91 protein-coding genes and 3 pseudogenes (2 of these 94 only partly in view) are annotated in these 115,343 nt (G+C 68.9%); 43 read left to right on the top strand and 51 right to left on the bottom strand.

What is annotated here, in order from left to right:
* The 7 genes from ACIBB8_RS16250 to ACIBB8_RS16220 form a co-directional block, all read right to left on the bottom strand.
* On the bottom strand, positions 1–1,009 hold the 5' portion of the coding sequence (locus tag ACIBB8_RS16250; RefSeq protein WP_398952523.1) for an Ig-like domain repeat protein. The gene continues 977 nt to the left of window position 1, outside the view; the window shows 1,009 of its 1,986 coding nt (coding positions 1–1,009); it begins with the start codon at positions 1,007–1,009; its stop codon lies off the left edge, out of view.
* A gap of 130 nt (positions 1,010–1,139) precedes the next feature.
* A complete protein-coding gene (locus ACIBB8_RS16245; protein ID WP_398952522.1) occupies positions 1,140–3,761 on the bottom strand; it encodes a hypothetical protein in 2,622 nt (873 codons plus the stop codon).
* Complete coding sequence (locus ACIBB8_RS16240) at positions 3,758–5,437, bottom strand: phosphate ABC transporter substrate-binding protein PstS (protein WP_398952520.1); 1,680 nt, start codon at positions 5,435–5,437, stop codon at positions 3,758–3,760. The genes ACIBB8_RS16245 and ACIBB8_RS16240 overlap by 4 nt, the downstream gene beginning before the upstream one ends.
* Complete coding sequence (gene pstA / locus ACIBB8_RS16235; RefSeq protein ID WP_398952518.1) at positions 5,437–6,690, bottom strand: phosphate ABC transporter permease PstA; 1,254 nt, start codon at positions 6,688–6,690, stop codon at positions 5,437–5,439. The genes ACIBB8_RS16240 and pstA overlap by 1 nt, the downstream gene beginning before the upstream one ends.
* Position 6,691: 1 nt before the next feature.
* Positions 6,692–7,702 (bottom strand): phosphate ABC transporter permease subunit PstC, encoded by a 1,011-nt coding sequence (pstC, locus tag ACIBB8_RS16230; RefSeq protein ID WP_398952516.1) that lies wholly within the window; start codon positions 7,700–7,702, stop codon positions 6,692–6,694.
* Positions 7,703–8,016: 314 nt separating this feature from the next.
* Positions 8,017–8,967 (bottom strand): NAD-dependent epimerase/dehydratase family protein, encoded by a 951-nt coding sequence (locus ACIBB8_RS16225; RefSeq protein WP_398952514.1) that lies wholly within the window; start codon positions 8,965–8,967, stop codon positions 8,017–8,019.
* Positions 8,964–9,950 (bottom strand): ScbA/BarX family gamma-butyrolactone biosynthesis protein, encoded by a 987-nt coding sequence (locus tag ACIBB8_RS16220; RefSeq protein WP_398952512.1) that lies wholly within the window; start codon positions 9,948–9,950, stop codon positions 8,964–8,966. Before ACIBB8_RS16220 ends, ACIBB8_RS16225 begins: the two co-directional genes overlap by 4 nt.
* 133 nt (positions 9,951–10,083) lie before the next feature.
* On the opposite strand from ACIBB8_RS16220, the gene ACIBB8_RS16215 reads away from it, so the two are divergent.
* Complete coding sequence (locus tag ACIBB8_RS16215; RefSeq protein ID WP_398952509.1) at positions 10,084–10,752, top strand: ScbR family autoregulator-binding transcription factor; 669 nt, start codon at positions 10,084–10,086, stop codon at positions 10,750–10,752.
* Between the two features lie 258 nt (positions 10,753–11,010).
* Here the strand turns inward: ACIBB8_RS16215 and ACIBB8_RS16210 are convergent, their stop codons facing one another.
* The 8 genes from ACIBB8_RS16210 to ACIBB8_RS16175 form a co-directional block, all read right to left on the bottom strand.
* Positions 11,011–14,043 carry a SpoIIE family protein phosphatase gene (locus tag ACIBB8_RS16210; protein ID WP_398952507.1) on the bottom strand — a complete coding sequence of 1,011 codons (3,033 nt, stop codon included), beginning with the start codon at positions 14,041–14,043 and terminating at the stop codon, positions 11,011–11,013.
* A 121-nt stretch (positions 14,044–14,164) separates the two neighbouring features.
* Positions 14,165–14,641, bottom strand: a complete 477-nt coding sequence (locus tag ACIBB8_RS16205) for a phospholipase (protein ID WP_398952505.1) — start codon at positions 14,639–14,641, stop codon at positions 14,165–14,167.
* Between the two features lie 198 nt (positions 14,642–14,839).
* Complete coding sequence (locus tag ACIBB8_RS16200) at positions 14,840–15,472, bottom strand: response regulator (RefSeq protein WP_398952555.1); 633 nt, start codon at positions 15,470–15,472, stop codon at positions 14,840–14,842.
* Positions 15,472–16,764, bottom strand: coding sequence for a sensor histidine kinase (locus ACIBB8_RS16195; RefSeq protein WP_398952503.1), 1,293 nt, complete (start codon positions 16,762–16,764; stop codon positions 15,472–15,474). Before ACIBB8_RS16195 ends, ACIBB8_RS16200 begins: the two co-directional genes overlap by 1 nt.
* A 197-nt stretch (positions 16,765–16,961) precedes the next feature.
* Positions 16,962–17,420: a DUF1772 domain-containing protein gene (locus ACIBB8_RS16190; RefSeq protein WP_398952501.1), complete on the bottom strand. Its 459-nt coding sequence runs from the start codon at positions 17,418–17,420 to the stop codon at positions 16,962–16,964.
* 85 nt (positions 17,421–17,505) lie between these two features.
* Complete coding sequence (locus ACIBB8_RS16185) at positions 17,506–19,116, bottom strand: von Willebrand factor type A domain-containing protein (protein ID WP_398952499.1); 1,611 nt, start codon at positions 19,114–19,116, stop codon at positions 17,506–17,508.
* 140 nt (positions 19,117–19,256) lie between these two features.
* A complete protein-coding gene (locus ACIBB8_RS16180) occupies positions 19,257–20,132 on the bottom strand; it encodes an ABC transporter permease (RefSeq protein ID WP_398952497.1) in 876 nt (291 codons plus the stop codon).
* Positions 20,129–22,888, bottom strand: a complete 2,760-nt coding sequence (locus ACIBB8_RS16175) for an alpha/beta fold hydrolase (RefSeq protein ID WP_398952495.1) — start codon at positions 22,886–22,888, stop codon at positions 20,129–20,131. Before ACIBB8_RS16175 ends, ACIBB8_RS16180 begins: the two co-directional genes overlap by 4 nt.
* A 151-nt stretch (positions 22,889–23,039) precedes the next feature.
* Between ACIBB8_RS16175 and ACIBB8_RS16170 the strand changes: the two are divergent.
* Positions 23,040–23,192, top strand: a pseudogene (locus tag ACIBB8_RS16170) (GNAT family N-acetyltransferase); the annotation flags it as partial.
* A 262-nt stretch (positions 23,193–23,454) separates the two neighbouring features.
* On the opposite strand, the gene ACIBB8_RS16165 reads toward ACIBB8_RS16170, so the two are convergent.
* Positions 23,455–24,117 carry a DUF4291 domain-containing protein gene (locus ACIBB8_RS16165; protein ID WP_398952553.1) on the bottom strand — a complete coding sequence of 221 codons (663 nt, stop codon included), beginning with the start codon at positions 24,115–24,117 and terminating at the stop codon, positions 23,455–23,457.
* 19 nt (positions 24,118–24,136) lie between these two features.
* Between ACIBB8_RS16165 and ACIBB8_RS16160 the strand changes: the two genes are divergently transcribed.
* Positions 24,137–25,057, top strand: coding sequence for an aminoglycoside phosphotransferase family protein (locus ACIBB8_RS16160; protein WP_398952493.1), 921 nt, complete (start codon positions 24,137–24,139; stop codon positions 25,055–25,057).
* A gap of 6 nt (positions 25,058–25,063) precedes the next feature.
* Here ACIBB8_RS16160 and ACIBB8_RS16155 read toward each other — a convergent pair whose 3' ends face one another.
* Positions 25,064–26,437, bottom strand: a complete 1,374-nt coding sequence (locus tag ACIBB8_RS16155; RefSeq protein ID WP_398952492.1) for a sporulation protein — start codon at positions 26,435–26,437, stop codon at positions 25,064–25,066.
* Positions 26,438–27,020: 583 nt separating this feature from the next.
* Between ACIBB8_RS16155 and ACIBB8_RS16150 the strand changes: the two genes are divergently transcribed.
* The 6 genes from ACIBB8_RS16150 to ACIBB8_RS16125 all read left to right on the top strand — a co-directional run bounded on the left by ACIBB8_RS16150 (position 27,021) and on the right by ACIBB8_RS16125 (position 37,670).
* Positions 27,021–27,311 (top strand): hypothetical protein, encoded by a 291-nt coding sequence (locus ACIBB8_RS16150; protein ID WP_398952490.1) that lies wholly within the window; start codon positions 27,021–27,023, stop codon positions 27,309–27,311.
* Positions 27,308–27,580, top strand: coding sequence for a hypothetical protein (locus ACIBB8_RS16145; RefSeq protein WP_398952488.1), 273 nt, complete (start codon positions 27,308–27,310; stop codon positions 27,578–27,580). Before ACIBB8_RS16150 ends, ACIBB8_RS16145 begins: the two co-directional genes overlap by 4 nt.
* 213 nt (positions 27,581–27,793) lie before the next feature.
* Positions 27,794–28,084, top strand: coding sequence for a hypothetical protein (locus ACIBB8_RS16140; RefSeq protein ID WP_398952486.1), 291 nt, complete (start codon positions 27,794–27,796; stop codon positions 28,082–28,084).
* Positions 28,085–28,678: 594 nt separating this feature from the next.
* Positions 28,679–31,894, top strand: a complete 3,216-nt coding sequence (locus ACIBB8_RS16135) for a helicase-related protein (protein WP_398952484.1) — start codon at positions 28,679–28,681, stop codon at positions 31,892–31,894.
* Positions 31,891–34,686 (top strand): DUF1156 domain-containing protein, encoded by a 2,796-nt coding sequence (locus tag ACIBB8_RS16130; protein WP_398952482.1) that lies wholly within the window; start codon positions 31,891–31,893, stop codon positions 34,684–34,686. Before ACIBB8_RS16135 ends, ACIBB8_RS16130 begins: the two co-directional genes overlap by 4 nt.
* 2 nt (positions 34,687–34,688) lie before the next feature.
* Positions 34,689–37,670: a DUF499 domain-containing protein gene (locus ACIBB8_RS16125; protein ID WP_398952480.1), complete on the top strand. Its 2,982-nt coding sequence runs from the start codon at positions 34,689–34,691 to the stop codon at positions 37,668–37,670.
* A gap of 186 nt (positions 37,671–37,856) precedes the next feature.
* Here the strand turns inward: ACIBB8_RS16125 and ACIBB8_RS16120 are convergent, their stop codons facing one another.
* The 4 genes from ACIBB8_RS16120 to ACIBB8_RS16105 all read right to left on the bottom strand — a co-directional run bounded on the left by ACIBB8_RS16120 (position 37,857) and on the right by ACIBB8_RS16105 (position 40,613).
* Positions 37,857–38,393, bottom strand: coding sequence for a hypothetical protein (locus tag ACIBB8_RS16120; RefSeq protein WP_398952478.1), 537 nt, complete (start codon positions 38,391–38,393; stop codon positions 37,857–37,859).
* 452 nt (positions 38,394–38,845) lie between these two features.
* Entirely contained in the window at positions 38,846–39,094 is a 249-nt protein-coding gene (locus tag ACIBB8_RS16115) for a hypothetical protein (RefSeq protein WP_398952476.1), read from the bottom strand.
* A 259-nt stretch (positions 39,095–39,353) separates the two neighbouring features.
* The gene (locus ACIBB8_RS16110; protein WP_398952474.1) at positions 39,354–39,791 is read right to left on the bottom strand and encodes a hypothetical protein; all 438 of its coding nucleotides are present in this window, start codon (positions 39,789–39,791) and stop codon (positions 39,354–39,356) included.
* Positions 39,792–40,280: 489 nt separating this feature from the next.
* Positions 40,281–40,613 (bottom strand): hypothetical protein, encoded by a 333-nt coding sequence (locus tag ACIBB8_RS16105; protein WP_398952473.1) that lies wholly within the window; start codon positions 40,611–40,613, stop codon positions 40,281–40,283.
* 982 nt (positions 40,614–41,595) lie between these two features.
* Between ACIBB8_RS16105 and ACIBB8_RS16100 the strand changes: the two genes are divergently transcribed.
* Genes ACIBB8_RS16100 through ACIBB8_RS16090 form a run of 3 tightly spaced genes read left to right on the top strand, consistent with a single transcriptional unit; the run spans position 41,596 to position 43,578 of the window.
* Positions 41,596–41,889: a DUF6959 family protein gene (locus ACIBB8_RS16100; RefSeq protein ID WP_398952551.1), complete on the top strand. Its 294-nt coding sequence runs from the start codon at positions 41,596–41,598 to the stop codon at positions 41,887–41,889.
* A gap of 33 nt (positions 41,890–41,922) precedes the next feature.
* On the top strand, positions 41,923–42,972 hold the full coding sequence (locus tag ACIBB8_RS16095) for a ParA family protein (RefSeq protein WP_398952471.1): 1,050 nt from the start codon (positions 41,923–41,925) through the stop codon (positions 42,970–42,972).
* Positions 42,973–42,978: 6 nt separating this feature from the next.
* Positions 42,979–43,578, top strand: a complete 600-nt coding sequence (locus ACIBB8_RS16090) for a hypothetical protein (protein WP_398952469.1) — start codon at positions 42,979–42,981, stop codon at positions 43,576–43,578.
* 216 nt (positions 43,579–43,794) lie between these two features.
* Here ACIBB8_RS16090 and ACIBB8_RS16085 read toward each other — a convergent pair whose 3' ends face one another.
* Positions 43,795–44,052: a hypothetical protein gene (locus ACIBB8_RS16085; RefSeq protein ID WP_398952467.1), complete on the bottom strand. Its 258-nt coding sequence runs from the start codon at positions 44,050–44,052 to the stop codon at positions 43,795–43,797.
* 749 nt (positions 44,053–44,801) lie between these two features.
* Positions 44,802–45,575 (bottom strand): GntR family transcriptional regulator, encoded by a 774-nt coding sequence (locus ACIBB8_RS16080; RefSeq protein WP_398952465.1) that lies wholly within the window; start codon positions 45,573–45,575, stop codon positions 44,802–44,804.
* Positions 45,576–45,741: 166 nt separating this feature from the next.
* Between ACIBB8_RS16080 and ACIBB8_RS16075 the strand changes: the two genes are divergently transcribed.
* The 4 genes from ACIBB8_RS16075 to ACIBB8_RS16060 all read left to right on the top strand — a co-directional run bounded on the left by ACIBB8_RS16075 (position 45,742) and on the right by ACIBB8_RS16060 (position 49,292).
* Positions 45,742–46,104 carry a hypothetical protein gene (locus ACIBB8_RS16075; protein WP_398952463.1) on the top strand — a complete coding sequence of 121 codons (363 nt, stop codon included), beginning with the start codon at positions 45,742–45,744 and terminating at the stop codon, positions 46,102–46,104.
* Positions 46,104–47,408, top strand: a complete 1,305-nt coding sequence (locus ACIBB8_RS16070; RefSeq protein ID WP_398952461.1) for an FtsK/SpoIIIE domain-containing protein — start codon at positions 46,104–46,106, stop codon at positions 47,406–47,408. Before ACIBB8_RS16075 ends, ACIBB8_RS16070 begins: the two co-directional genes overlap by 1 nt.
* On the top strand, positions 47,401–47,595 hold the full coding sequence (locus ACIBB8_RS16065) for a hypothetical protein (RefSeq protein ID WP_398952459.1): 195 nt from the start codon (positions 47,401–47,403) through the stop codon (positions 47,593–47,595). Before ACIBB8_RS16070 ends, ACIBB8_RS16065 begins: the two co-directional genes overlap by 8 nt.
* Before the next feature lie 287 nt (positions 47,596–47,882).
* Positions 47,883–49,292: a replication initiator gene (locus tag ACIBB8_RS16060; RefSeq protein ID WP_398952457.1), complete on the top strand. Its 1,410-nt coding sequence runs from the start codon at positions 47,883–47,885 to the stop codon at positions 49,290–49,292.
* A 183-nt stretch (positions 49,293–49,475) separates the two neighbouring features.
* On the opposite strand, the gene ACIBB8_RS16055 is transcribed toward ACIBB8_RS16060, so the two are convergent.
* The 5 genes and pseudogenes from ACIBB8_RS16055 to ACIBB8_RS16035 form a co-directional block, all read right to left on the bottom strand.
* Positions 49,476–50,984 (bottom strand): recombinase family protein, encoded by a 1,509-nt coding sequence (locus tag ACIBB8_RS16055; protein ID WP_398952455.1) that lies wholly within the window; start codon positions 50,982–50,984, stop codon positions 49,476–49,478.
* 18 nt (positions 50,985–51,002) lie between these two features.
* Positions 51,003–51,164 (bottom strand): annotated as a pseudogene (locus ACIBB8_RS16050) (DUF4291 family protein); the annotation flags it as partial.
* Positions 51,165–51,215: 51 nt separating this feature from the next.
* Positions 51,216–52,034 (bottom strand): maleylpyruvate isomerase family mycothiol-dependent enzyme, encoded by an 819-nt coding sequence (locus ACIBB8_RS16045; protein ID WP_398952453.1) that lies wholly within the window; start codon positions 52,032–52,034, stop codon positions 51,216–51,218.
* Positions 52,035–52,446: 412 nt separating this feature from the next.
* Positions 52,447–52,881 (bottom strand): hypothetical protein, encoded by a 435-nt coding sequence (locus ACIBB8_RS16040; protein ID WP_398952451.1) that lies wholly within the window; start codon positions 52,879–52,881, stop codon positions 52,447–52,449.
* Between the two features lie 336 nt (positions 52,882–53,217).
* Positions 53,218–53,490 (bottom strand): annotated as a pseudogene (locus ACIBB8_RS16035) (DUF4291 family protein); the annotation flags it as partial.
* Positions 53,491–53,962: 472 nt separating this feature from the next.
* Between ACIBB8_RS16035 and ACIBB8_RS16030 the strand changes: the two are divergent.
* Entirely contained in the window at positions 53,963–55,744 is a 1,782-nt protein-coding gene (locus tag ACIBB8_RS16030) for a TerD family protein (RefSeq protein WP_398952550.1), read from the top strand.
* A gap of 251 nt (positions 55,745–55,995) precedes the next feature.
* Here ACIBB8_RS16030 and ACIBB8_RS16025 read toward each other — a convergent pair whose 3' ends face one another.
* Positions 55,996–56,295, bottom strand: coding sequence for a transposase family protein (locus ACIBB8_RS16025; RefSeq protein WP_398952449.1), 300 nt, complete (start codon positions 56,293–56,295; stop codon positions 55,996–55,998).
* Between the two features lie 426 nt (positions 56,296–56,721).
* On the opposite strand from ACIBB8_RS16025, the gene ACIBB8_RS16020 reads away from it, so the two are divergent.
* The gene (locus tag ACIBB8_RS16020; RefSeq protein ID WP_398952447.1) at positions 56,722–57,144 is read left to right on the top strand and encodes a hypothetical protein; all 423 of its coding nucleotides are present in this window, start codon (positions 56,722–56,724) and stop codon (positions 57,142–57,144) included.
* A gap of 120 nt (positions 57,145–57,264) precedes the next feature.
* Here ACIBB8_RS16020 and mmsA read toward each other — a convergent pair whose 3' ends face one another.
* The 5 genes from mmsA to iolC are packed head-to-tail and all read right to left on the bottom strand — an operon-like array spanning position 57,265 to position 63,597.
* The gene (mmsA, locus tag ACIBB8_RS16015; protein ID WP_398952445.1) at positions 57,265–58,764 is read right to left on the bottom strand and encodes a CoA-acylating methylmalonate-semialdehyde dehydrogenase; all 1,500 of its coding nucleotides are present in this window, start codon (positions 58,762–58,764) and stop codon (positions 57,265–57,267) included.
* A 20-nt stretch (positions 58,765–58,784) separates the two neighbouring features.
* Positions 58,785–60,665: a 3D-(3,5/4)-trihydroxycyclohexane-1,2-dione acylhydrolase (decyclizing) gene (gene iolD / locus ACIBB8_RS16010; protein ID WP_398952443.1), complete on the bottom strand. Its 1,881-nt coding sequence runs from the start codon at positions 60,663–60,665 to the stop codon at positions 58,785–58,787.
* Entirely contained in the window at positions 60,662–61,606 is a 945-nt protein-coding gene (iolB, locus tag ACIBB8_RS16005; RefSeq protein WP_398952441.1) for a 5-deoxy-glucuronate isomerase, read from the bottom strand. The genes iolD and iolB overlap by 4 nt, the downstream gene beginning before the upstream one ends.
* Positions 61,607–61,636: 30 nt before the next feature.
* Positions 61,637–62,524, bottom strand: coding sequence for a deoxyribose-phosphate aldolase (locus ACIBB8_RS16000; protein WP_398952439.1), 888 nt, complete (start codon positions 62,522–62,524; stop codon positions 61,637–61,639).
* Positions 62,521–63,597 (bottom strand): 5-dehydro-2-deoxygluconokinase, encoded by a 1,077-nt coding sequence (iolC, locus tag ACIBB8_RS15995; RefSeq protein WP_398952437.1) that lies wholly within the window; start codon positions 63,595–63,597, stop codon positions 62,521–62,523. Before iolC ends, ACIBB8_RS16000 begins: the two co-directional genes overlap by 4 nt.
* 133 nt (positions 63,598–63,730) lie before the next feature.
* Between iolC and ACIBB8_RS15990 the strand changes: the two genes are divergently transcribed.
* From ACIBB8_RS15990 to ACIBB8_RS15980, 3 genes are all read left to right on the top strand, one after another.
* On the top strand, positions 63,731–64,693 hold the full coding sequence (locus ACIBB8_RS15990) for a sugar phosphate isomerase/epimerase family protein (RefSeq protein ID WP_398952435.1): 963 nt from the start codon (positions 63,731–63,733) through the stop codon (positions 64,691–64,693).
* An 86-nt stretch (positions 64,694–64,779) separates the two neighbouring features.
* The gene (locus ACIBB8_RS15985) at positions 64,780–65,157 is read left to right on the top strand and encodes a peptidoglycan-binding protein (protein ID WP_398952433.1); all 378 of its coding nucleotides are present in this window, start codon (positions 64,780–64,782) and stop codon (positions 65,155–65,157) included.
* 292 nt (positions 65,158–65,449) lie between these two features.
* Positions 65,450–65,647, top strand: coding sequence for a helix-turn-helix transcriptional regulator (locus tag ACIBB8_RS15980; protein ID WP_398952431.1), 198 nt, complete (start codon positions 65,450–65,452; stop codon positions 65,645–65,647).
* An 80-nt stretch (positions 65,648–65,727) separates the two neighbouring features.
* Here ACIBB8_RS15980 and ACIBB8_RS15975 read toward each other — a convergent pair whose 3' ends face one another.
* On the bottom strand, positions 65,728–67,956 hold the full coding sequence (locus tag ACIBB8_RS15975) for an MMPL family transporter (protein WP_398952429.1): 2,229 nt from the start codon (positions 67,954–67,956) through the stop codon (positions 65,728–65,730).
* A 157-nt stretch (positions 67,957–68,113) separates the two neighbouring features.
* Here ACIBB8_RS15975 and ACIBB8_RS15970 point away from each other — a divergent pair, with 157 nt between their 5' ends.
* From ACIBB8_RS15970 to ACIBB8_RS15960, 3 genes are all read left to right on the top strand, one after another.
* On the top strand, positions 68,114–68,890 hold the full coding sequence (locus tag ACIBB8_RS15970) for a TetR family transcriptional regulator (protein WP_398952428.1): 777 nt from the start codon (positions 68,114–68,116) through the stop codon (positions 68,888–68,890).
* A 136-nt stretch (positions 68,891–69,026) separates the two neighbouring features.
* Positions 69,027–69,335: a heavy-metal-associated domain-containing protein gene (locus ACIBB8_RS15965; RefSeq protein ID WP_398952426.1), complete on the top strand. Its 309-nt coding sequence runs from the start codon at positions 69,027–69,029 to the stop codon at positions 69,333–69,335.
* Between the two features lie 137 nt (positions 69,336–69,472).
* Positions 69,473–71,899, top strand: coding sequence for a heavy metal translocating P-type ATPase (locus ACIBB8_RS15960; RefSeq protein ID WP_398952424.1), 2,427 nt, complete (start codon positions 69,473–69,475; stop codon positions 71,897–71,899).
* A 489-nt stretch (positions 71,900–72,388) separates the two neighbouring features.
* Here ACIBB8_RS15960 and ACIBB8_RS15955 read toward each other — a convergent pair whose 3' ends face one another.
* From ACIBB8_RS15955 to ACIBB8_RS15940, 4 genes are all read right to left on the bottom strand, one after another.
* Positions 72,389–73,678, bottom strand: a complete 1,290-nt coding sequence (locus ACIBB8_RS15955) for a citrate synthase (protein ID WP_398952422.1) — start codon at positions 73,676–73,678, stop codon at positions 72,389–72,391.
* Between the two features lie 197 nt (positions 73,679–73,875).
* A complete protein-coding gene (locus ACIBB8_RS15950) occupies positions 73,876–76,107 on the bottom strand; it encodes an ATP-dependent RecD-like DNA helicase (protein WP_398952420.1) in 2,232 nt (743 codons plus the stop codon).
* Between the two features lie 42 nt (positions 76,108–76,149).
* The gene (locus ACIBB8_RS15945; RefSeq protein WP_398952418.1) at positions 76,150–76,452 is read right to left on the bottom strand and encodes a hypothetical protein; all 303 of its coding nucleotides are present in this window, start codon (positions 76,450–76,452) and stop codon (positions 76,150–76,152) included.
* A complete protein-coding gene (locus ACIBB8_RS15940) occupies positions 76,449–76,742 on the bottom strand; it encodes a hypothetical protein (RefSeq protein ID WP_398952416.1) in 294 nt (97 codons plus the stop codon). The genes ACIBB8_RS15945 and ACIBB8_RS15940 overlap by 4 nt, the downstream gene beginning before the upstream one ends.
* A 138-nt stretch (positions 76,743–76,880) precedes the next feature.
* On the opposite strand from ACIBB8_RS15940, the gene ACIBB8_RS15935 reads away from it, so the two are divergent.
* The 3 genes from ACIBB8_RS15935 to ACIBB8_RS15925 all read left to right on the top strand — a co-directional run bounded on the left by ACIBB8_RS15935 (position 76,881) and on the right by ACIBB8_RS15925 (position 79,353).
* Positions 76,881–77,705: a Scr1 family TA system antitoxin-like transcriptional regulator gene (locus ACIBB8_RS15935; RefSeq protein WP_398952414.1), complete on the top strand. Its 825-nt coding sequence runs from the start codon at positions 76,881–76,883 to the stop codon at positions 77,703–77,705.
* Positions 77,692–77,916 (top strand): DUF397 domain-containing protein, encoded by a 225-nt coding sequence (locus tag ACIBB8_RS15930; RefSeq protein ID WP_398952412.1) that lies wholly within the window; start codon positions 77,692–77,694, stop codon positions 77,914–77,916. Before ACIBB8_RS15935 ends, ACIBB8_RS15930 begins: the two co-directional genes overlap by 14 nt.
* A 495-nt stretch (positions 77,917–78,411) precedes the next feature.
* Complete coding sequence (locus ACIBB8_RS15925; protein ID WP_398952410.1) at positions 78,412–79,353, top strand: helix-turn-helix domain-containing protein; 942 nt, start codon at positions 78,412–78,414, stop codon at positions 79,351–79,353.
* Positions 79,354–79,551: 198 nt separating this feature from the next.
* Here the strand turns inward: ACIBB8_RS15925 and ACIBB8_RS15920 are convergent, their stop codons facing one another.
* The gene (locus ACIBB8_RS15920) at positions 79,552–80,772 is read right to left on the bottom strand and encodes a hypothetical protein (RefSeq protein ID WP_398952408.1); all 1,221 of its coding nucleotides are present in this window, start codon (positions 80,770–80,772) and stop codon (positions 79,552–79,554) included.
* Between the two features lie 829 nt (positions 80,773–81,601).
* On the opposite strand from ACIBB8_RS15920, the gene ACIBB8_RS15915 reads away from it, so the two are divergent.
* Both ACIBB8_RS15915 and ACIBB8_RS15910 read left to right on the top strand, forming a co-directional pair.
* A complete protein-coding gene (locus ACIBB8_RS15915) occupies positions 81,602–82,069 on the top strand; it encodes a transglycosylase SLT domain-containing protein (protein WP_398952406.1) in 468 nt (155 codons plus the stop codon).
* Positions 82,070–82,416: 347 nt separating this feature from the next.
* A complete protein-coding gene (locus tag ACIBB8_RS15910; protein ID WP_398952404.1) occupies positions 82,417–82,752 on the top strand; it encodes a hypothetical protein in 336 nt (111 codons plus the stop codon).
* Positions 82,753–83,109: 357 nt separating this feature from the next.
* On the opposite strand, the gene ACIBB8_RS15905 is transcribed toward ACIBB8_RS15910, so the two are convergent.
* From ACIBB8_RS15905 to ACIBB8_RS15895, 3 genes are read right to left on the bottom strand one after another with little or no spacing between them, the layout of a single operon-like run.
* Positions 83,110–83,940 carry a sugar phosphate isomerase/epimerase family protein gene (locus tag ACIBB8_RS15905; protein WP_398952403.1) on the bottom strand — a complete coding sequence of 277 codons (831 nt, stop codon included), beginning with the start codon at positions 83,938–83,940 and terminating at the stop codon, positions 83,110–83,112.
* Positions 83,937–85,082 (bottom strand): dihydrodipicolinate synthase family protein, encoded by a 1,146-nt coding sequence (locus ACIBB8_RS15900; RefSeq protein ID WP_398952401.1) that lies wholly within the window; start codon positions 85,080–85,082, stop codon positions 83,937–83,939. Before ACIBB8_RS15900 ends, ACIBB8_RS15905 begins: the two co-directional genes overlap by 4 nt.
* Positions 85,079–86,230 carry a Gfo/Idh/MocA family protein gene (locus ACIBB8_RS15895; RefSeq protein ID WP_398952399.1) on the bottom strand — a complete coding sequence of 384 codons (1,152 nt, stop codon included), beginning with the start codon at positions 86,228–86,230 and terminating at the stop codon, positions 85,079–85,081. The genes ACIBB8_RS15900 and ACIBB8_RS15895 overlap by 4 nt, the downstream gene beginning before the upstream one ends.
* A gap of 108 nt (positions 86,231–86,338) precedes the next feature.
* Here ACIBB8_RS15895 and ACIBB8_RS15890 point away from each other — a divergent pair, with 108 nt between their 5' ends.
* The 3 genes from ACIBB8_RS15890 (at position 86,339) to ACIBB8_RS15880 (ending at position 88,977) form a co-directional block, all read left to right on the top strand.
* Entirely contained in the window at positions 86,339–87,442 is a 1,104-nt protein-coding gene (locus tag ACIBB8_RS15890; RefSeq protein WP_398952397.1) for a LacI family DNA-binding transcriptional regulator, read from the top strand.
* A 42-nt stretch (positions 87,443–87,484) separates the two neighbouring features.
* Positions 87,485–88,057, top strand: a complete 573-nt coding sequence (locus ACIBB8_RS15885) for a Uma2 family endonuclease (protein WP_398952395.1) — start codon at positions 87,485–87,487, stop codon at positions 88,055–88,057.
* Between the two features lie 131 nt (positions 88,058–88,188).
* A complete protein-coding gene (locus tag ACIBB8_RS15880) occupies positions 88,189–88,977 on the top strand; it encodes a sugar phosphate isomerase/epimerase family protein (RefSeq protein WP_398952393.1) in 789 nt (262 codons plus the stop codon).
* Positions 88,978–89,173: 196 nt separating this feature from the next.
* Here ACIBB8_RS15880 and ACIBB8_RS15875 read toward each other — a convergent pair whose 3' ends face one another.
* A complete protein-coding gene (locus ACIBB8_RS15875; protein ID WP_398952391.1) occupies positions 89,174–90,088 on the bottom strand; it encodes an EamA family transporter in 915 nt (304 codons plus the stop codon).
* Between the two features lie 100 nt (positions 90,089–90,188).
* Between ACIBB8_RS15875 and ACIBB8_RS15870 the strand changes: the two genes are divergently transcribed.
* Positions 90,189–91,097: a LysR family transcriptional regulator gene (locus ACIBB8_RS15870; protein ID WP_398952389.1), complete on the top strand. Its 909-nt coding sequence runs from the start codon at positions 90,189–90,191 to the stop codon at positions 91,095–91,097.
* A gap of 189 nt (positions 91,098–91,286) precedes the next feature.
* Positions 91,287–93,116, top strand: a complete 1,830-nt coding sequence (locus ACIBB8_RS15865; protein WP_398952387.1) for a glycoside hydrolase family 3 protein — start codon at positions 91,287–91,289, stop codon at positions 93,114–93,116.
* 284 nt (positions 93,117–93,400) lie between these two features.
* On the opposite strand, the gene ACIBB8_RS15860 is transcribed toward ACIBB8_RS15865, so the two are convergent.
* On the bottom strand, positions 93,401–94,885 hold the full coding sequence (locus ACIBB8_RS15860; protein ID WP_398952385.1) for a S28 family serine protease: 1,485 nt from the start codon (positions 94,883–94,885) through the stop codon (positions 93,401–93,403).
* A 101-nt stretch (positions 94,886–94,986) separates the two neighbouring features.
* Complete coding sequence (locus ACIBB8_RS15855) at positions 94,987–95,421, bottom strand: hypothetical protein (protein WP_398952383.1); 435 nt, start codon at positions 95,419–95,421, stop codon at positions 94,987–94,989.
* Between the two features lie 160 nt (positions 95,422–95,581).
* Between ACIBB8_RS15855 and ACIBB8_RS15850 the strand changes: the two genes are divergently transcribed.
* Complete coding sequence (locus ACIBB8_RS15850; protein ID WP_398952382.1) at positions 95,582–96,076, top strand: hypothetical protein; 495 nt, start codon at positions 95,582–95,584, stop codon at positions 96,074–96,076.
* Between the two features lie 61 nt (positions 96,077–96,137).
* Here the strand turns inward: ACIBB8_RS15850 and ACIBB8_RS15845 are convergent, their stop codons facing one another.
* Positions 96,138–99,878, bottom strand: a complete 3,741-nt coding sequence (locus ACIBB8_RS15845) for an ABC transporter ATP-binding protein (RefSeq protein WP_398952380.1) — start codon at positions 99,876–99,878, stop codon at positions 96,138–96,140.
* Positions 99,879–100,136: 258 nt separating this feature from the next.
* Positions 100,137–101,102, bottom strand: a complete 966-nt coding sequence (locus ACIBB8_RS15840) for a serine hydrolase (RefSeq protein ID WP_398952378.1) — start codon at positions 101,100–101,102, stop codon at positions 100,137–100,139.
* Between the two features lie 160 nt (positions 101,103–101,262).
* Between ACIBB8_RS15840 and ACIBB8_RS15835 the strand changes: the two genes are divergently transcribed.
* A complete protein-coding gene (locus ACIBB8_RS15835; protein ID WP_398952376.1) occupies positions 101,263–101,625 on the top strand; it encodes a hypothetical protein in 363 nt (120 codons plus the stop codon).
* A gap of 55 nt (positions 101,626–101,680) precedes the next feature.
* Here the strand turns inward: ACIBB8_RS15835 and ACIBB8_RS15830 are convergent, their stop codons facing one another.
* From ACIBB8_RS15830 to ACIBB8_RS15820, 3 genes are all read right to left on the bottom strand, one after another.
* Entirely contained in the window at positions 101,681–103,366 is a 1,686-nt protein-coding gene (locus tag ACIBB8_RS15830) for a thiamine pyrophosphate-binding protein (RefSeq protein ID WP_398952374.1), read from the bottom strand.
* A complete protein-coding gene (speB, locus tag ACIBB8_RS15825; RefSeq protein WP_345518034.1) occupies positions 103,363–104,340 on the bottom strand; it encodes an agmatinase in 978 nt (325 codons plus the stop codon). Before speB ends, ACIBB8_RS15830 begins: the two co-directional genes overlap by 4 nt.
* 176 nt (positions 104,341–104,516) lie before the next feature.
* Positions 104,517–105,986, bottom strand: a complete 1,470-nt coding sequence (locus ACIBB8_RS15820) for a sodium:solute symporter (protein ID WP_398952371.1) — start codon at positions 105,984–105,986, stop codon at positions 104,517–104,519.
* A gap of 124 nt (positions 105,987–106,110) precedes the next feature.
* Between ACIBB8_RS15820 and ACIBB8_RS15815 the strand changes: the two genes are divergently transcribed.
* From ACIBB8_RS15815 to ACIBB8_RS15785, 7 genes are all read left to right on the top strand, one after another.
* Positions 106,111–107,595 carry a PucR family transcriptional regulator ligand-binding domain-containing protein gene (locus ACIBB8_RS15815; RefSeq protein ID WP_398952369.1) on the top strand — a complete coding sequence of 495 codons (1,485 nt, stop codon included), beginning with the start codon at positions 106,111–106,113 and terminating at the stop codon, positions 107,593–107,595.
* Between the two features lie 447 nt (positions 107,596–108,042).
* The gene (locus ACIBB8_RS15810) at positions 108,043–109,281 is read left to right on the top strand and encodes an MFS transporter (RefSeq protein ID WP_398952367.1); all 1,239 of its coding nucleotides are present in this window, start codon (positions 108,043–108,045) and stop codon (positions 109,279–109,281) included.
* A gap of 276 nt (positions 109,282–109,557) precedes the next feature.
* The gene (locus ACIBB8_RS15805) at positions 109,558–110,715 is read left to right on the top strand and encodes an acyl-CoA dehydrogenase family protein (protein WP_398952365.1); all 1,158 of its coding nucleotides are present in this window, start codon (positions 109,558–109,560) and stop codon (positions 110,713–110,715) included.
* A gap of 19 nt (positions 110,716–110,734) precedes the next feature.
* Complete coding sequence (locus ACIBB8_RS15800) at positions 110,735–111,649, top strand: acyl-CoA thioesterase (RefSeq protein ID WP_398952363.1); 915 nt, start codon at positions 110,735–110,737, stop codon at positions 111,647–111,649.
* Between the two features lie 196 nt (positions 111,650–111,845).
* The gene (locus ACIBB8_RS15795) at positions 111,846–112,844 is read left to right on the top strand and encodes a cation diffusion facilitator family transporter (RefSeq protein ID WP_398952361.1); all 999 of its coding nucleotides are present in this window, start codon (positions 111,846–111,848) and stop codon (positions 112,842–112,844) included.
* Positions 112,845–113,222: 378 nt separating this feature from the next.
* Positions 113,223–113,798: a hypothetical protein gene (locus ACIBB8_RS15790; protein WP_398952360.1), complete on the top strand. Its 576-nt coding sequence runs from the start codon at positions 113,223–113,225 to the stop codon at positions 113,796–113,798.
* Between the two features lie 184 nt (positions 113,799–113,982).
* Positions 113,983–115,343, top strand: the 5' portion of a protein-coding gene (locus ACIBB8_RS15785) for a SpoIIE family protein phosphatase (protein WP_398952358.1). 1,315 nt of this gene lie beyond the right edge of the window; only the first 1,361 of its 2,676 coding nucleotides appear in the window; it begins with the start codon at positions 113,983–113,985; its stop codon lies beyond the right edge, outside the window.

Genomic DNA, 115,343 nt, shown 5'->3' with positions numbered 1-115,343 from the left:
CGTTGGTGACGAAGATGTCGTACAGCGCCTTGTCGAAGAAGGCGCTGCTCGGGTCGATCGCCCGGGACGGCACGACGTTGTAGACGTCGCGACCGAAGGTCGCATTGTCGTAGTAGTCGCCGACCGGGGCGAGTTTGCCGTCGACCTTCGTCACCGGGGAGGTGGTGCTGGCGTCCCCGGTGAACTGGATGTTGGCCAGGAATGCGCCCGCGGCGACCGCGGTGGAGCTGTGGTCCGGGGCGACGCCGTTGTTCTGGGCGATCCAGCTCGCGACGGAGAAGGGCACCAGGGCGCCCTCGGCCGTGAGGGCGTCGTCGGCCTGGTTCTCCTGGACGGTGGGGACCCAGGCGACGTCGTTGTCGTTCAGCCCGATGGAGGCCAGGAAGAACTTCCGGGTGCCGGATCCGTTCTGCGGGATGTACGGCTTGACGGTCAGGCCGTTCAGCGTCTTCAGCCTGCCGTTGTAGATGTCGTGCAGCTGGTCGACCGTCAGGTTCTGCAGCGCGGAGCCCCGGGCGGCAACGCCGACCGCGTCGCGGGCCATCGGGATGTAGGTGAGGGCGTTGCCGCTCGCGCTCGGGCCGCCCGACGAGCGGGCGAAGTCCACCTGGCCGAAGATGCCGACGCCGTCGCTGTTCGGGAACTTGCTGCCGGTCAGTGACATGCTCAGCGCGATGCGGCCGTTGCCGGAGCCGTTGGGGCGCAGGAAGGACGGCCCGCCGGAACGGGTGGTGATCTTGGAGGTGGTTGAGCCGGTGCCGGGCTCGACCGCGTCGTACGAGGCGAGGCCGGCCCCGCCGGCGGTCACGGCCGTGGCGGCGTAGCTCTTGGCGTTGACGGTGTCGCCCGCCAGCGCGTTGAGCACGTCCTGGGTGGTGTCGGAGCCGACGCCGACGAGCTTGCGGAAGGCTCGGGCATCGGGATCGGCCTGGGCCGGGCTCGCGAGAGCCAGACCGCCGGCCACGACGGCGGACACGAGGGCCACGGCCGTAAGGCGCGTAGAGCGCATGAAAGGTCTCCTGCTCATGAACGTGAAACCGGTGATTGGAAGGGATCTGGCAAGGTGGTACCAACCGTCCGCCCCGACTGCCTTTCGGGGCGGACGGCCGTCTGTGGGGGCGGCTGAGCCGCCGGGCGGGTCACAGTCCGACGCGGCGTCGCAGTCGGTCGAACCGGTCCCGCAGGACCGCCGGCTCCGGTAGCACCGTCAGCGCGCGGCCGCCGGGCAGCGGTACGCGCAGCGGCAGCCGCGGCCTCGCGCCGCCCGCGAAGGGCGCGCCCAGACCGGCGGCGGCGCCGAGCGCCGCGCCGATCGGGACGGCGTAACGCAGCGCGTTGGACGGGTCGGCGGGGGTGGTTCCGTTCGCCGTGACCTGGACGGCGTCGCCGCCGTCGTAGGAGGGGGAACCGCTGGGCACCGGACTCGCCCCGGTGGGCGTCGCGTCGGGGCCGGCGCCGCCGGTCGGCCCGGCGTCCGTGCCGTCGCTGCCGCCCGAAGTGCCGGAGCCGCCGCTGTCGCCGGACCCCTTGTCGTGGCCGGCGGAAGCGCTGGGCTTCCAGGAGGCCAGCTTGGCCGCGGCCTTGGTGGCCTCGGCGCGCAGAGCGGACGGCAGCGGGGCGTAGCCGGGCGGCAGTTCACCAGGGCCGGTGCCGCTGGTCTGGCCGGAGCCGGCGGCGAATGTCAGGAGCGTCGCGTAGTCCTTGCGGGCGTCGGCCTTGAGCGCGGCAGGGCGTACGGCGGCGTGGACCAGTTGGGCGAGCGGGTAGGCGTTCTTGGCCTTGGCCGTGGCCGGGTCGATCTCCCGGACGGAATCGCCGGACGCGCTCGCGGCGGCCGCGACGAGGGTCCTGTCGGTCGGCGCGGTGAACTTGCCCGCGGCGTTGAGCAGCCGCGCGGTCTGCAGTCCGTACCGGGCCGCGGAGGCGGCGTCGGTGATGGTCAGCACGAAGCGGGACCCGACGGTCTGCGGGCCGGGGCTCTTGAAGGCCGGCGGGCTCGCGAGCGCGTCCCAGGAGGACTTCCACAGCGTGTCCGCGCGGCGGGTGTGCAGGGCTCCGGCGTGCATGTCCTGCACGTACGGGTGGAAGTCGGTCATGCACTGCTGCTGCGTGGCGTCCGTCCCCGGCGGGATCGTGCACCAGCGGTCGCTCTTGGGGAAGTCGTCGCGTGCCGGGTCGAAGGCGCCGTCGGTGTTCAGGTCGGCGTTCGTGCTGTAGTACGGGTTGACCGTCATGCCCCAGTCGTCGGGGATGCCGGCCAGGAAGCGCCGGGCGTCCTTGTCGGCGGTGACCCACTTCCACACCGCGCGCGCGGAGTCGGAGTGACCGAGCGCGGTGATCAGGTCGGTATCGGTGGCCGGGGTCTCGGAGACCGACAGCTCGGCGAACTCCGGGTTGTACGCGAGGAACTCGGGGTCGGTGACCAGACCCGCCGGGTTCTTCTTCGCCCACTCGTAGTGCTTGGCGGCGGTGAGGCCGGACGTACCGTCGGAGAACGTGGTGACCACCGCCGCCCACGGGGAGTTGCGGTAGGACTCGGTGAGCAGTTTGGCGACCAGCCGCGGGGTGAGGTCGATGGACTCCACCTTGGTGCCGGAGAGTTTGCGCACCGAGTCCGGGGCATCTGCCCTGGCGCGGCGTTCGATCGTGAAGCCGATGACCACGCCGGACAGCGCGACGGGCGCGTACGTCACGTCGTTGGCGGTGTCCAGGGCGCGGGTGGTGAAGGCGAGACCGCTCTTGCCCTCGCGGGCGAGGCGGGCGCGGGCTTCGGGCTCGCCGAGCTCGGTGTAGCCGTAGACGGTTCCGCTGGGGCAGAGCGCGGCCTGCCAGCTGGTCATGGCGTCGGCGGCCAGTTCGCTGCCGCTGGTGGCTCGCTCGTCGGAGCCGAGCGGGCAGCTGGCGCCGACCTTGTTGAAGCCGAGCTTGATGGCGACGCGGTTCTTCCAGTTGGTGGAGGAGACCGGCGAGCCCGCGTTGACCTGGGTGCGGTCGGCGTACGGCTTGCCGTCGAGGTCGAGGTGGCCCTGGGGCACGATGACCAGCCAGCAGGAGCGCGGGGCGGTGCGGCCGTTCTTCGTGACGGGGGTGCCGCAGCCCAGGTGGGGGGCCTCGAAGGCGGTCTGGACCTCGAAGAACTCCTTGCCGGTGCCGTCGGCACTGGTGCGGGCGAAGTCGACTTCGTTGGTGGTGTTGCGGTTGTACAGGGTGTTGTTCTGCAGGCCGCTGGTGATCAGCGTGCCGTCGACCGACTTGAAGGGCACCTCGCCCTGGCCGAAGACGCCGCCGGCGCCGTAACGGTCGTCCTGACCGTAGTTGGACGGATCGGCGCTGTAGATGACGTTCCGGGTGTCGTCGTTGTTGTTCCCTGGCCAGCTGCTGCGGTCGGTGGTCGGCGAGGCGCCGTACTGGCACTGGGTACGCGGTGGGCCGGGGTTGCCGGGGACGGTGCCGTCGTCGTCGCCCCAGCACTGCATGATCTGGACGAAGTCGGTGTTGAACTGGGTGCCGGCAAAGGTGGTCGGGCTGCCGCCGCGCCAGGACACGGTGACGGCCTGACTGGTGAGGTGCTCGGTCTGACTGACCGTGAACTTCATGTCCTGGAACTCGCCGCGCCCGGCGACGGTGACGGCCGAGCTCTTCGGATCCGCCGCGGCCGCGGGCTGCGCGGCCTGGGTGACGGCGGCGCCGAGGAGCGCGCCGATCGCCGATCCGGCGGCAACGCGCAGAAGGAGGCGCTTGATACGGCTCCGCGTGCTCATCGGGATCTCCTTCGCAGCGCCTGCGAGACGGCGGCGGGCAGCAGCACGAGCCCGAGCAGGGTCATCACGGCCAGCAGCATCAGCGTCTGGGCACCGCCCCAGCCGCTCCCGGCAGCCACGGTGACCGGCTGGGCGAGGGCGACAGTGCCGGTGCCGGTGGCACCGGCGGAGGCACCGGTGCCGGCCGAGGTCCCGCCTTGCGGGGCGACGGTCTGCCCGGTGTCGGGGTCCACGGAGGGACTGCCGGACGTACCGCCGGACGCGGTCGTGCCGCCGGAGTTCGTACCGCCCGTGGCGGCGCTGCCGCCGGCGCTGCCGCCGGACGTACCGCCGGACGAGCCGCCGTTGCCCTTCGCACCGCCGCTGCCGGTGGTGCAGGGTGGGGCGCCCTTCTTGTCACAGGCCTTGGGGTACGGGGCGGTCTCGGCGAGGCGGTTGCGGCCGTCCTGACTGAAGGTGGGGTTGTTGCAGCCCTTGATGTTGATGGTCTGCGTCTTCACGCCCGGGATGCGGCGGATCTGGTCGAAGCCCGCCTGCACGAGGTTGATCGGCAGCGGCGAGTAGCCCAGGTCGGGTGCCTGCCGCTGGCCCTGGCACATGAAGTAGTACGAGAAGGCGCCCAGGGTCTTGCCCTTGGCCTCGGTGAAGGTGCCCTGCTCCTTGAGCGGCAGGATCATGTACGAGTAGCTGGACAGCGGGTAGTTGCGCCGGTCGGTGTCGTTGTAGACGCCGTCGAGCTGCTGGGTGAGGTAGTCGGTGGACTGCTTGTTGGTGTTGATCCTCGCCTTGAGCAGCGACACGGCGACGTTCTGCGCGGTCGGCTCGGTGTAGTAACCGGCGTGGTTGAGGACCTTGGCCACCGGGAAGCCGGCGTTGAGGGCGTACGAGTAGTTGACGTACCCGATCGCGCCCTCGCCGTAGTTCTGCGCGACGTAGCCCGCCACGCCCAGGTCGCCGGACTGAGCGATCATGCCGGAGACGCTCGGGAAGTACGAGGTCTGGCCGCACGCCCCGGAGCGGCCGACCCGCCCGCAGTAGGCCTGCCACAGCGACTTGTGCTGGTTGGCCATCCACAACGTGAACTGGGCGGTGGAGCCGGAGCCGTCGGAGCGCACGACGGGGATGACTTTGCGGTGCGGCAGCCGGATCCCGGGGTTGTCGGCGGCGATCGCCTTGTCGTCCCAGTAGCTGATGGCACGAGTAAAGATCTTGGTGACCACGTCACCGGAGAGCCGCAGGTTGTTGACCCGCTTGCCGTTGATCGTGAGGTGGTACATGAAGACCGTACCGCCCGCGACGATCGGCATGTACGCGTACGTGCCGGCGCCCGGTTGCTCGGCGGCGGAGCCGTCGGTGGGGTGGGTCTGGAACGGGATGTCGGAGACGGCGAAGTCGACCTGGCCGTTGAGGAACTGCCGGCGCCCGTCGGAGCTTCCGGTGCCGGAGTAGCTGATCCGCATGCCGTACTGGGTCACGCCGCGGCGCCACTCGTCCACGGCGTTCTCGGCCCATGTGGAGCCGGCGCCGGCGATCGGGGTGTAACCGGAGTCGGCGGTGGCGGGCTGCGAGGCGGGCAGGACCACGCCGGTCAGCACGCCCAACAGCGCGGCCAGCGCGCTCAGGACACGCCATCGGGCCCGGACGGCCGCATACCGTCGAGAGAAGGGGGTGCGCATCAGTCGTTGTCTCCAGGGGCGGCGGCGGGGGCACCGCCGAGCACGGACAGGGCGGGGGCGTGCAGTTCGGCAAAGCGCTCCACGTCGCGGCGGGAGGACCGGTCGGCGCGGCGCGCCTGGCGCTTGGTGTGGTGACCCGGGCCGCGGCCGCCGAGCAGCCGGGCGATCGTGAAGAGCACCAGGACCAGGGCCATCAGCACGGCGGCGGCGCCGAAACCGCGGGCGATCATGGTGGGTTCCGGGGACTTGACGAAGTTGAAGACGGCCAGCGGCAGGGAGACCATCGGGCCCTGCAGCGGGTCGGCGTTGAGGGCCGCGGTGAAGCCGGCCGTGAGCAGCACGGGCGAGGTCTCGCCGACGCCGCGGGCAGTGCCGAGGATGACGGCGGTGGCCAGGCCCGAGCGGGCGGTGGGCAGGATGACGTGCCACACGGTGCGCCAGCGCGGCGCGCCGAGCGCCTCCGAGGCCTCGGTCAGCGTGCCGGGGACCAGCCGCAGGACGACGTCGGACGCGCGGATCACGATCGGCAGCATCATCACGCTGATCGCGAAGCCCGCCGCGAGGCCCGACTTCTCCATGCCGAGGCCGAGGATCCAGGTCGCGTACACCATCAGGCCGGCCACGATCGACGGGAGCGCCGTCATGGCCTCGACGATGGTACGGACGAACCGGGAGAAGCGCCCCGGGATCTGGTTGAGGTAGACCGCGCAGGCCAGGCCGAGGGGGACGGTGATGGCCAGCGCGATGCTGATCATGATCAGGGTGCCGAGCATGGCGTGCGCGATGCCGCCCGCGGTCAGCGGGTCCAGGGGACCCGCCGCCTGCATGTCGTGGGTGAAGAAGTTGCCGTGTGGCAGCGCCTGCCGGCCGCGCCACAGGGTGAAGCCCACGACGAGGGCGAGCGCGGAGAACAGGACCGTGGCCGCCGACCACAGCACGACCGTCATCACCCGGTCGCGGACGGCGGGTCCGTCGTCCTCCAGGCCGGTCAGCATCGCGTAGGAGGCCAGGAAGGACAGGTACGCGGTCACGGTGAAGCCCAGCGTGCCCGAGAGCGGGGCCAGTTCACCGAACAGCAGGATCGCGACACAGAGCCCGGAGGCGGCGGCGCCGGTGACGGCGAGAACGCCGCCCCGGGTGACACCGCCGATCCGGCGCGGCCGGTCGGGCGGTTCGGGCACTTCGGCGGTGCCCGGGGGGTTGGGGACGGCGTCCTCGACGACGTGCGCGGGGGTCTCTTCGACGACGGTCATGTCATGCCTCGCTCTGCGAGCCGGAACGGGAGCGGGCCACGATGGATGAGGCGGTGAAGTTGACCACCAGCGTGAGCAGGAACAGCGCCAGGCCCGCCGCCATCAGCGCCGACATGCCGAACTCGGAGGCGTCGCCGTAGTGCAGGGCGATCAGCGAGGAGACCGAGTTGGCGCCGGTCTGCAGGATGTGTGGCTGAATCGTGAAGACCGGCGAGATGATCAGGTAGACCGCGATGGTCTCGCCCAGCGCCCGGCCGAGCCCCAGCATCGTGCCGCCGATCACGCCGCCGCGCCCGTACGGCAGGACGACGGTCCGGATCACGCCCCACCGGGTCGCCCCGAGCGCGTACGCGCCCTCCCGCTCGCCCACGGGGGCCTGGGAGAAAACCTCGCGCATCACGGAGCACTGGATCGGTGCCACCATCAACGCGACCACGAGACCGGCGATGAAGGAGGAGGCGGTGTAGACGCTGCTGGAGGCAAGCGGATCGCCCGGCTGCGCGCCGTCCACGTGCAGGAACGGAATCCAGCCGAGCCAGTCGGACAGCCAGCGCGACACTCCGACGACGTGTCCCTGCAGGAAGAACAGGCCCCACAGGCCGTAGACCACGGACGGGACGGCGGCCATCAGGTCGACCATCGCGACCAGGGTGCGACGCAGCCTGCGCGGCGCGATGTCGGAGATGAACAGCGCGGTGCCGAGCGCGAGCGGCAGTGAGAAGGTGACGGCGACGGCGGCGATGAGCAGGTTGCCGATGAGGACCGCGGCGATGCCGAAGTTGTGGACGTCGGGCTGCCATTGGGCGGTGGTGAGGAAGGACAGGCCCCTCACCTTGAGCGCCGATCCGGCTCTCAGCAGCAGGAAGATCCCGACTGCGGCCATGATGGCGAGCACGATCGTGCCGGCGCCCGTGAGCTGGAGCCGGAAGATCCGGTCACCGATGCCGCGGGCCGCGTTATTCGGGCGCGGCGGGGCGCTCTCCGGTTCCAATCCCGCCTCTGCGGTCGACATGCGGCCCTCCCTCGATCACGCCCGTGGCAGGCGTGAGTTCGGGGAGATTCAATGGCTGGATCATGTCAACGCCGACGTTCACACATGATGAGGGCGTGAACAGTGCGTGTCCTTATGGTGGTTGACCTGTGTAGGTTACAAGGAGCCGGAACGCGATAAGGGTTGACCGTAGCCGACCGCCAAAAGGGATCTTCTGCCTCTGGTCTCGCCCAGTGCCCCTTTGGATGATCACTGCACTCAGGACGGTGGCTTCCTCAAGGCGCCCGGGGACGACGTCGTCAACGGGCCGCACACCATCGACGGGTCCGGCCCGGTCATCCCTGCCCGTCGGGCATCAGAACGCTTCTGTACCAGTCGGCGTGGAGCGGGAAGTCCGCCTTGAAGCCGTCACCGGGATCGCAGTCGAGGAGCTCCCAGACCCGGTCACCGGTGAACCAGTGGTCCACGGTGAGCAAGTGGAAGGCATGCAGCAGACGCGGTGACGCGGCGAGCCGTGCCCGGGCCTCGTCCAGCGAGATGTCCGCGGCGGCCCACTCCAGTCCGAGCGCGGCGGAGACCGTCGCGACAAGATCGGAACAGGCCACCGGGTCAGGGTGGTTGACGTGGTGGACACCGGCGGTCTCCCGGGGCGAGAGCGCCGCGGCCAGCAGAGCCCGGCCCAGCACCCGCACATCGATCATGGAGTGCCGGGCGGCGCACCCGGCCAGACCGGACGACAGTTCCCGGACCAGCGCGACCAGACCGGGGATCACCCAGCGGTCCCCCTCGCCGTGGACGAGGTGGGGGCGCAGCACGGTCCCGCCCGCAGCCAGCACATGGCTCTCCGCGGCGGCACGCGTCACGCTGGTGAGCGAGACCGGGGCGAGCGGTGCCCGCCCGGGGGCCAGGTCCGTGAACGGCCCGCGCCCGTATACGGCCGCCGTGCTCAGATAGACGATGCGGGCGACGCCTGCGCGTTCCGCCTCCTCCACCAGTGCCCGGGTCCCGAGGTCGTTCACGGACCGGATCGTTCGTTCGTCCCCGTTGATCTGCGAGGCGCAGTGAATCACCGCGTCGATCCCGTCGCAGACGCCGCGCAACGACGCGATGGCGGCAAGGTCCCCGGGCACGGTTTCGATGCCGGAGCCTGCGACGGACGCAGGGACGTCCACGGGCGCCCGGTGCTCCATCAGACGCAGCCGGACGCCGGGGACGGCATCCGCAGCCGCCACCACGTGCCTGCCGACGAAGCCGCTCGCCCCCGTGATGAGGATGTGCGTGGTCACAACCGGTCGTCCCCATGTGTGTGAGTGAGTGTGCTGGTGAATACCGGCTCGCCGTCCTGTTGTCCGCGTACCCGCACCACGGTGCGGGAACTGTCGCCGGAGGGCATCAACTCGGCCTCCACCCAGCACGCGCTGTCGAGTTCGGCGTATTTGTGGAAGGCGATCTCCACCGAAGTCGGGAGAAACGCGTGCCCCGGAGCGACGGCTACGGCTGCCTGGCGGGCCGCCTCCAGCAGCACGATGCCCGGAACATGGTCGTTCGGGCGCCTGAACAGGGTCGGGTGGGTGGTGTCCAGCCGCAACCGCCAGCGGTTCGGCTGAGGTGTCGGCGTCAGTACGACGTCCGACTCCGCCGTCCGGCCCACCTCGTACGGATCCGCACCGGGCGACAGCGGTACGGGACGGCCCATCATGTCCAGACTGTCCTGGCGGAGGCGGCGGTAGGCCCGCGCCGATGTGCAGCTGATCCGTCCCGAACTGGTCGCCAGTACGGTGCCGCCGCGGCAAAAACGCAGGTCGACCCGCATACCGGCGACGCTCTTGCCCCGCTTCCGCACATCCGAGCAGGTCAGATCGATCAGAATCTTTCCGGACGCGATCTCCAGGGCAAAACCCGGAACGACGGTGTCGTACGCCAGGTCCCACATCACGAACTGGTCGTCGACCGGAACTCCCATCTCCGCGTGGGCCAGCATCATCGTCGCCTGCCGCATGGTCTCGGCTATCAGCAGGGGATCCTGGTGGTGACCCGATGCGGCGGCGAAGAAGTGGTGCGGGCGCGGCCATTGGGCCGATACGGAGAACTCCGTATCGCTCAGCCTGCGCCAGCCGGTGGGAAAGATGTCCCTGGGGTCGGACCGGTGAACGAGTTCATACGAGACATCAGTTCTCCAGCCTCTCTGCGGCGGGATCGCCGGCCCGTGGAGACCGGACGGTTCGGTCTCGGTGAGGGTGACAGTGTCGGGCACATCGATGTGAACCATGGAAATACCCCCAACTCATCCGTGGGGGAGTGCCTCGCTCCCCCACGGTAAGATACCGACGGCCCTGGTTCTTCCACAGTCCGGCTGGCGTATGCGGGATCGCATCGCCACGAGAGGCAGGAACGCACAGCTGATGGCCCAACAAGCGCGCGCGATCCAGACCCGGCAATCGATCCTGCTGGCCGCCGCCACCGTCTTCGACGAGCGCGGCTACGGAAGCGCCACCATCAGCGAGATTCTCACACGGGCCGGCGTGACCAAAGGGGCCCTCTACTTCCACTTCGCCTCGAAGGAGGAGCTGGCCCTCGGAGTGATGGAGGCGCAGCTGGACGTCGGTTCGCTGCCGACGCAGTTGACGAAGCTCCAGGAGCTGGTCGACCAGGGTCTGGTGCTGGCCCATCGGCTCCGCCACGAGCCGCTGGTGCGCGCGAGCGTCGGGCTGGCGATGGAGCAGGGCGGCGGCGAACTGGACCGCGGCCTGCCGTTCCACTCCTGGATTGCCCGGCTCGAAACCCTGCTGATCGAGGCGAAACAGCAGGGTGAGGTCCTGCCCCACGTCAACCCCGCGGAAGCCGCCCAGCTCCTGGCCGGCGCCTTCTCCGGCATCCAGGAGATGTCCCACGTCCTCTGTGAACGAAAGGACTTGGAGCACCGGATCTCGATGCTGCTGCGCTTCGTACTGCCGAGCATCGCACTGCCGGCCGTGCTCGCCGTGCTGGAGATCACCGAGACCCGAGCCGAACAGCTGCTGGCCACGGTCACGGACCTGGGCGTCCCCGAGGGCGGGCGCGAAGAGAAGTAGGTCCCCGTCCCTGGACTCCGGCGGGGCGAACTTCCCTACCCCACGCCCGGAAACAGCGACAGAACCTGCGCAACGGGAGTGGTACGCGCTCGGCTCGCCGCCCCTTCACCCAGGCGTACTCCCACGCCCAGGACCCTGACGGTCCAGGCGCCGACGCGGAAGCGGGAGAGGAATCGGCCGTCCCGGACGACTTCGTCGACCGGCGCCGTTGATCCGGCCGCGCCGTCCGTCCTTGCGTGCGGACCCGCGGCACGGCGGTCAGGTCACCGGCTGTTCGGTCCAGATGCACTTGCCGGTGGCGGTGTAGCGAGCGCCCCAGCGGTGGGCGAGGGCGGCGACCAGTTGCAGACCGCGGCCGCCCTCGTCGGTCTCCGCCGCATTGCGGATGCGGGGTGTGGACAGGCTGCCGTCGGAGACCTCGCAGATCAGCCCCTCGGTGCGGAGCAGGCGGAGGGCGATGGGGCTTTTGCCGTACCGGACGGCGTTCCCGACCAGCTCGCTGACCAGGAGCTCGGCGGTCATGGCGAGGTCGTCGAGCTCCCAGCCCTCCAACTGGTCCCGGACATGGTGACGTGCCTCGCTCGCGGCGATCGGACCGTCGGGAAGTGTCCAGCTGGCAATGGAGTCGGCCGGTATCGCAGAGGTGCGGGCGACGAGCAGTGCGGCGTCGTCCATGAGCTGGGTGCCCGGCAGCAGCTCGGCCAGGACGTCGTCGCACAGCCGCTCCAGCCCGAGCGCGCTGCCCGCGGCGTCGTCCTCCCGTGCGGCGGCCGCCGCAATCGAGAGCGCCTTCGTCAGGTGGAGCATGCCCCGGTCGATGTCGCGGGTGACGGACTCGATCAGTCCGTCCGTGTAGAGCACCAGGAGACTGCCCTGGGGAAGAACGACCTCAGTGGTCTCGAACGGCGGGCGTGCGGTGCCCAGCGGCGGATCCGGCCGGTGGGCGATGAACTCGGTGTTGCCGTCCGGGTACACGACGGCCGGCGGCGGGTGCCCGGCGGAGCCGAACCTGCACGTGCAGGTGACGGGGTCGTACACCGCATAAAGGCAGGTGGCGTAGAAGTCGTCGCCGAGGTCGTTCACCACCTGGTTGAGGCGGGTGAGGAGTTCGGAGGGCGGGAACTCCAGATCGGCGAGCGTGTGCACGGCCGTCCGCAGCCGCCCCATGGTGGCCGCCTCGGCCAGGCCGTGCCCCATCACATCGCCGATGACCAGCGCCACCCGGGCGCCGGACAGCGGAATCACGTCGTACCAGTCGCCACCGACCTCGATGCCCTTGTTGGCAGGCACATAGCGGGCGGCGGTACTGACCGCGCACAGCGTCGGAAGCTTGCTCGGCAGCAGTCCCCGCTGGAGCTCCTGGGCCCTCATGTGCTCGGCGTCGAACAGCCGGGCGCGCGCGATGGCCTGCGCCATCAGCCCGCTGAGTGTGATGAGCAGAGCCTTTTCCTCTCCGCCGAGATGCCGCGGCTCGGTGAAGGAGACGACGCAGCAGCCGACGGGGCGGCCGGAGGCGATCAGCGGCAGAAACGCCCAGGATGCCTTCCGGGACTTGGCCGGGCGGTCGGCCATCCGGGGGTAGCGTTCGACGTACTCCTCCACCGAGTCGATGAAAATGGCCGTTCTCGTGCGGTACACCTCGCCGAGCGGGGACATGTCGCCGACCTGCATTCCGTCGATGTCGCGGAAGAACGTCTCCGGGTACCCGACCTGCCCGGCGATGGGCAGCGTCCCTCCTTCGAGAAGATGGACGACGAGACCGGAGGCGCCGAACGGCGCCATGATCCGCTCGGCGGCGGCGTTCACGACATCCTGCACCGTGAGGGCCTCGGCGAGGGCGCCGGCCAGTGCGGTGATGCGGGCGTTGCGATCGGCCGTGACGCGTTCCGCGGCGGCGGACTGGGCCTCACGCGACCGCGTCTCAGTGACGTCGGTGGCGTACACCGTCAGGCCGTCCGGTACCGGGACCAGCCGCATCTGGTACTGACGCCGGTTGGTGGGCCACCGCACCGTGAAGCCGACCGGGGTGCTGCGGTCGACGGCCCGCCGGTACGACGCATGCAGGCCGAGTCCCACGGCGTCGATGCCGGTTTCGGCGAAGACGTCCCACAGGTTCTGGCCGAGCAGTTCCTGCGAGGCGCCGAGGAGCCGCTCCGCCTCCATGTTGAGGAAGGTGATCCGCCACTCGCTGTCGACCGCGAAGAACGCGTCGCTCATGAGCCGCAGCGCGCGGCTGACCGAGTCGCGGGCGACCCGGCCCTCGGTGGTGTCCCACAGGGTGCCGACCATGCGGCCGGGCCGGCCGTCCTCCCCCGGCAGGACCCTGCCCCGCGAGCTGACCCAGCGCGTGGTCCCGTCCGGGCGGCGGATCCGGTACTCCACAGCGGACACCCCGTGGTTACGGATCGCCTGCTCGGTCTCGACCAGGAGCCACGGCAGGTCATCGGGGTGGACCAGCCCGCTCCAGGTATCGAAGCGCTGGTTCGGGGACTGCCCGGCCATACCGAGGATGGCGAGCGTCGACTCGTCCCACAGCTGCTCCCCGGTGGCCAGGTCCCATTCCCAGGAACCGACCTTGATCGCTTCCAGCGCCTGTCGGAGCCTGGTACCGGGTGGCTCCTTCCCCGGCCGCCCGGGGTCGGTCCTGGCCCAGCCCGTCGAGGGCTCCCGCAGCCGCAGGGCGGCCCAGGCGGCGAGCGTCTCGACGGCGGACCGCTGCTGCGGCGTGGGCCGCCCCTCGCCGACGGTGAGCACGGACAGCGCGCCGACGACCCCGTCCGACGTGAGCAGCGGAACGGCCAGCAGCCCGCTGCCTGCGGGCAGCACGGAGGGCGGCGACCCGGGGGCGGCGTGCGGGTGGTGGCCGAGGGGGCGGCTGGGGCCCCGGCCGCCGTGCCGTGCGCCGGTGTCCGTACCACCCTCTCCGGTGCGTTCAGTGCCGCCCCCTGGGCTGCGCTCGGCCGCGGAGACACGGGGGAGGCTCTGCCCGCCCGGAGCGGACATCCATACCGAGGCGCCACCGGCCACGGCGCGCGCCGGCGCGGTGTCGCCGTCCACCGCGATCTCTTCCCAGTCCTGGGCCACCGTGCGGACCATCCCGCTGGCCGCCATCAGCAACAGCCGGCCCCCGGGGCCCCTCACATGGACCATTCCGCCCAGTCCGTCGGCCTCCGTCACCGCATGGTCCAGGGTGAAACCGAGCAGATCGACTCCTCCCAGCCCAACCCCCGCTTCGATGATCATCCGAAGCCGTGCCGCACCGGCCTTGTCCGTCAGGAGCCGCTCAGCCATCGCTCGCTCCCTTCCGCAAACCCGCGTAGGACAGAGGGCACCCGGAATGAGTTACTTTGCCCCCTTAAGTGTACGTACGGGTGCGGACCAGCGAATGTGCAGGCGACGGCCGCGGGACTCGCTATGCGGCGTCCACCACCGCCGTGTAGCCGAGCTTGTCGACCGCCTGGTAGTAGGTCCAGGCCGTCGCGTCGCAGGAGGCCTTCTTGACGCCCGAATACGCCGCGCAGACCCGCTTCAGGTCGGCGTAAAAAGCGCTGTCGATACGGGCCTTGTTGGCGCTGAACGTGCCGGCCGCCTTGTAGTTCCGGTAGCCGAAGTCATGGCGGACACAGGAGTTGGCGAAGGGGAAGCCGAAGGGGTTGTCCGGCGAGGTGGTGCAGTAGTCGGTCGACCAGTCGAACCCGTACGCACTCCATGCGCCCTGGTTGCCTCTGGCTGCGAAGAACGCGTTGTAGCTGCTTGCGCTCGTCTGCGTCCAGCTGCTGAGGACCTGGGGCTTGTCGGCGGGCGCGGCGGCGGCGTCGGCGGCGGGGAGAAGTGCGGCGGACAGGGCGAGGGCCGCAGTGGCCAGTGGGACGGTGATGCGTCGACGCATGGGGGGAACTCCTCCGTGAGGGAACGCGACTGTCCCGGCGGTCTTCGCTCGGGACGGGCACAGCATCCGGCAGTGGACTGTCACGGATGTATACAGGATCTGTACGCCCTGCCCCATGGAGGCAAATCAACTGCCTCACAACCTAGTTGACGCCCCAACACGCACATCGGTGACGCATCGGCGGCCACGGGCGGGGAGTTACGCACGGAGGAACGCCAGCACTGCCAGCACCCTGCGGTGTGTCTCGTCGGCCGGCGGCAGGTCCAGCTTGGCGAGGATGTTGCCGATGTGCTTGCCGACCGCGGCTTCGGAGACCACCAGGTCGCGGGCGATCGCGCCGTTCGACCTGCCCTGGGCGACCAGGGCGAGCACTTCCCGTTCGCGGGCGGTGAGCCGCTCCAGCGGATCGCGGCGGCGGCGCAGGAGTTGGCGTACGACCTCCGGGTCGACGACGGTGCCGCCGTCGGCGACTTCCCGCAGGGCGTCGATGAACTCCTCGATCTGGCCGACCCGGTCCTTGAGCAGGTAGCCGACACCGGATCCGTCGCCGGAGTCGAGGAGTTCGGCGGCGTACGTCCGCTGCACGTACTGGCTGAGCACCAGCACCGGCAGAGCGGGCTGCCTCTCGCGGAGTTCCACCGCCGCGCGCAGTCCTTCGTCCTGGAGACCGGGCGGCATCCGGACGTCGGTCACGACGATGTCCGGGGAGTGCACGGCGACGGCCGCGAGGAGCGCTTCCGCGTCGCCGACGGCGGCGACGACCTCGTGGCCGCAGCGGGTGAGCAGTCCGATGAGACCTTCCCGGAGCAGCACGCTGTCCTCGGCCAGCACTACACGGAGCGATCGGTCCACTCGCAAGGAATCTCCACACGCAACAGGGTCGGGCCGCCGGGCGGGCTGGACAGCGCAAGTCTGCCATCCAGTACGGAGACCCGGTCGGCAAGACCGGTCAGCCCGGTCCCTTCGCCACCGGTGCGCGCGCCGCCCCGCCCGTCGTCGCGAATCTCCAGGAAGAGCCGGCCCGCGCTGTGGCCGCCGGTCACCTCGGCGCGGCTCGCACCGCTGTGCTTGCCGACGTTGGCCAACGCCTCGCAGACCACGAAGTACGCGGCAGCCTCGACGGCCTCGGGGAACCGGCCGGGGAGCGCCAGTTCCAGGTCGACGGGGGTCGCGGAACGGTCGGCCGCGTCGGAGACGGCGGCTTCCAGACCGTAGTCGGCAAGGACCTTGGGATGAATGCCGTGGATCAGTTCGCGCAGTTCGGCCAGTGCCTGACCGGCCTCCTGGTGGGCCTTGGCCAACTGGTCGGCGAGGGGGCCGGGCGGCGCGTCGAGGCGGGCGAGTCCGAGGGTCATGGTGAGCGCGACGATGCGTTGCTGGGCACCGTCGTGGAGATCGCGTTCGATGCGGCGCCGTTCCGCCTCGAAGGCGTCGACCAGCCGGACCCGGGAGCGGGTGAGTTCGGTGACCTTCTCCCCCATGTCGTCGCCCCTGTCGGCGATCAGGAGGCGGGCCAGTCCGGCTCTCGCTCCGGCCAGCAGGCCCAGCGCGTAGCAGCCGAGCGCGAGGAGTACGAGGCCGAGCGCAGCGGTGGCGAAGGCTTCGGGCCAGGTGGTGACCGTCCACTGCTTCACCACGCGGGCCTCTTCGCCGTTCCCGTGCACCTGCATCACCGCGGGCGTGGACATCAGCGCCAGCGGGACGACCACGCACGCAACCAGCGCGAGGGCGTCGAGCGGCCACAGGACCACGGCCCAGAGCAGCGCGTACCCGAGTTCCCGCCAGGTCGCCGGCTCCCGGTAACGGAACGCGAGCCAGCTCCACAGCCCGGGGTCGGCCGGGCGGCGGTGCGGGCCGGGCGCCGGAACCCGGTCCATCAGGCGGAGCCGTGCCCGCTCCAGGGCCCCCACCGGGATCCCCGCGAGGGTCATCAGGGCGAGCAGCGGAAGCCCGATCACCACGAGGGTGAGCGCACCGCCGAGCAGCACGCCGAGCGTGATCACGAACAGCACCACGGCGCCTGCCACGGCTCCGCTCAGCAGGTATCCGGCCGACCGCCAGGGCCAGGACGACAGCAGATAGCGGGCTCCCGGCAGGGCCTGCCACACGTTCCGAGGACGCATGGCCCCACCGTAGAAGACGCTGCCGCGCCGGAACCATCGGTGCTGCCGGAGTCCCGGGGGTAGGGCTGGACCTACCCCCGGGACTCTTCACGACCGTGCCCAGCGGGCCGTGGCCGAAGGTGAACGATCCCGTGGACGTCGGACCGGAGGTGCGGGCCGGGAAGACCCGGAGCGCAGACTCAGACCGTCCACGCGGGCTATACGGCGGCAGCGACCAGCAGCGCGAACGCCGCGGCCGAGAGCACGGTGCGGATCCGGTGGAGGGCGGTCCAGCGGGACTCGAATGCCTGGCGGGCCGCGCTGTCGTCGCCGCCCTCGGCCGCCGCGAGCGCCGAGTTGAGCGGGATGTTGCCGCTCACGGTGACGAGGTGGCTGAGCGCCGCGCAGACCAGCCCACCTGCGACGAGTCCCCGCTCGACGGAGGTCCGGCCGTCGACGGGGACGACGAGCGCGGCGATCGGGAAGGCGATCACCGCGAGGAAGAGGACGAGGAACAGCGGCCCCGGCACCTTCTCGTTGAACCGGCGCATCGCGGCGGTGAACTGGTCGTCCGGCAACAGCTTCAGGCCGGGCATGATCCCGGTCGTGAAGGACATCAGGAAGCCGGCGTAGAGACCGGTGGTGATGGCGGCGAGCGCGAGCAGCAGAGAGGCCATGGCGCACATCATGACGCGACGGGGCGGGCCGCGCGGCACCATTTCACCAAAGCGCCGCGCCCGGCCCGCCCCGCCCCCGGCCGGGTCAGCCCATCTCGCCCTCCTGCTCGCCCCCGCCGCCGGTTCCCCTGTCGTCGCCCCGGAGCCGGTCGGCCTGCGCGATCGCCGTCGCCAGCTTCCGTACCGAGCTGTCCTCCGTGCCGACCGCCAACGCCGCCGCCCGGGTGGAGAGTTCGCCGATCCCCGGCTGATCCGGCAGTGCGCTGCCGCGCAGGCCCTCCGCGAAGTACGCGGCCACCGCGGCCACCTGGAGCCTCTTGTTGCCGTCGTCGACCCACAGACTGCCGTCGATCGCGCCGGTCTCGACCGTGCCCGACCGCTCGTGCGGCGTCCGTGTCTTCGGGTCCAGCCAGCGCACCGTCGCGGTCGCCACATGTCCGGCGGCGCCGTCCCGGAGCCGTACGGCATAGAGCGCGGTCACCGTGTGCCCGGGGCCGACCTCGCCCCCGTCCACGCTGTCGTCGCGGAAGTCGTCGTCGGCCACCTTGCGGTTCTCGTACCCGATGAGCTTGAACTGCTTGACGTTCTTCGGGTCGAAGGCGACCTGCGCCTTGGCGTCGCGGGCCCGCAGTTCGATGTGGGCGGGAAGCTGGTCGACGAAGACCTTGCGGGCCTGGGTCTCGTCGCCGATGTAGGTGGTGTGGCCGTCGCCCCTGTCGGTGAGGCGTTCCATCAGCGCGTCCCCGTAGTCGCTCCCGACGCCGACGCCGAAGAGGGTGATGCCGTACTCGCGGCGGGCGTCGTCGATCCGTTCGAGGATGGCGTCGGCATCGGTCTCGCCGGTGTTGGCGAGGGCGTCGGAGAGCAGGACGACCCGGTTGTTCGCGCCCGCGCAGTGACCGGCGACCGCCTCTTCGTAACCGCGCCGGACACCCGCTTCCACATTGGTGGAGTCGGTGGGTTCCATGGAGTCGACGGCATCGCGGATCTTTCCGCGGTGGTCCCGCAGCCGGGTCATCGGCACCAGGGTCTTCGCCTGGTCGCTGAAGGTGACCAGGGAGACGGAGTCGTCGTCGCGGAGTTCGTCGGTGAGGATCGAGAGGGACTTCTTCACCAGGTCGAGGCGGCCGGTCCCGGCCATCGAGCCGGAGATGTCGACGACGAAGGTCAGGGCGGCGGGCGGGCGTTTGCCGCCTTCGTCCGCGACGCGGGTGGCCAGACCGACCCGTACGAGCGACCAGCCACCGGCCCCGGAGCCTTCGCTCGTACGTGCCCCGTCGACCGTCACCGAGAATCCGTTGCCGGCCGGCCGCCGGTAGCCCTGGCGGAAGCTGTTGACGAACTCCTCGGGCCGTACGGTCTCCGCCCCCGGCAGCTCGCCGTCGCCGAGCTTGCGGCGCGCGTACCCGTAACTGGCGGTGTCCACGTCCAGCGCGAACGTGGAGAGATAGTCCGGCGCCACGGGCTTCTCCGGCCTGTCCTCCGCCTTCTGCGAGGCGTCGTCCTCAACGCCGGGCGCGGGGACGACCTGGCCGCCCCCGCTCGTCCCCTGCGGACCGTCGGCGCGCTTTTCGGACGAGTTGTACCCGCTTTCCCCCGCCCCGCAGCCGGTGAGCAGCGCCGCGCCCAGCATCCCGCCCGCCAGCGCCAGTCCGAGCGTCCTTCGATACGTCCGGCCATGCGTCCGGTTTTCCATCCCGTACCCCCAACCATCGCGTCAGCACTTGTGAATGTGACGTTCGGGGCGGCGCAGGGGAGCAGACGAAGACGTTGCGGAACAGTCTCGATGCGGCAACGGCGGGCGGAATCGGCGCGAGACGCCGCGGAACATCAACGTCAGGACACGATGTCCTTACGACTGAACCCGCGGAACGCACAAGCGAAAAGGATCAGGGCGTACGTCACCGAGATCGCCGCCCCCTTCGCCATGCCGCCCCACTCCAGGTCCGGCTGGAGCGCGTCCGCCCAGGCGAACTGCCAGTGCGCGGGCAGGAAGTCGCGCCAGGAGCCGAGCGCGGTGACGGCGTCCAGCACATTGCCGACGATGGTCAGCCCGACCGCGCCGCCGACCGCGCCCAGCGGGGCGTCGGTCTTCGTCGACAGCCAGAACGCCAGCCCGGCGGTGACCAGTTGGGAGACGAAGATGAAGGCGACGACGAGGGCGAGCCGTGGCACGGTGTCGCCGGTCGCGAGCGCACCACCGGTGGGGAGTTCGAGCGGCCCCCAGCCGTATGCCGCCGCTCCCGCGGCCAGTGCGACGAGCGGCAGCAGCACCATCGCGGCCAGGCTGAAGCCGAGTGCCACGACGAGTTTGCTCCACAGCAGCCTGGCCCGGGGCACGGGCGCGGCAAGCAGGTAGCGCAGCGAGGACCAGCCGGCCTCCGAGGCGACGGTGTCGCCGCAGAACAGTGCCACCGGCACCACGAGCAGGAACCCGGCCGAGACGAACAGGCAGGTCGCGGCGAAGTTCGCGGCGGACGCGGTCGCGGTGTCCATCAGGGTGATCCGGTCGCCGCCGCCCCGGGAGTCCGGGGTGCCGCCGATCGCGAAGGCGGTGATCAGGATGAACGGCAGCGCCGCCAGTACCCCGCCCATCAGCAGAGTGCGCCGCCTGCGCAACTGCCGAACCGCCTCGACACGCAGCGGCAGAGTGCGCCGGGCCAGGTAGCCGGGCGCCTCGGCGGCGTGGGTGACATCGGCTGCGGCACTCATGCGGAGCCTCCGGAGATCAGAGTGAGGAACGCGTCCTCCAGGCGACGGTGCGGCCCGACCCCCGTCAACGGCACGTCCAGCCGGACCAGTTCGGCGATCAGCCGGGAGGAGTTCGCGCCGTCGAGCCGGACGAGCAGGCCCAGCCCGTCGCCCGTACGGACGGCCGAGCCGATCCCGGGGAGTGCGGCGATCTTCTCCACCAGCGGTTCGGCGATCTCCTCGGCGGTGGCGACGAGCAGCATGTCGCCCGAGCCGGTGATCTCGGCGACCGGTCCGGCCTGGACGAGCCGGCCCCGGTCCATGACCACGAGGTGGGTACAGGACTGCTCGACCTCGGAGAGGAGATGGCTGGAGACGATCACGGTCCGGCCCCCGGCCGCGTATCGGATCATCACGTCCCGCATCTCGCGGATCTGGGGCGGGTCGAGCCCGTTGGTCGGCTCGTCGAGGATGAGGAGGTCCGGCATGCCGAGCATGGCCTGGGCGATCGCGAGCCGCTGTCGCATGCCCTGGGAGTACGTACGCACGGCGCGGGCCAGGGCGTCACCGAGCCCGGCGATCTCCAGGGCCTCCTCGATGTGCGAGTCCCCGGCGGGGCGTCCGGTGGCCTGCCAGTACAGCTCCAGGTTGGCGCGCCCGGACAGGTGCGGCAGGAATCCGGCGCCCTCGACGAACGAGCCGACCCGGGACAGTACGGGCGCGCCCGGCCGGATGGCATTCCCGAAGACGCGGATCTCGCCGTCGTCGGGCGTGATGAGCCCCATCAGCATGCGGAGCGTGGTGGTCTTGCCCGCGCCGTTGGGCCCGAGGAGTCCGAGGACCTGCCCCTTCTCCACGCGGAAGGAGAGGTCCTGCACGGCGTACCTGTCGGCGGACTTGGCGTACTTCTTCGACAGTCCGGTGATCTGGAGGGGGACCTCGGCGAGCGCCGGGTCGGGGGCGGGGGGCGCGGTACGCCGCCGTGCGGTGAGCAGCAGTGCGAGAGCGATGACGGCGGCCGCCGCCGGGAGCCCCCACGTCCACCACGGCAGAGCGGCCGATGCCGTCTTCACCGCGGGGGCGGTGGGGACGGTCAGCGGGCCGTCGAGGGAGACGCTGTACGCGGTCGGCTCGGCCGGTGAGGCGTAGCCGAGGTCCGTGGCGGAGAGGACGAGCCGGAGCCGGTGTCCGGCGTCGACTGCGTGGTCGACGGCGGGCAGGGTCAGCTGGACCGTCTTGTTCTGCCGATCCGGTGTGATCCGGTAGGGGGCGACGAGCTGGGCGGGCAGCACCTGCTGCTTCCCGTCCGGCGAGACGTCGTACACCTTGCCGAACAGGACCGCGTCGCCCTGCCCGGCCGTCACCTTCACGTGGACGGTGGGCGATCCGGTGATGCGCATCGACGTATCCAGCGGTGCGGAGTCGAAGCGGGCGTACTGGCCAGGGAAGTCGATCGACAGACCGACGCCCAGGGACGAGAGCTGGGCGATGCCGCCGCCGACACCAGGGACGGCGGAGATGGCGGGCGGGTTGGCACCGGCGGGGTTGCGGAAGGTCTGCGTCCGACGGTCCGCGGATCCGCCGCTCCGCCCGCCACTCGCCGGCGTACCTGCGCCTGCGCCTGCGCCTGCGCCTGCGCCTGCGCCTGCGCCCACGATGCCCGGCCCGTCGCTCTTCGCGGTCAGCGCGATCTCCCGGTCGCCACTGGACAGCCCGGGATACGTGTCGCTGCTCGCCCCGCGCTGGAGCGCCGCCCCGTCCGTGGAGTCGATGCCTCCGGTACGGGTGACGCGGAAGGCGGGTCCGGTGTCGGCACCCTTGTCCTCCTTCAGATAGCGGTCGAACCAGGCCCCGATCCGGTTCTCGACCCGCCCGCTCTCCATGTCCCCGCCGTCGTGACCGCCCGCGATCCAGTCGACGGCGACGGGTGCGCCGTTCCCGCTGATGGTCCGCGCCATGGCATCGGCCTGGCCGAGCGGGAAGAGGGAGTCGGTCTGCCCCTGCACGATGAGCGCGGGCACCTTGATGCGGTCGCCGACGGCGCTCGGCGACCGCTCGCTGAGCAGCGCACGCGCGGCGGCGTCCGGCTTCCCGGAGACGGCGACCCGTTCGTACATGGCACAGAGCTGCTTCTCGAACTTCTCGCAACCGCCGCCCGAGGTGACGAAGATCCCGGCCCAGAGCTTCTTGAAGACCCCTCCGGGGAAGAGTGCGTCGGCGAGGTTCCAGTACGTGATCACCGGCGCGATGGCGTCGACGCGCCGGTCGTATCCGGCTGCGAGAAGCGAGACCGCGCCACCGTACGAGGCGCCCGTGACGCCGACCCGCGGGTCACCCTTCGCGTCCAGCTGTACCTCGGGCCGCCGGGCCAGCCAGTCGATCAGCCCGGACACGTCCTTGACCTCGCGGTCGGGCGCGTTGAGCGAGATCTCCCCGCCGGACTTCCCGAATCCGCGGGCCGACCAGGTCATGACGGCGTACCCGGCACCGGCCAGCTCCGCCGCCTGCGCCCGCACATCGTCCTTGGAACCGCCGAAGCCGTGCCCGATCAGCACGGCGGGCCGTCGCCCCGAACCGCCGGACGTGAAGTACGAGGTGTCCAGGGACACCCCGTCGATCCGCATCGTCCGGTCCTCGCGGTGCACGGCGGGCGCACCGTCGTCGGCCACCGCGGTCCAGGTACCGGCGCCCGCGAGCACGGCGAGCGCGGCCAGGGCCGCCGCCCACCGGCCGCGCTCACGGGTCCACCGGCGCCATCGGGAGTCAGGGGTCTGCATGTGTCGACCCTAAGCGCACGGCCCCCGCGCCCGGGCTGCCGCGCGGGGGAAGTGTCCGGCATCCTTCCGGCGTACGGCGCTCCCCCGCCGTACTCCGTACGCGGTATGCCCGCGCGACTCGCCCCCGTCCGGCCCCTTCCCCATTCCCTTCTTGGTTGGCCCCGCAACAGGGGCTCCCGAACCCGCGACCGCGGTCGACGCCCCCTACCGCCGCACCGGCATCGGCCGTGCCCCGACCGAGGCGCTGGCCGCCGTCGCCCGAGAGCAGGGCTGCTACGACATGTGGGTCAGCGTGGACCACGACAACGAGACGGCGGGGCGACCTAACGGTCGGCGGCGGTGCGGACGACGGCGACTTCGCCATGCTGATGTGGAAGTTCGACGCCACCGCACAGCGGCGGCCGTGAATCCCTCTCCCTGTTCACCCGGCTGGGCAGCGTCCGCGGCATGGAGTACCTGCAGGTCTACAGCCGCTCCCTGGCCCCCTGGCGCAGGGACCCGCAGGTGGTGGACTTCATGGCGGAGATCCGCAGATCGACCCGTTCACTGACGGTGGCCTGAGCACGTCACGGTCGGCCCTCCGGCCCGACCCGCATCGGCACGGGCACAGTGCCCGTCGGATACAGCGACTCGCACGGCAGAAGCGCCGTTGCCGCGTCGGTCCTCCCGGCGCGGAGCAGTTCGTGGACCTGCCGGGCGAGCGGTGTGACGTCACGGATCGAAACCGTCCACTCATCGGCGTACCGCCGCGCCGCCTCGCCCGTGAGACCGAGTTGCAGGGAGCGGTGCGGGAGCGGATTGAGGTGGAGGTCGCGTTCGGGGTCCCACTGGACGCGGGCCGGGGACCGGCGCAGACTGCGCTGCCAGCTCGCACGGTCCGGGTGGACTCCCCTGACGTAGTGGGAGAGTTCGGCGTTGTCCAGCGCCCAGTCGAAGCCTTCGCGGCTGATCTCGACGGCCAGGACGGTCTCCTGGCCCTCCTTCGTGGCCCAGCCGCAGCGGTACATCATCCACAGGAAGCTCGGCTTGATCCATGTCAAGCATCGTTCGTAGTCCTTTTCTGCTCTGCCACATACCCGCAGGTCAGAGGCGTCGGCTGACGGCAGAGTGAGCGACGTCTTCGTAGATGGCCGATCATCCTGCCCCGGTCCCGTCTGTCTTCCCTGCCCGTGGGTACCGTCGCCTTGATGTCTGTTGCCGGCCGTCGTGTACCTCGCGGTCGGCAGTATTTAAGGGAGTGAGTACGGCATGCCGTCTGGTGCTGCACGTCGCACGGGAAAGGTATTCACTTCGGCCGGCGCTACGAAGGTCTTGCGTGCGGCGTGCCGAGAAGCAGGACTCGACAGCGACGGGGCGTCTCTGATCCGACTCGGAGAGAACGCGTTGTTCCGGCTGGTGGCCCACCCGGTGGTGGTGCGGATCGCACGCTCGACTGAGTATCTGGAGTCGGCACGAGGTGAGGTTGAGGTATCACGGTGGCTGTCGCGTGAGCACTTCCCCGTGACGCGTGTGGTCGAGGACCTTGAACAACCCATGGTCATCAACGGCCATCCGGTGACGTTCTGGCATCTGATCCAGGAGAGCGATCGGAAGGCGACGTATAGAGAACTGGGCGCTGTCCTCCGCGACCTGCATTCGCTCAGCTTGCCGGACACGCTGTCCCTGCCTCCGTATCCGGTCCTCGATCGGACGGAACGACGGATCAAGGCGGCGGTCGACATACCGCAGGATGACCGCACGTTCCTGCAGAAGCGGGCACACGAACTTCGGGACAGGATCAGAGACCTTCGGTTCGAGTCCGAGAAAGGGCCCGTGCACGGGGACGCACACGTGCAGAACCTCATGGTGGACCGGAACGGTCAGGTGATCCTGATCGACCTGGAGCGGTTCAGCTTCGACTATCCCGAGTGGGATCTGATGGTCACAGCCACGGAGTATCACAGCCTGAGGTGGCAGACCAAGGAGGAGTACGACGCCTTCGTCAGTGCCTATGGCAAGGACCTCTGCGCCTGGTCCGGTTTCCCCACACTGCGCGCTGTGCAGGAGTTCAACATGACGACCTGGCTGATGCAGAACGTGTCGGAGAGCGCCGATACGGCAGCGGAGTACGCCCGTCGAATCTCCTCGCTCCGGAACGACGCCGCGCCCCGTGACTGGAATCCGGGCTGATCTCGGCTACTCGTCGTCCAGCCTGTTCATCGCGTCCCGTACCTGCCCGTTGAACTGCTGAACGATGGGGTTCGTGGCATGGGTGGAAACTTCGCGCTGAAAGTCGCCCACGTACCGCTGGAACCGCGCGGACTGGAGAGCGTCTCCCCCTTCGACGGCGAGTCCCGCGGTCGTCACGGCTTCTTCGACGTCTCCATTGAGTAGCTGGCTCTGGGCGAGGACCATGCGGCAGAACCCAAGCGTGCGAACGTACTTCGGGTCGGTGAGCGCGACGGCGCGTTCAGCGAAGCGGACGGCTTCGGGACCCTGCCCAAGATCTCGGAAGCAGTGGCAGAACTCTCCGATCAGCTCGGCTTCATCCATGTAGGAGAGCCATTCGGGATCGTCGGCGCTGTCGGCCCGCTCAAAGAACCGCTCTGCCTCGTTCATCGCGCGGGCGGCGCCCTTGTGGTCCCGAGCGGAGGATAGAGCACGCGCTTCGTGCGCGGAGAACAGCGCCATGGCGCGGGGTGTGGAGTGGGCCTTGCCACCCTCGACCGACGCGCGGGCCAGCGTCATAGCCCTGGGCACCTGACCAAGGTAGTTCGCTTGATGGCTCATGTTGGTCAGAATGCGCGCGCCCATCATGCGGTCGCCGACCACCTGAGTCAGGCGCAGTGTAGACATCAGATAGCGGTCGGCCAGAGCATGATTGCCACTGTCGTAGGCGCTCCAGGCAAGAAGCTGAGCCATCTCCGATGCCGCCGCGAAGAGAGCTTCCCCCACCTTGGCGGTGTAACTGGCTCCGAGCAGAGGCAGCACATCTTCGCGGAAATAGTGCCGGAAGGCCTTGTGTGCGTGTCCTCCACCGAATTGGAAGTCGAGTTGCATGAAGAATCCGGCGGCGGTTCGGATCGCGGCCACGTCACGCATGCTGACTCGCCGGGTGAAGGCGGCCTCGGTCGGAATACCGTCCGGGCGGGAGACGAGCCAGGCCAGCGCGGCGGCATGGACATCGGCGTCGGGTAACGGGGGTTCAGTCGTCGGACCGTCTTCCGGACGCTGATGCGTCAGGCTGTCGAGGGTGCCCAGCGTCTCGGCCAAAGATCCGGCGTACGACATACCAGTCATGAGAGCAGGGGCCAGCGCCGAACCGGGGAAGCCGAGATCCTTCGGCGTGACCCTCCGCCGTAACTTGTCGCTCAGCGCCTCCGCGACGAAAGCGGCAGTCTGCCGCTGGATTCCGCCGCCGTTCAGCCACCGCTGAACCGCGACGTGCGTCGTCCCCAGGGGCTCGCCGTGCCGCTCGGCAACCTCGCGAACCCGCTTGGCCAGTCCTTTGTTGGAGGCTCCGGCTTCCGCCATGACGGCGGCCAACTGGTGGTTTGGTTCCTTGTTCACGTTCTGCTGGCACCCCCGGCGTCACGTCAAGTGCTCATCCTGTCACAGCAGTTTCACCCCCCAGGGGGTTCACCGTGAACCCCTTCCCACCGGACGCGTGAACCCTCGTGTGTACGTGGACCCCTGGATGAACACTGCCGCGCCGCCGAAGACGGCCGTTGACTGTCGAGACAAGACACCCCGGCGGTGCGTGACGGCACCCCGGGGCATGGCCCACCTGGTGAAAGCAGGTAGACATGCGGAACCATATCGGCAGGATTTTCGGGCTCCTGCTGAACTTCTTACTGCCCGCCCCCGGCCACCGCCGCGCGGCCGAAAAGCGGTCGGTACCTGGCTGTGTGGACACAGTAACGATGACCCTGCCGCGCGTACCTGATCCGTACGTCTGGAGCCCGATTCGCGGTGAGGACGTTCGCCTCGTCCGTCCGTACATCGTCGAGCACGAGCGGCGCATGCGGCCCGGCCCAGACTGTGGCTGCCACACGGATGTTGGCTGCACCATTCCGTCGTCGGCGGTGACGCCGTGACAAGGAACCCTCGTCTTCTACCGTGGCTCGGCCCTGCTGGCCAGCGCTCGTTCCTGGTGACCGACGACGGCGGCCAAAGCCATCTGTCACGTCTCGCGGATCAGATGGAAGAGGTCCAGCTCCGGGCCGGTGACATCCTTCTCGGCCACGCCGCCGACATGCTCAAGGACGACAACGTCAAGCCCTGGGAACTCCGCTACTTGAGCGCCCGGCTGTACGAAGCGCTGGGCGACGCGCTGCGTGTCGCCGAGAGCAGGGGGGACCGACTGAGCAGTTCAACGGTCGATGACGACACCTCTGCCGCGCCAGACGATGGCCCGGCGCCAGCCGAGGGGGCATCCGCATGAGCGGGACGACACGCGACGGATGGGAATGGGAGATCGGACCGGCGACGCGCAAGACCGTAGGCCGGGAGCAGGACGGCCGACTCACAGTGCCGCTCCAGATCACCCACCACGGCGCCCTGGTCGCCACCGCTCCGCTACGACTGACCGTCGCTGATGCGGAACACCTCCACGCCTCGCTCTGCCGCGCATTGGACAAAGAGCCCGCGCCCGCCGACGCACCCGACTGCCGCAAACCGATCCAGTACCCCGGCGGCCGACAGCGCTTCTGACCGCCGCCCGGCCTGCGAGGTCACACACAACCGCTGAATGACACCGGACCACCCCTCAAACCCTGGCAGGCGCGGGGTGGTCCGGCTGGGGACCGATCACAAACGATCACGAACCCCGGTACCGGTGGTACCGGGGCCGTCGTCGTGTCCTCCAACGGCGTGGCCCGGCAAGGTCAGTGTTCAGCCGACTTGCGGGGAAAGGGACTTGAGAGAATGGATGGCACAGGAGACGGTGAATTCGACGCCCGCGACCTGGACCCTGACACGACGCTCTGGGTACGCAGCGTCGACTACTTGGCTGGCTGGCGCGACGCGATCCAGGCAGTAGAGGACCTTGGCGATGCGCTGACTGCCGTAGGCATAGACCCGACCGAGATCAAGCTTCGTGCTGCGGTGGCTGCGGACGGCTCCGGACTGGTCCGACTGGAGCTATCAGCCGCCGTCGCTCACGAGGTAGCGATGCTGGCTCGTGTGACAGCGGCACGGCGACATGACGCCAGTTGAGCGGCGTCCATCCACACCGTGGCCCCGCCTGATCTGATGCACATCTGGTCCGGCTACGACACCGTACGGACTCCCTGACCTCCTGCCACCGATGTCACACACGGCTCCGGGGGCCTCTTGATCTTGCGGGCGACATGCTCTTCAGAAGCGTGAGTTAGCGAAGTGGCCAGGGCCCCGTCCGCGGGAAGTGCACGTTCTGGCGTCTCGCATAGCAGTGCCCACCCAACCTTGTAGTGACGCCCAAGGTGGCGGCCGAGTCGAATGGGCGCTGGTGCGACCTTGATTGGCACCACGGGCTTGCGCCGGTAGCTCCTACTGCGCACCCTTGTATCGGACATGATGTTAAGTCAGCCTCAGAGCCTGGCAGTTGCCTCTGGCATGGTCAAACAGTTTCTTCGGTGAGTTGGCCGCCGGGCTCCGTGGCCTACCTCGCTGGCGGCATGTTCACAGGATGCGCACGAAATATCGCGCGGATCTTCACTGCTAGCATGCACGCAGGGTGCCCGACGTCGGCCTGAAAGAGACACAGCACGGCAGTGCTCGTTTCTTCTGGACTGTTCTGACGCTGGGGCAGGGGAGAGGCGAGTTGTGAGCATGACCGAGCCGGACAGTTTGCCGGCCCGTGGCACTCAGATACGTATCGACGGCGAAATGGTCACAGTCGTCGCCGCTGCATCCACCAATGACGGCGCTGACCTTGTTGTCCGGCGGCGTGACGGCACGCTCGCCGACGTTGCGCTGAGCTTTGTCGAACTGCGTGCGGCTGCCGTTCCCGTCAACGACGCCGGGGGCGAACCCGGTCGGGCGCTCGCCGCGCTGTGGGGCCGGTGGATGCAGTACGCCGTCCCCCGCATCCGGTCCGCTGTGCTGGCTACGCGCCCGTTGCGGCCGTACGCGCATCAGGACGAGGCCGTCTTCAGCCACATGTTGGCGCAGCCGCGGCTGCGGTTCCTGCTCGCCGATGAGCCGGGCACCGGCAAGACGATCATGACGGGTATGTACATCGCCGAGGGCACACGGCGTGGTCTGTTACCCGGCAAGACCGTGATTATCGTGCCCGCACATCTTGTGCAGAAGTGGAAACGGGACCTGCGCCGCTACTTCGCGATTGAGGCCGCCACAGTCACCCCTGAGGTCGCCAGAGACCCTCGTGACCTCGATCCGCGCGTGAGCGTGTGGGTGGCGAGCGTCGATCTGTACACCTACAACCCAGACGTCCGGCGCAAGATCTCCGGAGCCCGAGCGTCGTGGTCGCTCACCGTCTTCGATGAGGCGCACCGACTGACACCAACGTCCCAATACCTCGGCGCCGCACGGGAAGTAGCAAACCGCACCCACCACCTCCTGCTGCTCACCGCCACGCCACACCGGGGCAAGGAACACTACTTCCGTGGCCTGCTCAGCCTCCTCGACCCCACGCTGTACCCCTGGGACCCACGGCAGACCGAATACGACACTGCGCTGAGGCCGTCGACCCTCTCCTTCCTGCGAAGAATGAAGGAGGAGCTGAAGGACTTCGACGGCGAGCGTCTCTTCCCGCCCCGGTATGCCGAGACCGTGTCCATCGACCTCAGCGGACCCGAATTCACGGCCTACACCGCGGTCATGGACTACGTCGACACCTACTACGGCGCGAATGCGACCCTGGCCCGCTCCATCTACGGCAAGCGGGCCGCGTCCTCACTGGTGGCCGCCGCCGCCACGATCAAGCGACGGCACGAGGCGCTCAAGGGGCCGGCGTCCAACCGGGTCGACGGCCCCCTACCTGAGGAGTTCTCCCAGGGCGACGGGTCGGTCAACCTTGCCGTCGAGGACGACGAGGCGTGGGAGCGCGCCGAGGGCGTCGTCGTCAACGCGCGCAGCAGCAACAAGACCGAAGAGCTCACGGCGATCGACGGGGTCATCGCGACCATCCAATCGGCCACGACCGCCACCCCGTCCACAAAGTGGGTACGCACGGAGCAGCTCCTCATCAAGCACGCCATCGCGCCTGGGCAGGGCCAGCTGCTTGTCTTCACCGAATTCGCCGACACCGCCCGCTGGCTCGCCAGCCGGTTCACCGACGCCGGGTACAGCGTCGAGACGCTCGAGGGTGCAGTCAGGCACCACGAGCGCGACCAGCTCCAGCAGCGGTTCCTCGCAGACGAGTTCCAAGTCCTCGTCTCGACCGACGCCGGCGGCGAGGGCATCGACTTGCAGTCCGCACACGTCATGATCAACTGGGATATCCCGTGGTCTCTGGTCCGCCTCGAACAGCGCATGGGCCGACTCCACCGCATCGGCCAGACCGAGCCGGTGCACATCTACCACCTCGTCGCACCCGATACCCGCGAAGGCCGGGTCCAGGAGGTCATGCTCGGCAACCTCCAGGCTGCCGGAGAGGCGCTCAAAGGGCGGATCTTCGACCTGCTCGATGCGACCGCCGCCCGCGCCGGCTTCGACTACACCCGCGCGCTCGTCGACGCGCAAGCCGGACAGGCCGTCACCGTTCCCGACACCGCCGAGTTGCTGTCCAGGGCCCGAGAGTTGGTCCAGGACGAGGACCGGCTCCATACGCCCGCCAACACCGAGGCGGCACTGGACCGGTTCCGCAGCGACCGCCTCGAAGCGATCAACCCTGTCATCGTCGACGGCTTCGTTGACCAACTCGCCCGTGCCGAGCAGTGGCGCCTCGGCCCGGGTCCGGCCAAGGGCATCCGCCGCCTTACCTCGACCCGGCTGTTGCCGCCGCCACTCGGCGGTGAGCACGATGCGTTGGTCGCTGCTGACGGTGCTGCCGTTCGCCAGGCGATCAACGACGGCTCTCAAGGACTCGACGACGTCATCGTGCTCGGACCTACCGAAGAGCCGTTCGCCGAACTCACCGACCTCGCGCTGCGCACCGGCGAGAGCGAGCTCATCCGCGGCACGGTCCTCACCGACCCCGCGTCGCTGACGAACTACACCCTCCTGGTCTACGACGCCGAGGTCGAGATACACGACGGCATCCGGCGGCAGCGGCGCAAGTCCCCAGTCCTGATCCGGTACTCCGGCGCTGGAGCGTTCGAGAGTGCCTGGGAATCCGTCATGCTGCTCAGGCCATCCGACGCCGGCCACGCCGCACCGCCCCTTTCCCCGGCACTGAGGCACGACAGCGAGCTGGAAGCCCGCGCGGCACTCGCACGGGAGGTCGCACGCGCCCGCACGGAGCGGGAGGCGTGGGTAGACAAAGCACGCCAGCAGCTTGACCAGGTCGAGTACCGCTACATGGACGAGCTCGAGGAGCTGCCCGTCATCGAGCGGCGTGAGCGGATGTCCCGCTTCGAAGAGCTCAAGCGCCACCGTCTCAACCAGCTCGACGACATCAGCAAGGTCGGACAGAGCGCTCCCCGCCTGGTCGGTTGGGCACACATCGTCGGCGAGGCCCGCACCGAACAGCTCGGCTACGACCCCGACAGCGAGGCGATGGCCGTGGCCTCCGTGCTGGCCGAGCTGAACCGCCTCGGTTTCGACGTGGACGACCGCCAGACCGCTGGCGTCGGCTACGACCTGCTCGCCCGACACCGCACAACCCGCGAACAACGCCTCGTCGAGGTCAAGGGCTTCCAGCGGGGCTTGAAGCCGGTGTGGCTGGAGCAGCACGAGTGGGCCCAGGCGCAGCAGCGCGGCCAGGACTACTGGCTCTACGTCGTCGCCGACTGCGCCACATCCCCGACAGTCCTCGTGCGCGCTCAGGACCCGGCCAGGCTCCTAGCCACCGGGCCACGGCGCATCGAGCGGTTCCAGATCAAGGTTGCCGACCTTCGTCGGCTGATGGGAGACCAGCGGTGACCACTACCACCGACACCACCGACCAGGTGCCGTCGACTAACGTGACGGCCTCTGCGGACACCGTCAGCGACGTGCGCAGCCGGCTGATCGACCAGTGGTTCCCGTGCTCCTCGGTCGACACCGCCGTCGGCACCCCGGCCGGATCCGGCCGCAGCGAAAAGGCGCTCTTCACCTGGTTCGCGTCTCGCCCCATCGCGCAAGCCCGTGCCGCGGTTCTGGCCACCCTGCTGCCTGACCGCGACGACCTTCACGCAGATGTCCGATCGGCCATCGAGGCGGGCAGCACCACTGCGCTGGGCCGTCTGCGTCAAGTCATAGCGGACGAGTACCCCACCGGTCGCCCCGTCGTACTCGACATCTTCAGTGGCCGAGGCATCATCCCCCTTGAAGCAGCGCGCCTGGGGGTGACCGCTGTCGGGACAGACCTCAGCCCCGTCGCAACACTGGGTGGGCGCCTCCTGGCCGACTACCCGTTGCGCGACTGGTCGGCTGAGGCTGCCATCCCCTTCGCCAGTGGAGCGGAGTCGGAAGGCAGACTCTTCAGTGAGGATGAGCCGCGGCTGCTGCGCGACGTCCGTGCCGTACTCGCTGAAGTGAACAGGCGTGTGGCCGATGCTGTCGCGCCCTACTACCCGGCCAATAGTGGCGGAAAGGTGCCCTGGGCTTACCTGTGGGCCGTCAGCATCCCTTGTGACCAGTGCCGTCGACGTTTCCCGCTCATAGGCAGCATGCGACTACAGTTCCCCTCGGGACGTGAAGGGGACTATGGGCAGTCGCTCGAGCTCGTCATCGACGGGGATCGGTGGAGTCCACTGGTCGTGGACGGAGACCCCGCTCAGCAGCCGACGTTCTCGGCTGCAGCCGGCCGCAAGGGCAAGAGCGCCCGCTGCCCGTTTCCGTCCTGCGGACACGTTCACACGCTCGATACCGTCAAGGCGATGGGGTTCGCCGGCCAGTACGAGGACGAACTTCTCGCTGTCGGGGAGGAGAACGAGGGGGTCGGCAAGACCTTCCGCGCCCCGACGGCTGACGAGGTGCGTGGTGCGAAGTCCGTCGACCTCGCCCAGCTTGACAGCTTCGGCCCCTTCTCTGCTGTTCCCGACGAGGCAATCCCGCCAGGAAACCAGGACACGATCCGAGCCAGTGGCTACGGCTATCGCACCTACGGCGCCCTCATGAACGACCGGCAGGCTCTGCTCTTCGCGGAGACCGTCCGCGCTATACGCGGCGTGCGCACCGACCTGTTGGGGGCGGGACTCACGAAGGACTACGCAGACGCGCTCACCGCCTACGCCGCAGCGAACATGCAGCGGCGACTCCGACGATCTACCCGGGGCGCAAAGCTCGCCGCCTTCGGCGGCAACGCCTCGCGGAAGGGGACATGGGTCCAGGTCCACGACATCTTCGCGGACGAGAGCAAGGTGTCCTTTCAGTTCGACCACCTCGAGGCCGGGCCGGGCACCGGTCCGGGCACGTGGGAGAGCGTCACTGACAGCGGGTTGCAGGCGCTCAAGAAGGTCATCCAGGGAAGCGCTGCAGGACGTCCGGGCCGATTCCGCCGTGCCTCGGCGATAGCCCTCCCCTTCCGGGACGGGTCGGTGGATGCGGTCGTGACCGACCCGCCGTACTACAACATGATCGACTACGCTGACGCGTCGGACCTCTTTCACGTCTGGCTGAAGCGTTGCCTCTTCGACGTGTTCCCCGACCTCTTCGACGTTCCGGGGCTGCAGGACAAGACCGAAGAGATCATCGTCAAGCGCGGCAACGCCCCGGGCGAGCATCGAACGCGTGACTTCTACGAGCACATGCTCAGCCGGGCGTTCGGCGAGGCGCGTCGTGTTCTGCGTGCGGACGGTCACCTCGTCGTCGTATTCGGGCACTCCGATCCTGACGCGTGGCGGCGGCTGCTCGGCGCCCTGCGCGATGCTGGCTTCGTCGTCACCAGTTCCTGGCCTTCGAGGACCGAGACTGCTTCTACCGGTGTGGCGAGCATCAAGGTCACCGTCACGATCGGCTGCCGCGTCGCCGCCGCGAACCGCCCGCTCGCCACCGCCGCTCAGGTCGACCGCGAGGTCGCCGAGCGGGTCAAGGCCGCCGCGCGAGAGTGGGACCGCGAAGGCCTCGCACTCACTGACCAGCTCATGGCTGCCTACGGGCCGGCGATGGAGGTCTACGGCCGCTACGCCAAGATCCTCAAGCCCGATGGCGGCCAGGCCGAGCTCGACCGCTACCTCACACTGGCGCGCACCGCGGTCCGTGACGCCACGGCACTCAAGCTGGACGAGCTGCCGCTTGAGACGTTCGACGCACCCACCCGTTTCGCCGTCTTCTGGCAGCGGCTCTACGCCCGCTCGGACGTCCCGAAGGGCGAGGCCCGCTTCCTGGCACAAGCAGACAACCTGCGTCTGGAGGATCTGCGCGGCGCGCTGCTCACCGAGAGCAAGAGCGGCTACAAACTGCGTGTCGACGCCCCGAGCACTGTCAGCGACAAATCCTCGACGTTCGAAGTGGTCCGGGCCATGGCCGCCGCTTGGGACCAAGGCGCCACCGAGAGCGTCGCCGCTGTCATCGGCCAGTCCGACCGGCAGCCCACTGACGCCCACTTGTGGGCCGTCGTCGGGGAGATCCTCTCGCAGTTGCCGCCCAGCGACGCAGTGGCCAAGGCCCTTACTGCCATTCAGCGCAACGCGGGCACCATCGCCAACCTGGCACAGCGCGTCGCAACCGAGCTCGCCGCCGGAGAGCGCGACGACCAGCTCGCCCTGTCGTTCACCACCGAGGAGAGCTGAGCATGCCGACCAGCACCGCTGCACACTGGGCTGACGTCCTGACTCTGCGGCCCGAGGTCACCGCATCCGACGGCTCGGTCGGCGAACTGCAGATGAGCCTGCACAAGGCGGTCTACCGGACCGTTGACGTGCCCTACCGCAAGGTCGACTACTACGGCGACATCACCCAGCCCACCCCGAACCTCGTGGGCTTCTTCAGCCGCATCGCTCGCCGGCTGGGCACCGATGCCGGTACCGGAACTACGGCGCTGTTCCACCTGGACCAAGGCATGGGCGGAGGCAAGAGCCACGCCCTCGTCGGGCTGTACCACATGGCCAACTCCCCTCAGGAGTTCTTCGCCACAGAACTGGGCCGGAAGGTCCGCGGCGAGGCCGAGCAGGGCGGCCGCACCGTTAACCTCACCGGTGCCCAAGCCGTCGTACTCACCGCCGACTACTTCAGTCCGGGCAAGACCAGTGAGACATTCGGCCCGGCCACCAACCTGTTCGAGCGGTTCCTGTGGTCGCTGACCGCCGGCGACATGGACCGTTACCAGCGCTACGTCGCCAGCGGCCCGCACAAGGGGACACTGCAGCAGGCGCTGAGTGACGCGGGACGACCCGTGCTCATCCTGCTCGACGAGCTCATGGACTACGTACTGCAGCTCGCCGACGCGACCAACATCGACCGCATGCCCAACGAGAAGGCGTTCCTCAACGCTCTCATGGACGCCTGCGACGACGTTCCCCGCGTCGCCTGTGTCGTGGTCATGGTGCGCAGCGAACTCGACGAGCGCGGTTACCCGCCACTCGCTGACGACTTCCGCAGCTACGTCTCCGAACGGCTCGTGCGGAACGGCCCGGGCGGCAGAGTCGCGGTGACCGACTCCCACGACTTCGCCTCGATCATTCAGCGCCGCCTGTTCGAACCTGCCAAGGTGGGCGCTGCAGCGTCACACGTAGCCGAGCAGTACAGCACAGCAGGCGAGGCCGGCTGGCGAGACAAGGTATTCGACAAGCTGGGCCCAACCCGCGGACTGAGCGGCTTCGCCGAGCGAGTCGAGGCGAATTACCCGTTCCACCCCGAACTCATGCGACTGGTGCGCGAGGAATGGTCACAAGTCCAGAACTTCCAGCGCGTCCGTTCCACAGTCGCGATCTTCGCCCGGACCGCGCTGCACTGGGTCACCGAACACCAGGCCGGGAACTGGGCGCCGGCTCTCATCGGCGTCGGCGACATCCCCCTCACCACCGCCCTCGAACAGCTGCTCTCGTCCGGCCTGTTCATGGGCAACGACCGGGCCATCCAGGGCTATCGCTCCGTCGCCACCACCGATGTCACCAGCAGCGACGGATCGGCAGGGCGCGCCGTCGCCATTGACCAGCGGCTGCGCACTGCCGGTGTCACTGCCCGCCAGGACCACGCGGGCGTGCGCATGGCCACCGCCCTGTTCTGCTACTCCATGGTCGGCCGCCCGCGTGGCGGCCGGGGAGCGACCAAGGCCGAGATGCTCGCCGCCATCCTCGAGCCCATCCCGGCTCCCGGCACCCCCTACACGGACGCTGAGGAGGTCTTCAACGCCCTTATCGGTGAGGACGGCCTCGGCGCACTTGAGATCACCCAGCCGGCAAACGCGCCCGGGCGCTACTACCTGTCGATCAAGCAGACGCTCCGGATGTATTTCACTGCCTCCCTTGCGCTCGTGGACCCGCACTCGTGCGAGAAGCTGGTGTGGGAGCAGACGCAAAGGCTCGCACGTCCCGGAACCTTCGATGAGATCCGCTTCATCGACGCGCCGACCGCCACCGGGGCCATCGACCTCGCACGCACCTTCGATGGACTGGACTCGGCCGTCACCCGCCTCGTGGTACTCGACCCGCGCCGCTGGACCCTGCTCAACGGCAAGGACACCCTCAGCCGTGCCGAGATTACCGCTCTCCTCGGGCTCGGTCCCGACGCGCTGCGCGTGGACAACGCCGCCAGCTGCGTCGTGGCCTGCGTGAACACACAGCGGCGGGACGTGGCACGCAAACGCGCGAGGGAAGTCCTCGCCTGGCGCAGTGTCCTCAAGCAGATCAACCCGGAGGACGTTGACGAGTTTCGCGAAGCCACTACCAAGGCCACCGAGGCTGAGGACAAGCTCAAGAAGGACATCCAAAAGGCCTTCCAGCACTACGCCTACCTCGTCCGCGCCTCAGACGGACTGCATGTGGAGTTCAAGCGGTTCGATGACGACAGCAAGTCATCCCTGCGCGGAGACCAGGTATGGGCGGCGCTCGTCGCGGCCAGCCGCGCCACGATCACGGGAGGACTCTCGGCAGACTACCTCGCCGCCCTGCTGGACACCTTCGAGCGCACCTTGACCCCCCGCGAAGTCGTCCAGTCCTTCTACAAGAACCCCTTGTTCCCGCTGGTCACCGCAACCGACGATATACGCCGGGCAATCTTCGCTCTGCTCCACAGCGGCTGGGAACTGGCCGACTCCGACGGTGACAAGCTCGCCATCGCATCTCCGGAACACATCTCGATCGCCTCCATCAGCCAGAACCTCCGCCGCGAGATCAAAGCGGCCGAGACCGTGCCCGCCGCCGATGGCGCCTTCAGGGGCACCACCACGGTCTCGATTCCCAAGCAACCAGGCGGGCCAGTCAGCAACGGAGAGCCCGGTGGTCTGTTCGGCGCTGACGATCAGGAGTACCGCGCTACGACGGGAGGGGCTGGCGAAACCAGCAATACCGTAGGCGCCGGGAATGGCTCGGAGCCTGCCTCCTTCAAGCGCTACATCATCGAGCTGACCAACCGCAGCATCACCGCTCCGGAGGCCCGGGACCAGGTCTGGCAACTCCTCAGGGAGCTGAGCAAAGTCCTCGATGCGCCCAATGCTAACCACCAGCTCATCAGTCTGAGCGTCACGCTCACCACCACGGAGGGAGCCCAGGGGGCTGTCGAACACAAGGCGCAGCAGGCAGGTGCACGCGTCAGAGCCGAGGACGAAGACTTCTAGCCCGGACAGGGTGGCAGCCGGCCCCGGAAAGGACACCCGCCTCCAGGGCCGTTCGCTGTCTTGGCGCCGTTCCACCATCGGTGCGCAGCGCCTGGCAATCGGCGCGACAAAGGTGGCTGGCCGGGGACCTGTTGCAGCCCATCTGTAGCCGGACAGCTGGGACGCTCGTGCACTGCCTAGTGCCACTCATGCCTCCGTGAACCAGTCCGTTCCGCCTCGAAACGTGGGCCACCTGTCTATGATTTCCTGCACGGGGGAGGGCCTGTCAGGCAGCGGCTCCTCGCGTAGATATGCGCCAAGACACCCAATCGAATCCCCACACACCTGCATCCCGTCCAGTCGGCGCTCGTCGGGTGTGCGGGTGTCCTCAGGTGGGGAGAGAAGCACGAACGATGCGTTCTCCCTCACCCGGTCTCGCACCCGAGGATCAGGTATTCGTTGAGCCTCCAAGAGGATGGAAGCCACGTGGTCGTGCAGACGGAGACGTCGCTCCTCCCCCTCTTCAGCGGTCAGGTCCCGGGTTGACCGCCTGACGATTCGTTGGATAGCCGACAGCTCGCCGAGGACTCGCTCAACAGCTCCGGTAGCCAGCGCCTGGCGCTGCGCCTCGCGAGCAATCCGTTCCTGGTGTCGCTGCTGGTACACGATCCCAGCGAACGCCACACCCGCGCCCATGAGGGCACTTGCCAGACCGATGACTCCGACGACAACCGACGATTCCATGCACAGAGTCTTGCTGGAGTCGCCGGGTCAGGTTGGCGAAATGCCATGTCGGTTTCAGGTTCCCTTCCCGATGCCACGTTGCCATGGCGCGCGGTTCGCCTCTGCCTGACCGGACTGCGGGATCTATGGCGCTTCTTTCGTGACCCGCAGGTTTGTGGCTGGTCATGATGAGCAACGGCTCCGGAGGGCATACGCCTATGTGCCCCGACTAACCGTCTGAGCTGGGAGAACGTTCGTCCGAGATCAGACCGGATGTGAACTCACTCGCCACTCACTCGGGGGCGCAGGAAATGACGTCGATGCCGCGATCGGTGAGCGCCTGATCGATGTACTGGCAGAGCGCTTAGAAGGCGCTAGGACGGATCGCTGGGGGAGTGCCTCTGACCTGGTGCTTGCCGAACGCCACGTTCGGGCTGCTGCCGACTTCGACACGCATTCGACAAGGCCCCGGATTACTCGTAGACGGTCGCTGCTTGCAGGGCCCGTGCGAAGAACGTCCAGTCACCGCTGCCGGGCAACTCGCGGCCAGCGTTGCTGTACCAGCCGTCCGCGTCGTCGATCCATGCTGCCAAGGCCTCCAGGAAGCTCGAAAGATCCGCGTTCTCCCATGAGCTGCCGTCCTCGGCGTGGCTGCGGTACAGGTAACGAACGAAGGCGGCCAGGTCCTCTCTGCTGTCCACATGATCTGGAGAAGTGGTCATGCTCGACACCCTAGTTGGCACGGTTGACTGCTGCGGCACGGCAAGAAACACCCCATCTCGCCTGACGGCTAACCCTCGAAGGAAACGCGTATGGTCAGACCACTCTGACCTGCGCCTCCCCTGATCACCCCTGTAGCTCGTCTGTCACTGTCGGTCGTCTTCGATCGGCCTTGGGCGGCCTCGCACGGCCCAGGGACGGCCTGGAGTCAGGCGACCCGGCTTCGACGCGGGGCAGGCCAGGAAGTCATAGCCACCCCAGTCACTCAAGCGGCTGGGGAGCCACCGGGAGCTGTTCACTGTGGGGCCAGCTGAAGGTGCGGTCGGGTTCAAGGTGAGCCTCCCCCCAATGGATGACATGGATGCCGCTCTTCACGTCGGCCGTGAAGAAGACGCAGACGAGCTTCGTGGCCGCCCCCAGCTCCTCGAACACTTCGTGCAGCTTCAGGTACTCCTCGGTTGTGAGGTCGTCGCCGAGGTCGAACAGCGGCTCCGGAGGCTGTGGCCCATGTGCCTGGAGCAACCGACGGCGCGTAGGTGAAGCGTCGGAGGGCAACCGAGCGCAATCAAGGGGCTTCGGCCTGTCTGCGTACCTGAAGGGGAAGAGTGCCTGATCGTTAATCACCGCGTACTCGTACCCGCGCACGTCTCGCACGGACTCCCGCAGCTCCCGCGCCGTATCGGCCAGGTTCTCGCGCACGGCCTCCGCGAGAGTGGAACCGTAAGGGCTTCGCTTCTTCAACCCCGCCGTGAGGTGAGTAGCGTGAGCCTGCGCGTGAGCCCGGGCCAGCTGCACCGGAACCGCTGCAGCAAGCTTGCCGGCCTGCCGCCCAAACCGCTCCGCCGCCCAATCCGATGGCACAACCCGATCGTCACCCAACGCAGACATACAGCGCCCCCTCCTTCGATCACCCGCCTCCCAATTGTTTGACACGTACACGAAGTACCCACAAGGGAGCGATCCGGCCACACAGGGCGAATGGCTCTCTCCCTGGGTACGGCGAGACCAAGCCAGTTACCTCCGCCGCGGGAGACCGCCGTCTGACAGGCAGACCCGGATGCCCGGCGGCCCTCCGCGGCCACCGGGCACCCAGCCTTGCCCACACCCACCCTGACCAGGCTCTATTTACGCGTCAGAGGGCCACCCACAGACGCGGACGCATCTCCCGGCCGCGCATAGTCCGTACCTCTATTCCTCGATCCAGTCCTCCGACACAGCCCGGATGAAGGCTGCTAGGTCGTCTTCTTGGGGCGGGATGCGTGTTGGATGTCGTGCAGCGAAGACGGTGTAGTAGCGGTCCACGAGCCCACGCAATCTGTCTTCCTGCGGTTCTGTGGTGACCAGAGTCAGGTACACCTCCCCGGGCTCTCCGCATGCCCTAACCGGACACCCTCGGCCGTCGTAGCCCTCGTAAAACTCGTCCTCGGATTCGATCAGATCGTTGGCGAGGGCTGGCTCATGGAGGATGAACATGCGCCCGTCCTCATTGAAGAGCAGAACGGGGTTTGCCGGATACACCATCGCTGTTTCTCCAGGCCGGCGGCATGCTCTGTGTCTGGTTGCGCTGCCGGATATGGGCGCCGGATCCGGCTCTGCTTGGAATGTCGGTGACTTGATGACGTCCGAACCACGCTAGGCGCGGATCACCCATGCCCGAGAGCATCACGTATGTCGCCTCTGTGGCGGGCCCTCTTCTGGAGGTAACCGCCCGCGGTCAGAGCCGCCACTAGTGACAGTGCGTCAGTTAGCGCACCGACCGCTCTACTGAGAGCTGGCCACGTCAAGATCACGATGACGATCACTATGGCTGTCCAGATCTGCGCGGTCGGAGTGGATGTGTTGGGATGAACCTGCGACGCACTCATGTCGATGCCTCCGCGGCGTCTTGTGTTCGCCTGCGTCACCTGTGGCTTGCCGGCTCGGTGGCGTGGGCGAACGCTGAGAACTAGGTGCCGCCATCATGGCTTCGCTCTGGAGTCCTGGCTACCGAGCAGCACGTAAGGTGCATACCGAACAAAGCGGAATGCACCTCAATGAAGCGATCCTCGCCGCATGACTCTGACCTGCATCTATTTGAGTACCCCAGAAGACAAAAGGGGGCATAACCGGGACACGGGTTTTCGGTCCCCGGTGAAGCGGGAACAAATCGTCACAAGCTTCACATTTCGGGCCGACAGGTGTGCGGCAACTCACATTTGTGAGTGCTGGCATTGAACCGCCCCTCCGGCGGGGTGCGGCACTGCTCCGCAACATGTAGGAGAGCTGCGCAGTTGTGGGCGTCATTGGTCGGTGGTGGTCGTCGTCGGCCTGACGACCCAGGGGCGGCCCGGTAGGGATGCGACAAAGCGGCCCACCGCGACAGGATTGAGCACCGCTTTAGGAGTTCGATTGAGAGGCTTCCGGGAAGCCTTGGCGCTCTTGTTGGTCCAGTCTTCGCGGTCGCTCAAGGGTACCTGCGTGCGCCGCCGTTGATGTCAGCTGGTGATGTCAGTTGGCTGGCGTGATGGAGTGCGTTGAGGTAAAGCTGTTCACTGACGGCAGCAACGACGTGGTTCGCCGTCCCGCGCGAAGGTTCCCTGGCGTGCTCATCCAGGGCGTCTCCCTTCACACCGTCCGCAGCGATCTGGCCGAGGTGATTGAGGCGTGCGAGCGCGGCTACCTGGCCGATGCCCTAGTCTCCGCCGGCCGTCTCCTGGAGGGCCTCGACGCCCTGCTGACGTGCCACGCGGATGTGCTGCATGAGCACGAGATTCCGCGCCGTACTGAACAGCCAAACCGAGATGGGACGTTGAGGTAGGATCTTCGCACTCTGAGGCGAAGGACGCTCTTCATGCAGAAAATTGCCCTGTTCAACCACAAAGGCGGAGTCAGTAAGACCACGACCGTCTTCAATTTGGGGTGGATGCTGGCAGAACAGGGCAAAAAAGTCCTGATGGTCGACTCGGATCCGCAGTGCAATCTCACCGGAATGGTTCTGGGATTCCAAGGTGCGGATGAGCTAGAGAACTTTTACGAGACGCAGGGAAGAAATACTCTTCGTTCGGGTTTGCTCCCGGCCTTCGAGGCGCAGCCGCGATCGATTGAGCCAGTTGAAACAGTCACGGTTACTGCACGACCTGGACTCCATTTGCTAGCTGGCGATCTACGCTTGGCTGAGCTAGAAGTTACTCTAGGGATTGCACAGGAGTTGTCTGCGGCTATCCAAGCATTGCAGAATCTTCCCGGAAGCATGAACTTCCTGATCAACGCTACGGCTGAATCCATCGACGCCGACTACGTGTTGATAGATATGAGTCCAGGTCTTGGTGCAATCAACCAGAACCTCGTCTCCATCAGTGATTACATGATTCTGCCGACCTCGCCTGATATTTTTTCCGTGATGGCGATTGACTCGCTCGCAAGAATACTTCCCCGATGGAAGATGTGGGCTGCTCAAGCCAGCAGGATGCCCGTTCTGAGGGACGCGGCATACCCATTCCCTGAGCCGCGCTTGAAGGTATTGGGGACTGTCATCCAAAAGTATCGACCCCGCAAGGGGAAGGCGGCCTCAGCGTTCCAGCGCTGGATTGATCAGATCGATTCTGCCGTGGAAACTAGACTGCGTCCGGCTCTTGAATCAGAAGATCTACTCCTGCCTCCGGAGATCTATGCAGACAATGGGTTGGGTCCAGGATTGAATCTGTCCCTGATTGCTGATTTCAATAGTTTGATCTCCCGCTCTCAAGAGCACGCAACGCCAGTGTTTTCCCTGACTGAAAGTCAACTTGCTGCTGCGGGGGACGTCCTGGAAAATTTCATTTCATCTCGCGATTCCTTTCATGCCGACTTTAGTGAGTTGGCCCAGCGTGTTGATTCCCTGATTGAAGACTCGAAGGCGTGAGTTGCTGTGCCAGCTCCCGAGGTCTCTCTTTTTAAGCAGAACATCACGTATGCGAGAGATTTGATCGCGACTGCTTCTGCGCTTAGGGCACAGGTGACTGCGGCCATCAACACTGACGATCTGTTGCGCTCTTCGCTCGTGCAGGGTGTAAGTGCGTTCGATCATTTCGTCCATGAAGAAGTTCGTGCCAAGATGATTGCCACGCAATTGGGTCAACATCGGCGCGCAAAAGGATACGATAAGTTTCGCGTCAGCCTCGCGGCTGTGAATTCGGCTATTGCTGTGGGCGGTGCTGCTTGGCTCGAACAGGAGATACGTGAACAGCACGGCTATCTCAGCTTCCAGAATCCGGATAAGGTAGCTGACGCCTTCCGGCTGGTAAGTGATGTTTCTCTCTGGGGGGAAGTGGCAAAGCAACTTAGCGCCAAGCCGGAGGACGTTAAACGTCAGCTGAAGTTGATCGTTGATCGCCGCAACAAGATCGCTCACGAAGCTGATACTGACCCTACTCCACCGCGATCGAGATACCCGATCAGTGAAGTTATGGTGCGAGACAGTCTTGACTTCCTGGAATCGATTGTCGATGCCGTTGTAATCGTGCTCTGACTACTCAGCCAAGCGCCGCATCGTGCGTTCTGGAGCCCAGTTTGGAAAACGCCGTATGCGGATGCCTGCTGAGCTGCAAGGATGCTGACCTGCGCGGGACCGGCTGCTTTGCCGCAGTTCCCCGTGGTTCCCCGCTCGTTCCTCCCTCATCGGCACGTAGGGGGCACGCGGCTGAGATCTTCGTCTCGGGCATCCGGTCGTATTCAGCTCAGCTGATCATGTGGTGCCTTCGTAGCTATTGAGTTCCTTTTGGGCTTTGCTGACGAAGTGGCCCGTTGAGGCGCTGGCGACCCCAGCTGCCGTGGCTGCTTCACCCCAGCGCGTGTTCCCTCTTACGACGTTGCGCACTTGGTTCACCATCTCGGCATGGCTACCTACAAGGGCCGCCAACGTCTCGTCGAGAGTCGGGGATTCCAAATCGGCCACAATGCGCGCACTCAGCAGGACGGCCCAGCGTTGTTCGACAGCTGCCATGTGCTGGGCCACTGCTTCATCGTCTCGCGGGGATTCCAGGGTGGCAGCAACGGTCTCCTTGCAAATGTGCTGCAAGTCCCCACACGCGCGTATGACGTCAGCGAACGCAGTGCGTCGTGACTCTCTTCGCCATTGCAGGTGATGGCCTCGCATTTGAGTCCTGGTCTGCCACTTAGACTGGCGGCCCGCCCAGACGGCGGCAAAGGTGGCCCCGATGGAGCCCACGCCTGCTCCGACTATGGCCGCGAGTGCTTGATCCATACCAGCATTGTGAGGGGGCGTGCGGTCGTTCGTAGTGCGCTTCGGCCACTTCACCACCCCAACCCACGATTCACTCCAGCTCCCATCCCGTCCGCCTTCGACCCACACACCGTGGAGCGGGCGTGGTTCAGGGCGTCAAGGTGGAGCGCGCCACTGTACGAACGACCTTGACGCCCTGGGCCGCGACTGCTCGGCTCTGCCTGGGTCGAAGGCGGTCGGGATGGGAGCCCACAACGCTCGCCACGCTCCGGCCGGCACCCGCGAACGGCGTCCCTCCCATCCCGGAGTCTGAGCGCCCCCGCCGGAGGCGTGTTCTTGACCTGCGGATGGCTTTCTCGCTTCCGCCCGCAGCACGTAGCGCGCCGCCTGGCGCGGCCAGCCGGGGCGAAGACAGAGGCAGGCCGCGCCGCTGAGGCGGCGCGCACCCGCGCCGTGCGCAGGTCTTGAGTAAGTGAAGACAGGTTTCGACAGTTGCCTGGGTCGCGGACTCAGAGGGCGTGTAGTGCTCGGGGGCTGTCGGCGGTGATTCGGTAGGCGAGTTGGGTGCGGTCGGCGCCGGCGCGCAGTTCTTCGAGGATCAGCGGGCGTTGGTCTGTGCCGAGGGTGACGCGGGTGGCATGGACGATGGGAGTCGCGTCGGGGATCCGGAGCGTGACGCGTTCGTCGGGCAAGGGCATGCGGGCGCTGACGGTCTCGTCCCAGGTGAGTGTGTGACCAACTGCCGCGAGGATGGCGTAGATCTGTTCCGGCTCTGTGTCCGGGGCTTCGCCGAGCTGTTCGGCTTCGTTGGCCGCGGTGGCGAACGGGATGAGCACGCGGTGCAGCGCGCGGGTGTCGGTGTGCGGGTCGGACAGTAGGCGGTCAACCGCGAACAGGGCTTCGCCTTCTGCCAGTCCGAGAAGCGGGCCGGTGGTTGCCGTGGTTGTGGTGCGGTAGACCGACGGGGCCTCGACTTCCTGCCACGCTTGGTGGCCAGTACGGAACGTCCTCCCGCTGCGGGTGATAGTCCGCCTGATGGTGACCGCCGGGGCGGGCATGGCTCGTACGTAGCTGCCCTTGCCATGAATGACCTCGATCAGCCCCTCCGCACGGAGGGCGGCGATGGCCTTGCGTACGGTCGGGCGGCTGACCTGGTAGCGATTGATGAGTTGGGCTTCCGAGGGGAGCGGGGCTCCGGGCTTGTACTCGCCCGTCGTGATGCCACTGCGGATTTCGGCGGCGACCTGCTGGTACAGCGCGCCGGGACGCTGGATCTCTCCCATGCCGGGCCTCCTCATCACCTGTGGTGTTCAGTCCTGACGTGAGCTGACGTCACTCGTAAGCATAAGTGGTTGCCTTCTTCGGTCAAGACATGCAGACTCTTAACTCGTAAGTACGAGTGACGTCACATGACGTCCTAGCGTTTCAGTGGCCAAGGAGGCCCCATCCATGCAGTCCATCCCTGTGGACACCTCCCGACTGGGCGTGCTGCGGTGCGCCGTCGGACCTGAACCGAAGATCAGCGACTTCGAAACCAAGGAGGTCAAGAAGGACCGGGACGGCAACACCATCTACTCCGTAGCCGTGACGGTCCGCCAGGAAGGTCGTCGGGTCTCGGTGATCGAGATCGCCGTCACCGGAGAGCCCAAGGGAGTGGTCGAGGGCGCGGAAGTGCGCGTGACCGGTCTCGACGCCTTCGCCTGGGCGATGGGCGACCGACACGGAATCAGCTTCCGCGCGGCAGCCATCACCCCCGTACCGACCGCCAACACAACCGCCACCGCGCCCGCCGGCAAGACGGGGGGTGCCTGATGAATTCGATCCTGCTCGCGTTCGCCCTCGCCTTACTGGCGTGGCTGCTACTTGTCGGCAAGGAACTGCAACAGCGGCGACCGGACTGGCACTGGTACCTCACCGGCTACCCCCGTACTGCTCTGCGCGTGGTGTTCACCTGGTCCAAGGTGGCCTACGTCAACGGCCTCACGGTCTCTCCCAAGCCCACCCGCCGTGTCTTGGGGGACCTGGCGGTCAAGGGCGAGCCACTGCGGCCCCGGGCCCCGCGCTGCGCGTTCCCCCGGCTCACCCCGAACGGTCTGGAACTCCTGGTGCGGTTACGCGCCGGGCAGACACTCACCCCGTTTCTAGCTGCGGCAGACGCATTCGCGCACGCCTGGCGCATGCACGCCGTACGGGTCGTTTCGCCGGAACGTGGTGTCGTACTGATCACGGCCACGGCCACCGATCCACTGGAACATCCCGGCCACCCTGCTGTGCCGGAGTCCACCGTGCTGCTATCGGTGGTCGTGGGTGCGCTGGAGACAGGTCGTGCGTGGGTGATGGACTTCCGGCGCGTGCCGCACTGGCTGATCGTCGGTGCGACGCAGTCCGGTAAGTCCACGCTGATCGCACGGCTGGTCACCCAGCTCGCCCCGCAACCCGTCGCTCTGGTTGGCGTCGACTGCAAAGGCGGCATGGAGCTCGGCCTAGCCGAACAACGGCTCTCCGCCCTGGCCACCTCCCGCAGTGAGGCGGTCGTCGTCCTCGGTGCGCTGGTCACCAACATGCAGGAGCGCATGAGGCTCTGTCGCGCTGCCGGTGCCCGGTCGATTTGGGACCTGAACGAGAAAGTACGGCCGGTGCCGGTGGTCGTGATCGTTGATGAACTGGCAGAGCTGTACCTGACCAACGGCAGCAAGGAACAGCGGGCAGAGGCAGAGCAGTGCTCGACCTACCTCCTGCGGCTAGCACAGCTCGGCGCGGCCCTCGGCGTCCACCTAGTGGTGGCCGGCCAGCGGGTCGGCTCCGATCTCGGACCCGGAGTCACCGCGCTCCGTGCCCAGTTGAGCGGCCGGATCTGCCACCGCGTCAACGATCCCGGGACGGCGGAAATGGCGCTCGGCGATCTCAACAAGGATGCCGTGACGGTTGCTCAGTCGATCAGTGAGGCAGAACAAGGCATCGCGGTGACCGTCGGCGACATGGGCAACTGGGTCCGTGCCCGGTCGCGGCTCACCACGTCCGACGAAGTGCAGGAAACAGCGACGGAGTGCGCGGAGCTGACTCCGTGCCTGCCGTACCTGGCGAACGCGGTGGAAAACGGTGCGGCGCATGAGTGAGTCCGCAGCTCTTCCGCTGGCCCTAGTCTTCGGGCTCGCCACCGTGCTCCTCGTCCACTCCCGTGAGGTGCGGTGGTGGCAAGCGGTACTGATCGCCCTGTTCGGCATGTACCTGGGACAAACACCGGTCATCTTCACCGCGGACGGCCTCGTGAACTGGTTCCTGGCCGGCTTCAGCCACACCTGAGAGAAGCAGGGAGCGACCGAACCATGCCCATGCGCCAAGTCCGCTGCCCCATCTGCAAGGGCGAGCGCTACCGCAAGACCCGCACCGGCCACCGGCGACGCTGCCGCTGCTGCCGGGGCACCGGCACCATCCGCTGACCCATCCCGCACAGCCCTGTCAGCAACAACCCCGGGAGCGATCTCCATGGACGAATCCCACCCATCCGAACCCATCCGTGCCGCTTCGGCGGCCCATCCCGGGAGGTCCCCACCATCCCCACCGAGAACCCCTCGGCTGACAGACGCGCCGTGCTCAACCGTACGGCGCGTCTGTGTCAGCTCTCCGAAGTCGACCAAGACCTGATCCGCCTCGTCCAGAGCCCTCGCTTCGCCCGATGGCTGGAGCAAGTGAACGCCACCGGCGGCTGCGCGCACCCGATCCATCTCGCCGGCTCCACCACCACGCGCGACGCCACTAGCGGACAAGTCCTGCACCAGTACGACACCAACAACGAACCCGGCGAACGCCTGCTCATCCGCTGCCGCAATCGCCGAGCCACTGTCTGCGCACCCTGCTCCCGCCTTCACGCGGGCGACACTTTCCACCTCGTCCGCGCCGGACTCGTCGGCGGGAAGGCCGTACCGACCGACGTACGGGATCGGCCCCGGCTGTTCGTCACCCTCACAGCGCCCTCATTCGGCCCCGTCCACCGCGCTACCGCCGACCGCGAACTATGCCGGCCGCGACGCAACGCCGACCGGTGCGAACACGGCCGAACCTCCCGCTGTCCGGTCACCCACGATGCAACCGACCCCGCTGTCGGACAGCCGTTCTGCCCCGACTGCTACGACTACCCGACCCACATCCTCTGGCACGCGCACGCCGGACGGCTGTGGAAGGCGTTCACCGACAACCTCTACAACCACCTCGCCACCCGCACCGGGCACGCCCGCAGCGAACTGCGCCAGGCGGTGCGCATCTCGTATGCCAAGGTCGCCGAGTACCAACGCCGTGCGGCCGTCCACGTGCACGCGGTCGTCCGCCTAGACGGCGCGGGTGGCCCGGACGATCCGCCTCCGCCCTGGGCAACAGCCGACGTCCTAGCGGCTGTCGTCCCTACCGCCGCAGCAGCCGTGCACCTGCGCACCCCGTACAGCAGAGCACTGGGGGAACGAGAACTGCGCTGGGGTGCCCAACTCGACGCCCGGCCGCTCCACGCCTTCGGAAGTGGTCACTACGGCCTGACCGACGACGCAGTTGCCGCGTACGTCGCCAAATACGTCACCAAAGGCGCGGCCGACACCTCCGCCGGCCTCGACTACCGCGTCACGCACCCGGATGACATCACCGCGGCCCGGCTCTCGCCTCACGTACGCGCTCTCATGCGCACTTGCTGGCAACTCGGCGGCGTCCCGGAACTCGAACCCCTCCGGCTGCGCGCCTGGGCCCACACCCTCGGGTACCGGGGCCACATCCTCACCAAATCACGCGTCTACTCGACCACGTACACAGCCCTACGCGCCGACCGAGCCGAACACGAACGAACCGCATCCGAGGCCACCGACGAACCCGACACAGTCACGGATGCCCGCTGGCGGTACGTCGGCTCCGGCCACTCCCCCGGCGCCACCCTCATCGCAGCAGGCATCGCCGAGGATCAAGCCCAGAACCGCGAGATCGCCCGCGCGGAGATCGGTCGGTCAAGGGCGATCCGATGAACCAACGACAACGAGATACAGACATGGCCCGGCACTTGGACCGTGTGTGCCGGAAGTTCTCCACCAAGATCAGTCCGGAAGCTGCTCGTCGCCTGGCCCGGCTCCTGGAGCGCCAACCGGGCGGGAAGGTCGAGTGAAAGACGAGAGGGGCCCCAGCTGCGGGCCCCTCTTCGCTCGATGTGGTCAGAGCCAGATCGGGTTCTGCTCTATGTCGATCCTGCCGTAGTCGAACTGGCGGCCCTTCTTCGTGGCTTCTTTGATCTTGACGGCGGCGAACAGGAACCGCATCACGGCGTTCATGCGCTGGTAGCTCTCCGCCTTCTCAAGCGCCTTCCAACTCTCCCGAGCGCCAGGACCGACCAGGCCTTCCAGGACTTCCGCGGTCGGCCGGACAATCATCTTTCGTTCCACTTCCGCGATGCGGGCCTCGACCGTTTTCCGCATCTCGCGGTACTCCCGCGTCCTCAGTTCCTGGCTCTCCCACATGTCCTTCAGATCATCGAGTTCCCGCCGGTCCGCATTGATCGCCGCTTGGTCTTCTTCGGAGAGAGTTGAAGGCGCCGGGGCATCAGTGAGGTCAAGGCGCTCCAGCAGGTAGAGCGCGGCCTCGGTGACGAACTCCTCGACATTGGCGGCCTTGATCGCACGGTGACAGCGGGGCATGTCGAGTCGTTGGGTGTGGTTGCAGATGTATTTCGTCGCCGCACCGCCCATCGGCTTGCCACATCCGGTGCAGACCACGATGCCGCGCAGGAGGTGAAACCTGCCGGGCGTGCCCCTGGCTGCCCACACCGCCGCCCGGTAGCTGCGCCGCTCCTTGACCTCCAGCCACATGCCACGATCGATGATCGCCGGCCATTCGCCGTCGCCGATCTCTTCACCTCGGAACACGCGAATACCCGTGACATGGCGATTGTCGAGGAGATCGCGTACCCGGGGCGCGTTCCAATTGCGTCCTTCGGCGGTCTTCTCTCCGCGCTCGTACAGCTCCTTCGCCAGCTGCATCGGGCCGTCCCCGTCCAAGTAGCGAGTGAAGATCTCCCGCACTATGGCAGCCTCTTCGGGGATAATCTCGGTGCCGGTCTTGTCGTATCCGTAGCGGCGTCGGCCTGTGTGGGGCCTTCCGTCCTTGGCCCGGTCCACCATGGAATCGATGAGCCGACGCGAGGTGCCGTCGCTGGAGCGGCAGGAGTGGGCCACCTCGATCCGCAAGAAGAACCGGTCATCAGGGTCCGCCAGATCGCGCCGGTTCGCCTGGCCGTGAAGCGTGATGTCGTGATCGTCCGCGATCTGCAACAGCTCTTCGAGATCGCGCGGTTGACGCATGAGGCGGTCGGGGTGGTACGTGAGGACGTGACGAACGCGTCCCTGCCTGGCCTCTTCGAGCAGCGCATCCCATCCGGGGCGCTTCCGCTTGCGCTGCCATGCCGACCGGTTGTTGTCCACGAAGACCTGGTGCTCGGCGACTGTGAGACCGAGCCGCTCGGCCACCTCGCGGCAGATGCCTTCTTGCCGGTCCACTCCGGTCTGGTCGTCGTCGCTGGCGTGGGAGATCCGGCAATAGATCGCCGCGGACTCTCCTGACCAGTCGGCGCGACTGCTCCTGACCCGTTGGCTGCCGGCTGCCTGACTCGCACGAATCGCTCGCCGTAAGCGAGCCTCGTCCTGTTGATCGGTGTCGTCTGTCGTCATGGAAAGAGACTACGAACGAGGCTTGATCCATGTCATGCGGTCGCGCTTCCAGGCGGTGGGGAAGCGTCCGTCACGGGCGGCGGGGAGGCCGATGAAGCGTGAGTAGGCCTGGTAGACGGTGATGGTGGTGTCCGTGTGCTGGGCACGGATCTGGTGCTGCGGGGCGGCCGGTGCTGTCATGGCTTCATCACAGCACCGGCCGGTCCGGTTCGGCGAGCGGGTTTCCGTGGCTCAGGGCGCCGTGAACAGGGCCGGGAAGCGGGGTGCGAGCCAGGGCTTGCGGCCCCATGTCAGCACCCGGCCGCGGGCCATCGCCCCCCATGGATCGCACCGGCCGAGGGCAATCAGCAGGAAGGTGACCGGCTCGATGGAAATGGTGCAGTCGGGGCGGCGGAGCGGCTCGCGGCTGACGGCAACCGCACCGTCGGTGACGGCCACCCCGAAGCTGGAGCCGCCACGCAGCCGGATCGTGTAGCGGGCGGTCAGCCCGGCGGATGCGGCGGAGACGACCCGAGGCATGACCGTGAGCATGAAAGGCATCGACAGCTCGACCCGGGTGCGGTCGAGCATGTGCGGACGGCCGAGCGCGCGGGCGAGGTCGTAGCCGTGGCCGAGCATGTGGGTGAGCAGGTACGAGCCGAGCTCGGCGAGGTCCATCGAGCCCAGCGGCGTCTCCACCGGCTCGTCCGGTGCTCGACGTTCCGCGGCCCGGAGAAATGCGGCCGCCTGCGCCACGATCATGGCCGCCAGCGGATCCGCCCCACGTTCCTCGAACCCGGCGAGGGCGCGCTCGTTGGCCGCCGCCAGGCTCTGCGGCGTGCCGTCCCCGTAGCTGCGCTCGTGGCCCGCGGCAACCTCCGCCATCAGCTTGTTGGCCTGCGCCAGATGGGCTGCCGCCTCACCGAGCGTCCACTCGGATCCGGGGACGGGCACGCTCGTGTCCGTGCGGCCGCGCAGCAGCGCCGCTATCTCCTCGGCGGTGTCGCGTACCGCCTCGGCGAGCCCTTCGGGAAGCGTGTCGTGCCGCTCCCGGGCAGGCGTGGGTTCCACGGCTGTCTCCCCTCGTCCCTCTGCCCTGACCGGTCTCCGCGTTCGGGGCCCGGTGGACACGTGCAGAATGCCAGGTCGCGGTGGTCGGGTCAGCCCCTGGGCGGCATCGCGTCCATCCCGTACGGCAACTCGGCCGGCAGCAGTGCCCTCGCGTCGTCGAGCCGACCCGCCCGCACATGGCCGTGGATCTCCCGGGGCAGCCCGGAATGACATCGGCGCGCCTCGATCTGCGTGGGGACTCAGCCTTGGCGTCGCTTCACCGCCCTGGACACGGCGGACGGACGTGTGTGGCTCACTTCTGCTCGGCGTCGGGAGCCTGAGTGAGCCTCGTGCGGCACGACGCCCTGGCCAGGTCGACGAGCTGGCCGGCCAAACGTCCGGCCCGCCGAGGCTCCTGCCCGGTCCGAGGCAGTCAGTCGGCCAGAGGCAAGGCGGCCGATATCTCGTGCCGCTCCTTGCGGCTGATCAGCGGGAAGATGATCTTCAGGCCTTGCTCGCTGTCCATCGAGGAGATGACGAAGGATGAGTTGAGCACCCGCTCCTTGATCTTCGAGCGGACGAGACCGGCGCGCGGGATCGTCATCAGGTGTTCTTCCGGCCGGGCGAACGTCGGGTTCGCGCGGAAGATGAAGATGCGGCGGTCGGTCATCGCCAAGTACATGGGGGTCGGCGTCGGGATCACGGCCATTGCGCCGCCGCTCAGGATCGCGGAGGCTGCCGCGAATGCCGCCGTCCGCCGCACGGTGACGGAACTCAGACCCACGATGGTCGTCACCTCAACCTGCTCCCCGGGCTCGAGCATGGGGTCGACGGCGGCCAAGAGGAGCCGACGGCGCTTTCTGTTCACGGGAGTACTCCTGAAAAGTCGGGCGTGAGCCGTACGGGACTGTCCCGTGTGGCTTGCGGCTGTCCGGCTCCTCCGGCACCGCAGGGGTCCCCGTGCCCGGAAAACGGCCGGGCCTCGGTCCCGCACGGTGCCCGGCCGGCGTGAGTCGTCGGCATACCTTGCCATACATGGTCAGGGATCCATGGATATGCCCCGAACACATGCCTGAGAGGGGGTGGTGAACGTGGTGGTCGAGTGCGGCACGTCGCCCGGCAGCACCTCGCGCCGCCGCCGACCGAGGTGTTCCCCTTCCTGCCTCCGAGGGGGAGTGGCACGAGTGAGAACACTCGGGTGAACGTACGAGCGTTCCCGTGGCAGCAATCGGGCGGCGAAGCCCATGTCGCCACCGCTGACGAGGGCATGGATCTCGCGGGCGAGCGGGGTCACGACGCGGATGGCGGCCGTCCACTCGTCCGCGTAGCGTCGTACGGCCTCGCCAGAGAGGCCGAGTTGCAGGGAGCGGTACGGCAGGAGCTGCAGGCGCGGGTCTCGCTCGGGGTCCCACTGCACACGAGCGGGCGCCCGCTTCAACTGACGCTGCAAGGCGGCTCGGTCGGGGTGTACGCTGCGCGCCACGGCCAGCGCGGACGGCTCGGCGCTGGTTAAACCCGAACTCTCAGCAGCCATCGTGCGGGAGATCGCTACGATCACTCGGAGAGCTGGTGTCCAGAAGCGCAGGACCGGCTTAGCGTGAGCAAAGGCGAGCCACGTGCTCTGGACGGGTGCTTAGAAAGCGCTGGGTTGCTGGGGGCAAGGTGGTCTCTGACCTGCGCATCTCGGCGTTGACGATCTCTGCTCTCGCGAGCTTCGACATGTATTCGACAGGCCAAGTGATGACCACGTGCACCATCTGTACGTGAGCTGGCCCCGCACAAGACTGCTCGCCGGCGGGCGAGTTCTGTTTTCGTAAGACGAATATCGCAACCCGGGAACTAAGGTTCACTTCGCACAGCGGGATGTGCTGTAAAGATTTCATGACGCGCCGGGCTGCCCTGGGGAGGGCTCAGCACCGGCCGGTGCGCTGGGGGGCGACATGCTGGAAATGGTCAAGGGAGCCAACGTCGGGCTTGCTTCTCTGAGCGAGGACGTCAGCTCCGTCGTCCTGAGCCTCGCCTGGTGTAGTGCGACGGGGGACGGGGACGCAGATGTTTCCGTGCTGCTGTTGGACTCCGACGGGAAGGTGCGCAGCGACGCGGACTTCTTCTCCTACAACAACCCGGCCGCGGCTGATGGCAGTGTGCAGCTCCTGGGCAAGACACCGACCGCCGATGGCAGCGAGGATCGAATCAGCCTCGACCTGACTGCAATGCCGTCGGGCGTGGATCGCGTTGTTGTGGCAGCGAGCCGTTACGACGATGCACGGTTCGGTGATCTGGACGATCTACGGATAGCGATCGCCGACCGTACGGGTGAGGCTCTCCTCGGGTTCTCCATCACCGGTGCCGGGGTGGAGAGTGCGTTCATCTTCGGGGAGCTGTACCGACGGGGCAAGGAATGGAAATTCCGCGCTGTCGGTCAGGGGTACGAAACCGGGCTGGCAGGTCTGGCTACGGACTTCGGTATCGATGTGGACAACGCCTCCGAGGAAGAGCCGGAGGAGCCCGTGGGGGGCACGGAGCCGTCCGCGGTGGTTGTCGAGGCTCCGGCCGAAAGTCCGGTGACCGTACCAGCACAGCCGACGGCGACTGAGGCGGCTGCCGCGAGGACCGAAGCTCCGATTGACGCTGTCGACGCCGGCGGCGACGACGGTGCCGACCGGGAGGTTGTCGAGCATGAGCGGGCCGAGCTACGGGAGTTCATCAAGGGGCTGAGCCTGGACGATATCAAGTCGGGCGGCTGGTTCACCAAGCTCAGCGCTCAGGCCCTGAGCTCCTACACCGAGAAGGTCGACTGGCAGTACTTCCAGGAGCGGTACGAGGGCGTACCCGCGGATGCCATCGTCGATCAGCGGATCAAGATGGCGGCTCGGTACGCCGCGCTCGAAGGCGGACTCTCCGCCGGGGCCTATACGGCGACCGTCGTCGCCACCCTCGGGAGCGCTGGTGGTGCCTCGCCGGCGACCGTCCCGGCCGCCGTCACGACCATGATGGTCGACGTCGCGTTCATCACCCGGCTCCAGCTCCGCCTGGCGTACGACGTCGCAGTCCTCTATCGGGTCCCGCTCGACCTGTCCGCCCCCGAGGACATGTGGAAGCTCATCCGAGTGGCCTTCACGATCAAGAGTGGGGAAGCGGCCCGGGAAGGTGTGGCCAAGGCGGTCCCGGCCATCGTGCGGCCGCTGATCAAGCGCTTCTACTCCGGAGATGTACTCACCGCCGCGAGGGCGCTCCCGGTCGTCGGGAAGCACCTCCTGCAGAAGAACGTCATCAAGATCGGTATCCCTCTGGTCGGCGTTCCCCTTGCGGTGGTGTTGAACCGCTATACGACGCTGCTCGCGGGGCGGCACGCGCAAGCCGTCTTCCGGAACGAGGCGCGGGTGATCGAAATCGCCGAGGATATGAGCAAGCGGAGTCGGCACCCTCAGTTGATGCTGTGGGTCGCGTGGCTCGTCATCGGGGCGAACCGCAAGATGGCCGACGACGAGGCGCTGTTGATGCGGCACCTGGTACGGCTGGTCCGGGAGCAGCATGGGGTGGTCGACACACAGCTCGCTCACCTCGTCGACATCGATCCCGCCGAGGTATGGGAGCGCATAGACGCCGCGCCGGGGGATCTGAGCGACATCCTCGACGTGGCCGACCGGGTGGCCGCTGTGGACGGTGCCGTCAACGCGCTCGAGAGAGCCGTCATCTCCGAGCTTCGAGATCGCTGCCGCCGAGGCTGACGCCGTCATGCGCTACCTCCCACAATGGCGAAGATCTGACGCGTGAGTCGTGGCCTGCTGGCAGTCTCGCGGCTTGATTCGGAGGTTCGCGCATGTTGCAACGAACCGAGCAGATAGGCCGTCAGGCGGTCGTCTACGGCTACCTAGAACCTTCGCAATCTTCAAACGTGCTGGTCGGAGGGGCTGGCGTGACACTCGATCGGGTGTGCTTGTGCTGGTCGCGGGCGGGAGTCCCTGGTCTTGATCGTCCGTCACCGGTTGACTTCGAAGTTGGTCAGGATGAGGAGGGCGCGCAGGAGCGCGGTGGCGCGGCCGGGGTCGGTGCGGAGCTTGGTGAGGACGCGCCACGCATTCAGGTTCGCGAAGCCGTGTTCGACGGGGGCTCGTCCGGCGGCCAGGACGCGGTTGGCCTGCTTCTGACCCGGGGTGAGCTTGCGGGCGCGGGTGGCCTTGAAGCCGGTGACGTTCTTGGTCTCGGGCCGGGTGGGCGCCGTTCCGATGGAGCGGATGATCGCCGAGGCGGTCGGTTCCGGGAGAACCGGAGCCGGCACGCGATGACGGGGTGAGGCCGAAGAGGGAGCCGCTGGTGCGGATCCCTCTTTCGGCGGGGCGGGCCGGACCCGGCCCGCCCCATGAACGCGCGCACCGGCAACTACCGGTCCCTGAACCGGCCGGCAGCCCCGAATTCTGCCGGGCGGCCATTACCTGCGAGGTAATTGAGGCGGCCGTGCGCCGGTCATTACCGTCCCCGTATGGGCCTTCGCGCCGCGGACGCGCGGGTGAATGCCCCGCCCTCTTCTCCGATCTCCCCTCCGGTCCGCCGAGCGGCATCGCGCTCGAATCGTTCCTGCCGGTGAACACCGGGACCCGGGTCCTGCCCGGGTCGTCCACCCCGGTGTTCCCCGATGCCGGGGCACCTCCGGCCCCACCCGGCGCACACGTGCGGATCAGCAACACGTCAAGGAAAGGAAGACCTCATGATGTCGTCCCAGAACGCGGGTACGGTCCCGGCGGCAGGCGCCACCCGCTCCGACAGCCTGCTCCGGTTCGCCCTCTCGGCGGACGTCGTCCTCACCGGTGCGAACGGCATCGGATACCTCGTACTCGCCACGGTCCTGGACTCGTTCCTCGGCGTACGTCTCTCGGTGCAGTACCCCGTGGGCGTGTTCCTCACCGGGTACGCCCTGTGGGTGCTGGTCGTCTCCCGCCAGCAGAACATCAGCCGCGGCTCGGTCGCCGTCATCATCACCCTGAACGTGGCCTGGGCCGTGGCGAGCATCGCGACGGTCGCCGTGGACGCGCTGAGCGCGACGGGGATCGGCAACGGGTGGATCGTGTTCCAGGGCCTGGTGGTGGCGGCCATGGGTGCGCTCCAGTACGTGGGCCTGCGGCGCATGTGAGAGCACACCGGACGGTCGTGGCGGCAGGACACGGCCGTCCGTGCATGCATGCCGACGGCCCGTACGGATACAGCTTCCGTACGGGCCGTCGGCGGGGAAGAGCAGCGGAACCAGTGGCGATCAGTGGTTACGCGGGAAGCCCAGGTCCACGCCCGCCGGGGCGTCCGCCGGGTCCGGCCAGCGGGTGGTGACGACCTTGCCACGGGTGTAGAAGTGCACGCCGTCGTTGCCGTAGATGTGGTGGTCGCCGAAGAGGGAGTCCTTCCAGCCACCGAAGGAGTGGTAGCCCACCGGCACCGGGATCGGCACGTTGACGCCGACCATGCCGGCCTCGATCTCCAGCTGGAAGCGGCGGGCGGCGCCGCCGTCGCGGGTGAAGATCGCGGTGCCGTTACCGAACGGCGAGGCGTTCATGAGGGCGACGCCCTCCTCGTACGTCTCGGTGCGCAGGACGCAGAGCACCGGGCCGAAGATCTCGTCCTTGTACGCGTCCGAGTCGGTGGACACGTGGTCGAGGAGGGAGAGGCCGATCCAGTGGCCGCCCTCGAAGCCGTCGACGGTGTGGCCGGTGCCGTCGAGGACGACCTCGGCGCCCTGGGCCGCCGCACCGGTGACGTAGGAGGCGACCTTGTCGCGGTGGGCCGCGGTGATCAGCGGACCCATCTCGGACGTCGGGTCGTTGCCGGGGCCGATCTTGATCTTCTCGGCCCGCTCCTTGATCTTGGCGACGAGCTCGTCACCGATGGCACCCACCGCGACGACCGCGGAGATCGCCATGCAGCGCTCACCGGCGGAGCCGTACGCGGCGGAGACCGCGGCGTCGGCGGCGGCGTCGAGGTCAGCGTCCGGCAGGACCAGCATGTGGTTCTTCGCACCGCCGAGCGCCTGGACGCGCTTACCGTTGGCGGAGGCGGTGGTGTGGATGTAGCGGGCGATCGGGGTCGAGCCGACGAAGGAGACCGCGGCGACGTCCGGGTGGTTCAGCAGCCCGTCGACCGCGACCTTGTCGCCGTGCAGGACGTTCAGCACGCCGTCCGGCAGACCGGCCTCGGCGGCCAGCTCGGCCAGCAGGATGGCGGCCGACGGGTCCTTCTCGCTGGGCTTGAGGACGAACGTGTTGCCGCACGCGATGGCCAGCGGGAACATCCACATCGGCACCATGGCCGGGAAGTTGAACGGCGTGATGCCCGCGACGACACCGAGCGACTGACGGATCGACGAGACGTCGACCCGGCTGGAGACCTGGGTGGACAGCTCGCCCTTGAGCTGGGTCGTGATGCCGCAGGCCAGCTCGACGATCTCCAGACCGCGGGCGACCTCGCCGAGCGCGTCGGAGTGCACCTTGCCGTGCTCGGCGGTGATCAGCTTGGCGATGTCGTCGCGGTGGGCGTCGAGCAGCGCGCGGTAGCGGAAGAGGACGGCGGTGCGGGCGGCCAGCGAGGACGTGCCCCACGTGGCGTACGCGTCCTTCGCTGCGGCGACCGCGGCGTCGACCTCTTCGAGGGAGGCGAGCGCGACCTGGGTGGTGACGGCGCCGGTGGCCGGGTCGGTGACCGGGCCGTAGTTGCCCGACGTGCCCTCGACGGTCTTGCCACCGATCCAGTGGTTGACGGTCTTCATTACGAAACTCCTTCAGGCCTTCAGAGGTGGCGGCGTCGGGCTGCGACTTGCCGGTCGTAGTCTTCCCGGGCTTTTACCGCCGACGGGCGGGTGGCCGTTTCGGCTACAGGAACATCCCACCACGCCTGCGCCGGAGGGGGGCCCGACACTGTGTCTGCCGTTTCGGTCTCGACGTAGACACAAGTGGGGCGGTCCGCACTCCGCGCCTCGGTGAGGGCTTCGCGCAGGTCATGGACGGTCTTCGCGCGGAATACCCGCATTCCGAGGGAGGCCGCGTTGGCGGCGAGATCGACGGGCAGCGGGGGGCCGGTGAAACTCCCGTCGGCGCTCCGGTGCCGGTAGGCCGTGCCCAGGCGTTCGCCGCCGACCGTCTCGGAGAGCCCGCCGATGGAGGCGTAGCCGTGGTTCTGCAGGACGACGACCTTGATCGGGAGGTTCTCCTGCACGGCGGTGACGATCTCGGTGGGGTTCATCAGGTAGGTGCCGTCGCCGACGAGCGCCCAGACGGGACGGCCGGGGGCGGCCAGCTGTACGCCGATCGCGGCCGGGATCTCGTATCCCATGCAGGAGTAGCCGTACTCCACGTGGTACTGGCGTCGGGAGCGGGTCCGCCACAGCTTGTGCAGATCGCCGGGGAGCGAACCCGCGGCGTTGATCAGGATGTCGTCGTCGGTGACCAGGGTGTCGAGGAGACCGAGGACCTGGGCCTGGGTGGGCCGGGCGTGGGGGTCGTCGGCGGCGAACGCGGCGTCGACGCGCTGCTCCCAGCGCTCCTTCGCCTCGGTGTACTCGGTCTCGTACACCGGGTCGACGCGGTAGTTGCGCCCGTTCAGTGCCCCGGTCAGTGCTTCGAGGGCGGTGCGGGCGTCGGCGACGAGCGGGAGCGCAGCGAGCTTGTGGGCGTCGAAGCCGGTGATGTTGAGGTTGAGGAAGTGGACCGCCGGGTTGGAGAAGAGCGTGGCGGAGGCGGTGGTGAAGTCGGAGTAGCGGGTGCCGATGCCGATGACCAGGTCGGCGGTGCGGGCCAGCTCGTCGGCGGCCGCGGTGCCGGTCGGGCCGATGCCGCCGACATCGGCGGGGTGGTCGTGGCGCAGCGAGCCCTTGCCCGCCTGGGTGGAGGCGACCGGGATCCGGGTGGCGGCGGCGAACGCGGCGAGGGTCTCCTCGGCAACGCTGTGGTGGACGCCGCCGCCTGCGACGATCAGCGGCCGGCGGGCGGTGCGCACGGCCCGTACCGCCTGCTCCAGCTCATGGGTGTCGGGCGCGGGCCGGCGTACGTACCAGATGCGCTCGGCGAAGAACTCCTCCGGCCAGTCGTACGCCTCCGCCTGTACGTCCTGCGGCAGCGCGAGCGTGACCGCGCCGGTTTCCGCCGGGTCGGCGAGGATCCGCATCGCCTGGAGGGCGGCCGGGACGAGCGCCTCGGGGCGGGTGATCCGGTCGAAGTAGCGGGAGACGGGGCGCAGACAGTCGTTGACGGAGACATCGCCCGCGGACGGGACTTCGAGCTGTTGCAGGACGGGGTCGGCGGGGCGGGTCGCGAAGGTGTCGCCGGGCAGGAGCAGGACGGGGAGGTGATTGATCGTGGCGAGGGCGGCACCGGTGACGAGGTTGGTGGCGCCGGGGCCGATGGACGTGGTGACGGCGTGCGCGGAGAGCCGGCCGGACTGGCGGGCATACCCGACGGCGGCGTGCACCATGGACTGCTCGTTGCGGCCCTGGAGGTAGGGCATGGAGGGCCCGGTCTCCAGCAGTGCCTGGCCGATTCCGGCGACATTGCCGTGGCCGAAGATGCCCCACGTGGCGCTGATCAGACGCTGCCGTCGGCTGTCGCGCTCGGTGTACTGGCGGGCGAGGAAGGAGACCAGGGCCTGGGCGGTGGTGAGCCTGCGGGTGCTCATCGGGATGCCTCCTGACCGGAGATTCCGGAGGGATCGGGGAGTCCGTGGAGCGGGAGCCGGGGGTCGACCGGCTGTGCCGGCCAGGTGTCGCGGATCCAGCCGTGATCGGGGTGGTCGCTGATCAGCCACTCCCGCTGCTCCCCCGGGCCGGCCATCACATTGAGGTAGTACATGGTGTGGCCGGGGGCGGCGATGGACGGGCCGTGCCAGCCGTCGGGGATCAGGACCGCGTCGCCGCTGCGGACCTCGGCGAGGACATCCGTGCCGCCGGGCCGGGACGGGGAGACGCGGTGATAGCCGAACCCGGCCGTGCCGCCCCGCTCCTCGATCTCGAAGTAGTAGATCTCTTCGAGGACCGACTCGGCTCCGGGGCGGTGCTCGTCGTGTTTGTGCGGCGGGTAGGAGGACCAGTTGCCGCCCGGGGTGAGGACCTCGACGGCGATCAGCCGGTCGCACTCGAACGTGTCGGCGGCGGCGAAGTTGTTGACCTGGCGCGAGCAGGTCCCGGAGCCGCGCAGCTCCACGGGTACCTCCGGCGCGGGGCCGTAGCGAGCGGGGAGTCGTCGCTCGCACTTCGCTCCTGCCAGGGCGAAGCGGCCTCCTGCGCCGGAGGCGATCTGCGCATGGGCGTCACGGGGTACGTAGGCGAAGTCGGATACCCCGCTGAACACGCTTTCCCGGCCCAGCAGTTCAAAGATCTCACCTGAGGTGTGCACCGTACAGCCACCGGTCAACGGAAGGACGATCCACTCACTCTCCCCAGTGACAAGTGTGTGAACGCCGCCGGGCCGCAGCTCCACCACACGCAGGCTCGACCGGTCCCAGCCGGCCCGCTTCGGATCGATGTCCAGAGCGTACGGTCCCTCCGCCGCGCTGCCCGCGGGCAGATGCCACCGGTGCCCCGGCCGTTCTCGTACACGTTCCTCATGGTCCGTCGTCATGCCTTCTCCCTACCCGTCCCTGTCCACTCGCTACAGCAGTGCCACGGCCGTGTCGACGGCACCGGCCACATCCCCGTCGACCGGATAGAGCAGTGACCTCCCCACCACCAGCCCCTGAACGGTGGGAAGTCGCAGCGCGAAACGCCATTTCTCGTACGCGCCCTCCTGGTCGCCGCCCACCTCGCCGCCCAGCAGCACGGCAGGCAGCGTCGACGTCTCCATCACGCGCGCCATGTGATCGGGGTTCTCGGTGACGGGGACCTTGAGCCAGGTGTACGCGGAGGTGCCCGCGAGCCCCGAGGCGATGGCGATCGACGTGGTCACCGCGGCCGCGCCGAGGTCGTTGCGGACCTTGCCGTCGACCCGGCGGCAGAGGAACGGCTCGACGAAGACCGGCAGCCGGTGCGCGGCCATAGCATCGATGGCGCGGGCGGTGGCGTGCATGGTGTCGAGGGAGCCGGGGTCGTCGTAGTCGATGCGGAGCAGCAGCTTGCCCGCGTCGAAGCCGAGCCGGGCGAGGTCGTCGGGGCGGTGGCCGGTGAAGCGGTCGTCGAGTTCGAAGGAGGCGCCCGCGAGTCCGCCGCGGTTCATCGAACCGATGACGACCTTGTCCTCCAACGCGCCGAGGAGCAGCAGGTCGTCGAGGATGTCGGCGGTACCGAGGACACCGTCGACGCCGGGGCGGGAGAGGGCGAGGCAGAGCCGCTCCAGGAGCTCGAACCGGTTGGCCATGGCCAGTTCGTTCCCGCCGACGGCGAAGGAGCCACGGGCCGGATGGTCAGCCGCGATGATCATCAGACGCCCGCTGTCACCGACGAGGGGCCTTCTGCGGCGGCGGGCGGCGGCCTCGGCGACGGCTTCGGGGTGGCGCACGCGCAGCCGTACGAGGTCGGCCACGGAGGAGGCCGCGGGTGTCATGAGACCGCCCCGGGCCCGGTTCCGGGTTCGGGTTCGGGTTCGCCGGTGGTGACGGCACCGCGGACGAGTGCCTCTTCCACCTCGTGGGGGAACGGCATGGCGGGCGAACAGGCGAGCCGGGAGGCGACGATGGCGCCGGCCGCATTGGCGTACCGCATGATGCGCTCGGTCTCCCAGCCGGCGAGCAGCCCGTGGCAGAGCGCGCCGCCGAAGGCATCTCCGGCGCCGAGACCGTTGACGACGTCCACGGGCAGGGGCGGGACGTCGACGACGGTGCCGTCCCGGTGGACGGCGAGGACACCCTTGGGGCCCTGCTTGACGACAGCGAGCTCGACCCCGGCGGCAAGCAGGGCGCGGGCGGCGGCATACGGCTCGCGTTCCCCGGTGGCGATCCGGCACTCGTCGAGATTGCCGACGGCGACGGTGGCGTGGGCGAGGGCCTCGCGGTAGCGCGCGGTGGCCGTGGGGTCGACGAGGTGGTCCGCGCCGGAGTGATCGGGCTCGTCGGTCCAGAACATCGGGCGCCAGTCCAGGTCGAAGACCGTGCAGCAACCTGGCGCAAGGCCTTGCTCGCTGCCGGACTCCGCCCGCACCTCGCTCCTTGCGCGCAACGCCGCCAGCGTCGCCGTGCGGCTGGGTTCCGCGCACAGTCCGGTGCCGGTCATCCAGAAGACCCGGGCCGCCCGGATCGCGTCCAGGTCGAGTTCCGCTTCGTGGATCTCCAGGTCGGGCGCCTTGGGCAGGCGGTAGAAGTAGAGCGGGAAGTCGTCCGGCGGAAAGATCTCGCAGAAGGTCACTGGCGTCGGATACGCGTCAACAGACGTCACCCATCGGTCGTCCACCCCGAACTCCCGCAACTGCTGGTGGAGATAGTCCCCGAACGCGTCCCGGCCGGTGCGTGTCACCACCGCCGTCCGCCGGCCGAGCCGGGCGGCCGCAACAGCCACATTGGCCGGTGAGCCGCCGAGGAACTTCCCGAACGTGTCGACCTGAGCCAGCGGCCGTCCGGTCTGCAGGGGGTAGAGGTCCACCCCGATCCGCCCCATGGTGATCACGTCGTACATCTCGGGCATACGCATCCCTTCGACCGGCGACCGGAGCGGCTGCCCCCAGGTCTAGCCCTCGCTCCGGAACCCTGTCAACATTTTGTCCGGACATAAGGACGTTCTCTTGACACTCGTCTTCCGGCGCCGAATTCTTGGCCGCATGACCTCCTCCGCTTCCGCTCCGGCCCGCATCCGTATCGGCTCGGCACCCGACTCCTGGGGGGTCTGGTTCCCCGACGATCCCCGCCAAGTGCCGTGGCAGCGCTTCCTCGACGAGGTGTCCGAGGCGGGTTACGAGTGGATCGAGCTGGGTCCGTACGGCTATCTCCCGACCGACCCGGCCCGCCTCGCCGAGGAGACCGGCCGCCGCGGACTCACCGTCTCCGCGGGCACCGTTTTCACCGGATTGCACCACGGCCCGGACATCTGGGAGCGGACCTGGGCGCATGTCGCCGACATCGCGGCACTCACCCGGGCGATGGGCGCCGGGCATCTGGTGGTCATCCCGTCGTTCTGGCGGGACGACAAGACCGGCGAGATCCTTGAGGACCGCACCCTCACCGCGCAGCAGTGGCGCCACCTCACCACGCAGACGGAGCGGCTGGGCCGCGAGGTACGGGACCGTTTCGGACTGCGGATCGTCGTCCATCCGCATGCCGACACCCATATCGACAGCGAGGAGAACGTCAACCGGTTCCTCGACGCCACCGACCCCGACCTGGTCTCGCTCTGTCTCGACACCGGCCACTATGCCTACTGCGGCGGGGACAGCGTCAAGCTGATCGAGACCTATGGCGAGCGGATCGGCTATCTGCACCTCAAGCAGGTCGACCCGGACGTCCTGGCCGAAGTCGTGGCGGACGAGGTGCCGTTCGGGCCGGCCGTGGCACGGGGCGTCATGTGCGAACCGCCGAACGGCGTACCTGCCCTGGGTCCCGTGCTGGACGCGGCCCGACGGCTGGACGTCGATCTGTTCGCGATCGTCGAGCAGGACATGTATCCGTGCCCGCCCGACATGCCCCTGCCGATCGCCCGGCGCACCCGCGCCTTCCTCCGCTCCTGCGGCACACCGGCGCAGACACCCGCGCCCGAGCAGGACACACCGAACCGGGCGCGAATGTGACGCCTTGGCGGCGTGCGGTGTTGTGCTCGCAAAGAAGCGGGTGCGGTCCCTTCCGCACCCCGTGACCGCACGAGGAGCAACTCGCCGTGATCCGAAAGACGCCTCTCTCCGCGAGGACGGCGGGGGCCTCGGCCCTGGTCGCATTCGCCCTGGCCGCCGCCCTCACCACCGCCCCCGGCGCCTGGGCCGCCGGGCGCGCCCCGGAGCAGCCGCTCCCCTCGCCCAGCGCGGCCTGCGTGTTCTACGACGGTCATCAGCTGACCTTCTTCGGCGAGCAAGGCGAACGGGTCTCCGAGGTGCAGTGCCTTCTGGCCAACCGCCGCTATCTGCCGTGGAGTGCCGTCGACGGCACCTTCGGGACGACGACCCTCGCCGCTGTTCAGCGCTTCCAAGCGGACCACCCGCCACTCGTCCCGGACGGTCTGGTCGGTCCGCAGACCTGGTTCGCGCTCTGGCACGCCTAGGGCGTGTTTCGAAAGTCCCGCCTGCCTGGCGACGCCAGGCCCGCCCTACGGGCGGACGACGCTCCTTTCGAAACCCGCCCTAGGGCCGAATGCACGCCTTCTGTCACAGATATCACCCCCTCGTCATACATGTCCGCGTTACGCGGGTCTTCCGTCACAGGCGCTCGACAGCCCCTCCCCGCTCGTCACTCCGTGTCGTTCACCGGACACAGGCTGAGTGATCGTCAGCGTCCGTGCCGCGGCTCTCCCGACAGCCCCCCAGCTGCCGCTGCGGCGCAGAGAGGTGTCACTTATGACGGACAGAAGGCTCTGGTCCTACAAGGACATTGCCGCGCACATCCGGGTGCAGCCGGAGACCGTTCGCTCGTACCGCAAGCACGGCCTCCTTCCCGCACCCGACCATGTGGAGAACGGTAAGCCCTACTGGTACGCGGACACCGTCCGCGCCTGGGTCGCTGCCCGCCCGAGCAACCGGGGCCGCAAGGGCTGACGCCCTCTCCCCCTCCCTCCGTCCGTTCCAGGCCCCGTACGGCGACCGCGACCCGGCGCCGCACGGGGCCTACGTCTGTTCTACGCCCCGGCGCTGATCCTGTCCCGATCGGGAGCGGCTGCGGACATGTCCTCGGCGGGGGCAGGTGCGGACCCTCCTTCGCTCAGCCCGAACCGCCGGTGGAAGGCCCGCAGCGGTGCGGGTGCCCACCAGGTCACCCGGCCCATCAGCTTCATCACCGACGGCACCAGCAGGCTCCGCACCACCATGGCGTCCATCAGCACGGCCAGCGCGATGCCAAGGCCGAGCATCTTCGTGTTGGTCACCCGCGACGTACCGATGGCGACCATCACCACCGCGAGGATCACGGCAGCTGCAGTGATCAGTCCGCCGGTGTGCCTCAGCCCAAAGGTCACCGAATGCTCGTGGTCACCGGTGCGGTCGTACTCCTCCTTGATCCGGGAGAGCAGGAACACCCCGTAGTCCATGGAGAGTCCGAAGGCGACGCAGAACATCAGTACGGGCAAGGTCGTCTCTATGTCGCCAGTGCTGGTGAAGGAGAGCAGTCCGGACAGATGCCCTTCCTGGAAGACCCAGACGACCGCTCCGAACATCGCTGTCAGGCTCAGAGCGTTGAGCACCACTGCCTGGAGCGGGATGAGCACGCTGCCGGTGAGCAGGAAGACCAGCAGCAGCGTCACAAGGATGATGATGCCCACCGCCCACGGCAGCCGGTCCGCGATGGCGCCCTTGGAGTCGACGAGGACCGCCGCCGCGCCCGTCACCGAGGTGTCGAACGGGGCGGGCTGGGCCCGGAGCTCGCGTACGAGCTGCTGGGACTCCTCCCCCACGGCCTCCCCCTTGGGCAGCACGCCGAAGTATGCGGACCGCCCCTCCGTCACCGGCCCGTCGACTCGGAGCACGCCGGGCAGTGCAGCGATCCTGTTCCGGTAGTCGGCGTACTGGGCGGGCGTCGCGCTGCCCTCCGCGAGGACTTCGAGGCCGCCGCCGGGGCTGCCGGGGAAGCCGTCCCGTATGTGCTGCTGGACGACATGCGACTCGGCACCTGCGGGCAGCTGGCGGTCGTCCGCCGTACCGAACTTCACCCCGAGGAACGGCAGTCCGAGCAGGACCAGGCCCACGGTGGTGAGGACGGCGAAGACCGGCGCCCGGCGCATCACCAGGGTCGCGAACCTCCCCCATCCCTCGCCCGCCGCATCCGGCTCGCGGTGCGCCTCGCTCCGCCGGCGGCGCAGCAGTCGGCGCAGGTCCAGGGAGTCGACCCGAGGGCCGAGAAGCATCAGCGCGGCCGGCAGCAGGATCAGCGCGGCAGCGGCGGCCAGCAGAACCACGGCGATCCCCGCATAGGCGAACGAGCGCAGGAAGTACTGCGGGAAGACCAGCATCGCGGCCAGCGAGACCGCCACGGTCAGCGCGGAGAACAGCACCGTGCGCCCCGCGGTGCGCAGCGTCGCGCCCACCGCCGCCCGGGTGTCCGCTCCTGCCGCGAGCTCCTCGCGGAACCGGCGCACGATGAACAGGGCGTAGTCGATGGCAAGCCCGAGACCGAGGGCCGTGGTGAGGTTCTGGGCGAAGACCGAGACGTCGGTGAATTCGGTGATACCCCGCAGCACGGCGTTGGTCCCCAGGATCGCGACGATGCCGACGCCGAGCGGCAGCAGGGCCGCGATCGCGCTGCCGAAGACCATGACCAGCAGCACCAGAGTGACCGGAAGGGCGATCATCTCGGCCCGCAGCAGGTCCTCCTGAATGATCGTCTGCATCTCGTGCCGCACGGCGACGGGGCCGCCGACCGAGACCTTCACCGGGCCGTGCGCCCCTCGGTAGGTGGGTGCTATCCGGTCCAGGACTTCGCCCACCGCCTTGTCGTGGCCCTCGATCCTGGCCGCGATCAGCGCCTCCCGCCCGTCCTTGGCGCGGAGCGCGGGCGACTTGCTCTGCCAGTACGAACCGACGCCCGTGATGTCCTTCTCCGCAGCCAGCTTCTCGGTGAGCCGTGCAGCTTCGGCGGCCACCGCGGGGTCGTCCACGGAAGTGCTGCCGCTGTCGATCAGCAGCAGAAGGTTGGGCTGGGACGCGGGAAACTCGCGCTCCAGCGCCTTGGTCGTATAGGTGGACTCGGCGTCGGGGGCCTCCCAGCCACCGCTGCCCATCCGGTCGGCGACGCCGCTGCCCGCGAACACCGCGAGCGCCGTGATCACCAGGGCGGCCAGCAGCGCGAGCCGCGGTCGCGCGGTGACGAACCGGGTCCAGCCCCCCAGGCGCTCCGGGCGGTTGACTTGAGGCATGGTGCGGTGTCCCCTTCCCCCAGACCCGGGCAGCACAGGGCAGCATGGGTCACTCGTTGCCACATACACTGGCAAACACGAGTCATCGCTCGCGTTCCACAAGAATGCGAGCGCCCGCTCGCGTTTGTCAAACGCGTGAGGAAAGCTGGGGATTACCGTGTCGGAGGCCAGATCCGGAGCCACCGAAAGAAAGAGCGCCACGAGGGACGCAGGCGCCACCGAGAGGAAGAGCGCCACCGGGGACGCGCGCGCCGACGGGCGCGCGGGCACCACCGCCGGCCGGCCGCGCCGCCGTCAGGCCCGCGGCGAAGCCCGCATCGCCCAGCTCCTCAAGGCGGCCGCCAGCGTCTTCTGCACGACCGGCTACACCGCAGCGAGCACCAATGCCATCGCCCGCGAGGCCGGCGTCTCGCCCGGCACGCTCTACCAGTTCTTCCCGAACAAGGAGGCCATCGCCGTCGAGCTGGGCGACCAACTCCTCACACGCTGGCGCGAGACATACGGAGCGGCCTTCCTGCCGGACAATCTGACACTCCCCCTCGACCGGATGCTGGACGCCACCCTCGACCCGCTGATCACGTTCAACTGCGAGAATCCGGCCTTCACCGTCCTGATGCACGGCTCCGAGATCCCCGGCGTGATCACCCACGAGCACGACACCCTGCACGCGGCGATGCTCTCCCGGGTCGAGGCCATCCTCGGCGGCTACCTCCCGGACACGCCGCCCGCCGAGATCACCCGCATCGCCACCATGATCTTCATCCTCTTCAAGGCGGGACTCGACGTGATCATGGCTCACGAAGGCGAGGAGCGGGAGGCATACATCAGGGAGTTGAAGACCGTACTCCTGCGCTACCTGGAGCCACTGGTCGGCGACCGGACCCTCCGGCCCCCCTCGCCCGCCCCGGCAGCTGCCCCACCGAACGGCCGATAGCGCGCGAAGCGACATCACCCCCCCCCTCGCATTCATACCCCCTAGGGGTATAGAGTTCTGCGTGTTGGGGCGCACCGGTCTTCCCGGGGCTCCCTGGCGCCACGTTGAAGCTGTACGCGTCGAACAGGAGAACACCATGACCACCGAGACCCAGCTCCCCCAGGCCACCGGCTCCTGCTGCTCGCCCAGCGGCTCCTGCCACGACGGTGCGGACACCGAAGCAACGCCGGGTGCAGTCACCACCGTCTACCGGGTGACGGGCATGACCTGCGGGCACTGCGAAGGCGCCGTCTCCGAGGAGATCTCCGGCATCGAGGGCGTCACCTCGGTGAAGGCCGTGGCCTCCACCGGAGAGGTGACCGTCGTCTCCGAGGCGCCGCTGTCCGAGGACGCCGTCCGCGCCGCGGTCGACGAGGCGGGTTACGAGCTCGCCGGCCAGGCCTGAACGCCGTCCGGGCTCACCCGGACACCCCACGGACCCACACCACCCGCACCACCCGCATCACCCCTCGCGCCACCGGGCCGGACCGACCAGCAGATACTGGTGAGGCACGGCCCGGTCGGCATTTCAGGAGTTCGGACATGCACAGCGCAACAGAGGCCGAAGCCCCGGCAGTCGCGAGTTCGGAAGCGGAACTCACGATCGGCGGGATGACCTGCGCCTCGTGCGCGGCCCGCATCGAGAAGAAACTCAACCGGATGGACGGCGTCACCGCGTCCGTGAACTACGCGACAGAGAAGGCGCGCGTCGCGTTCGGTGCCGGGACCCGGCTGGCCGACCTGATCGCCACGGTCGAGAAGACCGGATACACCGCACAGCCCGTACAACGGCCCGCGCCGACGCCGCCCCCGCTGCCCGCTGAAATGCCCTCGCCGCCCGCGGCCACCGGCCCCGCCGAGGTCGAGCGGACCGAAGAGACCCGACAGATCCGGGACACCGAAGAGGCGGCGGACGCCGACACCGCGCCGGAGGAAACCGAAGCCGAGCGAAGCGCGGCCGACACCCTCGCCGCCCTGCGGCAGCGACTGGTCGTCTCGGCCGTCCTCGCCGCCCCCGTCGTGCTCCTGGCCATGGTCCCGTCCCTCCAGTTCGACAACTGGCAGTGGCTCTCCCTCACGCTCGCCGCCCCCGTGGCCGTCTGGGGCGGACTGCCCTTCCACCGCGCCACCTGGACCAACCTCCGGCACGGCGCGGCCACCATGGACACCCTCGTCTCCGTCGGCACGCTCGCCGCGTTCGGCTGGTCGCTCTGGGCGCTGTTCTTCGGGGACGCGGGCATGACCGGGATGCGGCACGGCTTCGACTTCTCGGTCTCACGCGCAGTGGGGTCTCCCCTGCTCGAGCGGAGCCGAGAGCTCGGGGAAAGCTCCTCCACCATCTATCTGGAAGTGGCCGCCGGGGTCATCACCTTCATCCTGCTGGGCCGCTATCTGGAGGCGAAGTCCAAGCGCAAGGCCGGTTCCGCGCTGCGTGCGCTGATGCACCTGGGCGCGAAGGACGTCTTCGTCCTCAGGGGCGGCACCGAAGTGCGCGTCCCCGTCGCCCGGCTCACCGTCGGCGACCACTTCGTGGTCCGTCCCGGCGAGAAGATCGCCACCGACGGCACCGTCACCGAGGGCACCTCCGCCGTGGACGCGTCGATGCTCACCGGCGAGTCCGTTCCGGTCGATGTGAACGTCGGGGACTCCGTCACCGGCGCCACCGTCAATGTCTCGGGCCGCCTCGTCGTGCGCGCCACCCGGGTCGGCGCCGGCACCCAGCTGTCCCGGATGGCCAGGCTCGTCGAGGACGCCCAGAACGGAAAGGCCGAGGTGCAGCGTCTCGCCGACCGGATCTCCGCGGTGTTCGTCCCGGTCGTCCTGCTGCTCGCGCTGGTCACCCTGGTCGTCTGGCTGCTCTTCACGGACGACGTGACCGCCTCGTTCACGGCCGCCGTCGCCGTACTGATCATCGCCTGCCCCTGCGCGCTCGGCCTCGCCACTCCCACCGCGCTCATGGTGGGGACCGGGCGCGGCGCGCAGCTCGGCATCCTGATCAAGGGCCCGGAGGTCCTGGAGACCACCCGGCGTATCGACACGATCGTCCTGGACAAGACCGGCACGGTCACCACCGGCCGGATGACTCTCCAGGACGTCCACGTGACGCCCGGCACCGACGCGACGCAGCTGCTGCGGCTGGCCGGCGCCCTGGAGCACGCCTCCGAGCACCCGATCGCCCGGGCCGTCGCCACCGGCGCCGCCGAACGCACCGGGGGCGCGCTCCCCGCCGTCCAGTCCTTCGCCAACGTCCCGGGGCTCGGGGTACGCGGCACCGTCGACGGGCACCAGGTGCTCATCGGACGCCCCCAGCTGCTCACCGACGCCGGGATCGCCGTCCCCGAGGCGCTGTCCGGCTCCCTCGCGGACGCGGCGGCCCAGGGGCGTACGTCCATCGCGGTCGCCTGGGACGGCGAGGCGCGTGGCGTTCTCGGGGTCGCCGACACGATCAAGGACTCCAGTGCGGCAGCCGTCGCCGAACTGCGCGCCCTCGGCCTCAGGCCGGTGCTGCTGACCGGCGACAACCGGGCCGTGGCGGACGCCGTCGCCCGTGCCGTCGGCATCGACGAGGTCTACGCCGAGGTGCTCCCCGAGGAGAAGGTGCACGTCATCGAGCGGCTCCGGGCGGAGGGCCGTTCGGTCGCGATGGTCGGGGACGGTGTCAACGACGCGGCGGCCCTCGCCACCGCCGACCTCGGGCTGGCCATGGGCACCGGCACGGACGCCGCGATCGAGGCGAGCGATCTCACCCTCGTTCGTGGAGATCTCGAGGTGGCCGCCGATGCCATCCGGCTCTCACGACGCACCCTGACCACGATCAAGGGCAACCTTTTCTGGGCATTTGGCTACAACGTTGCCGCCCTACCCCTTGCGGCGTTTGGCCTGCTCAACCCTATGATTGCCGGAGCGGCGATGGCCTTCTCATCGGTCTTCGTCGTGACGAACAGCCTGCGGTTGCGCGCCTTCACGTGATTTCCACAAAGAGATCTAGATCACATCGGTTTGAGGGTAACCATCCGGTGGGTTCGCGAGTCTAAGAGTGCGATGCCAAGGATGTCTTGGGGGACGTCCGACGAAGCGTCTTGGGGGATGCTTCAGGCAAGCGTTGGCCGGGGCACGTGCACCGGGGAGCTTTGAGCGGCCCTCCCGAAGGTACGTACCCCGGCAGACCGCGAGACGTGCAACCGCAGTGACGTGGTGCAGCAGTACCGAGGAGTACCCAGGAGCTTCGGCTCCCGCAGACGCCCGGCCGGATCCCGTGGGGGGAATCCGCTCCGGGATATGGGATGCGCCTCGCTGTCGGCCCGTGGGGGGATCGATGGCGGGGCGCTTCTCGCTCCATGCGGGGGCGGGCCGGATACGCGAATCGCCCCGGACACCGCGCTCTGTGCGAAAGCGCGGTACGCGGGGCGAAGGCAGCCCGGCCGCAGCGGCCGGGGTGGTGCAGGGGTGCTGCGGGATTCAGCGGCTCTCGACCGGGACGAAGTCGCGCAGGACCTCGCCGGTGTAGATCTGGCGCGGGCGGCCGATGCGGGATCCCGGCTCCTTGATCATCTCGTGCCACTGGGCGATCCAGCCGGGGAGCCGGCCGAGCGCGAAGAGCACGGTGAACATCTCGGTCGGGAAGCCCATGGCCCGGTAGATCAGACCCGTGTAGAAGTCCACGTTGGGGTAGAGGTTGCGCGCGACGAAGTACTCGTCGGAGAGCGCGTGCTCCTCCAGCTTCAGCGCGATGTCGAGCAGCTCGTCGGACTTGCCGAGCGCCGACAGCACGTCGTGGGCCGCAGCCTTGATGATCTTGGCGCGCGGGTCGAAGGACTTGTAGACGCGGTGGCCGAAGCCCATCAGCCGGACGCCGTCCTCCTTGTTCTTCACCTTGCGGATGAAGGAGTCGACGTCGCCGCCATTGGCCTGGATGCCCTCGAGCATCTCCAGCACCGACTGGTTGGCGCCACCGTGCAGCGGGCCCCACAGCGCCGAGATACCGGCGGAGATCGAGGCGAACATGTTCGCCTGCGAGGAGCCGACCAGACGCACGGTGGAGGTCGAACAGTTCTGCTCGTGGTCCGCGTGCAGGATGAGCAGCTTGTCGAGCGCGGAGACGACGACCGGGTCCAGCTCGTACTCCTGGGCGGGGACCGAGAAGGTCATCCGCAGGAAGTTCTCGACGTACCCGAGGTCGTTGCGCGGGTAGACGAAGGGGTGACCGATCGACTTCTTGTACGCGTACGCGGCGATCGTCGGCAGCTTGGCCAGCAGGCGGATCGTCGAGAGGTGGCGCTGCTCCTCGTCGAACGGGTTGTGGCTGTCCTGGTAGAACGTGGACAGCGCGCTGACGACCGAGGACAGCATGGCCATCGGGTGGGCGTCGCGCGGGAAGCCGTCGAAGAACCGCTTGACGTCCTCGTGCAGCAGCGTGTGCTGGGTGATCTCGTTCTTGAAGGTCGACAGCTGGTCGACCTTGGGAAGCTCACCGTTGATGAGCGTGTACGCGACTTCCAGGAACGTCGAGCGCTCGGCGAGCTGCTCGATGGGATAGCCGCGGTACCGCAGGATGCCCTGCTCGCCGTCAAGGTAGGTGATGGCGGATTTATATGCGGCGGTGTTGCCGTATCCGCTGTCCAGCGTCACCAGGCCGGTATTGGCCCGGAGCTTCCCGATGTCGAAGCCCTTGTCGCCGACGGTGCTGTCGATCACCGGGTAGGTGTACTCGCCATCGCCGTACCGCAGTACTACAGAGTTGTCGCTCACGTCATCCCTCACCGACGTAGTGGCTCTACTTCGAGATTCCCTGACTGTCTCCACCCTCCTCCATTTGGCTCAGGAGAGTGCACTCGGGGTCGTCCATTGGACCTACTGACGGCACTGAGTGCCGCCAGATTACTCATCCTGCCCCCTTGACTCCGGTTCCGGAAGGGCTCCGTGATGTTTGCCACCGATTTGATCGATCATTTTTCCGCTGATCCTCCGCTCGCCCCTCCACGCAGCCGGTAATCCAGCGCCGTACAGCGTCTGCCGGCGGAAACCGTGCGGACCGCCTGGCCGATCGCCTGCCGGGAGCCGACCAGAACGACGAGCTTCTTGGCCCTCGTCACGGCCGTGTACAGCAGGTTCCGCTGGAGCATCATCCAGGCGCTCTTGGTGACGGGGATGACGACGGCCGGGTACTCGCTGCCCTGGGAGCGGTGGATCGTCATGGCGTACGCGTGGGCCAGCTCGTCCAGCTCGTCGAAGTCGTACGGGATCTCCTCGTCCTCGTCGGTGAGGACCGTCAGCCGCTGTTCATCGAGGTCGAGCGAGGTGACGACGCCGACCGTGCCGTTGAAGACGCCGTTCTCCCCCTTGTCGTAGTTGTTTCGGATCTGGGTGACCTTGTCGCCGACCCGGAAGACCCGGCCCCCCATCCGTTTCTCGGGCAGGTCGGGGCGGGCCGGGGTGATGGCCTGCTGCAGGAGTCCGTTGAGCGTGCCCGCGCCGGCCGGACCGCGGTGCATGGGGGCGAGGACCTGGACGTCACGCCTCGGGTCGAGGCCGAATTTGGCCGGAATGCGACGGGCGGCGACGTCCACCGCGAGGACGCCCGCCTCCTCCGTCTCGTCCTCGACGAAGAGGAAGAAGTCACTCAGGCCCTGGGTGAGCGGCGGCGTCCCGGAGTTGATCCGGTGGGCGTTGGTGACGACACCGGACTGCTGGGCCTGCCGGAAGATCGTCGTCAGCCGGACCGCGGGAACGGGTCCGCCCTCGGCGAGCAGATCGCGCAGCACCTCCCCCGCGCCGACCGACGGCAGCTGGTCGACATCCCCGACAAGCAGCAGATGGGCACCGGGTGCCACGGCTTTGAACAGCTTGTTGGCGAGCAGCAGATCGAGCATCGACGCCTCGTCGACGACGACGAGATCGGCGTCCAGCGGACGGTCCCGGTCGTAGGCCGCGTCCCCGCCCGGCTTCAGCTCCAGCAGCCGGTGCACGGTGGACGCCTCGGCGCCGGTCAGCTCGGACAGCCGTTTGGCGGCCCGCCCGGTGGGTGCGGCCAGAACGACCTTTGCGCGCTTGGCGCGGGCCAGCTCGACGATGGAGCGGACCGTGAACGACTTGCCGCAGCCGGGTCCGCCGGTCAGCACGGCGACCTTCCGGCTGAGCGCGAGCCGTACAGCCGCCTCCTGCTCGGGGGCGAGCGTCGCCCCGGTACGACCGGCGAGCCACGTCAACGCCTTGTCCCAGTCCACGTCCTGGAAGGCCGGCAGCCGGTCCTCGGGGGTCCGCAGCAGCCTCTGCACCTGCGCGGCGAGAGCGACCTCGGCGCGGTGGAACGGTACGAGATAAATGGCGGTGATCGGCTCGCCGCCCTCGGGCGACGGCACCTTCTCCCGTACGACGCCCTCCGGATCCTCGGCAAGTTCGGCGAGGCACTCGATGACCAGCCCCGTATCGACCTGGAGCAGCTTGACCGCGTCGGCGATCAGCCGCTCCTCCGGGAGGAAGCAGTGCCCCTGGTCGGTGGATTGCGACAGCGCGTACTGCAGCCCCGCCTTGACCCGCTCCGGACTGTCGTGCGGGATACCGACCGCCTGCGCGATCTTGTCGGCGGTCAGAAATCCGATGCCCCAGACGTCTGCGGCCAGCCGGTAGGGCTGGTTCTTGACGACGGAGATCGACGCGTCCTCGTACTTCTTGTAGATACGGACGGCGATGGAGGTGGAGACGCCCACACCCTGGAGGAAGACCATCACCTCCTTGATCGCCTTCTGCTCCTCCCAGGCGGCGGCGATCATCTTCGTCCGCTTCGGCCCGAGCCCCGGAACCTCGACCAGCCGCTTCGGCTGCTGCTCGATGATGTCGAGCGTGTCGACGCCGAAATGCGTCGTGATCCGGTCGGCCATCACCGGGCCGATGCCCTTGATCAGCCCGGAGCCGAGATAGCGGCGGATGCCCTGGATGGTGGCGGGCAGCACGGTCGTGTAGTTCTCCACCGTGAACTGCTTGCCGTACTGGGAGTGCGAGCTCCAGCGCCCCTCCATCCGCAGCGACTCGCCGACCTGCGCACCCAGCAGCGAACCGACGACGGTCAGCAGATCACCCGCGCCCCGACCCGTGTCGACGCGGGCGACCGTGTACCCGTTCTCCTCGTTCGCGTACGTGATGCGCTCAAGCACACCTTCAAGGACGGCCATGTTGGACATGGTTCGACGGTATCGGGCGCCACCGACACCCCACACACGCAGTCACGGCCCCAGCTCCTCCAGCCGCGCGCCCCGGCTCTCCGCGATCCGCATGACATCCCGCAACGACTCGCTCAGCCGCCCGGAGAGGAAGCGGAGCTCGACGGCACCGGCGCGGTTGTCCGCCAGCAGTTCGGCGGCATGCCCGAGCAGATCGCCCGCCATGCCGAGCTGAATGCTCTCGACGGTGTCCGCGACCCGGGACACGCGCCCGGTCGCGTCGCTCAGTACGTAACAGGGCTTGCCCTGCTCACCCGCCCACGGCAGAAGCCGGAAGTATCCCGGCTCGCTCTCCCCCGCGCTCATGCCGCCGCCCCCGTCCCGCGCATGAGCCGGGGATCGACGTTCACCCCGTACACGGCGATCCGCACCCCACTCCGCCGCACACGCCGCCGCCGCTCCTCGGCCACCCGGCGCTCGTGTGCTTCGACGTACGGACGGACCAGCGGGCTGTCCTCCCCGCGCGGCGGACGCTCTCCGGTACGGCGGGCGGTGGGACCCGCCACGTATACGCAGGAGTACGGATGGACGTGTACGGAAACCGGGCGTACCAGCCGCACCAGCGACTCGGTGAACCGGCGGACGAGATCCTTCATGTCGGCGTGCTCTCCCTCTGAATTACCCACGAACGAATGCGTTCTGTAGCGAACTCATCACAGACTGGGGTCGCACCTGGTTACGCTGCCAGGGGTTCGGGCTTGACAGCACGCCGGTCAGGTAAGGGAGTTGGTCGCATGGCGATGAACCGCAAGCCGCGCACGCCTAGGGAGAAGTACGGGGATGAGTTGCGGCTACGGAGAGCGGCGGCCGGTCTGACCCAGGAGGCACTGGGCGATCAGGTCGTCTGCTCGCCGACACTCATCAGCCACTTCGAGGCGGGGAGACGGCTGCCCAACCCGGATGACGCGCAGCGCATCGACCGCGCGCTGGAGACGGACGGGTTCTTTGCCCGCTGGCTGGAGGACCTGGAGACGAAGTACGCCGATCACTTCGCGGTGATGGCGGAGTTGGAGCGGCAGGCAACCCTGATCCAGCAGTTCGCGCTCTCCCTGGTCCCCGGCCTGCTCCAGACGGAGGGCTACGCGCGTGCGCTCTTTCGCGCGTACCGGCCGAACCATCGGCAGGAGGACCTTGACAGAGATGTCGTCATCCGGACCGAGCGTGCCCACATCCTCGACGGCCCGTTGAACCCTGTTCTGTGGACCATGCTGGACGAGGCCGTGCTCAGGCGTCAGGTCGGCGGACCGCAGGTCATGGCGGAGCAGCTGCGCAAGATCGCGGACATGGCCGACGCGGGACGGCTGCGGCTCCATGTACTGCCGTTCGGAGTGGGCGCCCACGCACTCCTGGAGAGCCTGGTATCACTTCTGGGCTTTGAGGACTCGGCGCCGGTCTCATACGTCGAGGGCTTGCTGACAGGGCACTTGATGGATGATCCAGCTCTGGTGAGAGCCAGTCAGACGGCCTACGATCTCGCCTTGAGCGATGCGATGTCGCACCAGGAATCAGTGGCCCTTGTGCGGGCGGCAGCGGAGGAGCACGAACATGGCCAGCAGTGAGCACATCGTCTCCGACTCGACCACGCTCACCGGGTGGTTCAAGTCCAGCTACAGCGGCGGCGGTCAGGGCGAATGCCTTGAGGTCGCGCGCGGCTACACCCACGTGCCCGTTCGCGACAGCAAGGCCGTCAACGGCCCCGCGCTCGTCTTCTCCACGGGTGATTGGTCGGCTTTCGTCGCCGCGGTCAAGCAAGGCGAGCTCTCCGCCTGAGGCGTTCACGGCAGCACAGCGGCCCCGTTACGGTCACGGACCTGACGGGGTTGCCGTCAGGTCCTCCAAGTAAGGACCCCTGGCCGGAGAGCTGGATTCCCTAATTTCGACGCTACCAGCGCTCGGACGCGGCACTGTTCAACGAGGTGTTGGTCGGCGCCCTCACGGCGCACTCGGTACTGGACCGGAGGCGAGGCGCGCTCCTCAGCGGCATCGGTCTGGTCGCCGTCGCCTGCCGCCGACAAAGCAGCCCATGTCGGCGGCACCGCAGGCGACAACGTCATCCGCATCGGCGACAGCTTCGGCCACAGCCGCGGCCGTTTTCGCGTTCCGGCTTCCAGCTCGGCCGCCACATGATCATGTGATGTTAGGGTGACGGCCATCCGGCAGATGGACAGTCCCCCGTGGGAATGGGGCAGTGACGGGCGCCGTGCGGCGCCGCTGGTTGGGAGTGACATACCCAAAATGCGCCCACTGCAGGATCTCGGCCTCTCCATGACAGCTGAGGCTGCCTACCTCGCGCTCGTGGAGCACGGTCCGCTGACCCCGGTGAGGCTCGCCGGTCGGCTGGCGCGGGCCGGATCGCCTGACGAAGGGTTGCACCACGCGGTCGACGAGCTCGCCGCTATCGGCTTGGTGTCCCGCACGAATGACAGGCTGACCGCCCAGCCCCCTCGCGCAGTGCTGGAGGCCATAGCCGAGCGGCGCGCACGAGAGGCCCGGATCGCCCACGAGAGTGCGACGCTCCTATCTCGTTTCTGGCTCGATCACACCTCGGGATCGAGCTACATCGAGGTCGTCGACACCTCCCACAGCCCTGACGTGATCCAGCAACGGGTCCACAACGAGGCAGTGGCAGAGGTGCGCGCGCTGTCGATCGGGCCGGTGGGCGGGGGTGAGCGTGTGCCGGAGGTCGACACCGGAGCCTTGGATGCCCTGGCCCGCGGGGTCGCCTACCGAGTGGTGTACAGCGTCGACATCCTGCAGGAGCCCAAGGCCTTGGAGGCGGCGCACGCGTGCGTCGACCGCGGGGAGCAGGCGCGGGTCTTTCCTGACCTCGCGATGAATCTGCTGCTCTGTGACGATCGTCTGGCCGTGTTGTCCGTCGTCGCGCCGGACCGCGCGGGACACCACAGCGTCATCGTCCAGCCATCAGGCCTGCTGGATGGGCTGATCGGAGTCTTCAAGTCGTACTGGCGGATAGCCGTCCCGCTTCCTCGGGCCGGCGAGCCCACCGAGGGCTGGGCCCGTCCGACGAACGAGACGCGACAGCTCCTGGGCTACCTCAGCGCCGGGCTCACCGATGAGTCGATCGCCCGTGAGCTTGGGGTGAGCGAACGGACCGTCACCCGACGCGTTGCCCGCCTGCAGGAGGCACTCGGTAGCCAGACCCGGTTCCAGCTCGGTGTCCAGGCCAGCCGCCAGGGCTGGCTTTGAACCGTCCTTTGAACCTTCGTCCAGGCCGAAGACCGCGGTATCGCCCGCATACCCGGTCGTCTGCTCCTTCCTGTGCCCTTGTGTCGGCGACATCGCCCACACGTGACGGGCACGTGGGGCGGGCCGGTGGGGATCCGGCCCGCCCCATGCAGATCTTCGGCCGCTCGAGGGAGCGCGTGCTGCGGTCGAACTGCAGCGTCAGCCGGCGTCCGGCTTGACCAGGTCGGAAAGCTTGGCCTCGAACTGCCCGGCGAACTTGAGCGACGGCAGGATGTGGCCCTGGTTCGACGCGTCGTTGGCCACGCTCGCCGCCCAACTGGACGCGGCGAGCCGCTGGTTCGGCGTGCCGTGATGGCCCGGGTTGTCGAAGCCGCAGTCGCCCACCTCGTAGAACGACTGCTCAGAGCCCAGAAGACGCTTGGTGTTCAGCGCCTCGCCGCGGGCGTGGGTCAGGTAGTACGTCCCGAACGCGTCGGCCATGAGCTCGGTACGGCGGGTGGCCTCAGGAGCGGGCAGGTCGCTCACGAACAGGTCGTTCGCGTACTGCACGTGGTGGCCGAACTCGTGGGCCTCGATCGCCCGCGGAGCGACATCGCCCAGACCCACGGCTGACATGCCCTGCAGGATGCCGTCACCCATGATGATCCTGTCGGAGACGCCTGTCGGTTCCGGGTCACGCTTCTCGCTGTAGGCGAAGGCGTTGAAGGAGAAGATCGGGTTGGCACCGCCCTTCAGGATGGGTTCCATGTTGACGAGCTCGATGAACATCTCGGCCAGGTCGAGCTGGGACTCCGGCGTCCCGCCGTACAGCACGGAAAGCGTGCGAGCAACCCGCTGGGGGCTGGAGAAGACATCGGCCCCGTGCAGGGGTATCAGCTGGATGTCCGCCGAGTTGATGTCCCAGAACCGCTTGAGGTTCTTCATCTCTGAGGTGAGCTTCTGGGTGTACTCACCGTTGGCACCGAACTTGTTGGACTCCGACTCCGTGCCGAAGATCAGCGCGTCGTAGGTGGGGAGGTTGAAACCATCGAAGATCGAGAGCATGAAGATGGCGAAGGGATCCTCGGCGCCCATGAGGAGGGAGCGGGCCCAGGTCTTGAGCCCGGTCGACGGGCACTGGTGGTCGTCGGGATTGATCACGCTGTCGCGCATCTCGCTCCACTGCGAATCGTCAATGCCGTACTTCGCGGCAGCAGCCTCGGCGCGGGACTGCCAGTCGGCGGGCAGCTTCGCCAGGATCTCGTCGGCAAGGGCTTTGAGTCGCGGAGGCAACGTGGAGGTGTCGATGGCCGACTGGAGCGACTGGCTGCCGGCGGTCGCGGTCCCAGTCGCGTCAGCGGCGTGCGCGGGGAGCGCCACACCGAGGGCACAGGTCGCGGCGATCGCCAGGCTGACTGCCATGGAGGCGGTCTTCTTCACAGGGACTCCTTTTCGAAGGTGCCTGCAAGGGCAAGCAGGCGGGCCCAGTGTGTAAGCCCAGTGACGCTGTGGTGAATGCCTTGTGACTGTCCGAAACTGGCATTGTCTGGAACTAGACAACCCGCGCTCGGCGATGCGCGCCGGACGGAGTGAGGCCGCGTCATCTTGATTTCTGGAGGTTGCGGGCCCCAGTGTGAGCGGTGGGTGAGATCCTCGGGCCTGTCGACGCAGTACGCTCCACCGCGCTGTTACATGAGGAGTTCGTGGATCTCAGCGGCGCGGTTCTCACCACCCCCCGCCCGTACGCCTGCCTCAGCAAGGCTCGATGCCCCGGACGCCGAGGACGAGATCGTGTACTACACGAAGATCAGCGACGGCCGCCCCTGCCCGCGAGGGTCCGCGAGGCATCGTCCGGCGCCGGGTCGACGATGACCGGACTCATGACGAGGCCTTCACTCGCCATCTCCGTTGAGGCCGCCTCCGCGGGCACCCCCAGGCCGCTTTTCGAATGGGCCGACCACACTCTCATTACTCCGCGCTTTTTATTCATCACACGGCTCGAATAGAGGGCTTTTCGGTTGGCGTGGGCAATATACCCATGTCCATTTTGAGGCGATTTGATGCTTCTGTCGTGTGACGTGGGCGATATGGTGCGCGTCACCATGATACGACTTAGTAGGGCAAAGAGGCCGCCTTGTCGCCCGTTTGCGGCCATTTCGGACACTGTTGCTCGTTCCTTGTACGTATCTCGATAGTAATGAGGCTCATTGACCGGAACTTAAGCCCCGTTTAAGAATTCTTGGCATCCCGACGGAAGAGGTAATTTCCGATGCAGATCTCCGCGATGTCCAAGAAGTTCGCTCACATGACCCAGACCAAGAAGGTTTCGCTGGGCATGGTCGCCGCCGGCGCCGCAGTCGTCGCCGGTTCTCTCGTCAGCGCACCGGTCGCCTCGGCCGCCGCCCCTGCCCAGTCCGGCGGCAGTGTCAGCACCTGGATCAACACGTCACTGGAGATCATGCGGGCGCAGGGCATCCCGGGCTCCTACGAGGGGATCCACCGCAACCTGATGCGCGAGTCGAGCGGCAACCCGAACGCCATCAACAACTGGGACTCGAATGCCGCCAAGGGCATCCCGTCCAAGGGTCTGCTCCAGGTCATAGACCCGACCTTCAAGGCGTACCACGTCCCCGGCACCTCGTGGAACATCTACGACCCGGTCGCCAACATCACCGCCGCCTGCAACTACGCGGCCCACCGCTACGGCTCGATCGACAACGTCAACTCGGCCTACTGATCAGCCGGCGACAACGCCGATCTCGACGGCCACCGGCCTCGAACCCCCCTTCCGCACAGTGAACCGCACGCCGTTCCCCCGGCACCACAGATCTCGGGCGTCAACACGTCAAGCATCTGCACGGGGGAACGGCGTGTACTGCGTCAGGCGCTCCGTACCGCCCCACGGATGGCCCGGAAGTGTCGCATGCGGCCGCCGTGCGGAGTCGTCGATGACGAGGCCGCGAAAGGCTCGGCGATCAGTGGCGGAGTGCAGGCGGCCGTCCCTATGATTCTGCGCTGACCAGCGCCGTCGCCACCTTCCCGACCCGGCCCGGCATCGCCCCCTTTGTTGCAGAGGACCTGCCCATGCCTTTCCGCCGGATCGCCGCCCTGGCCGCGGTGCCCGTGGCCGTACTGCTGCTGACCTCCTGCGGCAGCAGCGAGGTGCACGGCACGATAACCGAGAAGGAATACAAGGCGGCCCGCACCACGTGGAAGACCGAGCCGGTCACGAAGAGGGAGTGCACCACATCCCGGAGCAACGGCACGACCAAGAAGTCGTGCCGCACGGTGCGGACCGGTACCCACCGTGTCTCGCACCGGCGTCCGGCGTGCTGGCAGATCGAGCTGGACGACGACGCGCACGAGCTGTGCATATCCAAGAAACGGTGGGACAAGGTGCGCGTCGGCGACCGGTGGTGACCCACTGAGACCGGTGCAGGGGGCCGGTTGCCCCGCCCAGGGTCCCTGGTGAACCGGGCGCGGATGGCGGCGATGCTGAGGGGCACCCTCGCGCCGTCGCCCACGCGGGCGGAAGGATCAAGGTCCCGGAGGCGAAGGCCGGGCCGGTCCGTGGGGCCCGCGGCCCCGGAGCTGTGTCCCGGGAGACGAAACGGGGTCCGGTCAGAAGACCGGACCCCCCTCGCTTTCCCCCCATCAGGGCTTCCCGATCCCCCCGGATCCCTCCCCGGAAGCTCCCGACGCAAGATACGACCCGGCAGGGCGCAGAAGGGTTGCATCCCTTTGCGATGTCTTTGCCTGGTCGATTCGAACCCGCTGTCAGCAGGCGTGCTCGACGTACCGCGCCGCGACCTCCGCGAGGACTTCGGCGCCGTCGCGCGCCCACAGGTCCTCGTTGAAGATCTCCACTTCGATCGGTCCGTCGAAGCCGGTGGCCTCGACCGTCTCGCGGAATGCGCGGAAGTCGATGCTCCCGTCGCCGAGTTGGCCCCGTCCGACGAGTACGCCCGCCGGGAGCGGGGTGATCCAGTCCGCCAGCTGGAACGAGTGGATACGGCCGCCCTCCCCCGCCCTCGCGATCTGTGCGGCCGCCTGGTCGTCCCACCAGATGTGGTAGGTGTCGACGACCACGCCGACCTGCTCCGCCGGGAAGCGCTCCGCGATGTCCAGGGCCTGCGACAGGGTGGAGACGACACAGCGGTCCGAGGCGAACATCGGGTGCAGCGGTTCGATCGCCAGGCGTACGCCGCGTTCCCCCGCGTACGGGCCCAGCTCGGCAAGCGCTTCCGCGACGCGTTCGCGGGCGCCGTGGAGATCGCGGCTGCCGGGCGGGAGGCCGCCGGAGACGAGGACCAGGGTGTCGGTGGACAGGGCTGCCGCCTCGTCGATCGCGGCGCGGTTGTCGTCCAGGGCGCGGGCCCGTTCGGCCGGGTCGAGCGCGGTGAAGAAGCCGCCCCGGCAGAGGCTGGTGACGGTCAGGTCCGCGTCCTTCAGGAGCTGAGCGGTGCGCTCGACTCCGTACTCCTGGACAGGTGCCCGCCACAGGCCGACCTTGTCGATGCCCGCCTTGACGCAGCCCTCGGTGAGCTCGGGCAGCGACCACTGCTTGATGGTCTCCTGGTTGATGCTCAGGCGCGACAGGTCCGTCACCGGACACCTCCACCCACCGTGAGCAGGGCGCGCATCCGGGATTCGGCCAGCTCCGGGTCGGGGAACAGGCCCAGCCGGTCGGCGAGTTCGTACGCCTTCGCCAGGTGGGGCATTGAGCGGGCGGACTGGAGGCCGCCGACCATCGTGAAGTGGTCCTGGTGGCCGGCCAGCCAGGCGAGGAAGACCACGCCCGTCTTGTAGAAGCGGGTGGGAGCCTGGAAGAGGTGCCGGGACAGCGCGACCGTGGGGTCGAGGAGTTCGCGGAAGCCCTTCACGTCCCCGGTGTCCAGGACGCGTACCGCGTGGGCGGCCAACGGGCCGAGCGGGTCGAAGATGCCGAGCAGGGCGTGGCTGAAGCCCTGGTCGTCGCCCGCGATCAGCTCCGGGTAGTTGAAGTCGTCGCCGGTGTAGCAGCGGACCCCGCCGGGAAGGCGGCGGCGTACGTCGATCTCACGCTCGGCGTCGAGGAGCGAGATCTTGATGCCGTCGACCTTGTCGGGGTGTTCGGCGATGACCTTCAGGAAGGTGTCGGTGGCGGCGTCGAGGTCCGACGAACCCCAGTAGCCCTCCAGCGCGGGGTCGAACATCGGGCCGAGCCAGTGCAGGACGACCGGCTCCGAGGCCTGGCGGAGCAGGTGTGCGTACGTCTCCAGGTAGTCCTCGGGGCCGTTCGCCGCGGCGGCGAGGGCGCGGGACGCCATCAGGACGGCCTGGGCACCGCTCTCCTCGACGAGGGTGAGCTGCTCCTCGTACGCGGCCTTCACCTCGGCGAGCGTGGCGGGCCCTGCGGGAAGCTGGTCGGTGCCGACCCCGCATGCGATCCGGCCGCCGACCGCCTTCGCCTCGGCGGCGGAGCGGCGGATGAGCTCGGCGGCGCCGCCCCAGTCCAGGCCCATGCCGCGCTGGGCGGTGTCCATGGCTTCGGCGACGCCGAGGCCGTGCGACCACAGGTGGCGGCGGAAGGCGAGGGTGGCGTCCCAGTCGACGGCCGCGGGGTCGTCGGGGCTGATGTCGGCGTGCGGGTCGGCGACGACATGGGCGGCGGAGAAGACCGTGCGGGAGGCGAGCGGAGCCCGGGCCGGTGCGAGGTCGAGCGGGGTGGTGCGGGGTTCGTACGCGCCCTGCGGGAGATGGATCGTCACAGCGTCAGCTCCGGTACGTCCAGGCGTCGGCCCTCGGCGGAGGACTTGAGCCCGAGCTCGGCGAGCTGGACACCGCGGGCGCCGGCCATCAGGTCCCAGGTGTAGGGCTCGTCGAGCACGATGTGGCGGAGGAAGAGCTCCCACTGGGCTTTGAAGCCGTTGTCGAAGACGGCGTTGTCGGGGACTTCCTGCCACTGGTCGCGGAACGACTCGGTGACCGGGAGGTCGGGGTTCCAGACCGGCTTGGGGGTGGCCGAGCGGTGCTGGACGCGGCAGTTGCGCAGCCCGGCGACGGCGGAGCCGTGCGTTCCGTCGACCTGGAACTCGACGAGTTCGTCGCGGTTGACGCGGACGGCCCAGGAGGAGTTGATCTGGGCGACGGCACCACCGGCCAGCTCGAAGATGCCGTAGGCGGCGTCGTCGGCGGTGGCGGCGTACGGCTTGCCCTGCTCGTCCCAGCGCTGCGGGATGTGCGTCCGGACGTGCGCCTGAACGGTCTTGACCTGGCCGAACAGCTCGTGGAGCACGTACTCCCAGTGCGGGAACATGTCGACGACGATGCCGCCGCCGTCCTCGGCACGGTAGTTCCAGGAGGGGCGCTGGGCCTCCTGCCAGTCGCCCTCGAAGACCCAGTAGCCGAACTCGCCGCGCACGGAGAGGATCTCGCCGAAGAAGCCGCCGTCGATGAGGCGCTTCAGCTTCAGCAGGCCCGGCAGGAAGATCTTGTCCTGGACGACGCCGTGCTTGATCCCGGCGTCCTTGGCGAGGCGGGCCAGCTCCAGGGCTCCCTCGACGTCCGTGGCGGAGGGCTTCTCGGTGTAGATGTGCTTGCCCGCGGCGATCGCCTTCTTGATCGCTTCGACGCGGGCCGACGTGACCTGGGCGTCGAAGTAGATGTCGATGCGCTCGTCCGCGAGGACCGCGTCGAGGTCGGTCGACCACTCGGTCAGACCGTGCCGGTCGGCGAGTTCCTCCAGCGCGTGGGCGCGGCGGCCGACGAGGACGGGTTCGGGCCACAGCACCTCGCCGCCGCCGAGGTCGAGGCCGCCCTGCTCGCGGATCGCGAGGATCGAGCGCACCAGGTGCTGCCGGTACCCCATGCGACCCGTGACGCCGTTCATGGCGATGCGCACTGTCCTGCGTGTCACGAAGTTTCCTCCATACAGCCGTAGCAAGCGCTTTCTATGCGGTAAAACGCTAGCCTGCCGACAGCGGCCCGGACAAGAGGGCTCCGTCCAAAACCCTCGGAGGAAGCGATGACAGTCACCCTCGCGGACGTGGCGGCTCGCGCCCGGGTGTCGCCCGCCACCGTGTCCCGTGTGCTCAACGGCAACTACCCGGTGGCGGCGTCCACCCGGGAGCGGGTGCTGCGCGCGGTGGATGACCTGGACTACGTGCTCAACGGACCCGCCAGCTCGCTCGCCGCCGCCACGTCCGACCTGGTCGGCATTCTGGTCAACGACATCGCCGACCCGTTCTTCGGAATCATGGCCGGGGCGGCGCAGACCGAGATCGGCGGGACGGGCGACGGTTCCGGGCGGGCCGGGGGCGAGAAGCTCGCCGTCGTCTGCAACACCGGCGGCTCCCCCGCACGCGAACTCACCTACCTCACCCTGCTCCAGCGTCAGCGCGCCGCGGCCGTCATTCTCACCGGCGGCGCGGTGGAGGACCCGGCGCACCAGGCGGCGATGGCGGCGAAGCTGGCGAAACTCGCGGACGCCGGGACCAGGGTGGTGCTGTGCGGGCGGCCGCCGCTGCCCGAGGGCGAAGCGGTCGTGGCGGCGCTCGCCTTCGACAACCGGGGCGGCGGCCGGCGCCTCACCGAGCATCTGCTGACGCTCGGCCACCGGCGGATCGGCTATGTCGCGGGCCCGGTGGAGCGGACGACGACACGCCACCGGCTGGAAGGGCACCGCGACGCGATGGCGGCGGCGGGCCTGTACCGGGACGACACGACCACACAAGGGCGCCTCGCAGATGCCCGGGACGAGGATCGTCTCACCGTGCACGGACCGTACGACCGCCGGTCAGGTTACGACGCGACGCTCGAACTCCTGCGCCGCGAACCGGAGGTGACGGCGATCGTCGCTGCCAACGACACCGTGGCCCTGGGCGCGAGCGCGGCGATCCGGGACCGCGGTCTGCGTATCCCCGAGGACATCTCCGTGGCCGGTTTCGACGACCTGCCGTTCTCGGTGGACGCGGTCCCGGCCCTGACGACCGTACGGCTGCCGCTGTTCGAGGCGGGGGCGCGGGCCGGCCGGCTGGCGATGGGCCGGGAGACGCCGCCGCCCGGAGGCATCGCGACGATCGCGGCGGAGCTGATGGTGCGGGGGTCGACGGCGCCGCCGCGGAAGTGACCTCCGCGATATCGTGAAGTAACCGGCATTCGGGAGGCCCGCATGACGTCCCCGCCCATGGACACCGCCAGCGCCTGGGACGCGCTGGACGGCGTCGACCTGCCCCGCGGCTACCGCGTCGAGATCACGGACGGGAAGATCACCATGACGCCGCAGGGCGAGAGCCAGTGGAAGGTCATTCTCAAGGCGGCGCCGCAGATCGAGCGGCAGCTCGCCGGTCATGGCGACATCCTCTCGGACGTGATGATCGACTTCCCGTCCAGTCTGTACGGCTACGCACCCGACCTCGCGATCATCGCCCCGGGCTCCGAGCGCAACAGTCGCGGCCGGTACGAATGGCACAGTCTGGAAGCGGTGCTGGAGGTCGTGTCCAAGAGCAACCAGGACAACGACTTCAGCAAGAAGTTCCGGATGTATGCCGAGTGCAGCATCCCTGTCTACGTGATCATCGACCCCTCGGCGGGTTCCTGCACCGTCTACCAGCACCCGACGCGCACCGGCACGTACCGCGACGACGATGTGGTGCCCTTCGGCCAAGATCTCGTCCTGCCGCTCGAAGGCCGGGAGATCGTGGTCAGGACCGACGGCTTCCCCGTCGACGACGGGGACCGCTGATTCCGCCACCCGGTCGGGGATACACGTACCGCGTGCCGTGGGCCGATGATGTGCGGGCCGCTGTCCGGTCCGGCAGGAACATCCGGTCCGTCAGACGCAGGGGCACGTACCGACGGAAGGAATTCGCAATCGTGAAGCTCGCTTTCTCGACCCTCGGAGTACCGGGGATGCCGATCGCCGACGTCATCCGGCTCGCCGTCGACCACGGCTACCAGGGGGTGGAGCTGCGCGCCCACCCCGAGGAGCCGGTGCACCCGGGGCTCTCCTCGGCCGAACGTGCCGACGTGGCCGAGGAGTTCAAGAGGGGCGACGTCGAGATCCTGACCGTCGCCGGGTACGTCCGGGTCGCCGCCGAGGGAGACGACCGGCCGGTGCTGGACGAGCTCGCCGGGCTGGTGGAGCTGGCGCGGGATCTGGGCGCCTCCCACGTCCGGGTCTTCCCCGGTGGCGGCGGGCTGGACCCGGAGGTGGCCGATGCGAACGCCGCCCGCCGGCTGGGCGCCGCCGCCCCCTACGCCGCCGACCTGGGCGTACGGATCCTGCTGGAGACCCATGACTCGCACCGGGCCGGTGCCGATGTGGCCCGGATCGCGGGGACGGTCGGGCACCGGCAGGTCGGTGCACTGTGGGACATCATGCACACCTGGCTGGCGGGCGAGGAGCCGGCCGCGAGCCATGCGGTGCTCGCCCCGCACCTGGGATACGTACAGGTCAAGGACATCGCATCTGCGGAGGACACCGAACCGTTGGCGCTCGGGGCCGGGGTGCTGCCGCTGGGTGCCTGCCTGGACACGCTGGACGCGGACAGCTGGGTCTGCTGGGAGTACGAGAAGCGCTGGCACCCGGACGCGGCCGAGCTGCCGGGACTGCTGAGCGCGGGGCGCGAGCACCTGCTCCGCCTGGGCGCGCCCAGGCAGTAACGGCCTCCCCCGCGGTAGGGAGTGGATCAGCGAGCGGCGTCCTGCGGCTTCGATTGCAAGGCGGAGGAGGGAGTCGACGCGGAGCGTCGGTGACCGACGACAACGCGGCAAGCGGAGTCGCAGGGCGTCGGGAGCCCACTCCCTACCGCGGGGGAGGCCGTAACGGCCGGGGAAGGCCGTAAGGGCCGGCCCGGGTTCAGGCGCGCGCGGGGTGAGGTTCCGGCGTCTCCGTCTCCGTCGCCGCGGCCCGCGTCCGCCGCGCCCCCGCCAGTGACGTGAGCGCCACCCCGCCCACCAGCAGCGCCGCGGCGCACCACCGCAGCGGGCTCACCGACTCGCCGAGGAACAGCGCGGCCGAGGACATCCCGAAGACCGGGACGAGCAGGGTGAACGGGGCCACGGACGACGCCGGGTGGTGGCGCAGCAGGAAACCCCACGCCCCGAAGCCGAAGACCGTGGTGATCCAGGCGACGTAGACGATGATGCCGACGCCGCTCCAGTCCAGTGCGGCCAGCGCGTCGGCGTCGCGGTCCCAGCCCTCGAAGAGGAGGGAGAGACCGAGCAGCGGCAGGACGGGCACGGTCGAGACCCACACCATGAAGTTGAGGGAGTCGGGCGGGGCGGCCTTGCGGGTCAGGACGTTCGACACGCCCCAGCAGGCTGCCGCCACGATCACCAGCACGAAGGCGAGCACGGGGCCGCTCGCGCCCTCGTCCACCGCTGCGACCCCGATACCGGCCAGCGCGATCCCCATCCCCAACACTCTTACCCGGCCCGGCCGTTCGCCGAGTGCCACGGCCGCGAAGAGGGCCGTGAAGACCGCCTGTACCTGGAGCACCAGGGAGGAGAGACCGGCGGGCATTCCGCGGTCCATGCCGATGAACAGCAGGCCGAACTTCGCCACGCCCAGGACCAGCCCGACGCCCACGATCCACTTCCACGCGACCTTGGGCCGCCCGACGAAGAAGACCGCGGGCAGCGCCGCGACCAGGAAGCGCAGGGCGGAGAAGAGCAGCGGCGGGAAGTGCCCGAGGCCGACCTCGATGACGACGAAATTGACACCCCAGACGGCAGCCACCAGGGCGGCCAGGGCGATGTGAAGGGGACGCATGGAGCGAGGATCGCCCGCCGGGACCATGTAGCACCAGCGCGGATTTCTTCATGATGGAATTGAGCGTTGCTAATGAATCAGGAAGGTCCGGGAGGTTCCGGTGCTCGATCTGTCCCGGCTGCGCGCACTGCACGCCATCTCCGTCCACGGGTCCGTGGCGGGCGCCGCCGCCGCGCTCGGCTACACCCCGTCGGCGGTCTCCCAGCAGATCACGAAGCTGGAGCGGGAGACCCGTACGACGCTGCTGGAGCGGCGCGGGCGCGGTGTCGCGCTCACCGAGGAGGCGCTCCATCTCGCCGCCACCGCCCAGCAGTTGCTGGCAATCGTGGAGCGCGCCGAGACGACGCTGGAGGAGCGCCGGGGGCTACCGACGGGCCGGCTGTCGATCGGCGCCTTCGCGTCCGCGGCGCGCGGTCTGCTGCCCGGCGTGCTGGCCGGGCTCGACCGGGACCACCCCGCCCTGGACGTACGGCTGACCGAGGTCGACCCTCATCTGTCGGTCGATCTCGTGGCCAAGGGCGTGATCGACCTCGCTGTCGCGCACGACTGGGACATCGCGCCGCTGCCCGCACCCGAGGGCATCGCGCAGGCGGTGATCGGTGACGACCGGTGCGATCTGCTGGTGCCGGAGGGGCATCGCCTCGCCGGGCGGGACGCGGTGCGGCGCGAGGAGCTGGCGAAGGAGCGGTGGATCTGCCAGCCGCCGGGGACGGTCTGTCACGACTGGCTCGTACGGACGCTGCGGGCGGCGGGCTACGAGCCGGACATCCGGCACCAGGCGGAGGAGAGCCACACCCAACTGGCGCTGCTCGCCGCCGGTCTCGGGGTCGCGATGATCCCGCGGCTGGGGCGGGGACCGTTGCCGGCGGGAGTGGTGGCGGTGCCGCTGGACCCCGTACCGGTGCGGCGGCTGTACGCGTTGTGGCGCACGGAGGCGGCCCGGCGGCCCGCGATCACGGTGGCGGTGGAATCGCTTCAGGCGCGGGGGGCGGGGACGGGCTTGGCGTAACGGCCTCCCCCGGTGCGGCCTGCGGCCATGCACCTGCCTCGTTCACCGAACGAGCCGAGCCGGACCGCACGTCACCGAGCCGATTATCGGACCGCCCCCTTGACTGGAAGTTACTTTCTAGATATTCGTGCCCCTTGGAAGTTACTTTCACCGCCCCCCTCTCCCCTGAGCACGGCCGAAGGAGCTCACGTGCACCACCGCACCTCCAGACGCACCCTCCTCACCGCCACCGCCGTGACCGCCGCAGCGGTTGCGACCGGCGCGGTCTCCGCCCCCGGGGCATTCGCCGCCTCCGCAGCCTCCTCCGCCTCCACCACCAAGCGCCTCAAGCAGCTCATCTCCCGGATGAGCCTGGAGGAGAAGGTCGGCCAGCTCTTTGTGATGCGGGTGTACGGGCACTCCGCCACCGAGCCCGACCAGGCCGACATCAACGCGAACATGGCCGAGATCGGGGTCCGTACCGCCGCCGAGATGATCGCCAAGTACCACGTCGGCGGCATCATCTACTTCGCCTGGGCGCACAACACCCGCGACCCGCACCAGATCGCCGACCTCTCCAACGGCATCCAGCGCGCCGGTCTCGCCGGTCCCACGCCCCTGCCGCTCCTGATCTCCACCGACCAGGAGCACGGCATCGTCTGCCGCGTCGGCGAGCCCGCCACGCTGATGCCGGGTGCGATGGCGCTCGGTGCGGGCGGTTCGCGTTCCGACGCGCGCCGGGCCGGGCAGATCGCGGGCACCGAGCTCGCCGCGATCGGCATCAACCAGAACTACGCCCCGGACTCCGACGTCAACGTCAACCCGGCCAACCCGGTGATCGGCGTACGGTCCTTCGGCGCCGATCCGCAGGCCGTGGCCGGTATGGTCGCCGCGCAGGTGAAGGGGTATCAGAGCGCCGGGATCGCCTCGACGGCCAAGCACTTCCCGGGCCACGGCGACACCAACACCGACAGCCACTCCGGTCTGCCTTACATCCACCACTCCCGCGACCAGTGGGAGGAACTGGACGCGCCGCCGTTCCGCGCCGCGATCGCCGCGGGCATCGACGCGATCATGACCGCGCACATCGTCGTCCCCGCGCTCGACCCTGCCGAGGACCCGGCGACCCTGTCCCGGCCGATCCTCACCGGCATCCTGCGCGAGGAGCTCGGTTACGACGGTGTCGTGGTCACCGACTCGCTCGGCATGGAGGGGGTGCGCACGAAGTACGGCGACGACCGCGTGCCCGTCCTCGCCCTGCAGGCGGGTGTGGACCAACTGCTGAACCCGCCGAGCCTCGACGTCTCCTGGAACGCCGTTCTGGCGGCCGTGAAGAGCGGCGAGATCAGCGAGGCCAGGATCGAGGAATCGATCCTGCGCATCCTGCGGCTGAAGGCGAAGCTGGGGCTGTTCGACGACCCGTTCGTCAGCCACCAGGGCGTGGACCGTGCCGTCGGCACCCGGTCGCACCTCGCCGCCGCCGACCGGATCGCCGAGCACACCACCACACTGCTGGCCAACACCGGTGCGGTGCTGCCGCTGTCCCGCCGCTCCCACAAGAACCTCCTCGTGGTCGGCGCCGATCCCGCCTCCCCGTCCGGCACCACCGGACCGCCGACCACCACACTCGCCGGCGCCTTCACCGAACTGGGGTACGCGGCGACCGCACTGTCCACCGGCACCGCGCCCACCCAGGCGAAGATCGCCGAGGCGGTGGCGGCCGCGCAGGGCAAGGACGCGGTGATCGTGGGGACGTACAACGTCTCGGCGACCAGTTCCCAGCGCACCCTGGTCAGCGCCCTCGTGGCAACCGGAGTCCCGGTGATCACGATCGCGATCCGGAACCCGTACGACATCGCCCGGCTGCCCGCCCACGCAGCGAGCCTGGCCGCGTACTCCTGGACGGATGTCGAACTGCGCGCCGCGGCCCGGGTGATCGCGGGCCACGCCGCACCGGAGGGCCGACTGCCGGTGCCGGTGCAACGGGCGGACGATCCGACGCAGGTGCTGTACCCGGTCGGCTACGGCCTGACGTACTAGTACTAGTGCCGCGACCGGCAGTATTTGCCCCATGAGGAGCGTCGTCCAGTGCGTGCGACGTGCTGGGCGACGCAACGGGGCAAAGCTTTCCGGGAGCGGCACTGGCCGTACTGGACGTACAGGGTGGAGGCCGCACCACCCGGCGCACCACCCCGAGCGACGCAAGGCCTCCCGCGCGTCCGGCGTTTGGCAGGGTGGGAAAGGCCGGTGGGCTGCGCGCGCCGGGTCTGAAGACACGTTCCAGACCTGGCCCGCACAGCCCACCTCACTGCTCCTGGAGCTGCTTACGGGCGCAGTGCCGGGCCCTGCCTGCGCTCGCTCGTCACGTCACGCTTGTCGAGCCGCGCGTCGTACGGCGCGAGCGGCTTCGCCTTGGCCGGGTCCGCCTGCACGGCGGCCGGGGCGACACCCGCCCAGCGCAGGATGTCGGCGGTCGCCTTCGCCTTCTCGTCGTCGGCGAGACCGGCCACCTTGGAGCCGTGGTTGCCGCCGGCCACCGTGTAGATGTAGCTGTCCTCGGCGCCCTCGCCGAGGTGGAAGCGCTCCGCACCCCACGGGTCGTTCTCCCCGTACACCCACATCATCCGGGTGGCGTTGTACTTCACCCAGGTGTCGACGTCGCGCATCGCCGACGGCTGGAACGTCATCGGGATGGAGCTCGGCACGAAGTTGCGCGGCGGCTGGTACCCGTAGCGGCTGAGATTGCCGAGCCACGGCTGCTTGATGTCCGGCGAACCGAGCTGGGTGCCCGCCTGGTAGTAGTACGGCGTGTACGTGTTCAGGCCCTGGTCCGCATAGGCGGAGAAGCCCGAGATGCTGTCGATCGAGTCCCAGATCGCCTGGTCGGGTGCGGTCTTGGCATCGGCGGGGATGGTGTCGCAGTCGGCGAGCAGGCTGTACTGCCAGTAGGCCCAGACGTAGTCCATGACGACGGCTTCGTAAGCCTTGTCGAGGGATCCGACGGTGTTGAAGGTGTAGCCGTTCGTCTCGGCGTACTCCTTGTACTTCTTCTCCAGCGGCTCACGGCGGATCAGCGCCTCGCGCTGCACACCCTCGAGCCGGTCGCGGCACTCCTTCGTGCCGACGTTCTCGAAGAAGCGGTCGTAGGCCGAGTCCTCCTTGTTGACCACGTCGTTCGGCGCGACGTACGCGACGACGCCGTCCATGTCCTTCGGGTAGAAGCGCTCGAAGTACGTGGCGGTCATGCCGCCCTTGGAACCGCCGGTGCTCAGCCAGTTCTCGGAGTAGATCTGCTTCAGCGCGGTGAAGACGCGGTGCTGGTCGCTGGCCGCCTGCCAGATGTCGAGCTTCGACCAGTCGGCGGGGGCGGGGCGGGACGGGGTGAAGAAACGGTACTCCAGCGAGACCTGGTTGCCGTCGACGATCCGGGTCGGCTCGGAGCGGCTGGGGTTCGTGGAGACGTTGTACCCGCTGGTGTAGAAGACCGTCGGGCGCGACGTGTCCTTGTGCAGCAGGGTGATGCGCTGCTGGAACGTGCCCTTGGACGGGTTCCGGTGGTCGATCGGCTGGGTGTAGTTGAGAACGAAGTAGCGGTAGCCCGCGTACGGCTTCTCCTCGATCAGACTCATCCCGGGTATCGCCAGGATGCGGTCCTTGATGTCCGCGGTCGCATCGGCGGACCGGTCGGATCCGACGGACCGGATCGCGGTCGCGTCCGCGGCACTGGCCGCACCGACCGAGGCACCCGTCGCGCTCACCGTGCCTATGAGCACCGCGAGCGAAAGGAAACCTCTGAGCGCCTTGCGCATGCACCCTCCCCGGGGAATTCACCTGGATTCACAAGATTCATCGCGAATCTAGCGGTGCAACACCCGGCTGAACAGACCCTCTTGTCACATCGTCAGAAGTATCAGCAGAGTATCCAGCCCGTGGCGCCGGATCTTCCGGCGACGGAGCCCGCGACCCGGACACATCGGTGCAGTGCGTGGACGGTCACCCGGCCGGTCTGCTTGGTATACCTGCCGCGGTCGGTGACGGGCCGGCCGCCGCGCGCCTGGATCATGACGGACATCTCGCGGCGCGGGCCCGACTTCTTCGCGACCGTGATCGCGCAGGCGTAGGAGCGGCTCTTGTAGACGCGCACCTCGCCCGTGGAGAACGACACTGTCTTCGCGAGCCGTCCGCCGCAGGACGATGCGGCGTCGGCACTGCCGGCCCCGGGACCGCCGAGCACCAGCCCGACGGCGGCCACCAGCGCCAGGACGAACACCCGGACCAGCGCCCGCCGTCCGGCGCCGCCGTCTCCGGCGGTTTCGCCATTCCTGTTTCTCAGCAGTTCCGTCACCCCATCGAACACTCTCGCCCCCGCCCAGCCCATACACGTACATGCGTACGACGCAAAGGGCCATCCGAAGGTTGCATACGGCGCGGTCCACATCCCGCGCAACCGAACCTCCACGGCATGGGTCAAATAGGGCAGAGACACATGAAAGGCAGGAACTGCCGTGATCCAACTCCGCAATGCGCCCAGCCCGCGCGGCCGCCGCACCACTGGCCGCACCCTTCTCGTGACTGCTCTCCTCGCCGCCGCCTCCGTGGTCCCGGCCGCCGCTGCCGCGCCGCAGGCCCCGGCGCCCGCGACGCAGCTGCGCAGCACCCACGTCACCCCCGCCCATCAGCAGGTCGCCCACTTCTACGGCGCCTATATCGACGCGGTCACGGCCGGGGGCGGCGGCAGGCTCGCCACTGCCCTCCGGTCCTTCTACCTGACGCCCGGGCTCCGCTCACAGCTGCGCACCTGGGAGGCGCGCAACCACGCGGACGGGGTGCTCCGCGCCCAGAACACACCGCTCGCCCTCAAGGTCACCGCGGGCGACAGCGGCGCCGGTCACACCTGGTCGAAGGTGCGGCTGACCTGGAGCGGCGGCAAGCACCCCAGGTACACCTATCTGACCGTTCAGTCGGACCTGCAGACCGGCAAGATCTCCGGCATCCGCTGAGAGCCTGTCGGGTGACCTCTGATCGGGCGGAGGTCACCCGACAGGCTCTGAGACCCGCGGTTCAGACTGCCGCCGGCTCGTCCTCCCCGATGAAGGTGCGCCACAGCACGGCGTAATGCCCGTCCCCGGCGAGGAGTTCGTCATGTGTGCCGTCCTCGACGACCCGGCCGTGGTCCATCACCACGACCCGGTCGGCGCGGGCGGCCGTGGTCAGCCGGTGGGCGACGACAAGGGTGGTGCGCCGGCCGGTCAGGCGGTCGGTCGCCTGGTTGACCAGGGCCTCGCTGGCGAGGTCCAGGGAGGCGGTCGCCTCGTCGAGCAGCAGGATGTCGGGGTCGACGAGTTCGGCGCGGGCGAGTGCGATCAGCTGGCGCTGGCCGGCCGAGAGGTTGCGGCCCCGCTCGGCGACCTCGTGCAGATAGCCGCCGTCCAGCGTGGCGATCATGTCGTGGGCGCCGACCGCCCGGGCCGCCGCCTCCACCTGTGCGTCGGTGGCGTCCGGCTGCCCGTACGCGATGGCGTCCCGGACCGTACCCGCGAAGAGGTACGCCTCCTGCGGTACGACTCCGAGCCGGTGCCGGTACGCGGTGAGGTCGAGGCGGCGCAGATCGGTGCCGTCCGCCGTGACCCGCCCGCCCGTCGGGTCGTAGAACCGGGCGACGAGCTTGACAAGGGTGGACTTCCCGGCGCCGGTCTCCCCGACGAACGCGACGGTCTGCCCGGCCGGGATCCGCAGGGTGATACCGGTGAGTGCCTCTTCCTCGTCGTCGCCGGAGCCGTACGCGAAGGTCACGTCCTCGAACGCGATCTCGCCGCGCAGCGCCAGCACGTCCAGCGGCTCCTCGGAGTCGGCAGTGGAGGTCGGCTCCCGGAGGAGTTCCTGGATGCGGCCGAGGGAGACCGTGGCCTGCTGGTAGCCGTCGAAGACCTGCGAGAGCTGCTGCACGGGCGCGAAGAACAGGTCGATGTAGAGGAGATACGCCACGAGGGCGCCGGTGGTGAGCGTGCCGTTGTCGACGCGGCCCGCGCCGACGATCAGTACGGCGGCCGCGGCCACCGACGACAGCAGTTGCACGAACGGGAAGTAGACCGAGATCAGCCACTGGCCGCGCACCCGGGCCTCGCGGTAGTGGTCGCTGCGGTCGGCGAACCGCTGCGCGCCGTCCTTCTCGCGGCGGAACGCCTGCACGATCCGGAGCCCGGAGACGGACTCCTGGAGGTCGGCGTTGACGACGCTGATCCGCTCCCGGGCCAGCTCGTACGCCTTGACGCTCTTGCGGCGGAAGAAGAACGTACCGATGACCAGCACCGGCAGGGTCGCGAAGACGACGAGCGCCAGCTGGACGTCGAGGACGAGCAGCACGACCATGATGCCGAAGAACGTGACGGCGGAGACGAAGGCCGTGACCAGACCGGTCTGCAGGAACGTGGACAGCGCGTCCACGTCCGTCGTCATCCGGGTCATGATGCGGCCGGTGAGCTCGCGCTCGTAGTAGTCGAGACCGAGCCGCTGAAGCTGCGCGAAGATCTTCAGCCGCAGCGAGTAGAGCACCCGCTCTCCGGTGCGGCCCGTCATCCGGGTCTCGCCGATCTGCGCCGCCCACTGCACCAGCACGACGAGCAGGGCGAGCGCGGACGCCGCCCAGACCGCACCGGTCGCCATCCGCGTAACGCCCTGGTCGATGCCGTGCCGGATCAGTACGGGCAGGAGCAGGCTCATGCCCGCGTCGACGGCGACGAGCGCCAGGCTGACCGTCAGCGGAAGCCCGAAGCCGTGCAGCAGCCGGCGCAGCCCGTACGACTCCTCACGCCGGACGGCGCGGGCCTCGTCGATCCCGGGGGTGTCGGTGGCCGGGGGAAGCGCCTCGACCTGGGCGAGCAGCTCGGGCGTGGCGGGCATGCCGGCCGCGCCGGTGTCGCGGGGCTCCTCCTTGCGGACCCAGAGTCCGGGGCTGATGCCGCGCTCGGCGTCGAAATCGGCTTCCAGCTCCTCCTGGAGCGCCCGGTCGTCCTCGACGGCCGGGTCGGCCGGCACCGGCTGGTGGCCCGGGGAGGTGCCGCCCAGCTCGTCCGGGTCGGTGAGCAGACGCCGGTAGAGGGCGGAGCGGCGCTCCAGCTCCTCGTGCGTGCCGATGTCGGCGAGCCGGCCCTTGTCGAGTACGGCGATGCGGTCAGCGAGGCCGAGGGTGGAGCGGCGGTGGGCGATGAGGAGGGTCGTCCGCCCCTCCATGACCCGGGCGAGGGCCTCGTGGATCTCGTGCTCGACGCGGGCGTCGACGGCGGATGTGGCGTCGTCGAGGAGGAGCAGCCGGGGGTCGGTGAGGATGGCGCGGGCGAGCGCGACGCGCTGGCGCTGACCGCCGGAGAGGGTGAGCCCGTGCTCGCCGACCTTGGTGTCGTAGCCGTTCGGCAGATCGGCGATGAACCGGTCCGCCTGGGCGGCGCGGGCGGCCTGCTCGATCTGTTCCTGGGTGGCGTCCGGGTGCCCGTAGGCGATGTTGGCGCGGACCGTGTCGGAGAAGAGGAAGCTGTCCTCCGGTACGAGGCCGATGGCGGCCCGCAGCGAGTCCTGGGTGAGCTCCCGGACGTCGTGGCCGCCGACCAGGACGGCGCCGTGCGCCACGTCGTAGAAGCGGGGCAGGAGGAGGGAGACGGTGGACTTCCCGCTGCCGGAGGCGCCGACGACGGCCACGGTCTCGCCGGGCTCGATGGTCAGCGAGAACCCGTCGAGCACCGGCCGCTCGGGGTCATACCCGAACCGCACGTCGTCGAACTCGACGCTCGCCGGGGCGTCGGCGGGGAGCTCCACCGTGCCGTCCTTCATGGTCGGCACGGTGTCGATCAGCTCGATGACACGCTCCACACCGGCGCGGGCCTGCTGACCGACGGTGAGGACCATGGCGAGCATCCGGACCGGCCCGACGAGCTGGGCAAGGTAGGTCGAGAACGCGACGAACGTACCGAGGGTGATCTCGCCGCGGGTGGCGAGCCAGCCGCCGAGCGCCAGCATCGCGACCTGGCCGAGCGCGGGGACGGCCTGGAGGGCGGGGGTGTACCTGGCGTTCATCCGGATCGTGCGCAGCCGCCCGGCGAACAGCTTCCGCCCGACCTCGCGCAGCTTCCCGGTCTCCTGCTCCTCCTGCCCGAACCCCTTGACGACCCGGACCCCGGAGACGGCCCCGTCGACGACTCCGGCGACGGCGGCTGCCTGCCCCTGGGCGTACCAGGTGGCGGGGAAGAGCCGGGAGCGGGAGCGGCGGGCGATGTACCAGAGCGCGGGGGCGACGGCGATCGCGATCAGGGTCAGCAGCGGTGAGAGCCACGCCATGATCACCAGGGAGATGAGGAACAGCAGCACGTTCCCGATCGTCATCGGGAGCATGAACAGCAGCCCCTGGATCAGCTGCAGGTCACTGGTGGCGCGCCCGACGACCTGCCCGGTGGACAGCTCGTCCTGCCGCTTCCCGTCGAGCCGGGTGAGCGTTCGGTACATGTCGGTGCGCAGATCGTGCTGTACGTCGAGGGCGAGCCGGCCGCCGTAGTAGCGGCGGATGTACGTCGATACGTACACCAGCACGGCGGTGCCGATCAGGAGGCCGGTCCAGACGCCGAGGGAACGCGTGTGGTTGCCGACGACATCGTCGATGATCACCTTGGTGATCAGCGGGACGACTGCCAGCACGGCCATCCCGGCGAGCGACGAACCGAGCGCCAGCAGCACATTGCGCCGGTAGCGCCATGCGTAACCGCCCAGTCGCCGCGCCCAGCTCTGCTGTGCTGCGTCCGTGTCCCCGTCCGTCACTGGTGCCTCCCGGTTCAACCTGGTCTACCGGAAGGCACCAACGCGATCAGCTGCGGATTTCATCCCGCCGTCACAAAGACGGTCCCAACGGAGTAGGACCGGCGTACGTCGTCCGACGGAGCGCACCTGGGGCCTGTTCTGAGTTCCCCGTCGTTCGCGCGAAGCGCGGGCGCAGCGGCGGGCGTGCGTGCCGGGCGTCGGGGCGCAGGCCGGGAACTCAGAACAGACCCTGGGCGCGGGGCGCGGCTCGGGGGCGCTCTACGACCTGGGCGTCGCCGTCAGCATCGGCACGGCGGGGGCTTCCGGCACTGCCGGGACCGCCTCCTGCGGCGCGGCCGGCGGGGCGACGGTCGTCCCGGTCAGGGCCGCCGGGTTCAGGTCCTTGTGGATGGCGCGGGCGACGGCCTGGATGGTGTTGATGCCGTCGTTCATCGTCTTGTTGTCCTGCGTGAGGATGGTGATGCCGTAGTCGTGCCCCTTCCCGGTGAACGCACCGATGCTGTGCACCCGCCAGCCGTGCGTGGCACGCGGCAGCCAGCCGTTCTTGACCTGGACGGTCACCCCGGACGGGGCTCCGGCGGGCGTTCCCCAGCGCTGCGAGGAGATGACCTTGCGCATCAGGCCGAGTTCGTACGCACGCGCGTTGTCGCTGAGTACGGAGTTCTTGGCGGTCAGCAGCGTCAGCAGCCGCAGCTCGTCCTGCGCGGTGATCTGGGTCAGCCCCCAGTAGCCACCGGAGCCGGGCACGGTGTGCGTCATGCCCGCGGCGTTCAGGAACGCCTTCACCTTGGTCACGCCGAGCTGCTTCCACAGGCTGGTGGTCGCGTTGTTGTCGGACTTGGTGATCATGGCGGTGGAGAGGTCGATCTCGCGCTGGGTGAGATAGCGATTGTGCCTCTTGTTGTCCCAGAGCAGCGTCGCGAGGACGGTCGCCTTCACGACGCTCGCGGAGTCGTACGTGCTCGTGGACCGCATCGTGCAGGACGTCTTGGTGGTCCGGTCGTAGAGCGCGATCGCCGTGGTCGAGTTGCGCCCCTTGAGTGCGGCGGTGATGTCGGTCGACAGCTTGGCGGCGAGTCCCGCCTTGCCGGAGGTGCATTTCACGGTCGGCGTCGCGGCTGCGGCGGGCGTGGCCGCGAGGGTCACGGGCGTGAGCACGCCCGCGGCGAGTGTGACGGCGAGCGCGGTGCGCGCGCGGCGGGATGTACGAGGCTGGTCCGTCATGAGAGGTGTCCCCCTGAGTGATGTGTGCGGTGCGCCCCCTGCACACCTGTCAGGGATGACTCACGACGCGTCGAAAAGTTGTACGGCGGGTTCGGACCGGTGTTCCCGGACCCGAAGACCGGGGTAGAGATGGCTTCCGTCAGCGGACCGGGGAGGGATCATGCCGAACGATCAGCCGAGCGACGCCTATCGCTGTGGGCAGTTGTACGCGGCGCTCGCGGCGCTGGAGAAACTCAGCAAGGGCGAGCGTCACTCATTGGGAAGGCTGGGAGCCCGGGTGGAAGCGGCCCAGCAGCCCCGCGACCGTCTGACTGGTCATCTGAAGGCCGTCGGCGAGTATGTGGTTGACGCGCGCAAGCAGGGTCGCGGCCCGGCGGCGACGGCCATACTCCGGTCGCTCCCCGATCTGTTGCCTGACGGCAGGGAGCTGCCGCACAAGCTCAACACAGCGCAGCAGGAAGAATTCTGTGACGGCCGCCACGCACAGGAGAAGGTCTTCGAGCACGCGAAAGCCTCTCGCTGAAACCTCCGCGCACCCGTCGCCGCCGTGAGCGGCCACGGGTGCGCGTACCGGTGGCCTACAGATGTGTCGGCTCGAACATCCTCAGTAGTGCCGGCAGCACGACCACCGAAGGGCCGGGCTGCGCAAAGGACTTCGTCAGGTCGTCGGCGAGCGTCTCCGGGGTCGTACGGACCGCGGGTACGCCGAACGACTCGGCGAGGGCGACGAAGTCCGGGCGGGACAGTTCCGTCGCCGTGGCCTCGCCGAACGCACCCGTCATGTACTCGCGCAGGATCCCGTAGCCGCCGTCGTCGACGATCAGCCAGGTGACCGGCAGGTCGTACTGACGGGCCGTGGCCAGTTCCGCGATGGAGTACATCGCGCCGCCGTCGCCGGAGACCGCCAGGACCGGCTTCGTACGGTCGGCCGCCGCCGCGCCGAGCGCTGCCGGGAAGCCGTAGCCGAGGCCGCCCGCGCCCTGCGCCGAGTGCATCGTGTTCGGGTGGCGGGCGTCGAAGGCGGACCAGGCCCAGTAGGCGAGGATCGTCATGTCCCAGAAGCTGGGGGACGTGTCGGGCAGCGCCTCGCGGACCGAGGCGATGAGCTGCTGCTCCAGCGTGAGGTCCTGGCCTGCGATCCGGGTCCGTACCGCGTCGAGGACCGTTCGCACGCGGTCCGCCGCCGCCTCGTCCGCTCGGCGGTCGACCGCTTCGAGGAGGTCGGCGAGGGCCTCGCGGGCGTCGGCGTGGATGCCGAGTGCGGGGTGGTTGGACTCCAGCTTCCCGGCGTCCGCCTCGATCTGGATGACCCGGCCGCGCGGGCTGAACGTGTGGTAGTTCGAGGAGAGTTCACCCAGTCCGGAGCCGACGACCAGCAGGACGTCCGCCGCTTCGAGGAAGTCCGTCGTGTGGCGGTCCTCCAGCCAGGACTGGAGCGAGAGGGGGTGCTCCCAGGGGAACGCCCCCTTGCCGCCGAACGTGGTGACGACCGGGGCGTCGATCTTCTCCGCGAGGGCGAGCAGCTTGCCGGACGCGTCGGAGCGTACGACTCCGCCACCCGCGATGATCGCCGGACGCTCGGCGTTCGACAGCAGGTGCGCTGCCACGGCGGTCAGTTCGGGCCGCGGGTACAGGGGGCGCGGGGTGGCGTCCATCGCCGTGACGGCCGGCAGGGTGGTCTCGGCCAGGAGCACGTCCTGCGGGATCTCGATCCAGACCGGGCCGTGCGGGGCCGTCAACGCGGACTCCCACGCGGCGGCGATCGCGGACGGGATCTGCGACGCCGTACGGACCGTGTGGACCGACTTCACGATGTCGCGGAACGACGCCTTCTGGTCCCGGAGTTCGTGCAGGTAGCCGTGGCGGCCGCCGCCCAGACCCGCGGTCGGGATCTGGCTGGAGATGGCCAGCACGGGGGCGGACGCGGCCGCCGCCTCCTGGAGCGCGGCGAGGGAGGTGAGCGCGCCCGGCCCGGTGGAGAGCAGCAGCGGCGCCACTTCGCCGGTGATCCGGCCGTACGCGTCGGCGGCGAAGCCCGCGTTGTTCTCGACGCGCAGCCCGACGTACGAGAGGGAGGAGCGGCGCAGCGCGTCGAACATGCCCAGCGCGTGCTGGCCGGGCAGCCCGAAGACGGTGGTCGCGCCGAGGCCCTGGAGGGTCTCGACGACGAGGTCACCGCCGTTTCGTCCGGCGGGAGGGTTCAGGGCGGCCGCGATCTGCTCGGGGGTGAGCTGCGGCCGCTCGTCGTGGTGGTCGTGGGTCACTTGCCCTGAGTCCCCTTGGCCGCCGCGATCTGACGGGACATGATCGTGGTCAGCTCGTACGCGGTGTGAGACGCCGCGACGGAGGTGATCTCCGCGTGGTCGTACGCGGGGGCGACCTCGACCAGGTCGGCGGAGACCAGGTTGCAGGAGGACAGGCCGCGGACGATCTCGAGGAGCTCGCGGGAGGTGAGGCCGCCCGCCTCGGGGGTGCCGGTGCCGGGCGCGTGCGCCGGGTCCAGCACGTCGATGTCGATGGAGATGTACAGCGGGCGGTCACCGATGCGCTGGCGCAGCTGGTCGGCGATCTCGTCGACGCCGCGGCGCATGACGTCGGCGGAGGTGACGATGCCGAAGCCCATCTTGGCGTCGTCGTCGAGGTCCTGCTTGCCGTACAGCGGGCCGCGGGTACCGACGTGGGAGAGCGCGGACGTGTCGAGGATGCCCTCCTCGACGGCCCGGCGGAACGGGGTGCCGTGGGTGTACTCGGCGCCGAAGTAGGTGTCCCACGTGTCGAGGTGGGCGTCGAAGTGGAGCAGGGCGACCGGGCCGTGCTTCTTCGCGACGGAGCGCAGCAGCGGGAGCGCGATGGTGTGGTCGCCGCCGAGCGTCATCATGCGGGCGCCGGTGGAGAGGAGGTCGTCGGCCGCGGCCTCGATCGTCTCGACGGCCTCGTTGATGTTGAACGGGTTGGCGGCGATGTCACCGGCGTCGGCGACCTGCGCGAGCGCGAACGGCGAGGCGTCCTGCGCCGGGTTGTACGGGCGCAGCAGGCGCGACGCCTCACGGATCGCGTTGCCGCCGAAGCGGGCGCCGGGGCGGTAGGAGACACCCGTGTCGAAAGGCACGCCGACGACGGCGACATCGGCGGTGCCGACCTCGTCGAGCCGGGGCAGCCGCGCGAACGTCGCGGGACCGGCGTACCGCGGGACGCGGGAGGAGTCGACGGGGCCGCGCGGCGTTTCGTTGCTGCTCATGTGGAATGCCTTCCTGAGAGGGTGATGCACGCTTTGTGGGCGTTCGTACGATATTCGAGAGTGCGGAGTGCGGTGGCACGCGGGGTGCCTCCCGCAACAGTTCCATCCTCAATCGCCGGACGGGCTTGAATGACCTGCCCGGCGATTGAGGACGAGTGGCTGCTGGCGCCTGGAGACTAGACGGCGACCGGGTCCGCGGCCGGCGCCTCGTCGGAGTCGGCGCCCCTGCCCGCCAGGCGCTCGCGCCAGGCGGTGAGCACCACCGCGTCGGTCGGCTTCGTGGCCAGGGACACGATCACATACGCCGCGAGCGAGGACAGCAGCCCGTAGTAGACCGGCTCGTTGGCGAGGATTCCGTACGACGCCATCAGACCGATCACCGCGAGGCCACCGACGGACACCGCGGCCAGCGCACCGGCGGCGGTGCCGCGACGCCACAGCAGACCACCGAGGATCGGCACGAGCAGCCCGCCGACGAGCAGGTTGTACGCGACGGTCAGGGCCTCGACGACGTTGTTGAGGGCGATGGCGATGGCGATGACGGCCACCCCCATGATGAGGATGAAGGCCCGGTTGCCCTTCACCTCGTCGTGCTCCTCGCCGCCGCTCCGGGTCACCGCGCCCCGCAGCCTCGACCAGATGTCGTTGTTGGCGACGGTGGCACAGGCGATCAGCGCACCGGACGACGTCGACATCACCGCGGCGAGTGCGGCGGCCAGCACCAGTCCGCGCACGCCCACCGGCAGCTCATCCTTGACGATGGTCGCGAAGGCCGCGTCCGCGCTGGGCAGCTTCGGGTACATGACCTTGGCGGCGGTGCCGATGACGGCTCCGGCGATCGCGTACACCAGGCAGTACGTACCGGCGACGGTGCCGCCCCAGCGTGCGGTGCGGTCGGTGCGCGCGGTGAACACGCGCTGCCAGATGTCCTGGCCGATCAGCATGCCGAAGGTGTAGATCAGCACGTAGGTGAAGATCGTCTCGCCGCCGATGCCCAGCGGGTCGAAGTACTCGGTGGGCAGCTTCGCCTTCATCTCGCTGAAGCCGCCGGCCTTGATGACGGCGATCGGCAGGAGCAGCAGCAGGACGCCGATCGTCTTGACGACGAACTGCACCATGTCCGTGAGCGTGATCGACCACATGCCGCCGAGCGTCGAGTACGCGACGACGATGGTGCCGCCGAGGATGATCGCGACGGTGCGGTTCATGTCGAAGAGGACGTCGAAGATGGTGGCGTACGCGATGGTCGAGGTGACCGCGAGCATCAGCGTGTACGCCCACATGACGACACCGGAGATGAGTCCGGCCCGGCCGCCGTAACGCAGGTCGAGCATCTCGGAGACGGTGTAGACCTTCAGCCGGGCGATGCGCGCCGAGAAGAAGATGGACAGCACGAGCAGCCCGAGGCCGATGGTGAAGACCATCCAGGCGCCGGAGAGTCCGTACTGGTAGCCGAGGCCGACGCCGCCGATGGTGGAGGCACCACCGAGGACGATCGCGGCCATGGTCCCGGAGTACATCCAGGGGCCGAGGCGGCGGCCCGCCACCAGGAATTCGCTCTTGGACTTGGCGCGGCGCATGCCCCACCAGCCCATCGCGAGCATGCCGGCCAGATAGACGATGATCACTGCGTAGTCGACAGCCATGGGCTTACCTCCGTCTCCGTGAAATGTTGCGGGTATGTGTTGTGTGAAGACGGTAGGTGGCCTACAAGCGGCGCTGAAGTGTACGTTTCATCCATTCTCGTCGTAGCCAGTGGATGGACCATCCATGCCGGACACTCCCACCGGACCCACAGCCACCACCGGGTCCGCTCCCCCCACTCCGCCCATCCCGCTCGCCGAGCTGCTCGCCCGCGAGGAGCTCCGGCTGCGCCGGATCGCGGGACCCGACCACGCGGACCTGTGGTGGGTGCACACCTCGGAGATGGCCGACCCGTACCCGTATCTGCTCGGCGGTGAGCTGCTGCTGAGCGCCGGGGTGCTGCTCAAGGACCCGGACACCTATGTCGCCCGGCTGGTGGAGGCGGGGGCGGCGGCGCTCGGCTTCGGGGTCACACCGGTGCACGACTCCGTGCCGCAGGCGCTGATCGAGGCGTGCGACCGGCACGGGCTGCCGCTGGTGGAGGTGCCGCCCGAGACCCCGTTCACCGCGATCGCCCGAGCGGTGTGGCGCCTGATGGCCGAGGCCCGGCACCGGGAGCTGCGCCGGGTGACGCGCGCCCAGCAGGCCCTGGCCACGGCGGCGGCCCGGCCGGATCCGGTCCCCGCGGTGCTGCACCAGCTCGCCGCCCAGTTGTCAGGGTGGGCGGTCCTGCTCTCGGCGGCCGGCGAGGAGCTGCACGCGGCGGGCCGGCACCCGTCCCCCGAGGTACGGGCGGCGCTGACCCGGCTGACCGGCGTGGTCTCCCCCGCCGCACTTCCCGCCTCCCCCGCCCCCACATCCGCGACCGACACCGTCGGCGACACGCATCTCTTCGCGTACGCGCTCGGCGGCGGGCAGGGGCTCGTCCTGGCGCTGTCGACGGGGCGGCGCGAGGCGGGCGACCACACGGTCACCGGGATCGCGGTCGTCCTTCTCTCCCTGCTGGCCGCCCCGCACCAGGGCGCCGACACCGCGGGCCGGTCCGCGGCACTGGTGCGGATGCTGCTGGGCGCGGACCCGGCGGATGTCGCCCCGCTGCTCGGCGGCACCGGCTTCTGGACGGTGGTGCATGCCCGGCGCAGCGGTGGCGGCCCCGTCGACCCGCTCACCGCCGGGGCACTGGGTGCCGCACTGGGGTCGGCGCTGGTCGACGCGGGCCGGGGCGGCGACGCGGTCAGGGTCCTGGTCCCGGGTGGCGAGCGGGTCACCCCGCAGCCCGGCTGGACACTCGGCACCTCCGCCCCCGTCTCCATCACCGCGCTGGACCTCGCCGACGGCCAGGCAGCCCGCGCCCTGGGCCGGGCCGTGGCCACCCGTACCCCGCTGGCCCACCACGACAACGGCGCCGGAGGCGGTCTGGCCGCCCTGATCCCTCCGGACCAGGCCGAGGCCCACGCCCGCGCCCTGCTCGCCCCGCTCACCGAGCCACTGGCGGAGACGCTGCGCTGCTGGCTCAGCCTGCACGGCAGCTGGGACCGCACGGCGACCGCCCTCCAGATCCACCGCAACACGGTCCGCCAGCGCATCGCCCGCTGCGCGACGCTGCTGGACGCCGACCTGGACGACATGGACGTACGCACGGAACTGTGGTTCGCGCTACGGCAGCGGTGAGCCGCATTCATCGGTGACGGCACACGCCTGATACGGCATCAGGCGCCGCGCGCGACAAGACCCGACACCATGTCAGGCGCAAGTCACAGTTGGCCGATTGCCGATTCGCTGATCAGAGGTCACCCGACAGGCTCTCAGGGGCTGGAACGACGCAGGGGCCTGGCCCCGGTCCTCGGACACCTCAGGGATAGCAGGACCCGGCGGTGTGATCGCCGAGGTCCTCGTGCTGATTCGGGCTCACCACCGGGGCGGTGTCGTCTTCGTCGGGCGAGGCAGGGTTCCGGCCGAAGTCCCGCGTTCAGGCATGGGTGTCCGCGCTCCTGGCTAGCGTAATCGTCGTCTGCATGCCATACGACGAGAGGATTTACTGGTGCCCGACCTGCCCACCCCGACGCGGCTGTCACCGATCCGCGATGACCACACCTGGCACTTCCCGGACATCACCAGGTGACTTCTTCAGACACGTCAACGGCTGCGGCACGGCGAGCGCTTGGCGCTGTCCTGGCAGCCGAGGCAGTGTCGGTCGCGGGAAACCGGATCGCCCTGATCGCGATTCCCTGGTTCGTGCTGGACACCACCGGTGATCCCGCACGGGCCGGGCTGAGCGGCGTCGCCTACTTCGTTCCCGTGGTGCTGGCCGGCATCTTCGGCGGCCCCCTGGTGGACCGCATGGGGTTCATCCGCAGCAGTGTCCATGCCGACCTGGCCAGCGGCCTGACAGTGGCGGCGATCCCGGTCCTGTACATGCTGGGCCACCTGTCTTTCTGGCTGTTGCTGGTCCTCACGTTCGCCGGCTCGATGCTCGACGTTCCAGGCACAACAGCCCGCCGCTCCCTCGTGCCCGACCTGGCCGAAGCCGGCGGTATGCGGCTGGAGCGGGCGATGAGCGCCCACGAGACAGTGATGCGTGTCGCTCAGCTCACCGGCGGATTACTCGGCGGCGTGCTCGTCGCGGCTCTCGGGCCAATCCTTGTGCTGTACCTGGATGCGGCCAGCTTCCTGGTATCGGCCCTGCTCGTGGGACTGACTGTGCCCCGAGCGTCGCCTCGCGAGACTCCGCACCTGTCGAAAGGCGCGTCGCGGTACTTCGCGGAGCTCAGGGAAGGACTGCGGTTCATCCGCGAAGACACGTTGATGCCCCGGATCCTCGTGGTGTTCATGTTCGCCAACATGGCCGACAATGCCCTGTTCACCGTACTGCTGCCCACCTTGGCCAAGCAGGTGCTCGACAACCCGCTCACCCTGGGGCTTTCGGTCGCTGCCTTCGGTGCCGGCGCCCTGGCGGGCGCGGTCCTGTTCGGCGCAGTCGGGCATCGGTTCCCCCGGCACGTCATCCTGACCGGCGCGTTGCTGATGTCCGGGGCCCCGAAGTTCTTCGTCATCGCCGCGATGCCCGGAACTCCCACGCTTGTCGTCACCATGGCTCTCGCCGGCATCGCTGCTGGACCAGTGAACCCGCTGTTGACCGCCGTCCAGTTCAGCCGTATTCCCTCGGAGCTCCGGGGACGCGTGTCCGGCGCAATCATGGCAGCAGTTGTGGCCGCGGTGCCGGTGGGCATTTTCGGCGCTGGCCTGCTGGTCGCCATGACCAGCCTCACCACGGCTTTGCTCGTGATCGCGGCTGGATATCTCCTGGTCAGCCTCTATCCCGCATTGCATCCCGCGTGGCGAGCCGCCACCCCATGAGCATGGACGCCGGAGACATCGTCGTGGCCGACGCAGAGGGTCTTGTGGTCACTCCCGCGACCGTCGGGAGCAGGTGCTCCGCGACGCCCGGGCCAGGGCGGAGCAAGACTCCGCCCCGGGGCGCGCCGCCCCCGACCGCCCCGAGCGTGCTGAGCATCACCCTGGACAGTCCTGGTGACCGCCGGGTAACTTTTGAGCAGAACTGAGCAAGCGCTTAGCCATGCCGCTGGCCGATGCTCGCCCGAAGCTGATCGAAGCCGACAGAGGAGGCACCCCGTGCGCCGTACGGTATTCAACGAGGACCACGAGGCGTTCCGGGAGACCATCCGCGCCTTCATCGCGGCCGAGGTCGTCCCCGTCTACGACGAGTGGTTCGCCGCCGGCCAGGCGCCGCGCGAGTTCTACCACAAGCTCGGCGAGCTGGGCGTCTTCGGCATCGAGGTGGACGAGGAGTACGGCGGCGCCGGCATCGACTCGCACAAGTACGAGGCCGTCATCTACGAGGAGACCGCCCGCGCCGGTGTCTCCTTCGGCGGCTCGGGTGTGCACACCCTGCTCGGCCTGCCGTACATCAAGATGCTCGCCACCGACGAGCAGAAGAAGCGCTGGCTGCCGAAGTTCGCCACCGGCGAGGAGATGTGGGCTCTCGCGATGACCGAGCCGGGCACCGGCTCCGACGTCGCGGGCATGAAGACCACCGCCAAGCTCTCCGAGGACGGCACGCACTACGTCCTCAACGGCGCCAAGACCTTCATCACCGGTGGTGTGCATGCCGACCGCGTGATCGTGTGCGCTCGTACGTCCGCTCCCCGCGAGGACGACCGCCGCTTCGGCATCTCCCTGTTCGCCGTGGACACCAAGTCGGCGGGCTACTCGGTCGGCCGCAAGCTGGACAAGCTCGGCCTGAAGGTCTCCGACACCGCCGAGCTGGCGTTCGTCGACGTCAAGGTCCCGGTCGAGGACCTGCTCGGCGAGGAGAACAAGGGCTTCGGCTACCTCGGCACCAACCTGGCGTCCGAGCGCTGGGGCATAGCCTTCGGCGCGTACGCGCAGGCCGCTGCGGCCGTCCGGTTCGCCCAGAGCTACGTGCAGGACCGCACGGTCTTCGGCAAGACCGTCGCCTCGTTCCAGAACACCAAGTTCGAGCTGGCCGCCTGCCAGGCCGAGGTGGACGCGGCCCAGGCCGTCGCCGACCGCGCGCTGGAGGCCCTCGACGCCGGCGAGCTGACCGCCGCCGAGGCCGCCTCCGCGAAGCTGTTCTGCACCGAGGTCGCGCACCGCGTGATCGACCGCTGCCTCCAGCTGCACGGCGGCTACGGCTTCATGAACGAGTACCCGATCGCCCGCCTGTACGCGGACAACCGCGTCAACCGCATCTACGGCGGCACCAGCGAGGTCATGAAGTCGATCATCGCCAAGTCCATGGGCCTGTAGGGCGGTTACGTTCTCTTCCATGAGCACCGCACTTGAATCCCTGCTCGATCTGCTCGACCTGGAGCAGATCGAGCAGGACATCTTCCGGGGCGCGAGCCGTTCGGCGATCGTGCCCCGGGTCTTCGGCGGACAGGTCGCGGCCCAGGCACTCGTTGCCGCGGGCCGCACCGTCCCCGGGGACCTTCCCCAAGCTCTCGGCTCCGCTCGAGCAGGGGAGACCCCATTGCCCCACTCGTTGCACTCCTACTTCCTGCGGATGGGCGACCCGGGCGCGCCGATCGTCTACAGCGTCGACCGGATCCGCGACGGCCGCTCCTTCACCACCCGCCGGGTGGTGGCCGTCCAGCACGGGCAGCCGATCTTCCATCTCTCGGCGTCCTTCCAGACGTACGAGGACGGCCTGGAGCACCAGGAGGACATGCCGCCCGCTCCCGACCCGGAGACACTGCCCACGGCGGCGCAGATGCTGCCGCAGTACGCCGACTTGTTCACCGACCCGGGTGTCATGGACCGGCTGCTGGAGGCGCGGGACGCGGTGGACCTGCGCTATGTCGGCGCCCCGCCGTTCGCCAGCGTCGGCACACCGCAGGAGCCCCGCTCCCAGGTGTGGTTCCGCACCAACGGCAAGCTCGCGGACGACCCGCTGCTGCACGTCTGCATGGCCACGTACGTCTCCGACATGACGCTGCTCGACTCGGTGCTGCTCGCGCACGGGCGCGGCGGCTGGATGGTCGGCGACGTGGTCGGCGCGAGCCTGGACCACGCGATGTGGTTCCACCGGCCGTTCCGGGCCGACGAATGGCTGCTGTACGACCAGGCCTCGCCGTCCGCGTCCGGCGGGCGCGGGCTCGGCCAGGCCCGTATCTACACGCAGGACGGCCGGCTGGCGGTCACCGTGATCCAGGAGGGCGTGGTCCGGGTCCCGCGGGACTGAGACCGCCCGGCACTTGAGGGGTGGGACAAGGAGCGGGGCTGGGTACGTGCAGTTGCAAGGCGGGGGATTGAGCCATGGCGGAGCCATGGTGATTGACGACAACGCCGCAGATGTGCGCACCCAGCCCCGCGACGCCCCCCAAGTGCCGGGCGGTCTGAACAGGCCACCGCCCGGCCCTTCGTGGATACTCCCCACCATGAGCGCCGAGCACAGCACCAGCGGCAGCGCGACTGGTGGGGAGTCCACGTTCACGGTCGTCGTCGCGGCGATCGCCAACCTTGGTATCGCCGTGGCGAAGGTGATCGCGGGGCTGATCAGCGGATCGAGCGCGATGCTCTCCGAGGCGGCGCACTCGGTCGCCGACACCGTCACCGAGGTCCTGCTGCTCACCGCGCTCAAGCGCAGTGAGAGGCCCGCAGACGAGGAACACCCGCTGGGCTACGGCCCCGAGCGCTACATCTGGGCGCTGCTCGCCTCGGTCGCCACGTTCGTCGGCGGCGCGGTGTTCGCCATCTACGACGGCATCCACACGCTCGTCCGGGGCGAGGAACTCGGCGACCCGCTGATCTCGTACATCGTGCTGGCCGTCGCGTTCGTTCTGGAGGGCTACTCGCTGCGCACGGGCATGCGCCAGATCCGCGGTGAGGCCGCCCGTCTGGGCACACCCACCACCCACTACTTGCGCCACACGCCCGACACCGCGGTCAAGGCGGTCGTGATGGAGGACTCGGCAGCCCTGGTCGGCCTGCTCCTCGCCGCGGGCGGCCTCCTCGGCGGCACGCTCTCCGGCTCGGGCGTCTGGGACGGCATCGCGTCGATCCTGATCGGCGCCCTGCTGGTGTACGTGGCCTGGGTGCTGGGCCGCTCCAACGCCCAGCTGCTGATCGGCCGCCCGCTGCCGAAGGAGATGCGGGACGGGGTTCGCGAGGAAATCCTCTCCGTACCGCACGTCATCGAGGTCCTGGAGCTGACCACCCTGATCCAGGGACCGACGGAGGTCCTCGTCGCCGCGAAGATCGACTTCCGGGACGCGTCGACCGCGGAACAGATCGAGTGGGCGTGCGAGGAGGCGGAGGAGCAGCTGCGGGAACGCTATCCGTCGATCCGCCGGGTGTATCTGGACCCGACGCCGGGGCTGCGGCAGCGGCAGGCAGGCCGGCCGGGGGCGGGGCCGGATACCGGTACGGGGGCCTGATCCCGGTACGGGGGCCTGGTACGGGGGCCTGATCCCGGTACGGGGGCCTGGTACGGGGGCCTGATCCCGGTACGGGGGCCTGGTACGGCGACGGCCAGGCAGCGGCCCGCACGGCACTGGAGGGCCCGGCGGTGAAGCTGCTCAAGGCCGGGCAACAGCGCGGCCGCGGCCGCGCGGCTGCGGCCGGCGGGGTCTGGGAAGCCCGGAAACCCCGCCCCACCACCCGTCGGCCAGGTCCCCAGCGTGCTTGCGAACAGCCGGAACGGCGTCCTGGCTGCGGAGCCACATTGACGCGGAGCGGGAATTAGGTAAGCCTTACCTAGCTTTTGTGTGGGTCTGGTGCAGGCCCGCGTCCGCACTCTCCTCGGAGCCCCTCACATGCTGCCCCCTGCCGCCGCCTCGGTGCCCGCCAGAACGCCCTCCCTTCGTCCTGTCCGCCTGTACGACTCGTGGTGGACCGTGGCGGCAGCCGGCCTGGTGGCGATGATCGTGCTGACGGCGGGGCTGTGGTGGTCCCTCCATGTGCGCACCGACCGGACGCTGCACACCGCCGCGCTCTTCGTCCACCTCGCCTCGCTGGTGCTCGGCTTCGGCGCTGTGCTCTCCGCCGACTACTACGGCCTGCTGTGGGCCACCGGCCGCTGCCCGCTCGGTGAGGTCATAGCCGCCACGTCCCGGCTCCACGTCCCGATCTGGGCCGGTCTCGGCGGGCTGGTTACCAGCGGGCTCATGCTCCAACCCGACCTGCACTCCCCGCTGACCCAGACGAAGATCGCGCTGGTCGGCCTGCTCACCCTCAACGGCCTCCAGGCGGGCCTCCTCGGTCGCCGCCTCGCCGACGCCACTGAGCCGATCGGTCGCGGAATGATGGCCTGGGGAGGCGCCACGGCGCTCCTGTCCCAGGTCTGCTGGTGGGGCGCGGTCGCGATCGGCTTCCTCAACACGAATCGCTGACCGATCCCACCTCAGTGGATCACGCCTGCCGGCAGGTGCGCCCAGGACGGCCGGCTGGCGATCTCGGTGATCCAGGAGGGCGTGGTCCGCGTCCCGCGCTGACGGGATGGGATTGCGGGAAAATGGGACGATGACCGGGTTCTTCGGTCGGTCGAGACTCTCCCCGCGAAGCATCGCGGGGCAGATGTTCGCCGTGCAAGCCGTCATCACCCTTCTGCTCGTCGTCATCGCGGCGGTGGCACTGGCGATCCACACCCGCAACGAGGCCGAGAGGGAGGCCGTCAGCCGGTCGGTCGCCGTCGCCCAGACCTTCGCGACGTCTCCCGGGATCGTGGAGGGCCTCCGGTCCAAGGACCCGACCGCGGCGCTCCAGCCACGGGCCGAGAAGGTCCGGAAGCTGGCCGGCGTCGACGCCGTTGTGGTGACGGACACGAAAGGTATCCGCTACACGCACCCCTGGACGAACCTCATCGGCACACATGTCCTCGCCAACATCGAGCCCGTCCTCAAGGGAAACGTCGTCACGGAGACCGTCCACGGGACCTCCGGCGGCGAGGTGCAGGGCGTGGTCCCCGTGACCGACGACAAGGGCAAGGTCGTGGGTACCGTCGTCGTCGCGATCAGGATCAAGCACCTGAACGCTGTGGTGGCCGGTCAGTTGCCGCTCCTCCTGGGGGGCGCGGCCGTCGCCCTCGTGGTGTCCGCGGGCAGCACGGCGCTGGTGAGCCGGCGGCTGCGGCGCCAGACCCGCGGCCTGGACCCGGCGGAGATGACCCGGATGTACGAGCACCACGACGCGGTGCTCCACGCGGTGCGCGAGGGCGTACTGATCACCGGCGGCGACGGGCGGCTGCTGCTCGCCAACGACGAGGCGCGGCGGCTGCTGGACCTGCCGACGGACGCCGAGCAGCGCCAGGTGACGGAGCTGGGTCTGGAGCCGGGCACGGCCGAACTGCTGGCCTCCGGACGGGCCGCGACCGACAAGGTAGTGTTCGCCGGGGACCGGCTGCTGGCCGTGAACCAGCGGCCCACCGCCCCGTACGGCGGGCCGCCCGGCAGTGTGGCGACGCTGCGGGACACCACCGAGCTGACGGCGCTCGCGGGGCGGGCGGACATCGCGCGGGAGCGGTTGAGGCTGCTGTACGACGCCGGGGTGCGGATCGGCACCACGCTGGACATCACGCGCACCTCCGAGGAACTGGCCGAGGTGGCGGCCCCCCGGTTCGCCGACGCCGTCACCGTCGACCTGCTGGAGGCGGTTCTGCGGGGGGAGGAGCCCTCGGAGCGGAGCACCATCGTCCGGCGCGCCGCCGTGAGTGGTGCCCCCGAAGGCCGGCTGCTGTTCCCGGTGGGCTCTCTGATCGACTTCGTCGGCTCCGCCCCGCAGGCACAGGCCCTGAAAGGCGGCCGCGCGCGGCTCGAGGTGGACCTGAGGACCGCGCACGGGTGGCGGGAGCTGGATCCCGAACGGGCCCGCCGCATCGTGGACTCCGGAATCCACTCCCTGATCGTGGTGCCGTTGCAGGCGCGCGGTGTGGTGCTGGG

Origin of the sequence: Streptomyces sp. NPDC051286 (assembly GCF_044455345.1) — a bacterium.
Taxonomy (GTDB): domain Bacteria; phylum Actinomycetota; class Actinomycetes; order Streptomycetales; family Streptomycetaceae; genus Streptomyces.
The sequence above is the reverse complement of the archived record's forward strand: the minus strand, read 5'-3'. Positions and strand labels throughout refer to the sequence as shown.

Bases quoted from the DNA above. Each gene is read 5' to 3' on its own strand.
- ACIBB8_RS16245 (WP_398952522.1), bottom strand. From the start codon at position 3,761: ATGAGCACGCGGAGCCGTATCAAGCGCCTCCTTCTGCGCGTTGCCGCC.
- ACIBB8_RS16240 (WP_398952520.1), bottom strand. From the start codon at position 5,437: ATGCGCACCCCCTTCTCTCGACGGTATGCGGCCGTCCGGGCCCGATGG.
- pstA (WP_398952518.1), bottom strand. From the start codon at position 6,690: ATGACCGTCGTCGAAGAGACCCCCGCGCACGTCGTCGAGGACGCCGTC.
- pstC (WP_398952516.1), bottom strand. From the start codon at position 7,702: ATGTCGACCGCAGAGGCGGGATTGGAACCGGAGAGCGCCCCGCCGCGC.
- ACIBB8_RS16220 (WP_398952512.1), bottom strand. From the start codon at position 9,950: ATGGTTCACATCGATGTGCCCGACACTGTCACCCTCACCGAGACCGAA.
- ACIBB8_RS16215 (WP_398952509.1), top strand. From the start codon at position 10,084: ATGGCCCAACAAGCGCGCGCGATCCAGACCCGGCAATCGATCCTGCTG.
- ACIBB8_RS16210 (WP_398952507.1), bottom strand. From the start codon at position 14,043: ATGGCTGAGCGGCTCCTGACGGACAAGGCCGGTGCGGCACGGCTTCGG.
- ACIBB8_RS16205 (WP_398952505.1), bottom strand. From the start codon at position 14,641: ATGCGTCGACGCATCACCGTCCCACTGGCCACTGCGGCCCTCGCCCTG.
- ACIBB8_RS16195 (WP_398952503.1), bottom strand. From the start codon at position 16,764: ATGCGTCCTCGGAACGTGTGGCAGGCCCTGCCGGGAGCCCGCTATCTG.
- ACIBB8_RS16190 (WP_398952501.1), bottom strand. From the start codon at position 17,420: ATGGCCTCTCTGCTGCTCGCGCTCGCCGCCATCACCACCGGTCTCTAC.
- ACIBB8_RS16185 (WP_398952499.1), bottom strand. From the start codon at position 19,116: ATGGAAAACCGGACGCATGGCCGGACGTATCGAAGGACGCTCGGACTG.
- ACIBB8_RS16180 (WP_398952497.1), bottom strand. From the start codon at position 20,132: ATGAGTGCCGCAGCCGATGTCACCCACGCCGCCGAGGCGCCCGGCTAC.
- ACIBB8_RS16175 (WP_398952495.1), bottom strand. From the start codon at position 22,888: ATGCAGACCCCTGACTCCCGATGGCGCCGGTGGACCCGTGAGCGCGGC.
- ACIBB8_RS16160 (WP_398952493.1), top strand. From the start codon at position 24,137: ATGCCGTCTGGTGCTGCACGTCGCACGGGAAAGGTATTCACTTCGGCC.
- ACIBB8_RS16145 (WP_398952488.1), top strand. From the start codon at position 27,308: ATGAGCGGGACGACACGCGACGGATGGGAATGGGAGATCGGACCGGCG.
- ACIBB8_RS16140 (WP_398952486.1), top strand. From the start codon at position 27,794: ATGGATGGCACAGGAGACGGTGAATTCGACGCCCGCGACCTGGACCCT.
- ACIBB8_RS16135 (WP_398952484.1), top strand. From the start codon at position 28,679: ATGACCGAGCCGGACAGTTTGCCGGCCCGTGGCACTCAGATACGTATC.
- ACIBB8_RS16125 (WP_398952480.1), top strand. From the start codon at position 34,689: ATGCCGACCAGCACCGCTGCACACTGGGCTGACGTCCTGACTCTGCGG.
- ACIBB8_RS16120 (WP_398952478.1), bottom strand. From the start codon at position 38,393: ATGGAATCGTCGGTTGTCGTCGGAGTCATCGGTCTGGCAAGTGCCCTC.
- ACIBB8_RS16115 (WP_398952476.1), bottom strand. From the start codon at position 39,094: ATGACCACTTCTCCAGATCATGTGGACAGCAGAGAGGACCTGGCCGCC.
- ACIBB8_RS16105 (WP_398952473.1), bottom strand. From the start codon at position 40,613: ATGGTGTATCCGGCAAACCCCGTTCTGCTCTTCAATGAGGACGGGCGC.
- ACIBB8_RS16100 (WP_398952551.1), top strand. From the start codon at position 41,596: ATGGAGTGCGTTGAGGTAAAGCTGTTCACTGACGGCAGCAACGACGTG.
- ACIBB8_RS16095 (WP_398952471.1), top strand. From the start codon at position 41,923: ATGCAGAAAATTGCCCTGTTCAACCACAAAGGCGGAGTCAGTAAGACC.
- ACIBB8_RS16085 (WP_398952467.1), bottom strand. From the start codon at position 44,052: ATGGCAGCTGTCGAACAACGCTGGGCCGTCCTGCTGAGTGCGCGCATT.
- ACIBB8_RS16080 (WP_398952465.1), bottom strand. From the start codon at position 45,575: ATGGGAGAGATCCAGCGTCCCGGCGCGCTGTACCAGCAGGTCGCCGCC.
- ACIBB8_RS16075 (WP_398952463.1), top strand. From the start codon at position 45,742: ATGCAGTCCATCCCTGTGGACACCTCCCGACTGGGCGTGCTGCGGTGC.
- ACIBB8_RS16070 (WP_398952461.1), top strand. From the start codon at position 46,104: ATGAATTCGATCCTGCTCGCGTTCGCCCTCGCCTTACTGGCGTGGCTG.
- ACIBB8_RS16065 (WP_398952459.1), top strand. From the start codon at position 47,401: ATGAGTGAGTCCGCAGCTCTTCCGCTGGCCCTAGTCTTCGGGCTCGCC.
- ACIBB8_RS16055 (WP_398952455.1), bottom strand. From the start codon at position 50,984: ATGACGACAGACGACACCGATCAACAGGACGAGGCTCGCTTACGGCGA.
- ACIBB8_RS16030 (WP_398952550.1), top strand. From the start codon at position 53,963: ATGGTCAAGGGAGCCAACGTCGGGCTTGCTTCTCTGAGCGAGGACGTC.
- ACIBB8_RS16020 (WP_398952447.1), top strand. From the start codon at position 56,722: ATGATGTCGTCCCAGAACGCGGGTACGGTCCCGGCGGCAGGCGCCACC.
- mmsA (WP_398952445.1), bottom strand. From the start codon at position 58,764: ATGAAGACCGTCAACCACTGGATCGGTGGCAAGACCGTCGAGGGCACG.
- iolD (WP_398952443.1), bottom strand. From the start codon at position 60,665: ATGAGCACCCGCAGGCTCACCACCGCCCAGGCCCTGGTCTCCTTCCTC.
- iolB (WP_398952441.1), bottom strand. From the start codon at position 61,606: ATGACGACGGACCATGAGGAACGTGTACGAGAACGGCCGGGGCACCGG.
- ACIBB8_RS16000 (WP_398952439.1), bottom strand. From the start codon at position 62,524: ATGACACCCGCGGCCTCCTCCGTGGCCGACCTCGTACGGCTGCGCGTG.
- iolC (WP_398952437.1), bottom strand. From the start codon at position 63,597: ATGCCCGAGATGTACGACGTGATCACCATGGGGCGGATCGGGGTGGAC.
- ACIBB8_RS15990 (WP_398952435.1), top strand. From the start codon at position 63,731: ATGACCTCCTCCGCTTCCGCTCCGGCCCGCATCCGTATCGGCTCGGCA.
- ACIBB8_RS15980 (WP_398952431.1), top strand. From the start codon at position 65,450: ATGACGGACAGAAGGCTCTGGTCCTACAAGGACATTGCCGCGCACATC.
- ACIBB8_RS15975 (WP_398952429.1), bottom strand. From the start codon at position 67,956: ATGCCTCAAGTCAACCGCCCGGAGCGCCTGGGGGGCTGGACCCGGTTC.
- ACIBB8_RS15965 (WP_398952426.1), top strand. From the start codon at position 69,027: ATGACCACCGAGACCCAGCTCCCCCAGGCCACCGGCTCCTGCTGCTCG.
- ACIBB8_RS15960 (WP_398952424.1), top strand. From the start codon at position 69,473: ATGCACAGCGCAACAGAGGCCGAAGCCCCGGCAGTCGCGAGTTCGGAA.
- ACIBB8_RS15950 (WP_398952420.1), bottom strand. From the start codon at position 76,107: ATGTCCAACATGGCCGTCCTTGAAGGTGTGCTTGAGCGCATCACGTAC.
- ACIBB8_RS15945 (WP_398952418.1), bottom strand. From the start codon at position 76,452: ATGAGCGCGGGGGAGAGCGAGCCGGGATACTTCCGGCTTCTGCCGTGG.
- ACIBB8_RS15940 (WP_398952416.1), bottom strand. From the start codon at position 76,742: ATGAAGGATCTCGTCCGCCGGTTCACCGAGTCGCTGGTGCGGCTGGTA.
- ACIBB8_RS15935 (WP_398952414.1), top strand. From the start codon at position 76,881: ATGGCGATGAACCGCAAGCCGCGCACGCCTAGGGAGAAGTACGGGGAT.
- ACIBB8_RS15930 (WP_398952412.1), top strand. From the start codon at position 77,692: ATGGCCAGCAGTGAGCACATCGTCTCCGACTCGACCACGCTCACCGGG.
- ACIBB8_RS15925 (WP_398952410.1), top strand. From the start codon at position 78,412: ATGACAGCTGAGGCTGCCTACCTCGCGCTCGTGGAGCACGGTCCGCTG.
- ACIBB8_RS15915 (WP_398952406.1), top strand. From the start codon at position 81,602: ATGCAGATCTCCGCGATGTCCAAGAAGTTCGCTCACATGACCCAGACC.
- ACIBB8_RS15910 (WP_398952404.1), top strand. From the start codon at position 82,417: ATGCCTTTCCGCCGGATCGCCGCCCTGGCCGCGGTGCCCGTGGCCGTA.
- ACIBB8_RS15890 (WP_398952397.1), top strand. From the start codon at position 86,339: ATGACAGTCACCCTCGCGGACGTGGCGGCTCGCGCCCGGGTGTCGCCC.
- ACIBB8_RS15885 (WP_398952395.1), top strand. From the start codon at position 87,485: ATGACGTCCCCGCCCATGGACACCGCCAGCGCCTGGGACGCGCTGGAC.
- ACIBB8_RS15875 (WP_398952391.1), bottom strand. From the start codon at position 90,088: ATGCGTCCCCTTCACATCGCCCTGGCCGCCCTGGTGGCTGCCGTCTGG.
- ACIBB8_RS15860 (WP_398952385.1), bottom strand. From the start codon at position 94,885: ATGCGCAAGGCGCTCAGAGGTTTCCTTTCGCTCGCGGTGCTCATAGGC.
- ACIBB8_RS15840 (WP_398952378.1), bottom strand. From the start codon at position 101,102: ATGACGGACCAGCCTCGTACATCCCGCCGCGCGCGCACCGCGCTCGCC.
- ACIBB8_RS15835 (WP_398952376.1), top strand. From the start codon at position 101,263: ATGCCGAACGATCAGCCGAGCGACGCCTATCGCTGTGGGCAGTTGTAC.
- speB (WP_345518034.1), bottom strand. From the start codon at position 104,340: ATGAGCAGCAACGAAACGCCGCGCGGCCCCGTCGACTCCTCCCGCGTC.
- ACIBB8_RS15820 (WP_398952371.1), bottom strand. From the start codon at position 105,986: ATGGCTGTCGACTACGCAGTGATCATCGTCTATCTGGCCGGCATGCTC.
- ACIBB8_RS15815 (WP_398952369.1), top strand. From the start codon at position 106,111: ATGCCGGACACTCCCACCGGACCCACAGCCACCACCGGGTCCGCTCCC.
- ACIBB8_RS15800 (WP_398952363.1), top strand. From the start codon at position 110,735: ATGAGCACCGCACTTGAATCCCTGCTCGATCTGCTCGACCTGGAGCAG.
- ACIBB8_RS15795 (WP_398952361.1), top strand. From the start codon at position 111,846: ATGAGCGCCGAGCACAGCACCAGCGGCAGCGCGACTGGTGGGGAGTCC.
- ACIBB8_RS15790 (WP_398952360.1), top strand. From the start codon at position 113,223: ATGCTGCCCCCTGCCGCCGCCTCGGTGCCCGCCAGAACGCCCTCCCTT.